The organism is Streptococcus azizii (assembly GCF_001984715.1).
GTDB classification, from domain to species: Bacteria; Bacillota; Bacilli; order Lactobacillales; family Streptococcaceae; genus Streptococcus; species Streptococcus azizii.
The window spans coordinates 1-94,158 of record NZ_MSPR01000010.1 but is presented as its reverse complement, the minus strand read 5'-3'; the positions used below and the strand labels follow the sequence as shown (position 1 = coordinate 94,158).

General features: G+C 42.1%; 84 protein-coding genes and 3 pseudogenes. 65 read left to right on the top strand and 22 right to left on the bottom strand.

Features of this window, described 5'->3' with window-relative positions; genetic code table 11:
• Nucleotides 1-207 precede the first annotated feature (207 nt).
• From BVE84_RS06255 to BVE84_RS06230, 6 genes are read right to left on the bottom strand one after another with little or no spacing between them, the layout of a single operon-like run.
• Nucleotides 208-750, bottom strand: coding sequence for a hypothetical protein (locus tag BVE84_RS06255; protein ID WP_076996204.1), 543 nt, complete (start codon nt 748-750; stop codon nt 208-210).
• 5 nt (nt 751-755) lie between these two features.
• Nucleotides 756-1,304, bottom strand: a complete 549-nt coding sequence (locus BVE84_RS06250) for a hypothetical protein (protein ID WP_076996203.1) — start codon at nt 1,302-1,304, stop codon at nt 756-758.
• A gap of 5 nt (nt 1,305-1,309) precedes the next feature.
• The gene (locus tag BVE84_RS06245; protein ID WP_076996202.1) at nt 1,310-1,843 is read right to left on the bottom strand and encodes a hypothetical protein; all 534 of its coding nucleotides are present in this window, start codon (nt 1,841-1,843) and stop codon (nt 1,310-1,312) included.
• 4 nt (nt 1,844-1,847) lie between these two features.
• Complete coding sequence (locus BVE84_RS06240; protein WP_076996201.1) at nt 1,848-2,381, bottom strand: hypothetical protein; 534 nt, start codon at nt 2,379-2,381, stop codon at nt 1,848-1,850.
• A 5-nt stretch (nt 2,382-2,386) separates the two neighbouring features.
• Nucleotides 2,387-2,935 (bottom strand): hypothetical protein, encoded by a 549-nt coding sequence (locus tag BVE84_RS06235; RefSeq protein WP_076996200.1) that lies wholly within the window; start codon nt 2,933-2,935, stop codon nt 2,387-2,389.
• Nucleotides 2,936-2,941: 6 nt separating this feature from the next.
• Complete coding sequence (locus tag BVE84_RS06230) at nt 2,942-6,550, bottom strand: GbpC/Spa domain-containing protein (RefSeq protein WP_076996199.1); 3,609 nt, start codon at nt 6,548-6,550, stop codon at nt 2,942-2,944.
• Between the two features lie 277 nt (nt 6,551-6,827).
• Here BVE84_RS06230 and truB point away from each other — a divergent pair, with 277 nt between their 5' ends.
• From truB to BVE84_RS06145, 17 genes are all read left to right on the top strand, one after another.
• Nucleotides 6,828-7,709, top strand: coding sequence for a tRNA pseudouridine(55) synthase TruB (gene truB, locus BVE84_RS06225; RefSeq protein ID WP_076996198.1), 882 nt, complete (start codon nt 6,828-6,830; stop codon nt 7,707-7,709).
• Between the two features lie 35 nt (nt 7,710-7,744).
• A complete protein-coding gene (locus BVE84_RS06220) occupies nt 7,745-8,683 on the top strand; it encodes a bifunctional riboflavin kinase/FAD synthetase (protein ID WP_076996208.1) in 939 nt (312 codons plus the stop codon).
• Nucleotides 8,661-9,410 carry a potassium channel family protein gene (locus BVE84_RS06215; RefSeq protein ID WP_076996197.1) on the top strand — a complete coding sequence of 250 codons (750 nt, stop codon included), beginning with the start codon at nt 8,661-8,663 and terminating at the stop codon, nt 9,408-9,410. Before BVE84_RS06220 ends, BVE84_RS06215 begins: the two co-directional genes overlap by 23 nt.
• A 372-nt stretch (nt 9,411-9,782) precedes the next feature.
• Nucleotides 9,783-10,190, top strand: a complete 408-nt coding sequence (locus BVE84_RS06210) for a Spx/MgsR family RNA polymerase-binding regulatory protein (RefSeq protein ID WP_076996196.1) — start codon at nt 9,783-9,785, stop codon at nt 10,188-10,190.
• 2 nt (nt 10,191-10,192) lie between these two features.
• Nucleotides 10,193-10,471 carry a UPF0223 family protein gene (locus BVE84_RS06205; RefSeq protein WP_076996195.1) on the top strand — a complete coding sequence of 93 codons (279 nt, stop codon included), beginning with the start codon at nt 10,193-10,195 and terminating at the stop codon, nt 10,469-10,471.
• Nucleotides 10,461-11,219, top strand: a complete 759-nt coding sequence (locus BVE84_RS06200) for an inositol monophosphatase family protein (RefSeq protein ID WP_076996194.1) — start codon at nt 10,461-10,463, stop codon at nt 11,217-11,219. The genes BVE84_RS06205 and BVE84_RS06200 overlap by 11 nt, the downstream gene beginning before the upstream one ends.
• Entirely contained in the window at nt 11,219-12,523 is a 1,305-nt protein-coding gene (locus BVE84_RS06195) for an RsmF rRNA methyltransferase first C-terminal domain-containing protein (RefSeq protein WP_076996193.1), read from the top strand. Before BVE84_RS06200 ends, BVE84_RS06195 begins: the two co-directional genes overlap by 1 nt.
• A gap of 137 nt (nt 12,524-12,660) precedes the next feature.
• Nucleotides 12,661-13,530 carry a phosphate ABC transporter substrate-binding protein PstS family protein gene (locus tag BVE84_RS06190; protein ID WP_076996192.1) on the top strand — a complete coding sequence of 290 codons (870 nt, stop codon included), beginning with the start codon at nt 12,661-12,663 and terminating at the stop codon, nt 13,528-13,530.
• Nucleotides 13,531-13,532: 2 nt separating this feature from the next.
• Nucleotides 13,533-14,450 carry a phosphate ABC transporter permease subunit PstC gene (gene pstC / locus BVE84_RS06185; protein ID WP_076996191.1) on the top strand — a complete coding sequence of 306 codons (918 nt, stop codon included), beginning with the start codon at nt 13,533-13,535 and terminating at the stop codon, nt 14,448-14,450.
• Nucleotides 14,440-15,327, top strand: coding sequence for a phosphate ABC transporter permease PstA (pstA, locus tag BVE84_RS06180; protein ID WP_076996190.1), 888 nt, complete (start codon nt 14,440-14,442; stop codon nt 15,325-15,327). The genes pstC and pstA overlap by 11 nt, the downstream gene beginning before the upstream one ends.
• Nucleotides 15,328-15,351: 24 nt before the next feature.
• A complete protein-coding gene (pstB, locus tag BVE84_RS06175; RefSeq protein WP_076996189.1) occupies nt 15,352-16,155 on the top strand; it encodes a phosphate ABC transporter ATP-binding protein PstB in 804 nt (267 codons plus the stop codon).
• 12 nt (nt 16,156-16,167) lie between these two features.
• Nucleotides 16,168-16,926 (top strand): phosphate ABC transporter ATP-binding protein PstB, encoded by a 759-nt coding sequence (gene pstB / locus BVE84_RS06170; protein WP_076996188.1) that lies wholly within the window; start codon nt 16,168-16,170, stop codon nt 16,924-16,926.
• A gap of 20 nt (nt 16,927-16,946) precedes the next feature.
• Nucleotides 16,947-17,603, top strand: a complete 657-nt coding sequence (gene phoU / locus BVE84_RS06165) for a phosphate signaling complex protein PhoU (protein WP_076996187.1) — start codon at nt 16,947-16,949, stop codon at nt 17,601-17,603.
• 107 nt (nt 17,604-17,710) lie between these two features.
• On the top strand, nt 17,711-18,385 hold the full coding sequence (locus BVE84_RS06160; protein ID WP_076996186.1) for a response regulator transcription factor: 675 nt from the start codon (nt 17,711-17,713) through the stop codon (nt 18,383-18,385).
• Complete coding sequence (locus tag BVE84_RS06155) at nt 18,375-19,754, top strand: sensor histidine kinase (RefSeq protein WP_076996185.1); 1,380 nt, start codon at nt 18,375-18,377, stop codon at nt 19,752-19,754. The genes BVE84_RS06160 and BVE84_RS06155 overlap by 11 nt, the downstream gene beginning before the upstream one ends.
• 289 nt (nt 19,755-20,043) lie before the next feature.
• On the top strand, nt 20,044-21,264 hold the full coding sequence (locus BVE84_RS06150) for a transglutaminase domain-containing protein (RefSeq protein ID WP_076996184.1): 1,221 nt from the start codon (nt 20,044-20,046) through the stop codon (nt 21,262-21,264).
• Between the two features lie 260 nt (nt 21,265-21,524).
• On the top strand, nt 21,525-23,291 hold the full coding sequence (locus tag BVE84_RS06145; RefSeq protein ID WP_076996183.1) for a flavocytochrome c: 1,767 nt from the start codon (nt 21,525-21,527) through the stop codon (nt 23,289-23,291).
• A gap of 345 nt (nt 23,292-23,636) precedes the next feature.
• Here the strand turns inward: BVE84_RS06145 and rpsT are convergent, their stop codons facing one another.
• Nucleotides 23,637-23,885, bottom strand: coding sequence for a 30S ribosomal protein S20 (gene rpsT, locus BVE84_RS06140; RefSeq protein ID WP_012027069.1), 249 nt, complete (start codon nt 23,883-23,885; stop codon nt 23,637-23,639).
• Between the two features lie 57 nt (nt 23,886-23,942).
• Nucleotides 23,943-24,863, bottom strand: a complete 921-nt coding sequence (gene coaA / locus BVE84_RS06135; protein ID WP_076996182.1) for a type I pantothenate kinase — start codon at nt 24,861-24,863, stop codon at nt 23,943-23,945.
• A 105-nt stretch (nt 24,864-24,968) separates the two neighbouring features.
• On the opposite strand from coaA, the gene BVE84_RS06130 reads away from it, so the two are divergent.
• The 8 genes from BVE84_RS06130 (at nt 24,969) to BVE84_RS06095 (ending at nt 32,710) form a co-directional block, all read left to right on the top strand.
• Complete coding sequence (locus BVE84_RS06130; protein ID WP_279625866.1) at nt 24,969-25,550, top strand: class I SAM-dependent methyltransferase; 582 nt, start codon at nt 24,969-24,971, stop codon at nt 25,548-25,550.
• Nucleotides 25,547-26,824 (top strand): pyrimidine-nucleoside phosphorylase, encoded by a 1,278-nt coding sequence (locus BVE84_RS06125; RefSeq protein WP_076996180.1) that lies wholly within the window; start codon nt 25,547-25,549, stop codon nt 26,822-26,824. The genes BVE84_RS06130 and BVE84_RS06125 overlap by 4 nt, the downstream gene beginning before the upstream one ends.
• A gap of 15 nt (nt 26,825-26,839) precedes the next feature.
• Nucleotides 26,840-27,502 carry a deoxyribose-phosphate aldolase gene (gene deoC, locus BVE84_RS06120; protein WP_076996179.1) on the top strand — a complete coding sequence of 221 codons (663 nt, stop codon included), beginning with the start codon at nt 26,840-26,842 and terminating at the stop codon, nt 27,500-27,502.
• Nucleotides 27,489-27,878: a cytidine deaminase gene (locus BVE84_RS06115; RefSeq protein WP_076996178.1), complete on the top strand. Its 390-nt coding sequence runs from the start codon at nt 27,489-27,491 to the stop codon at nt 27,876-27,878. The genes deoC and BVE84_RS06115 overlap by 14 nt, the downstream gene beginning before the upstream one ends.
• Nucleotides 27,879-27,958: 80 nt before the next feature.
• Nucleotides 27,959-29,026: a BMP family lipoprotein gene (locus tag BVE84_RS06110; RefSeq protein ID WP_076996177.1), complete on the top strand. Its 1,068-nt coding sequence runs from the start codon at nt 27,959-27,961 to the stop codon at nt 29,024-29,026.
• A 138-nt stretch (nt 29,027-29,164) separates the two neighbouring features.
• Complete coding sequence (locus BVE84_RS06105; protein ID WP_076996176.1) at nt 29,165-30,700, top strand: ABC transporter ATP-binding protein; 1,536 nt, start codon at nt 29,165-29,167, stop codon at nt 30,698-30,700.
• A complete protein-coding gene (locus BVE84_RS06100) occupies nt 30,693-31,754 on the top strand; it encodes an ABC transporter permease (RefSeq protein ID WP_076996175.1) in 1,062 nt (353 codons plus the stop codon). Before BVE84_RS06105 ends, BVE84_RS06100 begins: the two co-directional genes overlap by 8 nt.
• Nucleotides 31,755-31,756: 2 nt before the next feature.
• Entirely contained in the window at nt 31,757-32,710 is a 954-nt protein-coding gene (locus BVE84_RS06095) for an ABC transporter permease (RefSeq protein WP_076996174.1), read from the top strand.
• Nucleotides 32,711-32,915: 205 nt separating this feature from the next.
• Here BVE84_RS06095 and BVE84_RS06090 read toward each other — a convergent pair whose 3' ends face one another.
• Entirely contained in the window at nt 32,916-33,899 is a 984-nt protein-coding gene (locus BVE84_RS06090) for an L-lactate dehydrogenase (RefSeq protein ID WP_076996173.1), read from the bottom strand.
• A 191-nt stretch (nt 33,900-34,090) separates the two neighbouring features.
• Between BVE84_RS06090 and gyrA the strand changes: the two genes are divergently transcribed.
• The 3 genes from gyrA to radC all read left to right on the top strand — a co-directional run bounded on the left by gyrA (nt 34,091) and on the right by radC (nt 38,702).
• Nucleotides 34,091-36,538, top strand: coding sequence for a DNA gyrase subunit A (gene gyrA / locus BVE84_RS06085; protein ID WP_076996172.1), 2,448 nt, complete (start codon nt 34,091-34,093; stop codon nt 36,536-36,538).
• A gap of 6 nt (nt 36,539-36,544) precedes the next feature.
• Complete coding sequence (locus tag BVE84_RS06080) at nt 36,545-37,291, top strand: class A sortase (protein ID WP_076996171.1); 747 nt, start codon at nt 36,545-36,547, stop codon at nt 37,289-37,291.
• A gap of 730 nt (nt 37,292-38,021) precedes the next feature.
• A complete protein-coding gene (gene radC, locus BVE84_RS06075) occupies nt 38,022-38,702 on the top strand; it encodes a RadC family protein (protein WP_076996170.1) in 681 nt (226 codons plus the stop codon).
• Between the two features lie 6 nt (nt 38,703-38,708).
• Here radC and BVE84_RS06070 read toward each other — a convergent pair whose 3' ends face one another.
• The 6 genes from BVE84_RS06070 to BVE84_RS06045 all read right to left on the bottom strand — a co-directional run bounded on the left by BVE84_RS06070 (nt 38,709) and on the right by BVE84_RS06045 (nt 43,055).
• Nucleotides 38,709-39,347 (bottom strand): redox-sensing transcriptional repressor Rex, encoded by a 639-nt coding sequence (locus BVE84_RS06070; protein WP_076996169.1) that lies wholly within the window; start codon nt 39,345-39,347, stop codon nt 38,709-38,711.
• A gap of 365 nt (nt 39,348-39,712) precedes the next feature.
• On the bottom strand, nt 39,713-39,925 hold the full coding sequence (locus BVE84_RS06065; RefSeq protein WP_076996168.1) for a DUF4649 family protein: 213 nt from the start codon (nt 39,923-39,925) through the stop codon (nt 39,713-39,715).
• Nucleotides 39,922-40,275: a DUF1831 domain-containing protein gene (locus tag BVE84_RS06060; protein WP_076996167.1), complete on the bottom strand. Its 354-nt coding sequence runs from the start codon at nt 40,273-40,275 to the stop codon at nt 39,922-39,924. The genes BVE84_RS06065 and BVE84_RS06060 overlap by 4 nt, the downstream gene beginning before the upstream one ends.
• Nucleotides 40,275-41,396 (bottom strand): cysteine desulfurase family protein, encoded by a 1,122-nt coding sequence (locus BVE84_RS06055; RefSeq protein ID WP_076996166.1) that lies wholly within the window; start codon nt 41,394-41,396, stop codon nt 40,275-40,277. Before BVE84_RS06055 ends, BVE84_RS06060 begins: the two co-directional genes overlap by 1 nt.
• Nucleotides 41,397-41,405: 9 nt before the next feature.
• Nucleotides 41,406-42,383: a ribose-phosphate diphosphokinase gene (locus BVE84_RS06050; RefSeq protein ID WP_076996165.1), complete on the bottom strand. Its 978-nt coding sequence runs from the start codon at nt 42,381-42,383 to the stop codon at nt 41,406-41,408.
• Between the two features lie 84 nt (nt 42,384-42,467).
• A complete protein-coding gene (locus BVE84_RS06045; protein ID WP_076996164.1) occupies nt 42,468-43,055 on the bottom strand; it encodes a CYTH domain-containing protein in 588 nt (195 codons plus the stop codon).
• Between the two features lie 83 nt (nt 43,056-43,138).
• Between BVE84_RS06045 and yjbM the strand changes: the two genes are divergently transcribed.
• From yjbM to mutY, 7 genes are all read left to right on the top strand, one after another.
• A complete protein-coding gene (gene yjbM, locus BVE84_RS06040; RefSeq protein ID WP_076996163.1) occupies nt 43,139-43,810 on the top strand; it encodes a GTP diphosphokinase in 672 nt (223 codons plus the stop codon).
• The gene (locus tag BVE84_RS06035; protein ID WP_076996162.1) at nt 43,794-44,612 is read left to right on the top strand and encodes an NAD kinase; all 819 of its coding nucleotides are present in this window, start codon (nt 43,794-43,796) and stop codon (nt 44,610-44,612) included. Before yjbM ends, BVE84_RS06035 begins: the two co-directional genes overlap by 17 nt.
• Entirely contained in the window at nt 44,612-45,508 is an 897-nt protein-coding gene (locus BVE84_RS06030; RefSeq protein WP_076996161.1) for an RluA family pseudouridine synthase, read from the top strand. Before BVE84_RS06035 ends, BVE84_RS06030 begins: the two co-directional genes overlap by 1 nt.
• A gap of 180 nt (nt 45,509-45,688) precedes the next feature.
• On the top strand, nt 45,689-46,684 hold the full coding sequence (gene pta, locus BVE84_RS06025) for a phosphate acetyltransferase (protein WP_076996160.1): 996 nt from the start codon (nt 45,689-45,691) through the stop codon (nt 46,682-46,684).
• A 1-nt stretch (nt 46,685) separates the two neighbouring features.
• The gene (locus BVE84_RS06020) at nt 46,686-48,419 is read left to right on the top strand and encodes an ABC transporter ATP-binding protein (protein ID WP_076996207.1); all 1,734 of its coding nucleotides are present in this window, start codon (nt 46,686-46,688) and stop codon (nt 48,417-48,419) included.
• Complete coding sequence (locus BVE84_RS06015; protein WP_076996159.1) at nt 48,409-50,142, top strand: ABC transporter ATP-binding protein; 1,734 nt, start codon at nt 48,409-48,411, stop codon at nt 50,140-50,142. Before BVE84_RS06020 ends, BVE84_RS06015 begins: the two co-directional genes overlap by 11 nt.
• 331 nt (nt 50,143-50,473) lie before the next feature.
• The gene (mutY, locus tag BVE84_RS06010) at nt 50,474-51,631 is read left to right on the top strand and encodes an A/G-specific adenine glycosylase (protein WP_076996158.1); all 1,158 of its coding nucleotides are present in this window, start codon (nt 50,474-50,476) and stop codon (nt 51,629-51,631) included.
• A gap of 646 nt (nt 51,632-52,277) precedes the next feature.
• Here mutY and BVE84_RS06005 read toward each other — a convergent pair.
• The 4 genes from BVE84_RS06005 to BVE84_RS05990 form a co-directional block, all read right to left on the bottom strand.
• Nucleotides 52,278-53,999: a phospho-sugar mutase gene (locus BVE84_RS06005; protein ID WP_076996157.1), complete on the bottom strand. Its 1,722-nt coding sequence runs from the start codon at nt 53,997-53,999 to the stop codon at nt 52,278-52,280.
• Nucleotides 54,000-54,088: 89 nt separating this feature from the next.
• Nucleotides 54,089-54,658 (bottom strand): ECF transporter S component, encoded by a 570-nt coding sequence (locus BVE84_RS06000; RefSeq protein WP_076996156.1) that lies wholly within the window; start codon nt 54,656-54,658, stop codon nt 54,089-54,091.
• Nucleotides 54,645-55,193 carry a phosphopantothenoylcysteine decarboxylase gene (coaC, locus tag BVE84_RS05995; RefSeq protein WP_076996155.1) on the bottom strand — a complete coding sequence of 183 codons (549 nt, stop codon included), beginning with the start codon at nt 55,191-55,193 and terminating at the stop codon, nt 54,645-54,647. Before coaC ends, BVE84_RS06000 begins: the two co-directional genes overlap by 14 nt.
• A 1-nt stretch (nt 55,194) precedes the next feature.
• Nucleotides 55,195-55,884: a phosphopantothenate--cysteine ligase gene (locus BVE84_RS05990; protein WP_076996154.1), complete on the bottom strand. Its 690-nt coding sequence runs from the start codon at nt 55,882-55,884 to the stop codon at nt 55,195-55,197.
• Between the two features lie 217 nt (nt 55,885-56,101).
• Between BVE84_RS05990 and BVE84_RS05985 the strand changes: the two genes are divergently transcribed.
• The 13 genes from BVE84_RS05985 (at nt 56,102) to BVE84_RS05925 (ending at nt 74,197) form a co-directional block, all read left to right on the top strand.
• Entirely contained in the window at nt 56,102-57,772 is a 1,671-nt protein-coding gene (locus tag BVE84_RS05985) for a formate--tetrahydrofolate ligase (RefSeq protein ID WP_076996153.1), read from the top strand.
• A 422-nt stretch (nt 57,773-58,194) separates the two neighbouring features.
• Nucleotides 58,195-58,848: a DNA alkylation repair protein gene (locus tag BVE84_RS05980; RefSeq protein ID WP_076996152.1), complete on the top strand. Its 654-nt coding sequence runs from the start codon at nt 58,195-58,197 to the stop codon at nt 58,846-58,848.
• Nucleotides 58,849-58,919: 71 nt separating this feature from the next.
• Entirely contained in the window at nt 58,920-59,165 is a 246-nt protein-coding gene (locus tag BVE84_RS05975) for a DUF1905 domain-containing protein (RefSeq protein WP_370592833.1), read from the top strand.
• Nucleotides 59,166-59,438: 273 nt separating this feature from the next.
• Nucleotides 59,439-60,515 carry an aspartate-semialdehyde dehydrogenase gene (locus tag BVE84_RS05970; RefSeq protein ID WP_076996151.1) on the top strand — a complete coding sequence of 359 codons (1,077 nt, stop codon included), beginning with the start codon at nt 59,439-59,441 and terminating at the stop codon, nt 60,513-60,515.
• Nucleotides 60,516-60,542: 27 nt separating this feature from the next.
• Entirely contained in the window at nt 60,543-61,424 is an 882-nt protein-coding gene (gene dapA, locus BVE84_RS05965; RefSeq protein ID WP_076996150.1) for a 4-hydroxy-tetrahydrodipicolinate synthase, read from the top strand.
• A gap of 373 nt (nt 61,425-61,797) precedes the next feature.
• Nucleotides 61,798-62,190: a stress response transcriptional regulator NmlR gene (gene nmlR, locus BVE84_RS05960; RefSeq protein WP_076996149.1), complete on the top strand. Its 393-nt coding sequence runs from the start codon at nt 61,798-61,800 to the stop codon at nt 62,188-62,190.
• Between the two features lie 370 nt (nt 62,191-62,560).
• The gene (locus tag BVE84_RS05955; RefSeq protein ID WP_076996206.1) at nt 62,561-64,327 is read left to right on the top strand and encodes an ABC transporter ATP-binding protein; all 1,767 of its coding nucleotides are present in this window, start codon (nt 62,561-62,563) and stop codon (nt 64,325-64,327) included.
• Complete coding sequence (locus tag BVE84_RS05950; protein ID WP_076996148.1) at nt 64,296-66,041, top strand: ABC transporter ATP-binding protein; 1,746 nt, start codon at nt 64,296-64,298, stop codon at nt 66,039-66,041. Before BVE84_RS05955 ends, BVE84_RS05950 begins: the two co-directional genes overlap by 32 nt.
• Nucleotides 66,042-67,034: 993 nt before the next feature.
• Nucleotides 67,035-68,375, top strand: coding sequence for an FAD-dependent oxidoreductase (locus BVE84_RS05945; protein ID WP_076996205.1), 1,341 nt, complete (start codon nt 67,035-67,037; stop codon nt 68,373-68,375).
• Nucleotides 68,365-69,837 (top strand): AcpB/EbpR/MafR family transcriptional regulator, encoded by a 1,473-nt coding sequence (locus BVE84_RS05940; protein WP_076996147.1) that lies wholly within the window; start codon nt 68,365-68,367, stop codon nt 69,835-69,837. Before BVE84_RS05945 ends, BVE84_RS05940 begins: the two co-directional genes overlap by 11 nt.
• A 258-nt stretch (nt 69,838-70,095) precedes the next feature.
• Complete coding sequence (gene glpK / locus BVE84_RS05935) at nt 70,096-71,610, top strand: glycerol kinase GlpK (RefSeq protein ID WP_076996146.1); 1,515 nt, start codon at nt 70,096-70,098, stop codon at nt 71,608-71,610.
• Nucleotides 71,611-71,625: 15 nt separating this feature from the next.
• Nucleotides 71,626-73,452, top strand: a complete 1,827-nt coding sequence (glpO, locus tag BVE84_RS05930) for a type 1 glycerol-3-phosphate oxidase (RefSeq protein WP_076996145.1) — start codon at nt 71,626-71,628, stop codon at nt 73,450-73,452.
• A 37-nt stretch (nt 73,453-73,489) separates the two neighbouring features.
• On the top strand, nt 73,490-74,197 hold the full coding sequence (locus BVE84_RS05925) for an MIP/aquaporin family protein (RefSeq protein ID WP_076996144.1): 708 nt from the start codon (nt 73,490-73,492) through the stop codon (nt 74,195-74,197).
• Between the two features lie 47 nt (nt 74,198-74,244).
• Here BVE84_RS05925 and pepF read toward each other — a convergent pair whose 3' ends face one another.
• The gene (pepF, locus tag BVE84_RS05920; protein ID WP_076996143.1) at nt 74,245-76,035 is read right to left on the bottom strand and encodes an oligoendopeptidase F; all 1,791 of its coding nucleotides are present in this window, start codon (nt 76,033-76,035) and stop codon (nt 74,245-74,247) included.
• 128 nt (nt 76,036-76,163) lie between these two features.
• Between pepF and BVE84_RS05915 the strand changes: the two genes are divergently transcribed.
• The 4 genes and pseudogenes from BVE84_RS05915 (at nt 76,164) to BVE84_RS05905 (ending at nt 78,528) form a co-directional block, all read left to right on the top strand.
• Entirely contained in the window at nt 76,164-76,502 is a 339-nt protein-coding gene (locus tag BVE84_RS05915; RefSeq protein ID WP_075099752.1) for an ATP cone domain-containing protein, read from the top strand.
• A 155-nt stretch (nt 76,503-76,657) separates the two neighbouring features.
• Nucleotides 76,658-76,851, top strand: a pseudogene (locus BVE84_RS10730) (phage tail tip lysozyme); the annotation flags it as partial.
• Between the two features lie 73 nt (nt 76,852-76,924).
• Complete coding sequence (locus tag BVE84_RS05910) at nt 76,925-77,527, top strand: DUF6088 family protein (RefSeq protein ID WP_076996142.1); 603 nt, start codon at nt 76,925-76,927, stop codon at nt 77,525-77,527.
• Nucleotides 77,528-77,529: 2 nt separating this feature from the next.
• Nucleotides 77,530-78,528: a nucleotidyl transferase AbiEii/AbiGii toxin family protein gene (locus BVE84_RS05905; protein ID WP_076996141.1), complete on the top strand. Its 999-nt coding sequence runs from the start codon at nt 77,530-77,532 to the stop codon at nt 78,526-78,528.
• 209 nt (nt 78,529-78,737) lie between these two features.
• On the opposite strand, the gene BVE84_RS11330 is transcribed toward BVE84_RS05905, so the two are convergent.
• Nucleotides 78,738-78,911, bottom strand: a complete 174-nt coding sequence (locus tag BVE84_RS11330; protein WP_135017461.1) for a transposase — start codon at nt 78,909-78,911, stop codon at nt 78,738-78,740.
• A gap of 201 nt (nt 78,912-79,112) precedes the next feature.
• Here BVE84_RS11330 and ylqF point away from each other — a divergent pair, with 201 nt between their 5' ends.
• From ylqF to BVE84_RS05840, 13 genes and pseudogenes are all read left to right on the top strand, one after another.
• A complete protein-coding gene (gene ylqF / locus BVE84_RS05895; RefSeq protein WP_076996140.1) occupies nt 79,113-79,964 on the top strand; it encodes a ribosome biogenesis GTPase YlqF in 852 nt (283 codons plus the stop codon).
• Nucleotides 79,951-80,727 (top strand): ribonuclease HII, encoded by a 777-nt coding sequence (locus BVE84_RS05890; protein WP_076996139.1) that lies wholly within the window; start codon nt 79,951-79,953, stop codon nt 80,725-80,727. Before ylqF ends, BVE84_RS05890 begins: the two co-directional genes overlap by 14 nt.
• 1 nt (nt 80,728) lies before the next feature.
• On the top strand, nt 80,729-81,274 hold the full coding sequence (locus tag BVE84_RS05885; protein WP_076996138.1) for a sugar O-acetyltransferase: 546 nt from the start codon (nt 80,729-80,731) through the stop codon (nt 81,272-81,274).
• A gap of 21 nt (nt 81,275-81,295) precedes the next feature.
• Entirely contained in the window at nt 81,296-82,264 is a 969-nt protein-coding gene (locus BVE84_RS05880; protein WP_076996137.1) for an ROK family protein, read from the top strand.
• Between the two features lie 346 nt (nt 82,265-82,610).
• The gene (gene dprA, locus BVE84_RS05875; RefSeq protein WP_076996136.1) at nt 82,611-83,453 is read left to right on the top strand and encodes a DNA-processing protein DprA; all 843 of its coding nucleotides are present in this window, start codon (nt 82,611-82,613) and stop codon (nt 83,451-83,453) included.
• 101 nt (nt 83,454-83,554) lie between these two features.
• Nucleotides 83,555-85,639, top strand: coding sequence for a type I DNA topoisomerase (gene topA, locus BVE84_RS05870; RefSeq protein ID WP_076996135.1), 2,085 nt, complete (start codon nt 83,555-83,557; stop codon nt 85,637-85,639).
• A 151-nt stretch (nt 85,640-85,790) separates the two neighbouring features.
• A pseudogene (locus BVE84_RS11135) lies at nt 85,791-85,939 on the top strand (DUF3307 domain-containing protein); the annotation flags it as partial.
• Nucleotides 85,940-85,957: 18 nt separating this feature from the next.
• Complete coding sequence (locus BVE84_RS05865) at nt 85,958-86,569, top strand: histidine phosphatase family protein (RefSeq protein ID WP_076996134.1); 612 nt, start codon at nt 85,958-85,960, stop codon at nt 86,567-86,569.
• Nucleotides 86,570-86,843: 274 nt separating this feature from the next.
• Entirely contained in the window at nt 86,844-88,229 is a 1,386-nt protein-coding gene (gene trmFO / locus BVE84_RS05860) for a methylenetetrahydrofolate--tRNA-(uracil(54)-C(5))-methyltransferase (FADH(2)-oxidizing) TrmFO (protein WP_076996133.1), read from the top strand.
• 83 nt (nt 88,230-88,312) lie between these two features.
• Nucleotides 88,313-89,428 carry a low temperature requirement protein A gene (locus tag BVE84_RS05855; RefSeq protein WP_228062208.1) on the top strand — a complete coding sequence of 372 codons (1,116 nt, stop codon included), beginning with the start codon at nt 88,313-88,315 and terminating at the stop codon, nt 89,426-89,428.
• 160 nt (nt 89,429-89,588) lie between these two features.
• A complete protein-coding gene (locus BVE84_RS05850) occupies nt 89,589-90,413 on the top strand; it encodes an alpha/beta hydrolase (RefSeq protein ID WP_076996132.1) in 825 nt (274 codons plus the stop codon).
• Nucleotides 90,414-90,545: 132 nt separating this feature from the next.
• Complete coding sequence (locus tag BVE84_RS05845; protein ID WP_076996131.1) at nt 90,546-91,292, top strand: esterase family protein; 747 nt, start codon at nt 90,546-90,548, stop codon at nt 91,290-91,292.
• A gap of 13 nt (nt 91,293-91,305) precedes the next feature.
• A complete protein-coding gene (locus tag BVE84_RS05840; protein WP_076996130.1) occupies nt 91,306-92,469 on the top strand; it encodes an ATP-grasp domain-containing protein in 1,164 nt (387 codons plus the stop codon).
• On the opposite strand, the pseudogene BVE84_RS05835 reads toward BVE84_RS05840, so the two are convergent.
• Nucleotides 92,450-93,944 (bottom strand): annotated as a pseudogene (locus BVE84_RS05835) (IS1182 family transposase). The gene BVE84_RS05840 and the pseudogene BVE84_RS05835 sit on opposite strands and share 20 nt — an antisense overlap.
• Between the last annotated feature and the right edge of the window lie 214 nt (nt 93,945-94,158).

Genomic DNA, 94,158 nt, shown 5'->3' with positions numbered 1-94,158 from the left:
GTAGGTAACCAATCCACGAATATCAGAGTGGCCAATGCCCGAAGCTAAGAACTAGGCTCTTTCTAGATACTTTTCATTTTTTATCAGTTCGATTGTTTTTACTTGACAAAGGGCTTTACATATCAGTTTATCTTTTATTACTTCGTTAACTCACTTTGCCGTACTCTAAGTACAGCCTGCAGCTCGTTGCCTAGTACTAAAAGCAAACTAAAGACTATATTTCTTCAAGAGCTTGTACAACCATAATAAATTGAAGGAACCAGGCTCGTTCTGTGCTTTAATGACAGGTCTAATGGTTTCGTACATCTCATTTTTCAGTTGTTCTTCATTTAATTGAGTTGAATCTAGTATTGTCTGTTCAGCACTGTTAACTCCATATCTTAGATTGAGGTTGTTATCAAAACTATAGCTAAAACCATTTTTATCAAAGTACGTATAACCTCCAGCATGTTCCGAAACAGAGGGATAATGGCCTGTGGTAGAATCATTTTGATTCTCCACAAAATTGATACCATCAAAATCAAAGCGCATATTAGGAATATCTTCATAGTTCAAACTTCTTAGGTTGATGATGGTTGCTTTGATGATATTATCCCTCCTTTCTTTTTCGGAAGTTGCTAACTGCTCTTCATAATAGATGGAATAGGTATTTAGATTTTCCATTGCAAGGATGAACATGAGAATGCTCCCAAATAGGAGGAGGAATAATTTTTTGAAAATCTTTCGTTTCTTTTTGGTCGGTGTAGACATGGGTTTTATTTTCTCCATAGTTTATACAACCACTGCAAATTAAAAATAACGGGTTTTTTCTGAGCCTCAATAATAGGCTTCAATGTGTCATACATTTCGTCTTTTATTGCTTCTTCATCAAATTGTTTCAAATCTAATGACTTGTAATCAGTACCGTAGGCATCAACTAAATGGAGATTGTTATCTAATTCATACGTACCTCCGTTTTTATCTTGATATATATATCCTTCATTACTCGTACTAACTAAAAAACCATTTGATAGATGTGGATAGTAGGTAGTGGAGGAGTCGTTTTGATTCTCAACAAAATTTTGTCCATCAAAATCAAAGCGCATATTGGGAATATCTTTATAGTTCAAACTTTTTAGGTTGGTAACGGTTACCTTGATGATATTATCCCTCCTTTCTTTTTCGGAAGTTGCTAACTGCTCTTCATAATAGATGGAATAGGTATTTAGATTTTCCATTGCAAGGATGAACATCAGAATGCTCCCAAATAGGAGGAGGAATAATTTTTTGAAAATCTTTCGTTTCTTTTTGGTCGGTGTGGGCATGGGGTTTATTTTCTCCATAATTTATACAACCACTGTAAGTTAAAAATAACAGGTTTTTTCTGAGCCTCAATAACAGGTCTTAGCGTATCATACATCACGTCTTTTAGATGTTCTTCATCAAATTGTTTCAAATCCAATGACTTGTAGTCGGGACCATATGCATCAATTAGATGGAGATTACTATCAAATTTATATGCATACTTTTTTTTATCACGATAGAGGTATCCTTTTTTTATAGTACTGGAGATGCTTGGATGACGTTCTGAGTAGGTATCAAGCTGATTCTCTACAAAATTGGCACCATCAAAATCAAAGCGCATATTGGGAATATCTTTATAGTTCAAACTTTTCAGGTTGGTGATGGTTACCTTGATGATATTATCCCTCCTTTCTTTTTCGGAAGTTGCTAACTGCTCTTCATAATAGATGGAATAGGTATTTAGATTTTCCATTGCAAGGATGAATATGAGAATGCTCCCAAATAGGAGGAAGAGTAATTTTCTGAAAATCTTTCGTTTCTTTTTGGTCAGTGTAGGCATGTTCTTATTTCCTCAAGAGCTTGTATAACCATAATAAATTGAAGGAACCAGGCTTGTTCTGTGCTTCAATGACAGGTCTAATGGTTTCGTACATCTCATTTTTCAGTTGTTCTTCATTTAATTGAGTTGAATCTAGTATTGTCTGTTCAGCACTGTTAACTCCATATCTTAGATTGAGATTGTTATCAAAACTATAGCTAAAACCTTTTTTATCAAAGTATGTATAACCTCCAGCATGTTCCGAAACAGAGGGATAATGGCCTGTGGTAGAATCATTTTGATTCTCCACAAAATTGATACCATCAAAATCAAAGCGCATATTAGGAATATCTTCATAGTTTAAACTTCTTAGGTTGATGATGGTTGCTTTGATGATATTATCCCTTCTTTCTGTTTCGGAAGTTGCTAACTGCTCTTCATAATAGATGGAATAGCTTTCTAAATCTCCTGTAACAATAATGAAAATGAAAGAGATTCCGAGCAGGAGGAGGAGTAATTTTTTGAAAATCTTTCGTTTCTTTTTGGTCGGTGTAGGCATGGGGTTTATTTTCTCCATAATTTATATAACCACTGCAAATTAAAGATAACGGGTTTTTTCTGAGCCTCAATAACAGGTCTTAGCGTATCATACATCTCGTCTTTTATTTGTTCTTCATCAAATTGTTTAAATTCTAATGATTTATGATTATTGCTAAAAGCTCCTACTAGCTGTAGATTGTTATTAAATTCATATGTGTAGCCTTGTTTATCTCTATACCTATATCCTATAGCATCAATATGGATTAAAAGACTATATGAGATACTTGGATAGTCTTTAGTGAAAGAACTCTGCTGATTTTCTATAAAATGATATCCATCAAAATCAAAGCGCATATTGGGAATATCTTTGTAGTTCAAACTTTTTAGGTTGGTAACGGTTACCTTTATGATATTATCCCTCCTTTCTTTTTCGGAAGTTGCTAACTGCTCTTCATAATAGATGGAATAGGTGTTTAGATTTTCCATTGCAAGGATGAATATGAGAATGCTCCCAAATAGGAGGAAGAGTAATTTTCTGAAAATCTTTCGTTTCTTTTTGGTCGGTGTAGGCATAGGTACTTATCTTCCTTTCTTTCTAGCGGGTTTGCGGATAGGTCTTTGGGGCGCTTTTGTTCTTTGGATTGGCTTTGGTGCCTTTCGTTGAATCGGTCTCCTTACGGGGCTACTTGTTTGCCTTACAGGGCGAATGATTTTCTGTTGGATAGGAGTAGTCACTTTTCTGAGAGTCCTTTTAACTGGCTGCACCACTCTTTTTTGGATGGTCTTGGCGATTGGCTTGGTCGCTCGTTTGACAGGCTGGACCACCTTCTTTTGAATGGCTTTCGCAATTGGTGTAATCCTTTGTTTAACAGGTTGTATCACCTTTTTCTGAATGGTTTTCGCAAGCGGTCTAACTGCCTGTTTGACAGGCTGTACGATCTTTTTCTGAATGACCTTTCCTATCTGTTTGATACCGGCTTTCACCGGTTGCACCACCTTTTTTTGAAGAGCTGTAGCAATCGGTGCTACGACTTGTTTGATAGGCTGGACAATCTTTTTCTGAATGGCTTGTTTTACAGGTATCAATATGTTCTTAGGATTAAATGTACGGGCTATCAGGGAGAATCGATTAGTGGGCTTGGTGGTCTTTGCCTGAGCTTGCTTACTACCGGTCAAGAAAGGACTAGGCTTTTTATCTGACTTGTGGGCCGGAGCTTTTTCCTCTGGTTTTTGCTGCCCTTGCTTCTTAGAGAATTTTTCCCAGTACTCTTTCATCTTGCCTTTGAATTTATTCCACCCCTCCTTAAACTCTTCCCATTTTTTCTTCATAGGAGATAGTATATGGAATACGGCGATGAGTCCGATTGTAGCAGTACTTAAGAGGGCAGAGGCCTTTAGCAGAAGCTCAGGATTGGGACTGGTCGGGTATTTGATTTTTAATGCTCCTTGATAGAAACCCTCCCTTTTTTTATCTAGGTCAGGGATACTATAATAGCGCTTGATGGCTTCGTTTAAGGGTAGATTTGGGAAAAGGGTATGGATGATAAAGGCATCCTTATCCGTAATCTTATCCTTGTCGTTCATGGTGGTCAGGGTATCGCCCAGCCAGGAATTGGCTTGAAAGAAGATGTCGCTTGGCAGGACACCAAAAGCCATTCCGAAGTTGAGTCCCAGGACGGTCTTTAGGGCTTCCTTTTTGAGGGAGCTTTGGCTGGCAGTGGCGAGAGGAGCAGCAAGGTGGGGGAAATCAATTTTAAAACGATTGAGTTTGTGGATATTCTCCATCAAATCTAACGCATCCTTGTTTTTTGGTGCCTCTCCCACATCGGCCACCTTTGGTTGTAAACCACTGATGCCATAAGTCTGATAAGCAATCCCATTGGCGATATATTGATTGATTTTGGCAAGGTCATTTCCATATTTTGCCCGTGCTTCTTTTTCTAGTTCATCAATAAACTGGAAGAAGAGGTCCTTTTTTTCTCCATAAATGCCCGTATTTTCGGAGAACCAGGAATCTCTCGCTTCTTTCTCCATGAGAGAAGGGCTACCATGGCTAATCGGATTCTTTCTGACAGTAGGACTTGCTGGTGAGGCTTGCCTTGGACTTACAAGGGGATGAGCGTGCTGTCTGGCAGGGGGTGCTGGAGCGATACTTGGATAGTGAACGATAGCTAAATCAGGAATCGAATAATGTCTTGTCCCTATAGGACTATAGCTAGATGGTAGTGCTATTCTGGAGGCTGTAGCTTTCCCTCCTTGTAGTGGAGGGGGACTATACTGTGTTCCATATCGGATGTTGATAGTCGGGTAGATAATCCGTTTGATAAAGATGATGGGGATAGGAGGAAGGCTAGGTTGCTTGACTTCTTTGGGGCGGATTGGTTTTTTAGAAATGATGGTGTGTGTACGGACAGGCTTTACTGGCGGAACTGGCTGTCTGAGAGAACGATAGACCGGAGGAGTGGGTCTAAGAGGGGCTGTTGGCTTTAGGGGGAGGCTAGGAAGAGTTGGCTCCTGAGGTAGGACAGGCGGATGTCCTGGCTTTGAGTTGATGACTCCCTTTGCTTTGATATCTGCATTGACGGAAAACCACTGGCGAGAAGCCTGACGGAAATGCAGTGGGTGATGGGACCGGTTGATATTGTCCTGACTGTAGCGAATGCCAAAGTCAAAGGAAATAGTATTTCCGATTACCCGAGCCACCCCTGCTCCATAGTATTCGTTTGGATGACCGTCATTGTCCCAGTCTCCACGATTGAAGCGTGATCCGTCTGCAATGGTATTATTACTGCCTCGTGCTGCTACATATCCCTCTTCCCCTGTTACAGAAGAACCTGAAATCGGGATAAAGGTCATTCCTTTATGGAGACGGACATATTCCTGTTCTCCAAACTCAAAGGTATTGTTGCGTGAGGCAAAGGACAGGAGGGCAGGAGCGTCTTCTCGAAACTGAACGGCTTCTCCGTTTTCTAAATAGTAAGTCATGGTCTGACGGATATTGAAATCTACCAGCCCTTTATTATGACCAGAAGCACCTGTGTAGATTGTCTTGGTCGGATCGGTATAGATAAAGACAGTAGCTCGGTTGTCATCTGCAAACGTAGACGTCAATTCGTAGGTGTAGACCAGTTGTGCAATTTTCTGACCATCGTAGGAGGTTTGTTCTAAACCGGAGTAGATAACGGTGATGGGCTTTCCTTTTTCCAAAATCAGACCGTATCCGTCTCCAGCTTTTGCGGCTGTAGCAGCACCCACTCCACGAAAGAGGGTTGCAGTGTCGCTGACCGGTAGATCAGCAGCCTTGCCTCCAATGCCACTTAAGGTGTTACCGAACTGATGGGAAGAAGCAATAAATGTAGTCACCCCTTCAAAACTTACCCTAGCATTTGGTTCAGAGCGAGAGATGAGATATTGAGCTGAGACTTGACTGAGATAGCCGTCTGTTTTTGTCTGTTTTTCAGCTTCGGTGACTTCTGTATCATAGGCTTGTTTTGCCTTATCGTATCGCATTTTTTCGATATGATAGTTCTCTACTTTACGCTGATAATCGGCTGCTATCAATGTGGCCTCTTTTTTTACCGCTTCATAGTGAGCTAGACTTTTTTGATAGCGGCTTTGGTCTTTTTCATATTGCTCCTGCTCCTGGTCAAATGTTTCTTGTAGCAAACGATTGGTGGCTTGAGCCTCCTCGTATTCTTTTAGCTCTTTTTTATACCTCTTTTCTTGCTCTTGATAATGGGCTAACTCTGATTGGTACTGTCTTTCTTGGGCCTCATATTGAGCATACTCTAAGGAATCCTTTTGAAAGGTTTCTTGTTCTTTGAGGTAGGCTTGGTAGTGAGGGGCTTCTGTTTGGTAGGCTTGATTAGCAGCTATATATTCTCTAGTGGTCGATTGAATATAGTTTGTCTGAGCCTCTATCTCTTTTTCTGCAACCTCTTTGGACGGGACCTGTTTGTACCCAACTTCAATGACTTCAACCCCTGCTTTTTGAGCATCTTGTATGGCTTGCTGGTGGTCGGTAGTTGAAATGGCTACTGTATTTGGTGGGCTTGTAGCTTCTGGTGTGAGAGCAGGCACAGGCGGTGTTTCTGCTCTGACTTCAGTAGGTGTGGCTAAAATGGAGGTGGCATATAAGGCTATCCCAATAGAAGATAGGTAGTAGGTAGTGTAGGTATTCTTTTTCACTTTGTCTCTCCCCTATAAGTAAAGATATTGACAATTTATTATACTATATAGGAAAACGAATACACCAGTAATATGAACTGCTTATATGGACAGCCAATGACAAATGGAAAGAATCGGGGGAGTAATGTCGTAGAATAGATAGTTTATACTCTTCAAAAATCAAAAGGATACCTTGTCAAGAGTTTCGGTGAGTAAAAAGCCCGGGAGTTTGCTAGGCTCTCGCCAAATGTGCAAAAGAATGCTTACCAAATAGAGGAAAACATGCTATAATAGTTCTATGCTTTCAGGAATTATCAATGTAAAAAAAGAAGCGGGGATGACCTCGCACGATGTGGTGTTTCAGTTGCGCAAGATTTTGCGAGAAAAGAAAATCGGTCATGGAGGGACGCTCGATCCAGATGTGACAGGAGTCTTACCGATTGCGGTGGGAAGAGCGACTCGCCTCGTTGAGTACATGCAGGAAGAAGGGAAAATCTATGAGGGGGAGATCACGCTCGGTTATGCTACTACAACCGAGGACGCCACAGGTGATCTCGTAGAGCGGACTCCCATTCCAAGAACAGTAACAGAAAAAGAGGTAGATGAGGCGATAGAGGGCTTTATCGGAACCATCACGCAGCGACCTCCCATGTATTCAGCGGTTAAGGTCAAGGGGCGGAAACTCTACGAATACGCACGGGCAGGGGAAACTGTTGAGCGACCCCAGCGCCAGGTTGTTATTTACCAATTTGAGCGAACCAGCCCTCTCCTTTTTGAGGGGGAGTGCGCGCGCTTTTCTTTCCGCGTGCGATGTGGCAAGGGAACCTATGTACGAACCTTGTCGGTTGACTTAGGGGCAAGGCTCGGTTTTGCCAGTCATATGTCCAAGCTCGTGCGGACTGGAGCGGCAGGCATGCTACTGAAAGATGCCCTGACAATCGAAGAAATTGCAGCCTTATTTGAAGCAGGAGACAGGTCTTTTCTACAACCGATTGAATATGGAATTGGTGACTTGAAAAAGGTAACACTTAACAAGGAGCAGGTAGTAGAAGTCGTGCATGGACGTTTTGTCATACTAGAGGAGACCAGTGATCTGCTTGCAGCTTTTGAAGAGGGACATCTGATTGCTATTTTGGAAAAAAGAGAGAAGTATTATAAGCCTAGGAAGGTTTTTATCTAGGTCTTTTCAAGGCTTTATGGTACAATGATACAATGATGAAACGGATAAGGATAAACGATTATAGAGACATTAGACCCCAAGGAGAAACCGTATTGGTATTGGGGTATTTTGACGGCATTCATCTGGGACACAAGGCTCTTTTGGATAGGGCGCGTACGATAGCTGATCAGCGTGGTCTGACGGTCACAGTCTTGACCTTTCCTGAATCGCCCCAGCTAGCCTTTGCTCGCTTTCGCCCAGATTTACTTCTTCACTTAAGCAGTGAAGAGCGTCGCTATCAACTTTTTGAGCAGTATGGTGTTGACCAGCTCTACCTAACAGATTTTACGAGTGAATTTGCTGCGACGACCCCTCAGGATTTTATTAAAAACTATATCAAGGGTCTACAAGCCAGTGTGGTCGTGGTTGGGTTTGACTATCATTTTGGTAACAGTCGAGCAACGGTGGCTGAGCTAAGAGAAGGCTTTGATGGAGAAGTGGAAGTAATTGGAGAAGTGACCTTAGATGGTGAGAAAATCTCTTCGACTCGGATTCGTAAGGCTGTTCAAGAAGGACGAGTGAGACAGGCCAATCGATTGTTAGGCTATCCCTTTGAAACAAGGGGCATTGTGGTCCACGGCGATGCGCGTGGACGGACCATAGGCTATCCAACCGCCAATCTAGCCCCCCTCGATGCTGTGCATCTACCAGGAGACGGCGTCTATGTTGCAGATGTGGATATTGCAGGAAGTCGCTACCGTGCTATGGCCAGCGTCGGGAAAAACATTACTTTTGATGGGTCTGAGCTACGCTTAGAGGCCCACATATTTGGCTTTGAACGCTATATCTATGGAGAGACCATCACGATTTACTGGCTCGAAAAAATTCGTGAGATGATTAAATTTGATGGCATTGATGCCCTCATGACACAAATGAAAGAGGACGAGCGTATAGCGCTCACTTGGAAGGCACATGATGAAACAAATCATAAATGACTCGCGCTATGAATTAGCGATGATTTTGATGGCTGTACTCTATGTTTTGCTGATTGTAAGTGAAATGTTAGCACTCATCTCTGCTCAAAGTTTCTTCTATCAGTTTTTTGACATCTTACTATGGGCTATTTTTGTGTTTGATTATACTAGCCATCTATACTATTCTGACAGTAAGAAGCGCTACATTCGGAACAATATCCTTGATTTGGTCGCTATCTTACCCTTTGTCCAGTTGGCTGCTTTTTTCAGAATCGGTCGTATTGCCCGGTTTGCCAAGCTATTTGGCCTATTAAAGTTTACACGCTTACTTGCGGTCTCTAGCAAGCTCTGGGATGTCTTGCGCAAACTGATGAATACAAACGGTCTTTCTAAAATCTTGGTTCTCAATTTTGTGGCGGTCATAGTAGCAAGTGGCGTTCTCACGGTTGTAGAGAAGCAGTCCTTTTTAAACTCTCTGTGGTGGTCCATTGTAACCATGACAACGGTCGGATATGGCGATATTGTGCCACAGACGGCACTTGCCAAAATCATTGCCATTGTCCTCATGCTGATCGGTATTTTGACTTTCGGGATGGTGACAGCCATCATCACGCGCTTCTTTGTCGATAGCGAACGGGATGCCAAGATGGATGAGCTGATGGTCAAAATTGAAGAACAAACGCTCCTGTTGCAGCGCTTAGAGGCAAAGATCGCGGCTATATCAGACAAGGAGCAGGGTGACAGATAGGACTCTCAATTTTGTGGTATAGTCGTTTAGTTCATCTTTTATAAAAAAGTGGTCGTTAGAAACTCTGTTTCCCCATTTCCAACCTTGCCCACTTCGCTCTCAAATTTTTAGGCTCAGGCTGAAACAGTTCACCGAACTGTTTCACTCTCCCAGATGATTGGAACTGCTACGATTGTTACTGACTATCGTCAGTATGATTTCCAACCTTCAACAGTCCTTAGACTGTTGAGGCAACCTGCAGCTCGTTGCCTAGTACAAAAAGCAAACCAAAAGACTATAGTTGGGAGATAATCGGATTTTATCTTGTAAAACGCTATTTTCTAGTGTATAATAGATAGTATAAGTTGCAGATTGAGATAGAAAGGTATGCTTATGATTACACTATTTTTGTCACCAAGTTGTACTAGCTGTCGTAAAGCTAGGGCATGGCTAACCAATCATCAGGTACCTTTTTCAGAACATAACATCATGACCAGTCCTTTGACGAAAGAAGAGTTGAAAAATATTTTAGCCTTTACCGAAAATGGCACAGATGATTTGATTTCAACACGTTCAAAGGTCTTTCAAAAGCTCAAGGTTGATGTTGAGGAACTGTCGGTTTCAGAATTGATCGACTTGATTGCGACCTATCCGAGTTTGCTACGCCGTCCGATTATCTTAGATGAAAAACGATTGCAGATCGGCTTTAACGAAGATGAAATCCGTGCCTTTTTACCGCGGAAATATCGCAAGCAGGAATTAAAAAATGCCACATTAAAAGCAGAGATAGGACAAGGATAGAGATGGAAAAGAATTATTTATATCCACTTGATTTTTCGTGGAGCACAGAGGAGATTTCCTCCGTGCTTTCTTTTTTAAATCAAGTAGAAAAGGCTTATGAGGGGGGCGTCACAGTCAGCGCTCTCTTAGAGGCATATGACCAGTTTAAAATGGTCGTAAAGAGTAAAGGGGAAGAACGGCGAATTGGTCGTGAATTTGAAGCAGTCTCAGGCTATTCCATTTATCAGGCACTCAAACAAGCAAAAGACCAGGGGAAGGGAGTGATTTCTCTTGGAAGATAAGTACCAGTTTGCAAAAGAAATCGTCCTTGAAGCAGGAGAGTTTTTAAGGCAGCATTTGCATGACGAGCTTGAAATTGAGGAGAAGGGGCATTTTACAGATTTAGTGACCCAGCTAGATAAGGCGGTACAGGAGCATTTAACAGAGAGGATTTTGGGTCGGTATTGGGACGATTGTATTTTGGGAGAAGAAAGTCCAAGCCACCTACCGCTCGGTCAGGGGAATGTCTGGATTATTGATCCTATTGATGGGACGACTAATTTTATCGTGCAGCAAGCAGATTTTGCTGTCTTGCTCGCTTATTTTGAAAATGGGATAGGGAAATTCGGCTTGATTTATGATGTGATGCAGCAGAAGCTCTACCATGGGGGTGGGGATTTTCCTGTCTATGAAAACGACTCTCTCTTACCTCCCTTTCAGTCCAAGTCTTTAAAAGAAGGGTTAATTGGGCTTAATGCAGGTCTCTATGCCCAAAATTATGATGGACTGGCGCATTTTGCAGACCAAACCTTGGGAACACGTTCCGTTGGTAGTGCAGGGATTAGCTTTGCCCATGTTCTGACAGGGCGATTGCTGGCACAGGCTTCCTATATCTATCCGTGGGACTATGCTGCAGCGAGTATTTTAGGTGAGAAGCTAGGATACACCCTGATGACAACCAAGGGAGACAGACCTGCTTTTTATGGTCGGGAATGTGTGATGCTTGTTCCTACTGAAAAAATAACAGAAATAAAAGGGTATCTACAGTGATGTCATTACCAACAGAATTCAAAGAGAAATACGAACAGTTGCTGGGTGTAGAAGCACCAGCCTTTTTTGAGAGCTTTCAAGAGCCTGCCATCTCTGCTTTCCGGGTCAATCCCTTAAAAGAAAGGCAATCATCATTTGAGCAAAAGATTGAGCAAATGCGCTGGTCTTATTATGGAAAAGTCTCTGGTAAGTCAGTGGAACATGTGACAGGCTTGGTATACTCACAGGAGCCTGCGGCACAAATGGTTGGTCAGGTTGCAGCACCGACTCCGGGTATGAAGGTATTAGACCTGGCTGCGGCTCCTGGTGGTAAGTCTACCCACCTTCTTTCCTATCTGAACAATAGTGGACTCTTAGTCAGCAATGAAATTTCAAAGAAACGCTCGAAGATATTGGTAGAAAATATCGAGCGTTTTGGAGCGCGTAATGTCCTAGTGACGAATGAATCAGCAGAGCGCTTGGCAGAGTTTTTTCCAGCCTATTTTGATATGATCGTCTTAGATGCACCTTGTTCGGGTGAGGGGATGTTTCGGAAGGATCCAGCTGCAATGGAGTATTGGTCAACGACTTATCCAAGCGAATGTGCGCGCTTGCAGAAGGAAATCTTAACTTGGGCTATGGAGATGCTGGCTCCTGGTGGTCAGCTGATATACTCGACCTGTACCTGGGCACCAGAAGAAAATGAGGACATTGTCCGGTGGCTATTAGAGGGCTATGACCTTGAATTGTTGGAGATTCCTAAAGTAAATGGGATGACAGAGGGCATTGAGATGCCTGAGGTAGCCCGTATGTATCCGCATCGTTTCAAGGGAGAAGGGCAATTTGTAGCCAAACTCCGCTATAAAGGTGGGGTGCAATCGAGTAAGAAACACAAGGGAAACAAGTCCAATCTCAATCGGGAGCAACTCCAATTATGGCAGGAGTTTTCAAGGAAGCATCTCAATTTCCAAGCGGCGGGGATTTTACAGGTTTTTGGGGATGAGCTGTATCTTGTACCACAGGACTTACCGAATATCTCAAGGCTGAAAATTGCCCGCAATGGCCTCCATTTAGGGACCTTCAAGAAGAAGCGTTTTGAACCAAGTTTTGCCCTGGGATTAACTCTAAAGAGTGAGGAAGTCAAGCAGCGAATAGAGATCTCCGAGCAGGACTTCATCCAATATGTATCAGGACAGACCCTTGCTGTCTCAAAGGACCTGCCCAACGGATGGTATCAAATCTATGTTGCTGGAAATGGTCTTGGCTTTGCTAAAATCGTCTCAGGAACCCTTAAAAATGCCTTTCCAAAAGGTTTGCGCTTCTAAGTGTTGAGAAAAGATTTTTTTTGCAACTTGTCTTTTTATATGATATAGTGGATATGTGGAAAATTCTTGTAAATTCTGTGTAAAATACATCATTTATCGAGGGAGATTCCACTGAAAAATGTAAAGGAAAAAACGAAATGAAAAAAAAGCAAAAACTTGGTCTTACGGCCTTGTTGCTTGTATCTAGTCTTGCTCTATCGGCTTGCTCATCTTGGATTGACCGTGGTGAGTCCATCACAGCGGTAGGCTCAACTGCCCTCCAACCCTTGGTTGAGGCAGCAGCAGATGAGTTTGGAAGCGTCAATATCGGTAAATCGATCAATGTTCAAGGTGGTGGATCTGGTACTGGTCTATCACAAGTACAGTCCGGTGCTGTACAGATTGGAAATTCCGATGTCTTTGCAGAAGAAAAAGATGGAATTGATGCCAGCAAACTCGTTGATCATCAGGTTGCTGTTGCTGGTCTAGCCGTGATTGTGAATAAGCAAGTGACTGTAAAAGACATCACAACAGAGGACCTTCGCAAGATTTTTACAGGTGAGATCACTAACTGGAAAGAGTTAGGGGGCGAGGACTTGGCGATTTCCATTATTAACCGAGCAGCCAGCTCAGGGTCACGAGCAACCTTTGATAGCGTCATTATGGATGGCAAAAAGGCGACTCAGAGTCAAGAGCAGGACTCAAACGGCATGGTCAAATCTATCGTATCACAGACACCGGGAGCCATTTCCTACCTATCCTTTGCCTATGTGGATGATTCGGTCAAGACCATTAAGCTCAACGGCTTTGCTCCAACAACTGAAAATGTAGCGACGAACGATTGGCCGATCTGGTCTTATGAACACATGTATACCATGGGTGAACCGACAGATTTGACAGAGGAATTTTTAGAGTACATGATGTCAGACGAGGTACAAGATGGTATTGTTGAGAGTATGGGCTATATTTCTATCAACGATATGAAGGTTGTAAAAAGTGCTGATGGCACGGTGACAGAGAAGGAGTAAGCATGAAAAACGAACAGCTCGCAAGAGAACTAATGTCCCCTTCCAAGAACTCTCGTTTAGAGCGATTTGGTAAGGTGATTACGTTTCTTTGCCTATCATTGATTGTCTTTATTGTTGCCATGATTTTGATTTTTGTGGCTCAACGTGGCCTATCCACTTTCTTCGTAGATGGGGTCAGCCTTGCTGATTTTTTATTCGGTAGCAAATGGGAGCCAAATTCAAAAATTTTTGGTGCCTTACCTATGATTTCTGGTTCATTTATCGTTACCATTTTATCTGCCATCGTTGCGACTCCAATCGCTATTGGAGCAGCGGTCTTTATGACAGAGATTTCACCGAAGCGTGGGGCAAAAATCTTACAGCCAGTTATTGAGTTGTTGGTCGGTATTCCATCGGTTGTCTATGGTTTTATTGGTTTACAGGTAGTTGTTCCCTTTGTTCGTTCCATCTTTGGTGGGACAGGTTTTGGTATCTTATCAGGGGTCTTTGTCCTCTTTGTGATGATCTTGCCGACAGTGACCTTTATGACTGTTGACAGTTTGCGGGCAGTGCCTCGTCATTATCGTGAAGCCAGTCTAGCAATGGGGGCTACTCGTTGGCAGACTATCTGGCGTGTTATCTTAAATGCAGCCAAGCCTGGTATTTTTACAGCTGTTATCTTTGGTATGGCTCGTGCTTTCGGGGAAGCCTTGGCTATTCAGATGGTAGTGGGTAACTCAGCTGTTATCCCGACGTCACTAACAACACCAGCAGCGACCCTGACCTCTGTCCTAACTATGGGGATTGGAAATACAGTCATGGGGACAGTTCAGAATAATGTTCTCTGGTCACTGGCTCTGGTACTACTCCTGATGAGTCTTATCTTTAATATGATTATGAAATTTATTACAAGAGAGGGTAAGAAAAACTATGCACGCTAAAAAATTCGATAAATTGGCGACAGGTATTCTTTACTCGATCGCTGGTGTGATTGTTGTGATTCTAACGTCACTCATTCTTTATATCTTGCTCCGTGGTCTGCCCCATATCAGTTGGCAGTTTCTAACCAGCAAATCCTCCTCTTACAAAGCAGGGGGAGGGATTGGGATTCAACTCTATAATTCTTTCTTCCTCCTGGTTGTCACCCTCCTGATTTCCGTTCCTCTATCAACAGGAGCGGGTATCTACCTGGCTGAGTATGCGAAGAAAGGTCCTTTAACAAACTTTATCCGGACCTGTATTGAAATTTTATCCTCTCTCCCTTCAGTTGTCGTTGGTTTGTTTGGTTACTTGATTTTCGTAGTACAGTTTGAGTATGGTTTTTCCATCTTGTCAGGGGCATTGGCCCTCACTGTCTTTAACCTCCCACAAATGACGCGTAATGTGGAAGATAGCCTGCGACATGTTCACCACACCCAGCGTGAGGCGGGGCTTGCTCTTGGTTTGTCTCGTTGGGAGACTGTTCTTCATGTCGTTATTCCAGAAGCCCTTCCGGGAATTGTCACGGGTATCGTCTTGGCTTCCGGTCGGATTTTTGGTGAGGCGGCAGCTCTCATCTATACAGCAGGTCAATCAGCACCAGCTCTTGACTGGACTAATTGGAATCCGCTCAGCGTTACCAGTCCGATTTCTATCTTCCGTCAATCTGAGACTCTTGCAGTCCACATCTGGAAGGTAAATAGCGAGGGGACAATTCCAGATGCGACGCAGGTTTCTGCTGGTAGTGCAGCCATTTTATTGGTATTTATCTTGATTTTTAACCTGTCTGCACGCTATATTGGTAAGAAACTTCATGCGAAAATGACTTCGGCAGCTTAGGTGTCAGACTTATAAGGAGAAAAAATGGCAGATTATAACTGGAATGAACGCCATATCATCACTTTTCCAGAAGAAAAGATTGCCCTTTCAACCAAGGATGTCCATGTTTACTACGGTAAAAATGAGGCGATAAAGGGCATTGATATGCAGTTTGAGAAAAATAAAATTACAGCCTTGATTGGTCCATCAGGTTGTGGGAAATCAACCTATCTTCGCAGTCTCAATCGGATGAATGATACCATCGATATTGCCAAGGTAACAGGACAAATCCTCTATGAGGGGATTGACATCAACCGCCCAGATATGAATGTCTATGAGATTAGAAAACATATCGGTATGGTCTTTCAGCGCCCCAATCCCTTTGCAAAGTCCATCTATCGCAATATCACCTTTGCCCATGAGCGTGCAGGTGTAAAAGATAAAAAAGTCTTGGATGAAATTGTTGAAACCTCTCTCAAACAGGCTGCTCTGTGGGACCAGGTAAAGGATGACTTGCACAAATCAGCCTTTACTCTATCAGGGGGACAGCAGCAGCGTCTATGTATTGCACGCGCGATTTCTGTGAAACCTGAAATCTTACTCATGGATGAGCCTGCTTCAGCGCTTGACCCGATTGCGACCATGCAACTGGAAGAGACCATGTTTGAATTGAAGAAGAACTATACGATTATCATCGTGACCCACAATATGCAGCAAGCGGCTCGTGCGAGTGACTATACAGCCTTCTTCTACTTGGGAGATTTGATTGAGTATGACAAGACGGCTCATATCTTCCAAAATGCGAAACTTCAATCAACGACTGATTATGTATCAGGACACTTTGGATAGAAAGGAAATGTGATGACAGCACCGATTTTACAAGTTAAAGACCTGTCTGTTTACTACAATAAAAAAAAGGCTCTGAACAACGTTTCTATTGATTTTTATCCAAATGAAATCACTGCCCTGATAGGACCATCTGGCTCTGGAAAGTCAACGCTCTTACGCTCCATTAACCGTATGGGAGATTTGAATCCTGAAGTGACCTTGACGGGAGCGATTGATTATAACGGTCGGAATATCTACAGTCCACGAACGGATACCGTTGATTTACGTAAAGAGATTGGCATGGTCTTTCAGCAGCCCAATCCATTTCCTATGTCCATTTATGAAAATGTTGTCTATGGTCTACGAATCAATGGTGTTAAGGACAAGCAGGTTTTAGATGAGGCGGTGGAGAAATCCTTGATAGGTGCGTCTATCTGGGAGGAAGTCAAGGATCGGTTACATGATTCTGCCCTCGGTTTATCAGGTGGACAACAGCAACGGGTTTGTGTGGCACGGGTTCTTGCGACCAGTCCTAAAATTATCCTCCTTGACGAGCCGACATCAGCGCTCGATCCGATTTCAGCTGGAAAGATTGAAGACACTCTACACGGTTTGAAAGATAAGTACACCATGGTCTTGGTCACTCGCTCAATGCAACAAGCCTCACGGATTTCTGACAGAACTGGTTTTTTCCTAGCCGGGGATTTGATTGAGTATGATAAGACCAAGCAAGTCTTTTTAAATCCTTGCCACAAGGAAACCGAGGACTATATTACAGGAAAATTTGGATAATAAAAAGGAACGAATAATTTATGTTAAGAACACAATTTGAAGAAGAATTAGACAAATTGCACAATCAGTTTTATGCCATGGGAAATGAAGTTCTTGGACAGCTTAAAAATACTGTGCAGGCATTTATCACCCATGACCGTGAGTTAGCTAAGGAAGTGATTGAGTCAGATGCAAAAATCAACGCCTTTGAAATCAAGCTAGAGAAAAAATCGCTTGAAATCATCGCCTTGCAACATCCCGTATCCACCGACTTACGTACGGTAATCACCGTTTTAAAAGCAACAAACGACTTAGAACGCATGGGCGATCATGCAGTGTCAATCGCAGAAGCGGCGATTCGTATGAAGGGGGAAACCCGCATTCAGATTGTTGAAGCGGAGATCAAAAAAATGGGGCGTGAGGTTCGTAAATTGGTCGAAGCTGCCTTAGAGTTGTATTTAAATGGTGGCGACACTGAGCAGGCCTATGAGCTAGCTGCTCAAGATGAAATCATTAACCAATATTACAACGATATTCAAGAGTTAGCAACAGAAGAAATCAAGAAAAATCCAGATGCCTTAATCGCTGGACGGGATTATTTCCAAGTTATCTCTTATCTTGAACGTATCGGTGATTACGCCAAAAATATTTGCGAGTGGGTCGTCTACCTCCGTACAGGAAATATCACAGAATTATAAAAGAATCTGGGCTACTCCCCAGATTTTTAGCTTCTTTTAAGTTTAGTCGGCTAAAATACAGGAAACAGAAAACTTCATGGTATAATGATAGCATAGGGGAGACGAGAATGATTAAGATACTATTAGTAGAAGATGATTTGAGTTTATCAAATTCAGTGTTTGATTTTTTAGATGATTTCGCAGATGTGATGCAGGTATTTGACGGTGATGAAGGCTTATATGAGGCAGAGTCGGGTGTCTATGATCTGATTTTGCTGGATTTAATGTTACCGGAAAAGGATGGCTTTCAGGTTCTCAAGGAGTTACGAGAAAAAGGTATCACTACCCCAGTCTTGATTACCACTGCCAAGGAAAGTTTGGACGACAAGGGGCATGGCTTTGAATTGGGGGCGGATGACTACTTGACCAAACCCTTTTACCTGGAAGAATTAAAAATGAGGATTCAAGCCCTTTTGAAACGCTCGGGGAAATTTAATGAAAATGTCTTGAATTTTGGGGAATTGTCTGTCGACCTGTCGACCAACACCACCACTGTCAATCATGATGAAGTAGAGTTTCTCGGAAAGGAATTCGACCTGCTTGTTTATTTCTTGCAGAATCAAAATGTGATTCTCCCTAAGACACAAATCTTTGATCGGATTTGGGGATTTGATAGCGATACGACCATTTCAGTGGTAGAAGTCTATGTTTCTAAAATTAGGAAAAAATTGAAAGGAACGGCCTTTGGTGAGCAGTTGCAAACCCTCAGAAGTGTCGGTTATATTTTAAAAAATGTTGACTAAATTTCGCAAGCTCTACCGCACGGATAATTTTTCATATTTTATCCGTTATTTTGCTGTTTTTACCCTTATTTTCGGTTTAATGACCCTTATTATTTTTCAGCTAATGCGCTCTACCATGTATCGGACTTCAGACGAAAATTTCAAGGAAATTGCCAATAATCCAGAGGTGATGATGGAATTTGCAAGAGCTAGAGGTCTGTCGCCTGAAGCAGAAATCGTTTGGGAAAAAAATACCAGTGGGGACCAAGAGGACAAGGATGCAACGGATGACGAAAAAAAATATAAGCTCTTTTATACAACGTCCAAAATCAGGCTGAATGCCAATTACCACGTAATCCTCTACGATAGCAAGGGCAACCGACTCAACCAAGTGGATTATTTCTCTGGTTTGGCGAGTTTAAGCGTTGACAAGAAGTCTTTAGACAGCATTAAGGAGTGTGCCGTGACAACTCCCTTTGGTGAGCAAGAGTACTATCGCTGTATGACGCTTGCCTTGCCGAGCGACGCTGTCTCAGCCTACACGGGTCTAGACATCAAATATGCCGCCATTCTTTTTAACACCAGTCAAATTAAGTCTTCCATTGCGACTTACGAATCAACGGTCATGTTTGTCATGATTGGCTTTTGGTTGATTTCGATTGTGGCCAGTATCTATCTTTCAAACGTCAGTATGCGCCCGCTCTTAGTCAGTTTTCAAAAGCAGAAGGAGTTCGTGGAAAATGCTAGCCATGAATTGCGAACTCCCCTCACTGTCTTGCAAAATCGCTTAGAAAGTCTCTTTAGACATCCGGAAGCAACGATTATGGATAGTAGTGAGAATATCGCCTCAAGCCTAGCAGAAGTGCGCAACATGCGGCTGTTAACCACCAATTTATTAAACCTTGCTAGACGTGAGGATGGCTTAAAACCAGAAATTGTGGCTGTTCAACCTACTTTCTTTGATAAAACCCTAGCAAACTATAGCATTATAGCCGAAGAAAATGGTAAAATCTTGGAGGTCAACAATCAAGTGGAGGAAGTGCTGTATACAGATAAGACCTTGCTTAAGCAGCTGATGACTATCTTGGTGGATAATGCCATGAAATATTCAGAGAGTGACGGGCATATCTGGATTGACATCTTGATGAAAGACCGCTTCCTTGTCATCAGGGTTGCAGACAATGGTCTTGGGATTAGCCCTGAAAACAAAACAAAGATTTTTGACCGTTTCTACCGCGTGGATAAGGCAAGAACTCGTCAAAAAGGTGGCTTCGGCCTCGGACTGTCTCTTGCCAAGCAAATCGTAGAAGCCCTCGGTGGTCAGATAAGCGTGAAGGATAATCAGCCCAAAGGAAGCGTTTTTGAGCTACGTTTACCCAAGCAAGCATAAGAGACTAGATGACTAGACTAGGGAGAACCTAGTCTATTTTTCTATCGTTGACAAAATATAGGAATGATGATATGGTATACTCAAAGAAAATAGAAATTCGGAGAACTCCCACCATTGATACTCAAGGAACAGCAACAATAGTCTGGTTCTTCTACTCAATAAAAATCAAAAACCGAGACTCTTTACGACGGTTCCTTTTGATTTTTAAGAGTATCCGTTTGCTTTTTGATTGTTAAAGAGTATCCATCGAAGGTAGTTGAAATAAAAGAAAAAGATATGGAGTGTTAGGATGAAAAAACTTTCTTTCGGTATAGTAACCCTACTATCAGTCACGGTTCTATCAGCTTGTTCAACACAAAGGACAAGCGAGCAGTTGGATGCCTTTCAAGTAGAAGCCTCTCAAGAAAAGAAGCAACTTGAGGCTGAATTAACCAATTTAAAAGAAGAGGTCCAAAGAAATTTCTACTATCAACAATTAGGTACGGATAAGGAACGTCGCATCTATCTTCAATTTGTAAATGGCTTAAAAAAACGAACGCAAGTGATTGAGATAGACTTTACCAATGAAGAGAGCTATGCACGAGTATACCTATCTGTTGCCAATGACTATCCAGAATTTTATTGGTTGACTGATGAGGACGCTATGATGGATGGAATTGATTTCCTAGACCTAGAAGAACCATTTTATCCGAGCGACTTATCTTCAGTGGGTAATCAATTAGAGGAACAGGTAACTAGCCTACTGGCACAGATGCCGACTGGGTCAGATTATGAAAAGGTTAAGTATTTTTATGAGACGATTATCAAGCAGACAGAGTATGATATAGAAGCACTAAAGAGTAAGCGTCTTAATTGGAGAAGCCAAGGCATTATGAGTGTTTTAGTAGATAAAAAATCAGTATGTGCAGGCTATAGCCGAGCCTTTCAGTACTTGTGCAAAAAAGCAGGAATTGATTGTATCTATGTGACAGGAGTTGCTAAAGGCGGGCCAGAGGGAGAGATTGGCCATGCTTGGAATTTGGTCAATATCAATGGGCAATATTACGGTGTTGATACAACATGGGGAGATCCTGTTTTTGATCAAGCGATGGGCGGAGAAGTCTATACAGATATTTCCTATGATTACCTATGCGTTCCAAATGAGATGCTTGAAAGAAGTAGAGTGGCTGATAAAGACTTGCTTAAGTACTGGGGTACGGATACTTATTATCAAGCACAGGAGCTGACCTATCCCGTTTGTACGGACAATTCCCTAAACTACTATGTTCAAAAAGGAGTCTATTTTACGGAGTTTAATCAAGGAGCCGTTTTACAATCAATCACTGAGCAAAGACTACAGGGAGCAAGTATCATTCATATCCAATTTGCCACTAAGGAGGCGGCGGAACAGATGATTGCACTGGCCTCAGCAGAAAATAATGCCATTTTTCAGGCCTTGGGGGAGGTAAATAACTACAAATATGTCTATAATGAACAAAGTTACACTTTTGAAGTGACGGAATGGTATTAGAAAATGCCCCAGCGCCCTCTAGCCAATACTCGCTAAAAGGATGGTATGTTGCCCAGGTTCTCTACCTCGGTATTCCTCGTCTGTTTATGGATGTTCTTTGAGTATTAGACTGAAAAATAGCAATTTTCTGACTTTCCTCATAATGATGAAAAGAGTCTGGTAACGGTTGCAATATCTTATTTTTATGTTAAAATAAATGTGTGTTTAAGCACATATTATTTCATACCTATTGGTTGACAGTAGGAGAAAAGGAGAGAAACATGAAAAGAAGTTGGAAGCTAATGCTGCTCAGTTTTGTTGCAGTATTGCTGATGATAGGCTGTTCTGCTGCCCAAAAAAGTGGAACCTTTGAAGGTGTAGGTAGTGGTAAGCACGGGGACATCAAGGTGGCTGTTACCATTAAAGACGGGGCAATTACCAAAATCGATGTCTTGGAGCAGGATGAAAATAAGGTTTTGTCTGAACCAGTTTATGAAGAGCTACAAGATATGATCATCGCTCAAAATTCAGCAGATGTCGAAGCAGTATCTGGTGCTTCTGCAACGAGTGAGGGATACCTCAATGCGGTAAAAGATGCGGTTGAAAAATCAGGCATCACCCTTGTAGCAGCTAAAAAGTCAAAACAAGCCAAAGAAAAAGACCAGATTCCTTCAGAGCAAACCTTTGATGTGGTAGTTGTTGGTTCTGGCGGAGCAGGATTTAGTGCGGCAATTGAAGCAGCAGAAGCTGGAAAAAAAGTAGCTATTTTAGAAAAACTTCCTGCTATTGGAGGAAATACCCTCCTTTCTGGTGGTGAAATGAATGCACCTGGTAACTGGGTCCAAAAGAAATTGGGCATTGAAGGAGACTCCGTAGACATCTATTATCAAGATACTATGAAAGGTGGCGACAATGTCGGAGATCCAAAGATGGTTCGCTTGATGGCTGAAAAGGCCTTGGAATCTGCTGAGTGGCTCCGAGATGACATCAAGGTTGAGTTTCTACCGGACCAATTATTCCAATTTGGTGGCCATACTTACAAGCGTGCTTTGATTCCAGTGGGACATACAGGTGCCGAGCTAATCTCTAAATTAAAGATGAAGACCGACGAGTTGAAGATTCCAGTCTTTTTGAATGTGAAAGCTGAGAAGTTGATCAAAGACGACAGTGGAAAAATCGTTGGTGTTACAGCAACAGATAAAGATAAGCGTGAATTGACATTCACTGCCAAAAATGCTGTCGTGTTGACAACAGGAGGCTTTGGCTCAAATGTTGAGATGCGTAAACAGTACAATAAAGAGTACGATGAGCGCTACTTGTCTACGGATTCTGTTGGTACAACAGGAGACGGAATTGTCATGGCACAAGAAGTGGGTGCAGCCCTTACCAATATGGAAAGTATCCAAACCTATCCGATTGCTAATCCAAAGACAGGTATGATTTCCTTGTTAGCAGATACTCGCTTTGACGGCGCCATCTTGGTCAACCAAGAAGGAAAACGCTTTGTAGAAGAGTTGGAGCGCCGTGATGTGATTTCTAAAGCTATTCTTGCTCAAACAGGTGGCTATGCCTACCAAATTTGGAACGATGATATCGATGCTATTTCCAAGACGAAGGAAGCTCATAAGGCTGAATATGACGAATTGATTCGTGAAAAATTACTGGTCAAAGCCGATACGATTGAAGAAGCAGCCAAGTTTTTCGACATTGATGTGGATAGCTTGAAAGAAACTCTTGCAAAAGTGAATGCCTATGCAAAAGAAGGGGAAGATAAGGAGTTCCACCACCGTGGAGGTTTGGTATCCCTTGAAAAAGGACCATACTATATCGAAAAAGCTTCACCGTCTGTCCACCACACCATGGGAGGACTTGTCATCAATGAAAAGACAGAAGTCTTAGATGAAAATGGAAAGGTTATCCCAGGACTTTATGCAGCGGGAGAATTGACAGGTGTCATCCAAGGTAAAAACCGTCTAGGAGGGAATGCGATTACGGATATTATTACATACGGACGCATTGCTGGTAAAGAAGTTGGTGCAATGAAATAATACTCAATGAAGATTAAAAAGCTGACTGCCTGTCAAACGGGCGGTCAGCTTTTTATAGTCTTTAAAAAACAAAAAGAGATCCAGTGGCCTCGACTCGCTATCTCGTTTCTAGGCTCGTGAAAAAGAGGTCCAATGGACCTCGACTCGCTATCTCATTTCTAGGCTCGTGAAAAAGAGGTCCATTGGACCTCGACTCGCCACCTCATTTCCAGGCTCGTGAAAAAGAGGTCCATTGGACCACGACTCGCTACCTCATTTCCAGGCTCGTGAAAAAGAGGTCCACTGGACCACGACTCGCTACCTCATTTCCAGGCTCGTGAAAAAGAGGTCCATTGGACCTCTTTTTTATGCAAGTTTTGATGCAAGACGTGCCTTGTCGCGACTCGCTTTGTTTTTATGAATCAAGCCCTTAGTTTCTGCTTTATCAATAGCTGAGCTAGCAGCGCGGAAAAGCTCCTCAGAAGGATTTGCTTCAAATGCTTTGATTGCAGTACGCATAGCTGATTTTTGAGCTGAGTTTTTTTCGTTTTGTTTTACGTTCAATTCAGCACGTTTGATAGCTGACTTAATGTTTGCCAATGGTTTCACCTCCACCTATTCTATACTAACTATACTATTATATCTGAAAAAATAGATTTTGACAAGAAGAAATTATTTTTTCAAGTAAATTTCATCAATTTCATGATTTTTTGCCTTATGAAGAATGATGTCCGCCCGATGTCGAGTTGGCTCGATGTAGTCTCTTAGGTTAACTAGATTGATGGTTTCCCAGATGCTGTGGGCAAAGCTGGAGATTTCCTCCTCGGACATGTTCAAAAAGCGGTGATAGTAATTACTAGGGTTACTTTTAGCTAGTGTTAATAGTTTCTTAAAGCGTTCCAGATACCAGCTCTCGATATTTTCTACCGCTGCATCAACATAGATAGCTAAATCGAAGTAGTCGCTGATGTAGAGGTGTTGGTTTTGGGGGTTCTGAAAGATGTTGATTCCTTCAACGATTAGAAAGTCAGGAGCTGAAATGGTCTGATACTGGTCTGGTACAATATCGTAGACTTCATGGGAGTAGACAGGAATTTGGAAATCATGTCCATTTTCAATGGTATTCAAAAAGTCAAGGAGCAATTCCATGTTGTAAGATTCGGGAAATCCCTTTCGATCAAGGAGCTTCTTTTCCTTCAGCAGGGCATTGGGATAGAGAAAGCCGTCCGTTGTGACCATCTCCACCTTGGCATGCTTAAAGGTTCTCGTCAGTAAAATCTGCAAGAGCCTGCTAGTCGTTGATTTTCCGACAGCCACGCTTCCAGAAATTCCGATGATAAAGGGTTGGCTCTTGATTTTTTTTTGTAAAAAAAGGCTTTTAGAGAAAGAAAGGTCCTCACTTGCTTTCTTATAAATCCGAATCAGATTGATGAGCGGCAGGTAGACATCAAGGACATCTTGGAGGCTAATTGTATCATTGAAACTTTTGATAGAATTTAGTTCATCCTGCGTGAGTGGAACAGTTGTATTCCTATGCAGTTGCTGCCAGGTTTGACGGTTAATTTTTTCAAAATTGATTAGTTCATTCTTCATAGCACCATTGTAGCATGATTTTTTACAAGTGTAAAATGATTGAAAGGAGTAAGGCAATCTCTTGTAAACGTTTTTATTAAATGGTATAATAAGGGTATGGTAAATATGTATTACGAGAAAAATCCTAGTGTGGCTCATGATCTTCATGAGCTTCATGTCACTCTGCTCGGACAAGAGATGTTTTTCTTAACTGATGCAGGTGTATTTAGTAAGAAGATGGTAGACTACGGTAGCCAAGTTCTTTTAAATACAGTGGATTTGGACGAGGGCAAAAGATTGTTAGATGTGGGCTGTGGATATGGTCCACTTGGTTTGACTTTAGGGAAAGTTTTTGGGGTTTTGCCCACTCTGATTGATATTAACAGTCGAGCCATTGATTTGGCCATTCAAAATGCTGACAGAAATAAGGTTCAGGCCTCTATTTTTCAATCGGATATTTATGAAAATGTATCCGAAACCTTTGACTATGTCATTTCAAATCCGCCGATTCGAGCAGGAAAGGCAGTCGTGCATGAAATCATCCAAGGTGCGGATAACTGTCTGGTGATTGGCGGACGGTTGTTTATCGTGATTCAGAAAAAGCAGGGTGCACCGAGCGCCAAAGCAAAAATGGAGGAGGTTTTTGGAAACTGCACAATCCTGAGAAAAGATAAGGGATATTATATTTTAGAAAGTGTGAAAGAATGAGGACGGTCGACTTAATTCAGAAAAAGCGAGATGGTCATGAACTGACGACAGATGAAGTAAACTGGCTGATTAGTGGCTACGCTACAGGCAGTATCCCAGATTATCAGATGGCTGCATTTGCTATGGCAGTTTACTTTAGGGGGATGTCTACAAGGGAAATCTCTGATTTAACCATGGCAATGGTCGCAAGTGGTGAAGAAATTGATTTGTCAGCCATTTCAGGTATTAAAGTGGATAAGCACTCCACTGGAGGTGTTGGTGATAAGGTAACCTTGATTCTAGCTCCACTAGTGGCTAGTTTTGGTGTTCCGGTTGCCAAAATGAGTGGTCGTGGCTTGGGGCATACAGGAGGTACTCTAGATAAGCTAGAATCTATCAGGGGTTACCAGATTGAAGTGACACAAGACCAGTTTATCCAGCAGGTACAAGACATTGGTCTAGCGGTTATCGGTCAATCGGATAATATGGTCAAGGCGGATAAATTGCTCTATGCCCTTAGGGATGTGACTGCAACAGTTGATATTATTCCCTTGATTGCAAGTTCTGTTATGTCTAAGAAAATTGCGGCAGGGGCTGATGCGATTTTACTGGATGTAACAGTTGGTGAAGGCGCTTTTATGAAAAACATAGAGGATGCTCGCCAATTAGCACAAACCATGGTTGAACTCGGAAAGGCAGTCGGCAGAAAGACGGTTGCTGTGATTACTGACATGTCCCAACCAGTCGGGACAAGTATCGGAAATCGGCTTGAAATTTTAGAAGCCTTGGAGATTTTGCAGGGCAAGGGACGTGAGGATGTGACCGAATTTATTTGTGAATTGGCACAAATCATGCTGGGGCTTGCTGATGTTAAAAAGACAGTAGAAGAAGTCCGTAAGCACTTGTTGGATGGCTCTGCCCTTCAAAAATTTGAAGAAATGATAGTTGCTCAGGGAGGGGAGCTAGAAGATTTGTATCGTCAGGTGCAAGTTTCTTATCAAGTACCAGTGCTCGCCCAGAAAAGTGGGGTTATTACAGCTCTACCAGCTTTGGAATTTGGCTTGTTTGCCATGAAACTGGGCGCAGGTCGGGCAGTCAAGACAGATTCGCTTGACTATGAGACAGGAATTGTCTTTCATAAAAAAGTTGGAGAAGCCGTCAAAGAAGGTCAGGAAATCGCAACTATTTTTGCAAATGAAAATATTTCAGAAAATATGCTTACAAATTTCCAAAAAAATGTTAAAATAGGGAATATGAGCGTAAAGCCGAAAGAAATTATCGAAATTGTATCATAATGTACGGAGAAAAACATGAAATTAAATAAATATATTGATCATACATTGCTTAAACCCAATGCAACAGAAGAGCAAATCCTAGCAATTATTGAAGAAGCGAAAGCGTACGACTTTGCAAGTGTCTGCGTCAATCCAACTTGGGTGGCTCTTTCAGCTCAGGAACTAAAAGATACAGATGTGAAAGTTTGCACGGTCATCGGTTTCCCTCTAGGGGCCAATACATCAGCAGTCAAGGCCTTTGAAACCAAGGATGCGATTGCAAATGGGGCAGATGAAATTGATATGGTCATCAATGTCGGAGCCCTTAAAGCGCAAGATTATGATCTTGTATTGAAAGATATTCAAGCGGTTGTAGAAGCAAGTGGCGATAAATTGGTCAAGGTAATTATTGAAACCTGTCTATTGACAGATGATGAAAAAGTAAAAGCATGTCAGTTGTCACAAGAAGCGGGCGCTGACTTTGTCAAGACTTCTACAGGTTTTTCAACTGGTGGTGCTACGGTGGAAGATGTAGCCTTGATGAGGAAAACAGTCGGTCCAGATATGGGGGTAAAAGCATCTGGTGGAGCTCGCTCTTACGATGATGCAAAAGCCTTTATTGACGCAGGTGCGACTCGTATTGGAGCCTCTTCTGGTGTAGCAATTATGAAGGGAGAAAAGGCAGATGGCGACTACTGATTTAATTGATTTATCTATTGAAGTTAGTAAAAAAGCCTATGTTCCTTATTCCCACTTTCCTATCGGTGCTGTATTAGTTGCTAAAGACGGGCAGGTCTTTACAGGTGTTAATATTGAAAATGCTAGCTTCGGTCTGACAAACTGTGGCGAGAGGACAGCAATTTTCAAAGCTGTTTCAGAAGGAGTGTTGGAGTTTTCGGAGTTAATCGTCTATGGTGAGACAGAAAAGCCGGTATCGCCATGTGGCGCATGTCGTCAAGTTATGGCAGAATTTTTTGAACCGGACTTAACTGTAACATTGGTTGCTAAAGATAAATCGACAGTCGAGATGACAGTCGGGGAATTACTTCCGTATTCTTTTACAGACTTAAGCTAGGTCTGTAAGGCAGTTATTTGACTGCATCATTTCCATTTTGCAACGAAAGTTGCACAAAGAATTTTTAGGAGGGTTCAGAAATGAACAAAAAACTTATTGGTTTAGGTGTTGCAACTCTTGCAACTGTAGCACTTGCTGCTTGTGGTAACCGTGCAGCTAAGAATGATTCAAGCTCAAGCGCTGATTCAGCAGTAAAAGCAGCAGTTGTCACTGACGTCGGTGGTGTTGACGACCGTTCATTTAACCAATCAGCTTGGGAAGGTTTGACTGCATGGGGAGAAGAGAATAGTCTTAAGAAAGATGAAGGGTATACCTACTTCCAATCCGGTAGTGAATCTGATTATGTAACAAACCTTGATTCAGCTGTTTCAGGTGGTTACAACTTGATATTTGGTATCGGTTTTGCCTTGGAAAATGCGATTGCTGAAGTAGCGCCAAACAATCCTGATACTAACTATGTTATTGTTGATAGTGTTGTAAAAGATCAAAAGAACGTAGCTAGCGTAGGCTTTGCAGACCACGAGGCATCTTATCTTGCTGGTGTAGCGGCTGCTAAGTCAACGAAAACAAATCATGTAGGCTTTATCGGTGGTATGGAATCTGTCATCATCGACCGTTTTGAAGCAGGTTTCGTAGCAGGTGTAAAATCTGTTAATAAAGATATTAAAGTAACGGTTGACTATGCAGGTTCATTTGCGGATGCAGCGAAAGGTCAGACCTTGGCTGCTGCTCAATATGCTGCTGGAGCAGATGTAATCTTCCACGCATCAGGAGGTACGGGTAACGGTGTCTTTGCAGCGGCGAAAGCAGAGAACGAAACACGTAACGAAGCAGATAAGGTTTGGGTAATCGGGGTAGACCGTGACCAGTCAGCAGAAGGTAAATATACTTCAAAAGATGGAAAAGAGTCGAACTTCGTATTGGCTTCCACTCTTAAAGAAGTGGGTACTTCTGTAAAAGATATTGCCAACAAAGCTCTTAAGGGAGAATTTCCTGGTGGTGAAATCATCACATTCTCACTGGCTGATAAAGGGGTAGACTTGGCTGAAACAAATCTTTCAAGTGATACTTCAGAAGCAGTAGCAGCTGCTAAGAAAGATATCTTGGATAAAAAAGTTGAAGTGCCAGAAGCACCTGAGAAAAAATAATAGATAGTTTGTGATCCGAAACGGCGACCTGACTCGGTCGCCGTTTTAGGAATTGAGATTGTATGATTTCAGTAAAGCCTATCAATCCATGTTTGGTGGGTTTTACTGACAAAATATAGTCCGAAAGGAAAGAAGATTATGACAAAAGATTATGTCATTGAGATGCGAGAAATCACAAAGATCTTTGGTGATTTTGTAGCAAATGATCATATCAATTTAAATGTCAGACGTGGAGAGATTCATGCCCTTTTAGGAGAAAACGGTGCAGGTAAGTCTACATTGATGAATATGCTTGCGGGCCTCTTAGAACCGACAAGTGGAGAAATTGCTATAAATGGTCAAGTTGTAACAATTGATTCCCCATCCAAGGCAGCGCATTTAGGAATTGGGATGGTTCACCAGCACTTTATGCTCGTGGATGCTTTTACGGTTGCTGAGAATATTATTTTAGGAAGTGAAACCACAAAAGCTGGTGTGATAGATATTAAACAGGCTATCAAGGATATTAAAGAATTATCAGCTAAATATGGTTTAGAGATGGATCCAACTGCCAAAGTGGCGGATATTTCAGTGGGCGCCCAACAGCGAGTGGAGATTCTCAAGACTCTCTACCGTGGGGCCGATTTATTGATTTTTGATGAGCCGACAGCTGTTTTGACACCAGCAGAAATCACAGAACTTCTCAAAATCATGAAGACTCTGGTTCAAGAAGGAAAATCCATTATTCTAATTACTCATAAGTTAGACGAAATCCGTGCGGTTGCTGATAGCGTAACGGTTATCCGTCGCGGAAAATCGATTGAAACAGTTGAAGTTGCTGGAGCAAGCAATAAAGACTTGGCAGAGTGGATGGTTGGACGCTCCGTATCCTTTAAGACAGAGAAAGTAGCAGCAGATCCAAAAGAGGTTGTCTTATCTATTAGAGATTTAGTTGTTCATGAGAATCGAGGAATTCCAGCTGTAAAAGGCCTATCGCTTGATGTTCGAGCAGGGGAAGTTGTTGGGATTGCAGGGATTGATGGAAATGGCCAAAGCGAGCTTATTCAAGCGATTACAGGACTTCGCAAGGTAAAGTCTGGTCAAATTTTCATTAAAGGCACAGAAGTAGTCGGAAAACCACCTCGGAAAATTACCGAGATGAATGTGAGCCATGTGCCAGAAGACCGTCACCGTGATGGCCTAGTCTTGCAGATGACTGTGGCTGAAAATATCGCTTTACAGACCTATTATAAGGAGCCGATTTCCAAAAATGGAATCTTGAATTATGATGTGATAAACCAAAAAGCTCGTGAATTGATGGAAGAATTTGACGTTCGTGGTGCGAGTGAGCTTGTCCCAGCCAAGGCTCTTTCTGGAGGAAACCAGCAGAAAGCTATTATTGCACGAGAAATTGATCGCAATCCTGATTTATTGATTGTCAGTCAACCAACGCGTGGTCTTGATGTTGGAGCGATTGAATATATCCGGAAACGTCTTATAGCAGAGCGTGATAAAGGAAAGGCTGTACTGGTCGTTAGCTTTGAATTGGATGAAATTTTGGATGTATCAGATCGTATTGCAGTGATTCACGATGGTGTTATTCATGGTATTGTGGATCCTGAAAAGACCAATAAACAAGAACTAGGATTCCTAATGGCTGGTGGAAAACTGGAAAAGGAGGAAGCAAATGGCTAAGAAGTTACAAAACATAACCCTCCCCCTACTTGCGGTTGTGTCTGGCTTATTACTAGGAGCTATCATCATGCTTGTGTTTGGCTATGACCCTATTGCAGGTTATGATCAATTATTTTATTCGGCTTTTGGCTCTGTAAAATCTATCGGGGAGATTTTTGCGGCTATGGCTCCACTCATCTTTACAGCGCTAGGATTTGCAGTAGCTAGTCGTGCCGGATTCTTTAACGTGGGGCTTTCAGGTCAAGCACTTGTAGGCTGGGTATTTGCAGCTTGGTTTGCCTTAGCCAATCCAGATTTGCCACGTCCTTTGTTAATCCTTGCAACTGTTTTAGTTGCGATGATAGCAGGGGGGCTTGCAGGAGCAATTCCAGGAGTTTTACGTGCCTATCTTGGAACGAGTGAGGTGATTGTGACCATTATGATGAACTACATCTTACTGTATACGAGTAACTATATTATTCGCAATGTCTTTGCGGCTGATTTGATGAAGAACAAGGATTCTAGTATCAATATCTCAGCCAATGCCTCCTATCGTTTGGATTGGCTGACAGAGCTAACAGCAAATTCTCGGATAAATATTGGGATTTTCTTTGCCATTATTGCCGTGATAATCATTTGGTTCCTACTGACTAAAACAACCCTTGGGTTTGAGATTCGTTCTGTGGGACTCAATCCAACGGCTTCTGATTACGCAGGAATGTCTGCTAAGCGGACCATCATTCTCTCCATGATTATCTCAGGTGCCTTGGCAGGTATCGGTGGTGCTATTCAGGGACTTGGGACCTTCCAAAATGTCTATACTCAAGGTGGAAATTTAGATATTGGCTTTAATGGAATGTCTGTAGCTTTACTGGCCTCTAATTCGCCGTTAGGAATTCCCTTTGCCGCTTTCTTATTTGGAACCTTGTCAATCGGAGCACCTGGTATGGTGAAGGCGCAGATTCCACCTGAATTGATCAACGTAGTCACCGCCTCTATCATCTTCTTTGTCGGTGTTAAATTCATCTTTGAACAATTATTAAAACGTAGAAAAAAAGCGAAAGGAGCTAACTAGGTATGAATCTGACAATCGTAACGCTGCTTGTTTCGCAAATGTTGATTTATTCAGCTCCCCTTATTTTTACTAGTCTTGGCGGAGTATTCTCTGAACGTGCTGGTATTGTCAATGTGGGACTGGAAGGCATCATGGTAATCGGTGCTTTTGCTGGAGTTGTATTTAATATTGAATTTGCCAGTATTTTTGGAAAGACAACTCCGCTGTTAGCTGTCTTGGTCGGTGGAGTAGCTGGCTTGCTGTTTGCGATTATCCACGCAGTAGCAACCATTCATTTTCGTGCAGACCATGTCGTATCAGGAACGGTCCTCAATCTACTAGCACCTGCTTTATCCGTTTTTCTGGTCAAGGTTCTGTACCACAAGGGGCAGACAGATAGCATTCCAGAATCATTTGGTAAATTTTCATTTCCAGTGTTGGAAAAGATTCCAGTCATTGGGGATGTGTTCTTTAAAAATACCAGTTTAATGGGCTATATCGCCATCGCCATGGCCTTTCTATCTTGGTTTATTCTTTATAAAACGAAATTTGGTTTGCGTCTTCGTTCAGTTGGTGAGCATCCACAAGCTGCTGATACATTAGGTATCAATGTATATCTGATGCGCTATGCTGGTGTTCTTATTGCTGGTTTTCTCGGTGGCGTTGGAGGTGCTGTCAGTGCCCAAACCGTTAATATTAACTTCTCAGCAACGACTATTGTCGGATCTGGCTTCATCGCTCTCGCAGCTGTGATTTTCGGTAAATGGAATCCACTTGGTGCCATGCTGGCTAGTCTATTCTTTGGTTTGTCTCAAAGTTTGGCAGTTATTGGCGCCCAGCTTCCAGGTCTTTCACAAGTTCCTACTGTGTATCTACAGATTGCACCTTACCTAATTACGGTAGTGGCCCTAGCAGCTTTCTTTGGAAAAGCAGTAGCACCGAAAGCAGATGGTATCAACTATATCAAATCTAAATAATAAAAATGGAGCTGAGCATCTTGCTCAACTCCTTCTTTTTATTTATTTTATACTCTTCAAATTTCTTCAAACCTCGTCAGCCTTGCCGTACTTTACGGAGGTCATTGGCTTTCTCCAGTTCGAGCTGCCACCTTCTATAGTCCTTAGAGGTATAGAAGCAACCTTGGGCTAGCTTCCTAGTTTGCTTTTTGATTTTTAGTGAGTATTAGTTTTTAACGGATGCAGCAATTTCTGGATTTGCAAAAGCATCGTCCATAATATCTTTTAACTGCTTAGCAGATGCCTGCATTTTTTGCAATTCAGCATCGTTCAATGGAATGTTGACTGGACGAACGATACCGTGAGCGCCAATAATTGCTGGTTGTCCGATAAAGACATCTTCAACACCTTCATATTGACCGGATTGGTAAACAGAGAGTGGTAGTACTGCATTTTCATCATCAAAAATTGCCTTAGTGATACGGGCAAGGGCAGCACCGATACCATAGTAAGTAGCACCCTTTTTATTGATGATAGAGTAGGCAGCATCACGAACAGATACAAACAAGTCAACAAGTCCTTGCTCATCAATATCACGGTTGTCTTGCAACCAACGTTCTAATTTCACCCCTGCAACGTTTGCATGTGACCATACAGCAAATTCAGAATCACCGTGTTCACCCATGATATAGGCGTGAACTGAACGTGCATCAATTCCGATTTTTTCAGCAAGTGCTTGACGGAATCGAGCAGAATCAAGAGAGGTACCTGAACCAATCACACGCTCTTTAGGGAAGCCTGAGAATTTCCAAGTAGAATAAGTAAGGATGTCAACTGGGTTCGCTGCAACGAGGAAAATACCATTGAAGCCAGAATTAACAATTTCGGTTACGATTTGTTGATTGATGCGAAGGTTTTTTTCAATCAACTGCAGACGAGTTTCACCTGGTTTTTGTGGCAAGCCTGCTGTCAAGACAACAAGATCTGCATCATGTGCATCAGAATAATCAGCAGAGTAGATTTTTTTAGGTGAAGTGAATGCAAGAGCGTGGCTCAAATCTTCTGCATCGCCTTGTGTACGATCTTTGTTGATGTCAACAATACCTAATTCTTGACCAATTCCTTGGTTGACAAGTGCATAAGCATACGCAGAACCTACAGCACCATCACCGACAAGAATAACTTTTTTATGTTGTTTAGTTGCAGTCATGTTCTAAACATCTCCTTAGTTTTATTTGGGGACTCACGTCCCAATCATCTATCATTCTAGCACTTTTTAGGTACTTTGTCACTTGTGAAAGACGCTTTGAAAATGTTTACATTACAGCTTGCCAGCAAGAAAATTTCTTCACAATATGTTATAATATAATAGATACTTTCTAGAGAAAAGAGACAGATTTAATGCAGGATAAAAATTTAGTAGATGTAAATCTGACTAGCGAAATGAAGACTAGCTTCATTGATTATGCAATGAGCGTTATTGTCGCACGAGCCCTTCCTGATGTGAGAGATGGTCTAAAGCCCGTTCACCGTCGCATTTTGTACGGGATGAATGAATTGGGGATTACGCCAGATAAACCGCATAAAAAATCCGCTCGTATTACCGGGGATGTCATGGGTAAATACCACCCGCATGGTGATAGTGCGATTTATGAGGCGATGGTCCGGATGGCTCAATGGTGGAGCTACCGTTGCATGCTAGTGGATGGACATGGAAACTTTGGTTCAATGGACGGAGACGGAGCGGCTGCCCAGCGGTATACTGAGGCGCGCATGACTAAAATTGCTCTTGAAATGTTGCGAGACATCAACAAGAACACCGTCAATTTTGCAGATAACTATGATGCTAGTGAGCGCGAGCCAGAGGTACTGCCTGCCCGTTTTCCAAACCTCCTAGTCAATGGTACTACAGGTATTGCGGTAGGGATGGCGACGAATATTCCTCCCCACAATCTTGGTGAGACGATTGAAGCGGTCAATTTGATTATCGATAATCCAGAAGCGACCACTCGGGATATTATGGAAGTCTTGCCAGGACCTGATTTTCCAACGGGTGCTCTTGTCATGGGGAAATCAGGGATTCACCGTGCTTATGAAACCGGGAAAGGGTCTATTGTCCTGCGCTCTCGGACAGAAATCGAGGAATACGGGAATGGGCGTGAGCGTATCGTTGTTACCGAATTTCCTTACATGGTCAATAAGACAAAAGTTCATGAGCATATTGTTCGTCTGGTGCAGGAAAAACGTATCGATGGGATTACCGCTGTTCGTGATGAATCCAATCGCGAGGGAGTTCGTTTTGTCATTGAAGTGAGACGCGATGCGTCGGCTAATGTTATTTTAAATAACCTTTTCAAACTAACCCAGCTTCAAACTAACTTTAGTTTCAATATGTTAGCCATTCAAAATGGCGTTCCAAAGATTCTCTCTGTTCGCCAAATCTTGGACGCATATGTGGAACATCAAAAAGAAGTGGTGACCCGCCGAACTCAATTTGATAAAGAAAAAGCTGAAGCACGCGCCCATATTTTAGAAGGTTTACTGATTGCCCTAGACCATATTGATGAAGTCATCAGGGTTATTCGTAACAGTGAAACCGATGCGATTGCTCAGGCTGAATTGATGAGTCGTTTTGCATTGTCCGAACGGCAAAGTCAAGCGATTTTAGATATGCGCCTTCGTCGTTTGACGGGATTGGAGCGCGATAAGATCCAATCAGAATACGATGAACTGCTTGCCTTGATTGCAGATTTGGCAGATATTTTAGCCAAACCAGCCCGTGTTGTCCAGATTATTAAGGACGAGCTAGAGGAAATTAAGCGCAAATATGCCGATCCTCGTCGGACAGAATTGATGGTTGGAGAAGTTTTATCACTGGAAGATGAGGACTTGATTGAAGAAACAGATGTGCTAATCACGCTGTCAAATCAAGGCTATATCAAACGTCTTGCCCAGGATGAATTCCATGCTCAAAAACGTGGAGGACGCGGTGTTCAAGGAACGGGTGTCAAAGATGATGATTTTGTTCGTGAATTGGTTTCTACTAGCACGCATGATAGGCTCCTCTTCTTTACTAATAAGGGCCGAGTCTACCGTCTAAAAGGGTATGAAATCCCTGAATATGGTCGTACAGCCAAGGGCTTACCAGTGGTGAATCTCTTGAAATTGGAAGAAAATGAATCCATTCAAACGATTATCAATGTGACCAGGGAGCAAGAAGAAGGGCATTACCTCTTCTTTACCACACGTCAAGGGATTGTCAAACGGACCAGCGTTGCCGAATTTGGTAACATTCGTCAGAATGGTTTAAAGGCTCTAAATCTGAAAGAAGATGATGAATTGATTAACGTATTCTTGACAGATGGTCAGACAGATGTTATTATGGGGTCTAAATTTGGCTACGCTGTTCGTTTCACAGAGACAGATGTCCGAAATATGGGGCGTATTGCAACTGGTGTACGGGGTATGCGACTCCGAGAAGGGGATTGCCTGGTCGGTGCTGCAGTTGTCTCAGATGACCAAGAGGTGCTGGTCCTGACAGAAAACGGTTTTGGAAAACGTACCTTGGCCTCAGAATATCCAACCAAGGGTCGTGGTGGTAAAGGAATCAAGACGGTTAAAGTTGCAGAAAAGAATGGTTACCTAGCAGGATTGACCACGATTTCAGGTGATGAAGATATTATGGTGATTACAGATACAGGGGTTATCATTCGGACAAATGTAGCCAATATCTCCCAAACGGGTCGTGCGACCATGGGGGTAAAGGTCATGCGCTTGGATGAAGAAGCTCGTATCGTCACCTTCGCCTTAGTAGATGCTGTAGATTCTAAAGATGTAGAGGAAGAGTAATTTTATATGACTAATCGTAAACGTTCTAGTAATAAGAAAACCAGTGGCATTTGGAGAAATGTCCTAGCAGCTGTCTTTCTCCTGATTGCCCTCGCCTTGATTTTTAATACCTCGATTCGCAATATGGTTATTGCTTGGAATAGTAATCGCTATCAGGTGACTAAGGTTACAGAAGCTGATATTGAGAAAAATAGGCAGGCAGAAACTACCTTTGATTTTGAACAGGTAGAATCTATCTCGACTGAGGCTGTTTTAAAGGCACAATGGGAAGCCCAAGAATTGCCTGTTATTGGAGGAATTGCGATTCCAGATTTGAATGTGAATCTTCCTATTTTTAAAGGCTTGTCGAATGTAGCCCTCATGTATGGAGCAGGGACAATGAAGGAGACTCAGGAAATGGGTCAGGGCAATTATTCATTGGCCAGCCATCATATCTTTGGAATTGCTGGGGCGAGCGAGACTCTCTTTTCACCGCTTGAAAAAGCGAAAGAGGGGATGAAGATTTATTTGACAGATAAGCAAAACGTCTATACCTATCTTGTAACAAGTGTGCAATCAGTTACTCCAGAAAGCGTCTATGTCATTGATGATGTTGAAGGTCAAACAGAAGTTACACTTGTCACCTGTGAGGATATTCAGGCAACGATGCGGACGATTGTCAAAGGGAACTTGGAAAGTGTCACACCCTACAACGAAGTTTCAAAAGATGTTCTGAAGCACTTTGAAAAGAAATACAACCAAGTTCAATTATAGGCTGCTATTATAGTACTTTTAGTACTAGGCAACGAGCTGCAGGTTGCTTCAACAGTCTAAGGACTGTTGAAGGTTGGAAATCATACTGACTATTGTCAGTAACAATCGTAGAGTACGGCAAAGCGAGTTCCAATAATCTGGGAGAGTGAAACAGTTCGGTGAACTGTTTCAGCCTGAGCCTAGAAATTTGAGAGCGAAGTAGGCAAGGTTGGAAATAGGGAAACGGAGTTTCTAACGACCACTTTTTTAATGAAAGGTTGTAGGCTGAAAACCTCCACTGGAGCTTTTCACTCATCGAAGTAATAGAAGAGACGCAGCTGTTTCAGTTTTAGTCAATTACAGCTGTGGCTACCTTTAGGTATAAACTAAATGACTATAACAACTGCAGTGAGCAAAGAAATAATAAGGCTAGGGAGGAATACCGATAACATCGGTCCTCTCTTTTTGTGTCATTGTATAGCATATAGGAGTCTTACGAAGAGAAATCTTTCATACTCTTCAAAATTCTCTTCAACTAGCTCAAGCGTCGTCTCACCCTGCTTCACGATGTCACTGGCTCTCGCAAGTTCTATTTTTGTCCCGTAGGACTATGAAGCAACCTTCGTCCTTATTTTCTGGTCTATTTTTAATCTTTATTGAGTATTAGAGTGTCTATGCCAAAATAAAATATTTGTGTGTGATAAGCCTAAATATATTTTTTACGAATAGATAGAGTAAGGAGGAAGAGAAAATGTATAAAATTGCATTTAAAGAGGAGTGTTTGTTACCGCGGGAGAGGTTGCTAGAGGTGGGAGCCGAGCGGCTCAGTAACCAAGAGTTACTAGCGATTTTTATCCGTACGGGAACCAAAAACCAATCGGTCTCTGTTGTCTCTAATAATCTATTAGCCAGGATTGATAATCTTGCTATGTTAAAGGATTTATCACTTGCAGAATTACAGGAGTTAGCAGGTATTGGTCAAGTCAAAGCGATTGAGATCAAGGCCATGATTGAGCTAGGAAGGAGAATCAATCAGTCGGAGCTAATTTTTGAAGAACAGATTGTTGGTAGCGAGTTATTAGCTAGAAGAATGATTCAAGAGCTGGGTTCTAAAAAGCAGGAGCATTTGGTTGCCCTCTATCTGGATACTCAGAATAAGATTATTAACCAGCGGACTATTTTTATTGGCAGCGTCAATCGTAGTATTGCGGAACCTCGGGAAATTTTGCATTATGCAGTTAAATATATGGCAACCTCTATCATTATTGTCCACAATCATCCATCAGGATTTGTAAAGCCCAGCCGCAATGATATTTTATTTACGGAGACACTAAAAAAGTCCTGTGATATTCTAGGACTCATTTTGTTGGATCATTTAATTGTTGGCCAATCAAGCTACTATAGCCTACGTGAAGAGAATCAATTAACTTAAAAAGGGTTAGCCCTTTCTCATGAAGTAGAGCAGGGTTTGTAACTCACTTGTCAAGTCGACATATTGAACGACGACATCTTTGGGAACAGAGAGATTGATGGGAGAAAAACTTAAAATTCCTTTGACACCTGCTCTGACAAGGCTATTGGTCACTTCTTGTGCCTTGCTACTAGGGACTGTTAAAATAGCTGTTTGAGCATTAGCTTCCTTAATTTTTTCTTCAATCTCTGAAATAGCATAAATCGGAACATTTTCATCGATGGTCCCCACTGCTGGATGCTGGTCTGCTTCAAAGGCCATTACGATTTTCATTTTATTACGTTCGTGAAAACGGTAATGAAGGAGCGCGCGTCCCATATTTCCGACCCCTATTAGCATCACATTGGTGATTGAATTATCGTTGAGGATATCTGCAAAAAAATCCATCAATTTTTTGACATCGTAGCCAAAGCCACGACGACCGAGTTCGCCAAAATAGGAGAAGTCACGGCGTACAGTAGCAGCATCAATTCCGATAGCTTCAGCAATTTCTTTTGAACTAGCCTTTTCAATATTTCCAGCATGGAATCGTTTAAATACGCGATAATAGATTGATAAACGTTTAGCAGTAGCACGAGGGATAGTAGATTTTTTTCCGTTTTTCACAATCTTTTCCTCCTTAGGGTTATTGATTCTATTTTAGTAAAAGTTTGTGAAAAAAGCAACAGATTGCGCCTAAAAATATAAGAACCTGTATGCACAGTTCGGCACTTCTATTTTATACTCAATAAAAATCAAAAGTAGACTAGGAAACGAAGGCGAAGGTAGTTGAAATAGTTGATAACTATTTCAAGTTGGAAATAAGAAAAGTCACGACTTTTCTCAATAGTTCCATCTTGTTTTAAGGGAACAGGCTGAAAACCTCCACTGGAGCTTTTCACTCACCGAGACGAGTTGACAACGTATCCTTTTGATTTTTAAAGAGTATTAATTGAACAAAGGCTGAGTACACCAGTCTCAACCTTTTTCTACTAATTTGTGGGATGTATTGTTTGTAAATAGCGATATAGGTCGCCAATTAACCCTTGATAGCCTAAGTCTTTGCCGTCTTGGGTGAGGGAGAGGACTTTGAGGTGATCAGGGAGAGTTACACAGCCAGAGAAGGCAAGAAGTAGAGCATCGAAATTTTCAAACCTTTGTGTTTGGATTTGTTGGTAAGAATTTTGATAACGTAACTCGATCATGCTGTCACACTTTCTTTTGTGAAAATGTCACGATCTACTAAGCTGTCCATGAGGAAATAAAATTTCTCTTGAATAACTGGATTTCCGCCTGCTTTAAAAATATCGACCAAGTGTAAACCTGACTTATCTGTGATATTGATTTTAAAGCCAGTTAAGTCCTTGTTGATGATGATTTTGAGGAGAAATCCCTGATTGGAATTAGGAATTTCTTCGAGCATACGGGTTAACTGATGGTTACCGATATGAGTTTGCTCAAATGTATTGTCGCGTAGGGTATATTTTTTTATCGCAGGACTAATAGAGTAGGTATAGTCACAATTTTTTAATGTTACAGATGTTGTAAAAGCCATTAGTAGGTGCCTCCGATTATTGTGTGTAGTTGCTGGACGAGGACATCAAGTTCCTCTTTGGTCGTTTCGTGTGACAGACTGATCCGAATGGATTCTCTTAGTCGCTGGGAGTTCTGACCATATAAGGCCTCAAGGACATGACTAGCTTGAATGACACCAGCTGTACAAGCCGAGCCACTCGAAACGGCAATTCCAGCCAAGTCTAGCCGCATGAGCAACTGTTCGTTGAGCTGGTTGGGAAAACCGATATTGAGAATATGGGGTAAGCTAGGTCCAGCTTCATTGAGATAATGGTCTATGGCAGTTAATTGCTTCAACAGATAGGTCTTTAAGTCAGCAACTATTTGAAAACGGTGCTCTAGCTGAGCAGTCTGTTCTTTCAGAGCTGTTGCCATTGCAGCGATTCCTGCTAGGTTCTCTGTACCTGCTCGGTGCAATTCCTCTTGTCTTCCACCGTGGATGAGCGAGTCAAAGTTGGCAATCCGACTGTAGAGGAAACCAACCCCCTTGGGACCATGGAACTTGTGGGCGGTAGCAGATAAGAAATCTATGCCCAGCTGTCTAGGTGAGATGGGAAGTTTCCCAATCGCCTGAACGGCATCGACATGAAAGACTGCCTGATGATTAGAAAGAATGTCCCCAATTTCCTGAATAGGAAGGAGTAGCCCAGTCTCATTGTTGGCATACATGCCACTCACCAAAATAGTATCCGGTCGCAAGGCTTCCTTAATCTGTTGGGCTGAAATCACTTGGTTGATGGGTTCAATATAGGTTACTTCAAAGCCGAAACGCTCTGCTAGGTATTCCATTGTATGGAGAACAGCATGATGTTCAATAGCTGTTGTAATCAGATGTTTTCCCTGATGTTGGTGGGCAAGAGCATAGCCTTGGATGGCGAGTGTATCAGCTTCTGAACCGCCTGATGTAAAGATGATGGAGTCTGATTTTACTTCTAGGGCTTGCGCAATATCTGACCTAGCTTGGCGTAAGACTGCCTGAGCCTTTCTGCCTGCCCAGTGAATACTAGAGGGATTACCATAGCATTCTTTGGAAATATCTATAAAAGTTTGAAGGGCAGCGTCTGACAAGGATGTGGTTGCTGCATGATCTAAATAAATCAAAGAGAACTCCTAATGATCGTTCTTGGGATTGGTAAAGTCAAAGAGTGGACTAACTGGACGGCGTTCATGGATACGAATAATCGCATCGGCAATCAATTTACTAGCGGTGATAAAGGCAATGTTTTTTGGTAATTGTTCCTTGCTAGCTACTGAGTCGGTCACAAGAACCTCCTTAATCGGTGCTTGGTCTAGGAGTTCAGCAGCCGTCCCTGCAAAGAGACCGTGGCTTGCAACGGCATAAATCTCTGTGGCTCCTCCTTCTTGTACGATTCGAGCAGCTTCTGAGAAAGTACGACCAGTATTTAGGATGTCATCGATCAAGATGGCCGTTTTTCCTGCTACATCCCCAATAATATAGCCTTCTGAGCGATCCGCATCATCTTGTGCATAATCGATAATGGCAATTGGAGAATTGAGATATTCTGCCAAGCCACGTGCACGTTTGATACCAGAATTTTTAGGGCTGACGATGACCACATCCTCCCCACACAATCCTTTTCCCATATAGTGTTCAGCAAATAGGGGAACTGTAAAGAGGTTGTCTACAGGAATATCAAAGAATCCTTGTACTTGAACAGCGTGCAGGTCAAGTGACAGCACTCGGTCAACTCCTGCTTTGACCAGCATGTTGGCAACGAGTTTTGCAGTGATTGGTTCACGAGGAGCAGCGGTACGATCCTGACGTGCATAGCCAAAATAGGGCATGACGACTGTGACAGAATGGGCACTAGCGCGTTTACATGCGTCAACCATAATCAATAATTCCCAGAGGTGGTTGTTAACAGGATAGCTGGTCGATTGGATGATATAGACATCTACCCCACGTACACTTTCTTCTATGTTGACTTGAATTTCTCCATCTGAGAATTGACGAGTGGTCATTTTTCCGAGGGGGATACCAGAAGCCTCTGCAATTTTTTCAGCAATTGCACGGTTAGCATTCAAGGAAAATAGTTTTATTTGTTTATCACCATAAGGTTGAACCATGATCAGAAATACTCCTTTTATTCGATAGTTCTATTTTATCAGAAAATCTCAAAATTTTCAGTAATGAAACTGATTTCTTTTATTTTATAAGTCTTGGGATACGATAGTGAGAGCGGCAGCTGTACGGGCAACTTTGCTGCTGGCATATTTAAAATCAATCTGGTGTCGTTTGAGATATTCTTCAAAGTCTATTTTACCCTGTTTGGCATCTGTCACCTCTATTTCTAATTCATAGTCTCTCTGATTTGCATACGTATTTTCATCAAGCGCCATTAGACCGATTTCTGTTTCTTTTTCATAACGATTAGTGGTGAGTTGCCCCCACACACTCAAGAGTTCAAGTGGAGTTCCAGTTTGTTGCACCAATCTTAGAATGTCCCCGTCAGGGAGCTGTCCCCTTTGGATAATGGTGTGTGCATGTTCTAAAGTTAGCTCCTGATTATACTCTTGATTGCCGACTTCCTGTGGAATTTTGAGAGTCAGTTCAGCTCGGTCTTTTAGGGTTCTAATGCGCAGAGAATAGCGATGTTTACGCAGGTTGAAAGTGGGGGTATCAATGTAATAGTTGGTCTGTTTGATGGGAGAAATACCTGGAAATTCGCTACTCAAGTGTTTAAATTCAGCCTCGGTTAAGAGTGTCTTGTATTCGATTTCTAAATGATTTTTTTTCATAGGATAAAACCTTTTCGTATGGTATAATAGTTCTTGTGTTATTTTATTATAAAAACAGGCATTTGACAAGAAAGGAGCAGGCCATGGAAATGAATTGGGAAGAGTTTCTTGACCCTTATATTCAAGCGGTTGGAGAATTGAAAATTAAACTGCGAGGTATCCGCAAACAGTATCGAAAAGTGAACAGACATTCCCCGATTGAGTTTGTGACAGGACGCGTCAAACCGATTGAATCCATCAAGGAAAAGATGGTGCTGCGACACATTCAGCTAGAAAATCTGGCACAGGATATGCAAGACATAGCTGGGGTTCGGATTATGGTGCAATTTGTTGATGATGTGGAAGAGGTCCTCGAAATTCTGAGAAAACGAAAAGATATGCGGATTGTTCACGAACGGGACTATATCAATAATATGAAGTCCTCGGGTTACCGTTCTTATCATGTCGTGATTGAGTATCCAGTCGATACCATTAACGGCAATGAAACAGTGTTGGCTGAAATTCAGATTCGGACCCTGTCCATGAATTTTTGGGCAACGATTGAACATTCTCTAAATTATAAGTATAAGGGGAATTTCCCAGAAGAAATTAAGCGACGCTTGGAAATTACAGCCAAGATTGCATATCAATTAGATGAGGAGATGCGCAAGATCCGCGACGATATTCAAGAGGCTCAAGCTCTATTTGATCCAGCCCACCGTAAATTGAATGACGGCGTAGGAAATAGCGACGATACAGATGAAGAATACAGATAGAAAAAAAATTGCTCTGCTTAGTAGTAAAAATCCCAAAAGTCAGGCTGTGATGCAGGAGCTGTGGAGAAAGCTGAAAGAAGCGCACTTTATTCTGACGCCGAAAAATCCAGATATTGTGATTTCAATCGGCGGTGACGGCATGCTTTTATCTGCCTTTCATAAATATGAAGCGAGTATGGATCGGGTTCGATTTGTCGGTATTCATACAGGGCATCTTGGCTTTTATACTGATTATCGCGACTTTGAAGTGGATAAGTTGATTGAGAATTTGAAATTAGATACAGGCGCGCGTGTGTCCTATCCCATTTTACATGTCCGGGTCAAGCTGATGAATGGGCGTGTGATTGTCATGCGGGCCTTGAATGAAGCCACGATTAAACGCTTATCCAAAACAATGGTGGCGGATGTTTTTATCAATCAGATCCCATTTGAACGCTTCCGTGGTGATGGTATTTCGGTTTCGACTCCGACAGGTTCGACAGCCTACAATAAGTCCTTGGGAGGGGCAGTCTTGCATCCGACCATTGAGGCTTTGCAGATTGCAGAAGTGGCTAGCTTGAATAATCGAGTTTATCGTACCCTTGGCTCTTCCATTGTCGTTCCGAAAAAGGATAAGATTGTCATTGAACCTAAGCATGATGATAAGTATTCTATTTCTATTGACAATCGAACCTTTATCTATGACAGTATTGAGCAGATTGAATACCAGATTGACAATAGCAAGATTCATTTTTTGGCGACACCGAGCCATACCAGCTTTTGGAATCGTGTCAAAGATGCCTTCATCGGTGAGGTGGAGTAATGCGCTTTGAATTTGTCGTGGATCAGCATGTCAAGATTAAGACTTTTTTAAAAAAACAGGATATTTCAAAAGGTTTATTGGCCAAGATTAAATATGAAGGCGGAGCAATTCTTGTCAATGGGGAGCCACAGAATGCGACCTATTTGCTGGATATTGGAGATCGCCTTTGCATCGATATTCCGAATGAGAAGGACTTAACAGGAAGGCTAGAACCCATTCTCCATCCGTTGGATATTGTCTATGAAGATGACCATTTTATGATTATCAACAAGCCAGCTGGTTTTGCCTCCATCCCAAGCGCCCTACACTCCTCCACGATTGCAAATTTTGTCAAGGGCTACTACATGGAACAGGATTATGCAAATAAGCAAGTCCATATCGTGACGCGTCTAGATCGAGATACATCGGGGCTCATGCTCTTTGCTAAACACGGCTATGCCCATGCTAGATTAGATAAGCAGTTGCAACAAAAGATGATTCAAAAGCGCTATTTTGCCTTGGTGCAGGGTCCAGGTAAGTTGGAAAAAACGGGTGATATTATTGCCCCTATTGGGCGACCCAAAGATAGTATTATTACACGCCATGTGACTCCAACAGGGAAGTATGCGCATACTTCTTATGAAATTATCCAGTCTTGGGGAGAGGTCCATCTGGTGGATATTCGCCTTCACACCGGAAGAACGCATCAGATTCGGGTACATTTTTCCCATATTGGTTTTCCTTTATTGGGGGATGATTTGTATGGAGGGAGCATGGAGTATGGAATAGAACGGCAGGCTTTGCATTGCCATCGGATTGGATTTTTCAATCCATTTTCGGAAAAAAACTTGATTTGTGAAAGCGATTTGACAAATGACTTTAAAAGCGTTATCATGAATTTGCAGAATAAAATTTAGAAAGATTTAGAACCTATATCTGTCAGTGAGATACTTGGGTCCGAGACATTTTTTCGCATACTGAGATAGTTTTTGCAAGAAGGGAAGTGACTCTATTGCAAAAAGCGAGCGCTGAGTGGTAAAAAGTGGACTTGGATGGAGGTTGCCGAGCTAGGAGACGGGTTCTTAAGGGGTAGGAAGATGGGAATTCGTTCGCTATTTGGTGGTTTACGTGAAAAAATCGTGGGACAACACGTGAAGATTGTCTTTCCAGAAGGAAATGATGAGCGTGTGGTTCGTGCAGCTGCTCGTTTGAAATTTGAGGGCTTGTTAGAGCCTATTATCCTCGGGAATCCTGATGATGTACGCGGTCTTTTGTCAGAGTTCGGTTTTGCTGATCCGAACTGTACGATTATCGATCCAAATGAATATACGGAATTTGAGGCGATGAAGGAGGCTTTTGTTGAAGTTCGTAAGGGCAAGGCAACAATAGAGGATGCCGATCGCTTACTTCGTGATGTCAACTATTTTGGTGTTATGTTAGTGAAAATGGGCTTAGCCGATGGAATGGTTTCAGGTGCGATCCATTCAACTGCCGATACGGTTCGTCCAGCCCTTCAAATTATAAAAACAAGACCAGGTATTTCTCGTACCTCAGGTGTTTTCTTGATGAACCGTGAAAATACCAATGAGCGCTATGTTTTTGCAGACTGTGCTATTAACATTGATCCAGCTGCCCAAGAACTGGCAGAAATTGCGGTCAATACAGCAGAGACAGCTCGTATCTTTGATATTGATCCAAGAGTGGCCATGTTGAGCTTTTCAACGAAAGGTAGCGCCAAAGCATCCCAGGTTGATAAGGTGATAGAAGCTACTCGTATCGCTAAGGAATTGGCACCTGATTTGCTCTTAGACGGAGAGCTACAATTCGATGCAGCTTTCGTTCCAGCAACAGCTGCGATAAAAGCACCTGACAGTGATGTGGCTGGGCAAGCCAATGTCTTTGTTTTCCCAGATTTACAAGCAGGAAATATTGGGTATAAAATTGCACAACGCTTAGGAATGTTTGATGCGATTGGTCCGATTTTGCAAGGTTTAAATATGCCTGTTAATGATCTTTCTCGTGGCTCAAGTGCTGATGATATCTATAAACTTGCAATCATCACAGCGGCGCAAGCTCTAGAAAATGAAAAATAATTTGAAACGATTTAGGAAGTACGGAAAAGGCTATCTAAAAGAAGCGATTCTTGCTCCTTTATTCAAACTGATGGAGGCATGCTTTGAATTGGCTGTCCCCCTCGTTATTGCCTTTATTCTTGATACGATTATTCCTCATAGCAATCACGGTCAGTTGATTGCTATGATTTTGTTACTGGTCCTTTTTGCAGTAGTTGGTGTCATTGTGGCTGTGACTGCTCAATACTATTCAGCCAAGGCAGCAGTGGGCTACACCAAGGAACTCACCCAAGATCTTTATAAAAAAATACTGTCTCTGCCCAAGTCTAGCCGCGACCGTCTATCAAGCGATAGTTTACTGACACGCTTGGCGAGTGATACTTTACAGATTCAGACGGGCATCAACATCTTTTTACGCCTTTTCTTGCGGGCACCGATTGTGGTATTTGGTTCCCTAGTGATGGCCTTTTACATTAGTCCCGGCCTATCGCTGAACTTCTTAGGTATGATTCTTCTCTTGTTTTTCATTGTCTCTGCTGTTTCTATAATGGTAAGTAGGTCCTACCTTCTGATGAGGAAAAGTTTAGATAGTCTGGTGGGACAAGTGCGAGAAAGCATTGCAGGAATGCGGGTTATTCGTGCCTTTGGACAAGGTATGAGGGAGATAAAAATCTTCCAAAAGGTGAACAAAACCTATCTTTATCAGCAATTAACGGCAGGTTTCTGGACATCCTTACTCACTCCAGCAACATTTTTAGTGGTGAATGCTACCCTACTGATTCTGCTATATCAAGGAAGGATGGCAATCGGTCAGGGGATACTAGAGCAGGGAATGCTGGTTGCTCTTATCAATTATCTGTCTCAAATTTTAGTGGAATTAGTGAAGATGGTCATGGTTATTTCTAGCCTAAATCAAAGTTTTATCAGCGCTAGTCGTTTGAATGAGATTTTTGAGCAAGAATCAGAAGATATTGATGAGCCTTTGGGTGATTTCAGGCTATCAAAGGAGTGGACTTTAATTGCTGAGAACCTATCCTTTGCCTATACCAAAACTGGAGAAAATGCTTTGACGAATCTTTCATTTCGGGTAAAGAAAGGAGAATTTTTTGGTATCATTGGCGGAACAGGTGCTGGTAAGTCGACCTTGCTTGATTTATTCTTGCGCCTCTATCCAGTGGATGCTACACAACTAGCCTTATTTAAGCCAGACGGTCATTTTCCACTGAACTTAAGGGAATGGCGTGGACAATTTGCCGTGGTTGGGCAGGAAGCCCAACTCTTTAGTGGGACAGTGCGTTCTAACCTTTTACTAGGTAAGGAAGGAGCATCAGATGAAAACTTGTGGTGGGCTTTAGAAATGGCGCAGGCCAAGGATTTTATTCTTGAAAAAGGTGGGTTGGAGACAACTGTTGAAGCCTTTGGCCGCAATTTTTCAGGAGGGCAACGACAACGTTTGACCATTGCACGAGCTCTCTTGCAAGAAGCGCCTATCTTGATATTAGATGATGCGACCTCAGCTTTGGATTATCTGACCGAGAGGAAATTGCTGTCAGCTATCCAGCAAGCCTTACCTGAGAAATTACTAATCATGGTCTCCCAGCGAACCACGAGTCTCTCAAAGGCCGATCAAATTTTGGTATTGGATCAGGGGCAGCAAGTTGGCTTGGGGTGCCATGCGGAGTTGCTTCAGACCTGTCCTGTCTACCAAGAGATTGCACACTCTCAGCATGTTCAGGAGGTGTCTCATGAAAGTTAAGTCCGGTTTGATTCAGCTTTTGACTCGTATACTACGACAACCTGCTCGCCTCCTTGCAATCTTGCTTGTCAGTTTGGGTCAGGTTGTCTTATCTGTCTATTTACCAGTCCTGATTGGGAAGGCAGTAGATGCGGTCTTGGTCGATGAGCAATTAGGTCTATTTGTCCACTTACTACTGACCATGGCATTCGTGATTGGTATCAATACGATAGTCCAATTCTTTTTACCGCTCCTTGTCAATCAACTGATTTTTCGCATGATGGATGAGTTGCGAGAAGAAGTGTATAAGAAACTTCATAGCTTGCCGCTCTCTTACCTAGACCGCCATAGTGTCGGAGATATTGTGGCTCGTATTGCCAGTGACAGTGAGCAGTTGACCAATGGCTTGACCATGATGTTCAGCCAATTTTTGATTGGAATCCTAACTATTTTTTTAACAATTTTTAGCATGGTAAGGCTAGACATGATCATGATGATTTTAGTGGTTGTTCTAACCCCATTCTCGCTTTTTGTCGCTCATTTTATTGCGCAAAAAAGCTATGATTCCTATCAAAAGCAGACTGTCTCACGAGGGCAGCAGACCGAACTAATGGAAGAAAGTATCCGTCAGCTGTCTCTGATTCAGACGTTTAATGCCCAGGCTCAGTTGATGGACAGGTTTGAAATAGCTAATCAAACCTATGCAAGCCATTCTCAAGCGGCCATTTTTTCCTCTGCTACCAGCAATCCTATGATGCGCTTTATTAACGCCTTAATCTATGCCTTGTTAGCCGGAATTGGTGCTCTGCGGATTATATCTGGGACCTTCACTGTGGGAGAACTGACAACTTTTTTGAATTATGCGAGCCAATATACAAGACCTTTTAATGACATATCATCGGTTCTCTCAGAATTGCAGAGTGCGCTTGCCTGTGCTGAGCGACTGTTTGAAATACTGGCTCAAAACTCTATTGATGATGGAGATGGACTAGCCTTGCTAGGAGAAGGGGTAGGCGGGCAGATTCAATTTGAGGAGGTTGATTTTTCCTATCTTCCTTTGCAACCTCTGATTGAAGATTTGACAATCGAGGTACCAGCAGGTGCTAGGGTGGCTATCGTCGGACCGACGGGTGCTGGGAAATCTACAGTTATCAATCTTTTAATGCGTTTTTATGAGGTTGATAAGGGGAGGATTTTGCTGGATGGTGTGCCCATTTCACACTATCGTAGATCTGATTTTAGAAAACAAATCGGAATGGTCTTACAGGAGACATGGATCAGGACAGGAACTATTCATGAAAATATTGCCTATGGCTACCCCGGTGTGACGCGAGAAACGGTAGTAGAGGCTGCAAAAGCAGCCAATGCAGATTTCTTTATTCGTCAGTTACCGCAAGGCTATGACACGATATTGACAGATGGAGGAGCGTCTTTATCCCAAGGACAGCGACAGTTGCTGTCAATCGCTCGCGTCTTTGTTCATCCACCTAAAATTCTGATTTTGGATGAAGCGACTTCATCAATTGATACGCGGACGGAAATGCTGGTGCAACAAGCCTTTGAACGTCTGATGCAAGGAAGAACCAGCTTTATCATTGCCCACCGTCTATCAACCATTCAGGCAGCAGATCTGATTCTGGTTATGAAAGCAGGTCGGATTGTGGAGCAGGGAAATCATGTGCAGCTTATGCAGGCAAAAGGATTTTATTATCAACTGCAGACCAGTCAGATGGAGCAGGAATAAGAAGCTAGGTTCAAACATGAGATAGATAGCTGGCAAGAAAGAAGGAAGGAAAAGGGAATCTGAATCGGGAGAGCAGTTGTAGCTAGTATCTAGTTAAGAGAAGCTATAGGGGCTACTGAACAAGAGCGGATTGCTTCTCGTCATGATAGCTAAGCCTAGTGACAACTGATAAGCGTAGTCGTCATGTTTTAAAGTGAAACAACTATATCATCCCTCCCTGCTTCTATTTGATTTTTTTCAGTTTTAGTCAATTACAGCTGTGGCTACCTTTAGGTATAAATTAAGTGAGTATAACTAGAGGGAGAGGCGATGTTTGTGGTATACTGGTCTTATGTTTGATTTTAAAAAATACGGCATTGAAATGTGGCCGCACGACAAGATAGAAGCATTCAGAAAAGTTTTGCTCCAGTGGTACGATGACAATAAGCGCGATTTACCCTGGCGTCGTACTAAAGATCCATATGCGATTTGGGTCTCTGAAATTATGCTCCAGCAAACGCGGGTTGATACGGTCAAACCCTATTATGAGCGTTTTTTACACCACCTACCAACGATTAGAGCATTGGCAGAAGCACCAGAAGAAATGCTATTAAAGCTCTGGGAGGGTCTGGGCTATTATTCACGGGTACGCAATATGCAAAAGGCTGCCCAGCAAATGATGGTAGATTTTAATGGTTCCTTTCCAAAAACTTATGAGGAAATTGTTAGTCTGAAAGGAATCGGACCTTATACCGCAGGGGCTATTGCTAGTATCGCTTTTAACTTACCAGAGCCAGCCGTGGATGGGAATGTCATGCGGGTTATGAGCCGTTTGTTTGAAGTGGATTATGATATTGGTGTACCGGGGAACCGTAAAATTTTTCAAGCAATCATGGAGGAATTGATTGATCCGACCAGACCGGGAGATTTTAATCAAGCCCTAATGGATTTGGGGTCAGACATTGAATCACCGCTTCATCCACGACCTGAAGATAGTCCGATTAAGGAGTTTAGTGCAGCATATCGCAATGGAACCATGGAGAAATATCCGATAAAAGCACCTAAGAAAAAGCCCGTACCAGTTGCTTATCAGGCCTTCATTATCCGCAATGAAAAGAATGAATTTTTACTCGAAAAAAATCAGCAGTCCAGCCTACTAGAGGGCTTTTGGTCTTTTCCCTTACTAAAAAAAGGAGAGGCTAACTCCCCACAGCTATCCTTGTTTGAGGTAGCAGAAGATAGTCCACCAGTTGATGTTCGGAGTGAATTTAAGCAGCTGTATCCGTTAATAATTGAATGGCAGGCAGAGCAATTTTCCCCTGTTCAGCATGTCTTTAGTCATCGTAAATGGCAGATTGAGCTTTTAGAAGGACTTGCTTCAAGTACACTCCTGCCAACGGAGCGAGAAATCCGCTGGGTTGCGGTCGAAGACTTTCACCGCTATCCTTTTGCTAAGCCACAACAAAAGATGTGGGATAGTTATTTGGCTGGAAAGCAAGACTTGAAATGATAGCCTGCAAAAAATACACAAAAATCGTGATAGAAGTGCTTATAAATTCTTGAAAACGCTTTACAAAAATGATATGATAGAGGTGAAAAGAAGGAAAGAAGAAGCACTTAATAGCTTACAAGTTCTTCTCCAAGGAGAGGAGGTAAGGGGAGAAGTCCACCAGATTTTACTATAGACTCCATAGATACTGAGTCGGTTTATTACATTCAAATAAATACCTATCAAGCTACCCTATATTGATTACATGTGATCTGTATAAATGATGAAGGAATTGTAGAATTCGGTTTGTAATCCAATTAGATAAGTGTCTGTAAGTATGAACCTGTTAGGGTGGCTCACAAATATGTAGCATACTATCTTATTTCCAAAAGAATCACTTCCTTTATGGTGGACTTTTCCCAATGTTAGATTTCCTGTGAAAGGATTAGAAACACAAATAAAGATTGAGAGTTCCTCAATCTTTATTTGTGTTTCTATAGCTACCTATAGGTAGTATCATTTGCTATTTATTTTAAGTAGTGCGGGCAGAAGCAAACTCCTTTGCAGTTTTACATTTCATTTTTGATCCTGAGTCTCAAAAATCCCCTTCCAGACAATCACAGGGGATCATCTGGAATACCAGGGGTCGAGGCCCGGGTTTAGAGGATTAGTCTTTTACAAATGCATTGATTTCAGCTTCAATGGCTGCAATCTTTTCTTCTGCATTAGCCATATCTGTACCAACTGTCGCGATGTAGAACTTGATTTTTGGTTCGGTACCAGATGGGCGAACAGCAAACCAAGAGTCGTCTGTCAAGGTATATTTCAAGACATTGCTTGGTGGAGTAGTCAAGGTAGTAACCTTGCCTTCTTTATCCGTTGCTATTTGTTCTTGGAAATCTTCTAGTAGAGCAATATCTGTTTGGTTGAATTGTGCAGGAGCATTGCTGCGGAACTTGTCCATGATTTTCTTGATTTCAGCTTTGCCATCTACACCAGATAGAGTGACAGAAATCGTTTTTTCTGCATAGTAACCATATTCAGCGAAGATTTGGTCGATACCATCAGCCAAGGTCAAACCTTTAGAGCGGTAGTAAGCCGCAATTTCTGCAACGATAAGGACGGCTTGGATGGCATCTTTATCACGCACGAATGGTTTGATGAGGTAGCCGAAACTTTCCTCGAATCCAAACATATAGGTATGGTTGTCCGTCTCTTCAAATTCTTGGATTTTTTCTGCGATAAATTTGAAGCCAGTCAAGACGTTGAACATGGTTGCGCCATAGCTTTCTGCAATCTTGGTAACGAGTTCAGTAGAGACGATAGATTTAGCAAGCGCAGCATTTGCTGGCAGGGTTCCTGCTTGCTTGTGGGCTTCCAAGATGTATTTGGCGATAAGGGCTCCAATTTGGTTACCAGAAAGATTACGATAGCTACCATCAGCTTGGCGGATTTCTACTCCGAGGCGGTCTGCATCTGGATCTGTAGCTACCAGTACATCTGCATCTACTTGGCGTCCTAATTCTTCTGCAAGAGCAAAAGCAGATTGGCTTTCTGGATTTGGTGATTTCACAGTTGAGAAGTTTGGATCAGGATTTGCCTGGCTTTCTACGACTTGGACAGACTCAAAACCTGCTTGTGCCAATGCACGACGGGCGAGCATCTCACCGGTACCGTGAAGTGGAGTAAAGACAATTTTCATATCGCGACCATACTCATTGATGAGACTCTGGTTGATATTAACATCTTTGATTTCTTTCAGATATTCACTATCAACTGCTTCCCCAATCACTTCGATAAGCCCTGTGCTTTGTGCGGCCTCCAACTCTGCTACAGGAATCGTAAATGGATCGGTGATGTCGCGGATATAGTCTGTCAAGGCATCCGCATCTGCTGGAGGCATTTGCCCTCCGTCTTCACCATACACCTTGTATCCATTATAAGGAGCGGGGTTGTGGCTGGCAGTAATCATGATTCCAGCGACAGTGTGGAGATGGCGAACAGCAAAAGATAGCTCAGGGGTCGGACGCAGTTCTTCAAAGACATAGGCTTTGATACCGTGTTGAGCGAGAACTCGAGCTGCATCAAAGGCGAATTCTTGTGAGAAGTGGCGGGAATCATAGGCGATGGCAACCCCTCTTTCCTTGGCTTCTTGACCTTTTGACTCGATGAGGCGAGCCAAACCTTCCGTCGCTTGGCGGACAACGTAAATATTGATGCGGTTAGTACCTGCGCCAATCAGACCACGCATACCAGCTGTTCCAAATTCAAGCGATGTATAAAAGGCATCTTCTTTGGTTTTTTCATCCATTTTACGCAAGTCTTCCTGTAAATAATCAGGAAGTTCTGCATAATCGAGCCATGTTTGATACTGTTCTTGATAGGTCATTGTAAGTTCTCCTTTTTATAATATTCTATTAAACGCTTTCATTATACCATTTTTGAAATGAAAAAGCACGCTTTCACGTGATTTTCTTTTTATTTTTTTGCTTTTTGCAAGGTAGGAATAATAGCTGCTGTTAAAAAGGCTGCAATGATCATTTCGGCGATTGAATTTGTCCCGATAATCGTTGCGAGCATGGCTTTTACATCCCCGTTATAGATGGAAGAAAAGAGGAAGAAGATACTTCCGAGAACAAAGACGGTATTGGTCATAGAGCCAATAGCCCCAGCAACGACCAGCCCGATACGCTTGGGGGATAAACGATAGATGATATAGGGGCTTACTCCGATTAAAATCCGAGGAACAATGGCGACAATGAGGGAGTACCATTGCCCGTTTTCAACGAAGGGAGAAAAGAGGTAGCTGGTTGGCAATAAGATAATGGTATTGTGAACGACGCTCAAAATCCCCATCATACCCCCTAGAGTTGCCCCGACTTTTGGTCCATATAAGATAGACGCAATGATTACTGGGATGTGAACAATGGTCGGTTTAATAGGAACTGGTAATAGATTAAAGAAAACAGAGCTTAGAATGTCTATCACAATCATGACGGCAAAAAAGAGAGATAGGGTTGCAACTTGGGTTGATTTAGTTTGTTTCATGAAGCGTTTTACTCACTTTCTCTAAAATAACATCGACGGTAGCTAGGGCGCCTGTTCCAACATCACCGCAGGTAAGCAAGGCATTCCGAGGAGGGATTTCTACAAATCCGTAGCCTTGAAGCCGTTGTAAATTTTCTTGAGTGGCAGGGTTTTGGTACATATTGGTATTCATAGCCGGAGCGATGAGTCTTGGTGTAGTAGCAGGAAGAGCTAATGCGACTGCTGTAACGATATTGTCTGCAAAGCCATGAGCAAGTTTGGCAATGGTTTGTGCAGAAGCAGGTGCCACAAGAAAGAGATCTGTCTGTTTGGCCAAATCAATGTGCTTGATAGAGTTAGGTTTTTCCTCCACCATTACATCGGTATGGACAAGATTTTTCGAGAGAGCTTGAAGGGTCAGCGGGGTGATGAATTGGGTAGCGGCATCAGTCATTAAAATCGTGACGAAATGACCTAACTTTCCCAGTTGGCTGGTCAAATCTGCTGCTTTGTAGGCTGATATGGAGCCTGTAACGGCTAGGGTAATACGGGCCATACTATCTCCTTTTTTTTACTATTTTTTCAAGGATGATGTCTGCGATTTCTTCCTTAGTGTGGGCAGGGTAGACCTGTTCTTGGGTGAGCAGGTAGGCCTTGTGTCTGTTTGGTCCGATGTCCGTTAAATCATTTGCAAGGACATAGTCTGCCTGATTTTTGATGAGGCTGTCACGTGCCACCCGAAAGAGTTCATCCTGTGAGACATTTACCAAGAGTTTAAAACCAATTAGCAGAATATCCGGATTCCACTGCTTGATAAGGGAGATGGCTTTCGGCGTCCTTTTGAGAAAAAGCACTTGGTACTCGTCGTTTGAGGAAATTTTTTCCTCAGCATTGGTCTCATCTAGTAGACTTTCGAGATTCGGAGCCATCTTTACCTGCTCAAGACCAGTCATATAAACAGGGCTGTAGTCCGACACGGCCATACTGTGAATCATGACATCGTGCAGCGGGACTAGCTCTTCTAGGGTATGAATGAGACTTGCGACATCGGTAATCTCAACAATGGTCAAACCGTCCTGATACGATGGCTTGATAGCTGTCTTTGTGGTCACTAGGGTCACCTCAAGCTGAGCAGCTAAGCATTTCTCAGCCATGATTTTTCCTAGGCTACCTGTAGCATGATTAGTGATAGAGCGGACACGGTCAATGGCTTCACTGGTTCCGCCAGATGTAATCAAAATTTTCATACTGTCTATTGTACTAGAAAATCCGTTTTAGGTAAAGTTTTAGGAGCGACTTTCTATCAGTAGAGATAGGAGGGAAATACGGAAGATAAACGAATGATGTTTTAAATCTTATCACTATCGTGGGTAAAAACCGTACGTTAAAAATAATCTATTCTAAAAACATGCGCTTTCGTGAAGTTTTTGATATACTACTTTCAACAAACAGATGGGAGTTGCTATGAAAACAGATATTGAAATTGCACAAAGCGTAGTGTTACAACCGATTGGAGAGGTTGTCAAAAAAGTAGGGATTGGTGATGATGATTTGGAATTATATGGAAAATACAAGGCCAAATTATCCTTTGAAAAGATAGAAGCAGTCAAGGAACATGCGCTTGGCAAGCTAATCTTAGTAACGGCTATCAATCCGACACCTGCTGGGGAGGGAAAATCCACAGTGACCATCGGTCTAGCTGATGCGCTTTCTAAGATTGGTAAAAAAACCATGATTGCCCTTCGCGAGCCATCGCTCGGTCCTGTGATGGGGATTAAGGGAGGCGCTGCTGGTGGTGGACATGCCCAAGTCTTGCCAATGGAAGACATCAATCTGCACTTTACAGGTGACATGCATGCCATTACAACTGCCAATAATGCTCTTTCTGCCCTGATAGATAACCACATTCACCAAGGAAATAGTTTGGGGATTGATCAACGTCGGATTATCTGGAAGCGCGTGGTAGATTTGAATGATCGCGCTCTGCGCAAGGTGACCATTGGCTTGGGTAGTCCCTTAAATGGTATTCCGCGTGAGGACGGTTTTGACATTACAGTTGCTTCTGAAATTATGGCCATTTTGTGTCTCGCAACAGATTTGACTGATTTGAAGGAGCGCCTTGCAAATATTGTCATCGGTTATCGTTTTGATCGCAGTCCAGTTTATGTCAGAGATTTAGCAGTCGAAGGAGCCTTGACCCTGCTCTTGAAAGAAGCCCTTAAACCGAATATTGTTCAGACCATTTACGGTACACCTGCCTTTGTGCATGGTGGTCCCTTTGCCAATATCGCTCATGGCTGCAATTCTGTTTTAGCGACTGCTACAGCACTTCGCTTGGCAGATTATGTAGTGACCGAGGCAGGATTTGGTGCGGATCTTGGGGCAGAAAAATTCCTAGATATAAAAACCCCCAACCTGCCAAAGGCTCCGGATGCAGTTGTGATTGTCGCAACTCTTCGCGCCCTAAAAATGCATGGTGGTGTAGCAAAAGACAATCTTTCAGAGGAAAATGTTGAGGCAGTCCGATTAGGGTTTGCAAATCTCAAACGCCATGTTGAAAATGTGAAGAAATATGGTCTTCCAGCAGTCGTTGCCATCAATGAATTTGTATCAGACACACCCGCAGAAATTGCGACCCTAAAAGAGCTCTGTGCCGCAATAGAGGTACCTGTTGAGCTTACAAGTGTCTGGGCAAATGGTGCTGAAGGTGGAGTGGAACTTGCAGAAACTCTTGTCCAAACGATTGCAACGAGTCCCGCCAACTATAAACGTCTCTATCAAGAAGAGGATAGCTTGGAAACAAAAGTGACTAAGATTGTGACGGAGATTTACGGTGGAACAGGAGTGGTATTTGAAAAGAAAGCTCGTACTCAATTAGCAGCATTTGCTCAGCAGGGATGGGATAAACTCCCTGTCTGCATGGCTAAAACACAATACAGTTTTTCAGATGATCCAACAGCCCTTGGTGCGCCTGACAACTTTGAGGTTACTATTCGTGAATTTGTCCCTAAATTGGGAGCAGGCTTCATCGTAGCTCTTACAGGAGATGTCATGACTATGCCAGGTCTACCTAAGTTGCCTGCTGCCCTAAATATGGATGTGGCAGGGGATGGCACAGCGATTGGTCTATTCTAATGATTAAAAAATTGTTTCCAGCTCCAAAGGTGTACTTACTTTTGGAGCTGGAACAGTTATCTTTAAAGGGATTAGCTATAACTAGCATCAGTCAGAACAAACTCCCATTTTTTTATGCAGCTGGCGGGCTGGCTTCCTTCCTCACTATGGTTGGTAGATACATAGGGAAATAGTCATGAGAGGGAGGATGTTTATTTTCTTGATAGTGAGTTGAACGTCCTACTTCTCAAACTTTATTTAAGACGAATGGTATGTTAAAATATACATGTAGAACATTTTGTTTGCACAAGGTAGAAGGAGCGAAGCGATTGACTGTGTGCGAATCATGATAGGGTAGCCCATGGCAAAAGGTTGACGCTACATTTGACCAGTGGTACGATATTGTCTGGCTACAAAAAAAGTTTGATAGAGGGGATAAATAGATGAAGGTAGAGGTAATCCAACAACAATTAGAGGCGGTTGCTTCTGCAAAAGATGCAGAGAAAATGGCGGCCTACCTTCGGCATCAATTTCTTTTTTTAGGGGTGAGAACGCCAGTACGCAGAAAGATAACCAAGGAATTTTTAAAACCCTATAAGCAAAAAACACTTCATTGGACCTTTATTGAGCAGGCTTGGGAGAGTTGCTATAGAGAAATGCACTATGTTGCGATTGATTATCTTATCATGAATAAGCATATGTTAACTCCAGAGGATTTGCCTCGTCTGGAAAGATTGATAACAAGGAACTCGTGGTGGGATTCAGTGGATGGCTTGGATGAATTAGTTGGTGACATTGCGTTTCGCTACCCAGAAGTCAAGTCCGTCCTACTAGATTGGAGCCTTTCTGATAATATTTGGTTGCGTAGGGTTGCGATCAATCATCAATTATTGCGGAAGCAGGACACGGATACGGATTTGTTGGAAAAGATTTTAATCAACAATCTTGGGCAGGCAGAGTTTTTCATCAACAAGGCCATTGGCTGGAGTTTACGAGACTATTCCAAAGTCAACCCAACATGGGTAAGGAATTTTATTGCACAGCATGAGGAAACTCTAGCTCCCCTTAGTATTCGTGAAGCTAGTAAGTATCTGTAGGAAAAGAATGAATAAAGAATATAGATTTCAAGCTAAGATTCATCCTGTGTTAGATAAAGGAAGATTCTATATTGTCTTTTCCCTATGATATTCGAGAGGAATCTGGTAAGGGACGTCTCAAGGTTCAAGTATTTTTTGATAGGGAATCCTATGAGGGTTCCCTTGTCAATATGGGAGTCAGGAATGAAGGGGAGCTTTGCCACATCATCGGTATCCCGAAGAAGATTTGTCAAAAAATTGGGAGAGAGGCAGGGGATACGGTGGAGGTTGTGATTCAACCAGGAGAGGAAAAAGTAGTAGAGCTCTTGCATTCCTAGAAAAATCTGTTATAATGAAGTCATGCGATGAGCCGAACGTGGCAGTAGCCACTTTCACGCTAGGGAGGTCAAAACGCAGGAGCGGACCTTGATAAGTTGTGTGAACCTGCTTATCACACGAAAGTGCCCTTAGACTGAGAGAAATCTTGGTCTTTTTTGCTATTATTTGTACTCTTTTTCAAGAATCCTGTGAGGGTCTTTTCATTTATTAGAAAAAAGTATATAATAGCAGGTATATACAAATGTTTAGAAAATTGAAAAAAGGGGTAGTTTATGGGATATACAGTAGCCATTGTTGGTGCAACTGGTGCCGTAGGGGCGCAAATGATTCAGATGTTGGAAGAATCTACTTTACCGATTGACAAGGTACGCTATTTGGCTTCTGCTCGTTCAGCCGGTAAGACTTTGCCGTTTAAAGGACAGGAAATAACGATAGAAGAAACAACAGAAGATGCCTTTGATGGTGTCGACATTGCACTGTTTTCTGCGGGAGGGTCAACTTCTGCCAAGTATGCTCCTTATGCGGTCAAGGCAGGGGCTGTTGTGGTTGATAACACCTCTTATTTCCGCCAAAATCCAGATGTACCACTTGTCGTACCTGAGGTTAATGCACATGCGCTCGATGCTCATAAGGGAATTATTGCTTGTCCGAATTGTTCCACTATCCAGATGATGGTGGCATTAGAGCCAATTCGTCAAAAATGGGGTTTGAATCGGATTATCGTATCAACCTATCAGGCCGTATCAGGAGCAGGTATGGGAGCCATTTTGGAAACTCAGGAACAGTTGCGGGCCGTTTTAAATGACGGTGTAGCCCCGAAAGATGTAGTAGCCAATATCTTGCCGTCTGGTGGTGATAAAAAGCATTATCCGATTGGCTTTAATGCTCTACCACAAATTGACCTCTTTACGGATAATGATTATACCTACGAAGAGATGAAAATGACCAAGGAAACGAAAAAAATCATGGAAGATGACAGCATCGCTGTCTCTGCGACTTGTGTTCGTATCCCAGTCTTATCTGCTCACTCAGAGTCTGTCTATATTGAAACGAGGGAAGTAGCGCAAATTGAAGAAGTGAAGGCTGCTATTGCAGCTTTTCCAGGCGCGGTTTTAGAAGATGATGTGGCACATCAGATTTACCCACAGGCCATCAATGCGGTGGGGAGACGTGAAACCTTTGTTGGTCGCATCCGTAAAGATTTGGATGCTGAAAAAGGTATCCATATGTGGGTTGTGTCTGATAATCTCTTGAAGGGAGCTGCCTGGAATTCTGTTCAAATTGCTGAAACGCTTCACGCACGCGGTTTGGTTCGCCCGACTCAAGAACTTGTGTTCACCGTAAACTAAACGAGATCATCACTTAGGAGGAAGAAAATGTCAGTAGAAGATTTGAGAAAAGCACGTATTATTACGGCGCTTGTAACGCCTTTTCGCGAGGACGGAAGTATCAACTTTAAGGCATTGCCTAAGTTGATTGAACATTTACTTTCGCACCACACTGAGGGTCTGATTTTAGCGGGGACAACCGGGGAAAGTCCAACTCTAACCCATGAGGAAGAACTAGAGCTTTTTGCGCACGTTCAGCGGATTGTGGCAGGTCGTGTACCCTTGATTGCAGGGATTGGGACCAACGATACGCGAGATTCGATTGCCTTTGCGCGTGAGGTGGCAGCTTTTGGTGGATTTGCGGCTGGACTTGCCGTAACTCCCTACTATAATAAGCCTACCCAAGAAGGATTGTATCAGCATTATAAAGCGATTGCTGATGCTAGCAGTCTTCCGATTATGGTATATAATGTACCAGGACGTACAGTGGCTGGCTTGACGGTAGAAACATCGCTACGCTTGGCTCAACATCCCAATATCATTGCGATTAAGGACTGTACAGGTGTCGCTAGTATTTCCCATCTTGTAGAAAATGCACCGGAAGATTTTCTGGTCTATACAGGTGAAGATGGTGAGGCCTTCCATGCTAAGGCTTTAGGTGCTCAAGGTGTGGTGAGTGTCGCTGCCCATACCAATGGAGATGATTTTTATGCGATGTTTGAGGCCCTAGACAAGGGAAATGTGGTAGAAGCTGCCGCTATCCAACGCAGGTTGCTCCCTAAAGTAGAGGCACTTTTTTCAACAACGAGTCCAGCCCCCCTTAAAGCTGTTCTCAATCATCGAGGGTTTGAGGTGGGGCCTCTGCGCCTACCACTCCTTGCTTGTACCGAGGAAGAAGCGGCGGCGATTGTCGATGTCATGGAGAAATAGGGAAGTTGCGGATAAAAATACAACTTCGCCTAAAAACGAAGCTAGTTTACTGTTAATTTTTATTGAGTATTAGTTTATTTCACATCAAGGAATACAGGAGTGAGGATCATGGATTACTTCGGAATCACGATTGAGTCCCACTCCCTTTCTTCTTTCTTTTGACTTGGAGTGGACTCTAATACTCAATAAAAATCAAAAGTAGACTAGCTTTCACAATTAAGAATTGTGAAAGGTTGGAAATGAGATTAGCACCGCTAATTTCATTATATCGAAGGCGAAGGTAGAACTGGCGTTCACCGAGACTCTTGACGACGTATCCTTTTGATTTTTATTGAGTATAAGGTGTATACTGGTAGAGAAAAGAGGTAAACAGATGAATATTAAGAAAGTCAGTGACTTACTAGGTTTGTCGAGCGATACGATCCGCTACTATGAGCGAGTTGGCTTGATTCCACCAGTTCACCGTAATCATGCAGGGAACCGTGATTTTGGTGAGCGAGATGTGGCAGCCTTAGAATTGGTCCGTTGTTTTAGAAGTGCTGGGGTGTCGGTTGAAAGTTTGATTGACTACATCAGCTTATGTCAGGACGGAGACAATCAACATCTAGAAGAGCGTCGTGCGATTTTGATTGTTGAACGTGAAAAATTACAGAAAAAGATTGATGAACTATCAGCTGCCATTAGCCGGCTGGACTACAAGATTGATAACTACGAGAAAATTATGGTGAAAGAAATGAAGTCCATGAAAAACGCAAAGCAAAAATAGCCCCGTGGGAACAATTTAAGATGTGAGGACGGAAAGAAAAATAGGGAATCGGAGCAGATGACTTAGGCAACCAGTAGCCTCGCCGGTTCATTTTTATGCCCGAGTTCGATTCATCAAGATACAAAGGGCATTAAAAAAGCGACCGAGTATTAGGTATCTTTTAAATGGGGGTTGGTGGTATGTAATTCCTACTTTTGCTATGTCTTGAATAGGATTCTTTACGTCATCAACTCATACTCAATGAAAATCAAAAGTAGCCTAGGAAACGAAGTCGACGATAGAACTGGAGTTCATCAAGGCAAGTTGACAACGGATAATTTTGATTTTCGAAGAGTATCAAATAAAAGATTGAGCAATGGAAAGGATATTCATATCAATGATAAAAAATCTTTGGTGGTTTTTTAAAGAAGAAAAACGGCGCTATCTCATCGGGATACTTTCCCTGAGCCTAGTGGCTGTTTTAAATTTGATTCCACCGAAAATTATGGGGCAGGTCATCGATGCCATTACACGTGGCAATCTGACCAAGACTGACTTACTCTTACAACTCTTGTATCTAGTTCTAGCAGCCGTTGCTATGTATGGTCTGCGCTATATTTGGCGGATGTATATTCTGGGAACTTCCTATCGTTTGGGACAAGTCATTCGCTACCGCTTGTTTGAACACTTTACCAAGATGTCGCCCTCCTTTTATCAGAAGCATAGAACAGGAGATTTGATGGCGCATGCGACCAATGATATCAATTCTTTGACCCGTTTAGCAGGTGGTGGTGTCATGTCTGCGGTCGATGCTTCCATTACAGCCTTTGTGACCTTATTCATGATGTTTACCACTATTTCGTGGGAAATGACCCTACTTGCAGTCCTTCCCCTACCTTTTATGGCACTTGCAACCAGCAAGTTAGGACGGAAAACACATGAGGCTTTTAAGGAGTCTCAAACAGCTTTTTCAGATCTAAATAACAAGGTGCAAGAGAGCGTAGCAGGGATCAAGGTCAGTAAATCCTTTGGCTATCAAGAGGCTGAAGTGAGAGCCTTTCAAGAGGTCAATGAGATGGCCTTTGCTAAAAATATGCACACCATGAGATACGATGCCTTGTTTAATCCCTTGGTCCTACTCTTTATCGGCGCTTCCTATGTCTTAACCTTGACGGTTGGAGCTGTTATGATTGACCAAGAGCAGGTGACAGTTGGAGATTTGGTAACTTTTGTGACCTATCTGGATATGTTAGTCTGGCCTCTAATGGCTGTTGGATTCTTATTTAATATGGTGCAACGTGGTAGCGTATCCTATGAGCGAATCCAGACGCTATTGAGCCAAGAGTCGGCAATCAAAAATCCAGAAAATCCTGTTGAGCATGTTGCCAATGGGCGCTTAATCTATGATGTAAAGCGATTTAGCTACGAAGAGGATGAGACACTTTCTGATCTTTATTTTACCTTGGAAAAAGGACAAACTCTAGGATTAGTGGGACAAACTGGTGCAGGAAAAACCAGTTTGATAAAATTGCTTTTACGTGAACACGATGTAACAGCTGGTAGGATCTTGCTGAATGGTCACGATATTCGTGACTATCGTTTATCTGATTTACGTCAGCTGATAGGATACGTCCCCCAAGACCAATTCTTGTTTGCAACGACCATTTTGGAAAATGTTCGCTTCGGAAATCCTGCCTTATCACGAGAAAAAGTAGAAGAGGCAACCAAGCTATCTCAGGTTTATGATGATATTATTGCTATGCCAGAGGGCTTTGATACGCTGATTGGGGAAAAGGGAGTCTCCTTATCAGGGGGACAAAAGCAACGAATTGCTATTAGCCGTGCGATGATTTTGAATCCAGATATTTTAATTTTAGATGATTCCTTGTCAGCTGTTGATGCCAAGACAGAGCATGCCATCATTGAAAATCTCAAGCAAACACGGCAAGATAAGACAACGATCCTTGCGGCTCATCGCCTATCAGCAGTTGTCCATGCAGACCTCATTCTGGTCATGCAAGATGGAAATGTTATTGAGCGTGGTAGCCATGAGGAATTACTGGAGCAGGGTGGTTGGTATGCAGAAACCTATGCTTTACAGCAGCTAGAAATGGAGGAATTACCGAATGAAGATAGCGAATCAATGGGACGTTTTTAAACGCCTGCTGACCTACCTAAAACCCTATAAGTGGCTGACGGTGCTTGCCCTTAGCCTCCTCTTATTGACAACGGTTGTAAAAAATATCATTCCCTTGATTGCTTCTCATTTTATTGACCATTATTTAAACAATGTCAATCAGGCAGCGGTGGTACTTTTAATCGGTTACTACTTAATGTATGTTTTTCAGACAGTCATTCAGTATTTTGGAAATCTTTTTTTTGCGAGAGTATCGTACAGTATTGTGCGTGACATTCGCAAGGATGCTTTTTCCAATATGGAACATTTAGGTATGGCTTACTTTGATAGGACGCCAGCAGGGTCGATTGTCTCTCGGATTACCAACGATACAGAAGCTATTTCTGAAATGTTTTCAGGGATTTTATCGAGTTTTATTTCAGCGGTCTTTATCTTCACCGTGACCCTTTACACCATACTGATGCTAGATGTTTACCTGACAGCCTTAGTCGCTCTTTTACTTCCTCTTATCTTTATTCTGGTAAATCTTTATCGCAAACAATCGGTTGCGGTGATTACAAAGACCAGAAGTCTCTTGAGCGATATCAATAGCAAACTATCAGAGAGTATCGAAGGGATTCAAATCATTCAGGCCTTTCGGCAGGAAGAACGTCTAAAGTCGGAATTTGAGGAAATCAATCAGGAGCATGTGGCCTATGCCAATCGTTCTATGGCGTTAGACAGCCTATTTTTACGACCAGCCATGTCCCTGTTGAAGCTACTTGCTTATGCACTGTTAATGGCTTATTTTGGCTTTCGTGGTCTTGAAATCGGGATTTCAGCAGGGCTGATGTACGCGTTTATCCAGTATATCAACCGCTTATTCGATCCCTTGATTGAAGTGACCCAGAATTTCTCTACCCTGCAAACTTCAATGGTGTCAGCAGGACGGGTCTTTGATTTGATTGATGAGGCAGGTTTTGAGCCGACTCAGGGAAATAGCTCCGCACACATTAAAGAGGGGAACATCGAATTTCGAGAGGTATCATTCTCCTATGATGGCAAAAGGAAGATTTTAGATGGGATTTCATTTCAGGTAAAGCAAGGAGAGACCATCGCCTTTGTCGGAGCAACAGGTTCTGGGAAATCGTCCATTGTGAATGTCTTGATGCGGTTTTATGAATTTGACTCAGGCCAGGTCTTGATTGATGGGCAAGATATTCGGCAATTCTCACAAGCAACCTTACGTAAGAATATCGGTCTCGTCTTACAAGAACCCTTTTTATACCATGGTACAGTTGAGTCCAATATCAGGATGTATCAAGAACTGTCAGAGGAGGAGGTGTACGCAGCAGCAAAGTTTGTGGATGCAGACCCCTTCATCCAGAAATTACCAGGTCACTATCAAGCTCTTGTATCTGAGCGTGGTAGTAGTTTTTCAACTGGTCAACGGCAATTACTCGCTTTTGCACGTACAGTTGCAAGTCAACCCAAGATATTGATTTTAGATGAAGCAACGGCTAATATTGACTCAGAAACCGAGCAGATCGTTCAGCACTCTCTTGAGAAAATGCGCCAAGGACGCACGACGATTGCCATTGCACACCGTCTGTCGACCATTCAAGATGCAAACTGCATCTATGTCCTTGATAAGGGCAAGATTGTCGAAAGTGGAACACATGAGGAATTGCTGGCAAAAGAAGGGAGCTATCATAAGCTCTATCAATTACAGGCTGGTATGCTTGTGAGCTCGTAGGTAAAAAAACAAATGAATGATTCAAAAATGTTTCTTGAATCATTTTTTATATTCTTTGCATTTCTCTTCAAGCCAGCCCATACTCAACTACTTTCCTTTCCTAATTTATACTCTTTAAAAATCAAAAGGATACGTCGTCAAGAGTCTCGGTGAATTGAACACGGGCTAAAAGCTCGGAAAAAAGATAGGCAGCTGTTTCAGCTTTAGCTGATTACAGCTGAGAATCCCTTTAGGGATAGATTTTCTCGTGTTCAACAAACACGTCGTCAATCTCCTATTTTTCAGTCGCTTTTTACACGCCCTTTGTATCTTGTAATTGAACTCGGACTACAACTCGCTGACAATAAAACTAATCCAGTGGATCAGTTTTACCCGAGCCAAGAAATCGGAAAGCGAGAATAAATACTCCTAGCTTCAAAGGTATGGTATACCTTTGAAGGCAGGAAATAGGAGTTTGCCTTAGCAAACGTCCTTTACTTCTTCGTCGCATTTTCTATTTTGTCTAGGAGTTGTTTTACCTCCTCGTATCTTGACGAGTGAAAAGCTCCAGTGGAGGTTTTCAGCCTATCCCCTTTCATTAAAAAAGTGGTCGTTAGAAACTCCGTTTCCCTATTTCCAACCTTGCCTACTTCGCTCTCGGATTTATAGGCTCAGGCTGAAACAGTTCACCGAACTGTTTCACTCTCCCAGACTAGTGGAGCAAGTACTAAAAGTGAACTAAAAGACTATAACACAACTTGTAACCCCTTACACTATTTGTGGTATAATAAGAACATGTATTCACAATTCAGCACTTCCATCTTATACTCTTTAAAAATCAAAAGGATACGTTGTCAAGAGTTTCGGGGAACTGTTGCAACTGGTCACCCAAAAAGAAGAAAGTGACCATAGAAGCCCGAACTTAGAAATTAAAAAGTGAGGGAAGCAGAAAATATTTCTTCTATAAAGGTACTTTACTTGTGAATGCAGGTTCTGAAAAACGGAGGAAATGCTATGAAAATCATCATCGTAGGAGCTTCATTTGCAGGAATGAGCGCTGCTTTGGAATGTCATCAACTTTATCCCGAAGCACAGCTTGTGTTAATCGACAAGGAAAAGGAGGTCGGCTTTTTTCCTAATGCCTTGAACTGGCAATTAAAAGGGGAATTGGAACATATTGAAGAAGCACGGAGCGAATTGTGGAGTCAGGTGCAAGAGACCATGATAGACATCCGTTTAGAAACCAAGTTGATTCAAATAGATGCAGACCATCAGTTGTTGAGGCTGGAGCAGGGAAGAAATAGTATCGAAGAAGCCTATGATGTTCTGATTTTGGCCATGGGAGCCAAGCAAGTTTGGGAGATAGAGGACGAAAAACTTCAAGCTCGCATGTTATCATCTAAGTATTTTTCAGACGCTCAAGAAAGTCAGAAAAAGATAGAAGAAGCGAGTTCTGTCATTATCATTGGTGGCGGACAGATTGGGCTAGAAAGTGCAGAGGCACTCAGTCAACTACCGCTCTCTATTCGGATTTTTGAAGCAGAACATTCCCCCTTAGCAAGGTATGTGGATGCAGATCTTATGGTTGGTATTGAGCGGGAGTTGAAGAAGCGTCGCATTGCTCTACATACAGCAGAAATCGTGGAGAAAATCAGCCTGTCGTCAACTGGTAATAAGGTCAGGGTCGATACACTGAAAGGTAGCTATGAAGCGGATTATCTGCTCTTTGCGACGAATTTCCAGCCCAATACCGATCTGTTTCGGGGAATATTAGACTGCAATCCTGACAAAACGCTTATCGTAGATGAATATTTAGAAACTAGCCAGCCCAATATCTTTGCGATTGGTGACCTCATTCAACTTCCCTTTGCCTTCTTTGGCAAGGCCTATCTTCCTCTCATCAATCATGCTATTTTGACAGGACGCTTGGTGGCCTATAATCTAGTCACAAAACGGCGCCCCCTGCAGGAAGTGCAACGAATGGTTTCCAGTCATCTTTTCGGCTACAATATCACGAGTGTTGGTCTGACCGAACGGCAGGCCCAGCTTTGGACAGATGTGGATACGGTTGTTTTACAAACACCTTTTAGCCAGTGGGAGACAGAAGAGTTGACCTTTAAATTGATTGTCCAAGCATCTGACGGGCGACTCTTAGGCGGGCAGTTACTTTCCACCTCTCGCTATATTCATCAGATGAATACATTGTCCCTTGCCATTTCAAAGGGGATGACAGCCCAGGATATGGTAGAGCAAAGCTGGCTTTGTCTGCCTCGCTATACAAGTCTTGTTCCCATTGTGACAGAGGCCTGTCAGCTCTATCTTCATCGTCAAGAGGAGAAAGCCTATGAGGATTGAAGATCTTTTGGAAAAGCGAGAGCGTGCTATCTATCTTCTCACAGAGTATCTAAGGGGCAGCCAATCCAGCCTATCTTTAAAAGACTTCAGTCAGAAACTTGGCTTATCACGCACTACCCTCGCCCGTTATATCGAATCGTTTAATGACCAGGCAAGGGAGGGGAAGTGGGGCCTATCTCTCCAAGTGAAAGACGAAGTAGTTCGTTATGAGAAAAAGGAATCACTGTTACACGCGGACTGGCTTGCCCATCTGTGTCAGATAAGTACTAAGTACCAAATTCTGCTCTATCTTTTTGATAAGGAAGAATTTACTATTCAGGCCCTTGCCCAATATTTGCTGATAAGTGAAGCTAGCCTCAATCGGCAACTAGCTGCGCTCAATCATCTCTTGCAGGATTTTCAAATTAGCATACGAAACGGTCGTCTCAAAGGAAGTGAACTGCAAATCCGTTATTTTTATTACCAATTCTTTTTGCAAACAAAGACCCTGTCAGGTATCAGTAGCTGCCCCTATTTCCGTCAGGTAGCCCATCACCTCCCACTTTTTGAGCGCTTTTTCGATACCAGCTTTAATTCTCGTCAGGCCCTTCAGCTATCTCTTTGGTTAGGGATTTCTCAGAGACGTATGAGAGGACAGGAGTTGGATTTTGGTGAACTGATTCAGTTGATGACCCCTTATATTGACCAAAAATGGTATCAGGAATTACGAAGTTTTGTCCTGACTCTCTATCAATACCAACCCTCAATGATTCGCGAAGGGGAGGTGATGGGGTTGTTTGCCTTTCTAGTAAGCCAATCCATTTTGACATCACAAAAGATTGAGCGTATTCTAGCCTTCGGTGGACCGATTCGTGAAGCGACCACTCGGTGCTATCAGACAATTCGCGAAGAGATAGGCTATCGATTCCCCATTCATGAGGAAGTTCTGTACTATCTTAACCAATTATTAGGAAAAGTCTACTTTTTCAAGGGAAGTTTGGAACTATTCCCCCTTGAGGAAAAACAGGAGCATCTGATTGGCGCTCGGACCTTATTACTAGGCGTTTTAAAAACGATTTATCAGCCTCAGGGTCCTGGGCTTGTCTTTCAATGCGAGGAGGAGGTGGCGAATATGGCAGGACTTTTTGACTATCTCAGTCAGGTTCAGCCAGTAGTGATGCGCATTGGCTTTCTGTCCTATCAATCTCCTATTATTGCTGAGCCAATTTTATTCCAACTCCAAAGAGAATTTGAACGAAAATCTGCGGTTGTGATTGAGCCCTTTTTGACATCAAGTACCTATGACCTTCTAATATCAGATGAACCTGTACTTGTAGACCTACCTTGCTATTGTTTCCATAAACGACTATATGCCAGTGATTTACAATCCTTGAAACAAATGATTGCTAACCTTCAAAAACAAAAAGAAAAACAGGCCACCCGACGTTTGGAAGCTAGCATGTTTTCGATAGAAAGACGTTGAGGGGTGTCATCTTCTGCTCCTCATTCACCGAGACGAGTTGACAAAGTCTCCTTTCAATGTTTGGAGAGTAGAAAAACAAAAACAAGAGTATAAGGATAGTGCTTGTCAGATGATGGTACTATCCTTGCTTTTTTCATTCTTATCAAAAATTTTTTAAAATGCTTATTTTTTGATAGGAGTTACTTGTAGAAATGCGTTACAATAAGGATAAGCAGAAAACAGAAAGCGTTTTCAATCATATAATAACGGAGGTCTCCTATGACACAAGAAAAATACATCATGGCTATCGATCAAGGCACGACGAGCTCACGCGCCATCATCTTTGATAAAAAAGGAGAGAAGGTCGGAAGTTATCAGAAGGAATTTCCGCAAATTTTCCCAAAACCAGGTTGGGTAGAGCATAATGCCAATCAAATTTGGAATTCAGTCCAATCGGTCATCGCTGGAGCTTTTATCGAAAGTGGCATCAATCCGTCCCAAATCGAAGGAATCGGGATTACCAACCAGCGTGAAACCACGGTTGTCTGGGAGAAGGAGACTGGACTTCCAATCTATAATGCCATTGTCTGGCAATCCCGCCAAACTGCCCATCTTGCTGACCAGTTGAAACACGATGGTTACTCGGATATGATTCATCAAAAGACTGGTTTGGTCATCGATGCCTATTTTTCAGCAACCAAGGTTCGTTGGATTTTAGACCAAGTTCCTGGCGCCCAGGAACGAGCTGAAAAGGGAGAAATTCTCTTTGGTACCATTGATACTTGGCTTGTATGGAAGTTGACGAATGGTCGATGCCATGTGACTGACTATTCTAATGCAGCGCGAACCATGCTTTATAACATCAAGGAACTGAAATGGGATGATGAAATCCTTGCCCTCTTGAATATTCCAAAGGCCATGTTGCCAGAGGTAAAGTCTAATTCAGAAATTTATGGCAAGACGGCACCGTTTCATTTCTACGGTGCAGAAGTTCCTATTTCTGGTATGGCAGGTGACCAACAGGCAGCCTTGTTTGGACAGTTGGCCTTTGAGCCAGGTATGGTGAAAAATACCTATGGCACAGGATCTTTCATCGTGATGAATACGGGTGAAGAGATGCAGTTGTCGACCAATAACCTTCTAACAACAATCGGTTACGGTATCAATGGCAAGGTCTACTATGCCCTTGAAGGCTCTGTTTTCATTGCAGGTAGTGCTGTTCAATGGTTGCGTGACGGTATGCGTATGGTGAAAGAATCTCCTGAATCTGAAGCCTTAGCGCGTCAGTCTACCAGCAATGATGAAGTCTATGTAGTCCCAGCCTTTACAGGTCTTGGCGCACCGTATTGGAATTCAGAAGCACGCGGTTCTGTCTTTGGTTTGACACGTGGAACCACCAAGGAAGATTTTGTAAAAGCGACTCTCCAATCCATTGCTTATCAGGTACGTGATGTGATTGATGTCATGCAAATTGACTCGGGCATGCCCATCTCTGTCTTGAAGGTGGACGGTGGAGCAGCGATGAATAGTCTTCTCATGCAGTTCCAGGCAGATATTTTAGGGATTGAGATTGCACGAGCGAAAAACCTCGAAACAACAGCTCTTGGCGCAGCATTTCTTGCAGGTCTGGCTGTCGGTTTCTGGAAAGATTTGGATGAATTAAAGACCTTGAATGCCGTCGGTCAATCCTTCCAGCCAGCTATGAACGATGCACGTAAGGAACAATTATATAAGGGATGGAAGAAAGCAGTTGCAGCGACTCAGTTATTTGCAGAAATAGACGAAGAAGAATAGAAAAGAGAGCAGAAAATGGAATTTTCAAAAGAAACAAGACGCTTGGCTATTGAAAAAATGCAGGATAGGCAACTTGACTTGCTGATTATTGGAGGAGGAATTACCGGTGCAGGTGTAGCTTTACAAGCAGCAGCAAGTGGGATGGATACAGCCTTGATTGAAATGCAAGACTTTGCGGAAGGGACAAGTAGCCGTTCTACGAAATTGGTTCATGGTGGTTTGCGCTATTTGAAACAATTTGATGTTGAAGTTGTCTCAGATACGGTTTCAGAGCGTGCAGTGGTCCAACAAATTGCACCGCACATTCCAAAACCAGACCCGATGCTCCTTCCGGTTTATGATGAAGAAGGGTCCACTTTTAGTATGTTTCGTCTAAAAGTTGCCATGGATCTATATGACCTTTTAGCAGGTGTTAATAATACGGACTTGGCTAATAAGGTATTAACAAAAGAAGAGGTCTTAGAGCGCGAACCGCACTTGAAGCAAGAGGGGCTTGTCGGTGGCGGGGTCTATCTTGACTTTCGCAATAATGATGCTCGGCTAGTGATTGAAAATATCAAGCGTGCAGCGAAAGACGGCGCTTTGATTGCAAGTCGTGTCAAGGCAGAGCATTTCATCAAGGATGAACAGGGTAAGATTATCGGCATTGGCGCGCGTGATCTCTTGACAGACAGTCACTTTGAAATCCGTGCCCGTCTCGTCATCAATACAACAGGTCCGTGGAGCGATGAAGTCCGTAATCTTGGTGGTGAAGGCAGCGGACTCTTGCAGATGCGTCCAACAAAAGGTGTCCATCTAGTCGTAGATAGCGCGCGTCTTTCTGTACCGCAACCGACCTATTTTGATACAGGTTATGCAGATGGGCGAATGGTCTTTGTATTGCCACGTGAAAATAAGACCTATTTTGGAACGACAGATACAGACTATTCCGGTGATTTAGCAAATCCAATGGTGACGCAAGAGGATGTTGATTATCTGCTGGATATCGTCAACAATCGTTTCCCTGATGCTAACTTGACTCTCGATGATATTGAAAGTGGCTGGGCTGGTCTCCGTCCGTTGCTATCTGGAAACGGTGCTTCTGATTATAACGGCGGAAATAACGGTAAATTGAGTGATGATAGCTTTAATACCCTAATTGATACTGTGAAAGCCTACCTAGACAATAAAAAAACACGTGACGATGTGGAGCATGATTTGACCCAACTTGAGGGTAGTGTATCTGAAAAAAACTTGGATCCGTCAGCTGTTTCTCGTGGTTCCTCTCTTGATCGTGATGACAACGGCCTGCTAATCCTTGCTGGTGGGAAGATTACTGATTTCCGTAAAATGGCGGAAGGAGCCCTTGAAAAAGTAGCCACAATTCTTGAGAGCGAATATGGCCGCAAGTTCCGATTGATCAATTCAAAAACCTATCCTGTATCCGGTGGAGAATTGAATCCAGCTAATGTGGCAGAAGAAATCGAACATTTGGCACAGTTGGGGGTTAAAAAAGGTTTGGCCTATGAGGATGCGCTCTACCTTGCAAATCTGTATGGTTCAAATGCACCAAAGGTCTTTGCACTTCATCACAAGGTGGAAGCAGTGAGCAATCTCAATCAACGTGACTTACTATCTCTTCATTATGCAATGAAAGAAGAGATGACTTTGACGGCAGTAGATTATCTCCTTCGTCGGACCAACTATATGCTCTTTATGCGGGAACAACTAGATGGTATCGTTGAGGATGTATTGCAGGAAATGGCGGCTTACTACGCTTGGTCTGAAGAAGAACAAGTGGCACAGCGCACCTTATTGGACGAAACCTTAGTCAAGAATGACTTGGCTTACTTAAAGAAATGAAACAGATCAGTAGTATAATAAAAGGAGTCTATTCTATATGGTAAAAGAATTATTGGGTGAAGTAATCGGAACTACCTTACTTATCTTGTTAGGAAATGGGGTTGTAGCAGGTGTAGTCCTTAATAAGAGTAAAAGCAAGGATGCTGGCTGGATTGTCATTACAGTCGGTTGGGGGCTTGCTGTTGCAATGGCAGCTTTTGTCAGTGGAATCTTAGGACCTGCTCACTTGAATCCTGCGGTATCCATCGCTATGGCCTATGCAGGAAATCTGTCTTGGGCGTCTGTTCTCCCCTACATCGCTGCTCAATTTGTTGGAGCCTTTATCGGTAGTATCTTGGTGTATGCAATGTATAAGGATCACTACGATGCGACAGAAGATACTGGAGCCGTTCTTGCGACTTTCTCAACAGGTCCAGCTATTCGCAATATCGTTACCAATACAGTCAGTGAAGCAATCGGTACTTTTGTTCTAGTTCTTGGTCTATTAGCGTTTGGCAACTATGATATGCCTGCCGGTCTTTCGACCTTGACAGTCGGAGCCTTGATTGTCTCTCTCGGAGTTTCTCTAGGTGGTCCAACAGGGTATGCTTTGAACCCTGCGCGTGACCTAGGTCCCCGTATCATGCACGCTATTCTTCCTCTGAAACATAAGGGGGATTCAGACTGGGGGTACGCGATTGTACCAGTCCTAGGGCCCATCATCGGAGGACTACTAGCTGCTATCTTTTATGGATTAGTGTTCTAAAACTCAATAAAAACCCTATCAAAACGAGATAGGGTTTTTATTGAATATTACATCAACTCTTCTAAGCGATCAACCAAAGAACCGACATAGGCAATGGTGTCTCTCAGAGGTTTGTCTGTTGAGACATCAACACCAGCGTGCTTAGCAAGGTCTTGTGCAGATAGGCTAGCTCCTAGGGAAAGGGTTTCGAGCCATTTTTCAACAACTGCTTCAGGATTTTCTTCCAACTGTTTGGCCATCGCTGTTCCGATGGTGAGACCGGCAGAATAGGTATATGGATATAAGCCAATGTAGTAATGGGGTTGACGCATCCAAATCAGACCTGCTTCTTCTCCAATTTCAAAATCTTGTCCCCAGAATTCTCTGATGATGTCGAGTTTGATTTGGCAAAGAATCTCTCCGTTTAGATATTCATCCCTGTCCAAACGTGTATAGACTTCGCGTTGGAAAGCGGCCTCTAATAAGTGAGTGACCATGTTGTGGAAGTAGGTACGACTAATCAACTCACTGATGAGGTAGGCTTGGAAAGCAGGATCTTGATTTTGTTTCAAGAGAGTGTTACAGGTCAGTACTTCATTGGCAGTAGATGGTGCTTCAATGAAGTAAAGGGACGGGTCATAATTGAGAACGCTTTGCTTTTTCGCCAACTGGAAATGACCGGCATGTCCAAGCTCGTGGGCGAGAACTAGCACCTCATTCATCAAACCAGTCCATGATAAGAGGATATAAGATGGTCCATCATATAGGGTTGCACAATACCCCCCTGTGGCCTTTCCTTCGTTTTGAGCAAAGTCAATCCAACGCTCATCAAAGGCTTGCTCAATCATCTTGATATAATCGTCTCCCAAAATTCCCAGACAGTCAATTAAGAACTGCTTAGATTCTTCAGGTGTAATCCGTTGATTGAAGTCTGATGGAAGACTGATTTTTAGGTCTGCGTGGGTGATTGTGTCAAGACCATGTGCTTTTGCGACTAACTTTACATAGCGACGCATATGAGGAGCTAGTTCTTTCATAATCACATCAATTTGGCGATCAAATAGATCACGGGAGACATGTTGACTAAAGAGCAAGTAATCGATGGTAGAGTTGAAACCACGTAATCTAGCTTCAATTTGCTCATTTTTGATGTGAGATAAGTAATCTGCCGCAGTGGTATTCTTGTATTTTTTGAGGGTAGAATAGAAGCTAGCAGCAGCATTGCGGCGAATTTCTGTATCGTGGCTGATTTCGTAATCATTTTCAAATAGCACGTAGCTATTTCCGTAGGATTGACCATTTGCAGTGAAGTTGTCAAAGGTCATATCTTCAAATTTTGTCGTTTCATACTGACGGTAGGGCTGTTCAAATGTTGGAGCAAAATTGGCTAATAATTCTTCTTGTAAAGGATGCAGTTGATGTGGTTTTTGCCGAAGAATATCATTGATATAGCTGGTCCATTGAGGCTCTTTAGCGCTAACCTGGCTTAGCATATCATCTTCAAGAAGAGCCAGTTGTGTTTGTAAGAAAGCAACCTTGGGATAGCTAGTAGCCATGGTTATTTGGTATTCGTTGGCAAGAGCGGCAAGCTCCGTATTCATCTTGTCTACATCTAGGTTTAAAAAAGCATAGTGGCTCAGCTTACTGTCAATAATACGAATTGCTTCATATTCTTTAAGGGCCTCAATAACCACTTCGACAGAAGTGAGCTTGTCCTTGTAGTGATGTTCAAACTGCTCAACCTGCACTTTGTAGGCAGCAAGAGCTTCTTGATAGGCTTGGTGACTGGGATAGATGAGGGAAGTATCCCAGGTTAATGAGGCATCTATATCTTGACGTTTGGGCATAGCATTTGTCATGTAAATTCTCCTTTTTTGTATTGAAAATATTATATCATATTTCAAGGAAAAAACTTGACAAATAGCTAGAATCCTTGGATAATAGTAGTGTAAGAGGGATATGGAAACCTAATGAAAGGAGCTTTCTTATGCAAGTCATTAAACGGAGTGGAGAAGTCGTTGACTTTGATCCAGAAAAAATTTATCAAGCGATTATAAAAGCTGCTCGCACGGTATATGTCATTGATGATACTTGGCGCCAAAATCTAGCTCAAGTTACTAAGAAAGTCGTGTTAGACTTGGAAGAAGCTCATACAGAGCGCCCGACGATTAGTATGGTTCAGTCACAGGTGGAGCACCGTCTAATTGATGCAGGCTATATTGCGATTGCTGAGCACTATATTTCTTATCGCCTCCAACGTGACCTCGAGCGCAATGGTTACGGAGATCGTATCAATGTTCACCTACGCTTTGAACAAGTAAGATAATGAAAAGAAGCTGTCTACGGACGGCTTTTTGTGTCGAAAAGACGAGTTTTCTATTATTTTAATACTCAATAACAAGTAAAAGTAGACTAGTCGCTAATTTCCTTATAATTGAAGCCGAAGAGGGATTTGAAGCAGACTATTCCTAAAAAAGGTAGATTTCGATTATCAGTACCATTGATAATGGTCAAGATTGGAGGCGCACAGCAGCAGGAATACGGACATGTGCTTTTCGTGAAGAAAGTCTACCCAGATGGCTCATTTTTTATCTTGGAAACCAACTACAATGTATACCTTCCGTAGATTATCTGGAATAGATAGTAGCTTGAGTTTTGCTTATACGACGAAATAATTGACTGAAAGATAGTTGTTGTTTTGTCCCAAATATTGTATAATATTTGGGACAAGGACAAGGTGGTGAAGACTTGAGTAATATTAAAGCTAAAATGAATAGTAAGATTGATAATCTACCAGAGGGGGCTGTCTTTATTTCAAGTGATTTTTTAGAGATTGCTGATTATGAAACAGTTAGAAAAACATTGAATCGATTTGTTAACGAAGGAACGATTCAACGTATTGTAAACGGTGTATATTACAAACCAAGGTTTATTGAGTTAATTGGGGAATATGAGTCTCCTTCAATAAATGAAGCGGCTATTGCCATTGCTAGAAAATATAATTGGACCATTGCACCTTCAGGGAACACAGCTCTCAATTTATTAGGGTTGTCGACACAAGTCCCAGTTCAATGGACTTATATTTCTGATGGCCGGTATGTTGATTTTCAAATTGGAAATACGAAACTAGTGTTCAAGCGAACAACAAATAGTACCATTTCAAATATGTCGCGATTAACTGCGTTAGTTATTCAAGCCATCAAAGCTATTGGAAAAGATAAGATTTCAGAAGAACAGATTCTTTATCTTAAGACTAGGTTAACAATAAGTGATAAAGAAAAACTTCTTGAGGAAGGCAAGACTACCAGTGCATGGATTTATAAAGTCTTGAAAAAAATAGGAGAATCCTAAAGATGCTAGAATTTAAAAAAGTTTCCAAAGAAGACCTTCAAGCCATTATTAGAAATGCTTCGGAAAGACTTGTTATCAATGAAGTGATCGTTGAGAAAGACTATTGGGTTTGTTTCGTACTCAACTATCTCTTTACAATGAGTGAATGGAAGGATGCTTTTACATTTAAAGGGGGCACAAGTCTTTCTAAGTGCTATGATCTAATTAAGCGATTCTCAGAAGATATTGATTTAATCTTGGATTGGCAGGTAATTGGATATGGCAAAGACGAGCCATGGCAATCCCGTTCAAATACGCAACAAGATAAGTTCAATAAGGAATCAAATTTAAAAGCAGAAGACTTTCTTGTGAATGTATTAATTCCGCAGATGAGGTTAGATTTTGCGAAACTGATTGAAGATGATTTTCAAATCGATGTTGATGTGAATATCCCCCAAACAGTACTTTTTGAATATCCAACAAGTTTCCAATCAGAGTATGTGAAGCAAGTCATTCGCTTGGAAATTGGTGCTTTAGCTGCCTGGACACCTTCTGAAATGGTAGAGATTACTCCTGATTTATACAAGATTTACCCGATGTTATTTGCGGGAGATAATATCCCTGTTAGGACTGTTTTACCAGAGAGAACTTTTTGGGAAAAAGCTACTATTTTACATCATGAGGCAAATAGGCCAGCAGATAGTAAAATGCCTATACGCTATGCTCGGCATTATTACGATATTTACTGTCTTGCCCAGTCGATTTATAAGAATAGAGCCTTTACTAATCGAGAGCTATTAGAGAAAGTTGTTTCATTTAAGAAAAAATTCTATCCTCGAAACTGGGCAAAATATGGAGACGCAACCATTGAAAGAATTAGATTGCTTCCAGATGATTACAGATTGAAAGAAATTGAATCTGATTACAACCAGATGAAAGAAATGTTTTATGGGTCTGTTCCATCATTTGAAGAGGTATTGACAACTATTGCTAATCTAGAGAAAGAAATCCATAAACTTTAGGTGCCTGTTATTTTAGTCACCCGTGGGTGGCATTTTTCTATACGAGGGGTATGTTGTATATCTGATACTGTTTAAAAATTAAAAGCACTTGAAATCTACTCTCTATGATAAAGCGATTTGACCTTTTCTTTCGTTAATGAATGAATCGTCTCCTGAAATCTATCCATCACCTCCTTTAAGGAATGGAAAAAGTAATTTTTAAATTCTTCTTAGCGAATCGTATTCCAAATTTGCTCAATGGGATTCATTTCTGGACAGTAAGGCGGAATAAATAGTGACTCAATATACTGAGAGATTCTAAAAACTTTCGCTTTATGCCAAACAGCATTGGAAGTAAAGGACGGAAAAATGAAAAAAATCGTGGTATAATAGGCATTGTCCATTTTTCTATCAAATATAGTCTCGATGTTTTTTAGATGTTAATGAAGAGGACTATATTATGTATTTGTGAAGGCGAGCAAAAAATTATTGGGGATGAAATGGTTTGGTGGAATCAGTCTACATTGGGTGACTTTTTGGTGACCCGATAGGATTTAGGCAGGTTTACCTCCATTAAACCCTTGATATGAAAGGATTTATAAACTATGGCTACTATTCAATGGTTTCCAGGGCACATGTCAAAAGCAAGGCGACAGGTGCAGGAGAATTTAAAATTTGTTGACTTTGTAACGATTTTGGTTGATGCACGCTTACCTCTATCCAGTCAAAATCCCATGTTGACAAAGATTGTGGGTGACAAGCCAAAGCTACTCATTTTAAATAAGGCTGATTTGGCCGATCCTGCAGCTACCAAGCAGTGGCGCCTATATTTTGAGAGCCAAGGCATCCCGACCTTGACGGTCAATTCCAAGGAGCAATCGACTGTCAAAAAAGTGACAGAAGCAGCCAAAAAACTGATGCGGGAGAAAATCGAGCGTCAGAAAGAGCGAGGCATCCAGATGGAAACCTTGCGCACGATGATTATCGGGATTCCTAATGCAGGAAAATCAACCTTGATGAACCGTTTGGCAGGTAAAAAAATTGCAGTCGTTGGAAATAGACCCGGTGTCACCAAGGGACAGCAGTGGCTTAAATCCAATAAAGACTTGGAAATCCTTGATACCCCGGGTATCTTATGGCCTAAATTTGAAGATGAAGAGGTAGCGCTTAAATTAGCGCTAACAGGTGCTATTAAGGACAATCTTTTACCTATGGATGAGGTGACCATTTTTGGACTGAATTACTTCAAAAAACACTATCGCGAAGCCCTAAAAGAGAGATTCAAGCAGATGAATCTAGATGATGAAGCGCCTAAAATCATCATGGATATGACGAGAATCCTTGGATTCCGTGAGGATTATGACCGCTTTTATACCTTGTTTGTCAAAGAAGTAAGAGACGGTAAGCTAGGGCCTTATACGCTAGATGCGGTAGGAGAGACAGATGGCAACGATTAAAGAAATAAAGGATTTGCTCGCGACCATTACCGATAAAACCGATTCTCGCTTAGAGATATTGGCTAGGGATACACGAGCAGGTGTACAGACATTACTTCAGAAAAAAATGAAGGATTTTCAAAGTGAGGAAGCAGAAAATGCCCGACTAGAGCAAATGCTAGTTTATGAAAAGGCCTTGTATGCAGAAGGGGTTGAATTGATTGCAGGAATTGATGAAGTCGGACGAGGCCCCTTGGCAGGACCAGTGGTGGCTGCTGCAGTCATTTTACCAAAAGGCTGCAAAATTCGTTATTTGAATGATTCCAAAAAAATTCCCAAGGCGAAACACCAAGCTATTTATCAGGAAGTGATGGAGCGAGCAATCAGCGTAGGAATCGGTATCCAAGATAGCCAAATGATTGATCAAATCAATATCTACGAGGCAACTAAACTTGCCATGCTAGAGGCCTTGGGGCAATTATCCGAGAAACCGCAGCATTTACTGATTGATGCAATGTCCTTAGAGGTGCCGATTGACCAGACCTCCATTATCAAAGGGGATGCCAATAGTCTTTCGATTGCTGCCGCAAGTATTGTAGCAAAGGTTACTCGAGATCAGATGATGCTTGCATTCGATAAGGTTTATCCCGGTTATGATTTTTCTCACAATGCAGGTTACGGGACGGCAAAACATTTGGAAGGTTTACAAAGAAACGGTGTAACCCCTATTCATAGGACAACTTTTGAGCCCATCAAGTCAATGCTTCAGAAAGGAGAGTGGTAAAATGACAGAACGTGAAAAAATGCTGGCAGGACTTCTATATGATGCTAGTGAAGAAGAATTAGTAGCGTTACGCAATCTAGCTCGTCACTATCGCATGCAATTCAATCAGGAATTAGATGGAGTAAAACGCAGCCAGTTACTCAAATCATGGTTTGGTAGCACTGGTGAACGGATTTACATAGAGCCGAATATTTCCTGTGACTACGGTTGCAATATCCATGTAGGTGACAATTTCTATGCTAATTTCAACTGTACCTTTTTAGATGTGTGTCCCATTACGATTGGTGACAATGCTATGTTAGGGCCGAATGTGCAATTACTGACTCCTCTTCATCCCCTCGATGCAAAAGAGCGGACTGCAGGATTGGAGTATGGGAAGCCGATTACGATTGGTCATCATTTTTGGGCTGGTGCTGGAGCTATCATCCTACCAGGAGTATCCCTAGGAGATAATGTGGTCGTTGGAGCAGGTTCTGTCGTAACTAAGTCATTTGGGGACAATGTTTTTATAGCAGGAAATCCTGCACGCGTCATCAAAGCATTATAAAATATGGAAAAGCAGAGAAAAATGAAGAGTGACACCTATTACCTGACATTTGACATTGGAGGAACGTTTATCAAGTACAGTCTTATGTCAGAGAACTTTCATCTATTGGAGCCAAATCAGACGCCAACTCCTACTGATATGGAAACGTTTTTATCTTGTTTGGAAACGATTGTGGAGACATACCGTGAGCAAATATCAGGTATAGCTATTTCTTGTCCAGGTACTATCCATCGCAAAACAGGCTTTGTCTATACAGGGGGCTTGATTCCCTATTTGAAGGCCCTGCCTCTTGCTCAACATCTAGAAAAGCGGTTCTCCCTGCCTGTCAGCGTCTTAAACGATGCGGATGCGGCTGGTCTAGCAGAAGCAAGATTGGGAAATTTGGCAAGTATCCAATGCGGGGCTGCGTTGGTACTGGGGACAGGGGTTGGTCTGGCTCTTGTAAGCAATGGGAATTTAGCGACTATCGCATCATTAAAGGCAAACAACCTCCTGCTAAATCCAATAGGACAGTCGTTAAACACTAACTCACCAAATAGCTTACAGGAAGTAGGAGCCATTCTTGGCCTTCATTTGCAAGGTGTCAAGAGCCTAGTCTCTAACGCTGGATCCGCCGTCCAGTTTATTGAACAAGCTAGTCAGCAGTTACAGCTGCCAGAAACAAATGGGATGACTGTCTTTCATCATTTATATGAAGGTGTCAATCAAGAACTAGCTGATTTATTTGGTAACTACTGTCGTGACATTGCCTACTTAATCTTGAATCTGACCAGTCTTGTCAAATTAGATAAGGTCGTTATCGGTGGAGGTATTAGCCAGCAAGACTTGCTGATTGAGACGGTTCGAGATTCTTATCAGGAAGTTGTAAAAGCAGGGGCAGTAGCTCCTCACTTGCTAGAACCAGTGGAAATCCAGTCCTGTCAATTTCACAACCAAGCCAATTTGATTGGAGCATTGTGCTTTTACTTTGAAAAATATCAAAAATCGTGACATGATGTATAGCTGTCAATGATTAGATCTTGTGTCTAACATGTAGGGCTACATATATGCCAAGATTTTTCTTTTTCAAAAAAATCTCTATATCCTACTTTTTGAACATCATACTCAAAAAAAATCAATTTGGACACCTGCTATTAATACTCAATAAAAATCAAAAGTAGACTAGGAAACGAAGGCGAAGGTAGAACTCTGTTCCATCTTGTTTTAAGGGAACAGGCTGAAAACCTCCACTGGAGCTTTTCACTCACCGAGACAAGGTGACAACGTATCCTTTTGATTTTTAAAGAGTATAAGGAGTTTGCTTTTCTTTTGCGAATAAAATCAATAGAGGTGAACAATGAATAACTTTGAATTATTTAAATTAAAAAAGGCGGGTTTGACCAACCTTCAAATCTATAAAATCTTAGCTTATCAAGAAAGAGAAGGAAAATCCCTATCTATTCAAACAATGGCCCGAGTATCTAGTTGTCCCAATCCTGTCTTTTTTATTGAGCGGTATCAGCAGTTGGATATCAAGGCCTGTCGAAAGGAGTTTCAGTGCTATCCATCTCTTTCCATTTTGGATGAAAGCTATCCGATGGAACTAAAGCAAATATATAATCCTCCGGTCTTACTGTTTTACAAGGGAAATAAAGAGCTGTTAAATAAGCCAAAGTTGGCCGTTGTAGGAGGAAGAACCGCTAGTCAATCGGGGATTCGTTCTGTCCAAAAAATCATCAAAGAACTTCAAAATCGCTTTGTCATTGTCAGTGGATTAGCAAGGGGAATTGATACGGCTGCTCATATGAGTATTTTGAAAAATGGAGGTAAAACGATTGCTGTTATTGGCAATGGACTGGATGTTATTTACCCCAAGGAAAATAGGGAGATACAAGGGTATATTGCCAAACATCAGCTACTTTTATCAGAATATATGCCGAAAGAAAAGCCGCTCAACTATCATTTTCCAGACCGCAATCGGATTATAGCTGGTCTATCACGTGGCGTCATCGTAGCAGAAGCTCAAATGCGCTCCGGTAGCTTGATTACCTGTGAATATGCCTTAAACGAAGGACGTGATATTTTTGCGATTCCTGGGAGTATTATAGACGGAAAATCTGCAGGTTGTCATTTTCTCATCCAGGAAGGAGCAAAGTGCATCACTTCAGGCCTAGACGTCCTTTCAGAGTATCAGTTGTAAAACATGTTTTCCTATAGGAAAAGAAAAATCTTGACACTTACCTGAAAATAGTATATTCTTTTTGAAGCTATACTAGTTTAAACTATTGTAAGGGTAAGAATATGGTAACAACAAAGAAAAAGACAACTACCAAAAAAAATTTGGTCATCGTGGAGTCGCCGGCCAAGGCCAAGACGATCGAAAAATATTTAGGACGCAATTACAAGGTTGTTGCCTCGGTCGGACATATTCGTGATTTGAAAAAATCAAGCATGTCTATCGATTTTGACAACAATTATAAGCCAGAATATATCAATATTCGGGGCAAAGGTCCACTTATCAATGACTTGAAAAAAGAAGCGAAAAAAGCGAAAAAAGTCTTTCTCGCAAGTGACCCGGATCGCGAAGGAGAAGCCATTTCTTGGCACTTATCCCATATTCTGGGACTGGATGAGCAGGACAAGAATCGTGTAGTCTTTAACGAGATTACTAAGGATGCGGTAAAAAATGCTTTTAAAGAACCACGGGCCATTGATCATGATTTGGTAGATGCCCAGCAGGCTCGCCGTGTCTTAGACCGCATTGTGGGATACTCCATTTCCCCCATTTTATGGAAAAAGGTCAAAAAAGGGTTATCTGCTGGTCGCGTGCAGTCAGTGGCCCTCAAATTGATTATTGACCGAGAAAATGAAATCAACCACTTCAAGCCAGAGGAATATTGGACTATTGATGGCACTTTTAAAAAGGGAGCCAAGAAGTTCCAAGCTAGTTTTTATGGTTTAGACGGAAAGAAGTTAAAACTCGAAAATAATGAGCAAGTAAAAGAAGTCATGGCACGGCTGAAGGGGGATGACTTCCTAGTTGATAAAGTAGATCGTAAAGAAAGAAAGCGCAATGCACCACTGCCTTACACTACCTCAACCTTACAGATGGACGCGGCGAATAAAATCAACTTCCGAACTCGTAAGACGATGATGGTCGCTCAGCAACTGTATGAGGGAGTTAGCCTTGGAACGGGTGGTACACAGGGGCTGATTACCTACATGCGTACCGATTCGACTCGGATTAGTCCCGTCGCTCAAGCCCAAGCAGCAGACTTTATTACTGAGCGGTTCGGAGCCAAGTATTCTAAGCACGGTAGCAAGATAAAAAATGCGTCTGGAGCGCAAGATGCTCATGAGGCTATTCGTCCATCTAATGTTCAGTTGACTCCTGAGTCTATTGCTAGGCATCTAGATAAGGATCAACTACGACTCTACACCCTGATTTGGAATCGATTTGTGGCCAGTCAGATGACTGCAGCGATTTTTGATACCATGAGTGTGCGATTGGAGCAAAATGGGGTGCTATTTTCAGCGAATGGTAGTCAGGTCAAATTTGACGGTTATATGGCGGTTTACAATGATTCAGATAAGAGTAAGATGTTGCCTGATATGGAAATCGGTGACAAGGTCCAACGCGTCCTCACTAAGCCAGAGCAACATTTCACACAACCTCCTGCCCGTTACTCAGAAGCAACTTTAATTAAAACGTTAGAAGAAAATGGGGTGGGGCGTCCGTCGACCTATGCTCCGACCATTGAAACCATTCAAAAACGTTACTATGTGAAATTGGTTGCCAAGAGATTTGAGCCGACGGAGCTAGGTGAAATTGTCAACAAATTGATTGTTGACTTCTTCCCAGATATTGTCAACGTAACCTTTACTGCTGAAATGGAGCAAAAATTGGATGATGTTGAGATCGGAAAGGAGCAGTGGCAAAAAATTATTGATAGCTTCTATCAGCCGTTCAAACTCGAATTAGCCAAGGCAGAAACGGAGATTGAAAAAATTCAAATCAAGGACGAACCAGCTGGATTTGATTGTGATGTCTGTGGTCATGAAATGGTGATTAAGTTAGGACGTTTTGGTAAATTCTATGCCTGCAGCAACTTCCCTGATTGTCGCAACACCAAGCAAATCACCAAAGAAATTGGGGTGACTTGTCCTGAATGCCATAAGGGACAGGTCATTGAACGAAAGAGTAAGCGCAATCGTGTGTTTTATGGCTGTGATCGCTATCCAGAGTGTGAATTTACTTCTTGGGATAAACCAGTTGGACGTGCTTGTCCAAAATGTGATCACTACCTCGTTGAAAAGAAAGTCCGTGGCGGAGGTAAGCAAGTCGTCTGTCCAAATGGTGATTACGAAGAGGAAAAAGTGAAATAGGTTACATAATATATATTATGTCAATCAACAGATATCCTATATTTCTACGAAAAATAAAATTATCCCAAATATTTACTATTTTTAAAATTAGTAGATATTGGGGGTAATTGTTGTTATAATAAAACAAAAAAGGAGGAGAACAATGTCATATTTTGCCTTAATCGGTCTTGTCTTTCCCTCCGAATCAACTCCCCGTACAATAAAGTATCGGAAAATCCTGTTTTTGGAGAATATTATCTCATCGCCTTCCTCTTTAGTATCCTAAGCGTTTTGATTGACACTTGGATATATTTGTTGTAACAGAATAGGAATCACTGTATGAAACATATTATTACCGTGCAACATCCCCAATCTCAACACCATGTCAACGGTATGGTCGGTTCGTGGACAGACTGGTCCTTGACCCAAGAAGGACGTAAGCAGGCTCAAGCTATTGCTCGTCATGTAAAAGAAATGGTACCCACAGATTGTTCTCTTGCTATCTATAGTTCAGATTTAAAACGAACCCAAGAAGTTGCTGAAATGATTGGAGAAGCAGTTGACGTGGTACCTACCTATTTACAAAGTTTGCGTGAAAGAAATTTGGGAAAATGCTGTGGAAAATCTGTGCAATGGCTAAAAGAAAATATTGAGAAAGAGGAGTTTACGATTGATGATAGATTGTTCTCAGATGCAGAAAGTAGACGAGATGTTTGGGAAAGATTGCTTCCTACATATGAGACGATCTTGCAGACAGATAAAGAGTGGATTATTTTAGTTTCTCATGGTGATTTATTAGCTGTCTGGAATGCTATCTTTCTCGGTTTACCCGTTGATTTTTTGAATAAAGCAGATTTATTTGGATATGCTGGCGGTATTTCTTATATGTATATCGATAAAAAAGGAAAGCATCTCATCAAACAAATCAGTGATCTATCCCATTTGAAGTAGTTGGAAAGAATACTTTCTCCAAAAAAGAATAGAAAAAGGGCTACTACAGTGCTTTCGTTTTAAAACAGGTGTAGGAATCGGTCGATACTTACAAGGTAAAAAGCCAGTAAAGAACTCAAAGCGAAAATGGGAGAGTGACATAGTGTTTGATAAACACAAGACCATCAATTTTTTTCACTTTGAGTTCGTGGCATGTGCCATTATAAAATGAAACTAAAAAACGATAAAATAATAGAAAGATTTGAGGGACTTGGTCCCAAAGAGGTATTCGTTCTTGTCTCAATCGAACGCAAATTATATCAATGTCATCGGAGCTGGTTTAGCTGGATCTGAAGCAGCTTATCAAATTGCAAAACGGGGTATTCCTGTAAAACTCTATGAAATGCGTGGTGTTAAGCCGACTCCGCAGCATAAAACAGCTAACTTCGCAGAACTGGTCTGCTCCAACTCCTTTCGTGGTGATAGTCTAACCAATGCGGTAGGGCTTCTCAAGGAAGAAATGCGCCGCTTGGATTCCATCATTTTGCGCAATGGTGAAGCCCACCGAGTACCTGCCGGTGGTGCGATGGCGGTCGACCGTGAAGGGTATGCTGAAAGTGTTACCGCAGAATTGGAAAATCATCCGCTCATTGATGTCATTCGTGGAGAAATCACGGCTATCCCTGATGATGCCATTACCGTTATCGCGACAGGACCACTGACCTCTGATCTTCTTGCTGAAAAAATTCATGCGTTTAACGGTGGCGAAGGGTTTTATTTCTATGATGCGGCGGCACCGATTATTGACAAATCAAGTATTGATATGAGCAAGGTTTACCTCAAATCACGCTACGATAAAGGGGAGGCAGCTTATCTTAACTGTCCAATGACCAAGGAAGAATTCATGAATTTCCATGAAGCCTTAACAACAGCAGAAGAAGCACCACTCAACTCCTTTGAAAAAGAAAAATATTTTGAAGGCTGCATGCCCATTGAAGTGATGGCAAAACGGGGTATCAAAACCATGTTATATGGTCCAATGAAACCGGTTGGCTTGGAATATCCAGATGATTATGAGGGACCACGCGATGGTGATTTTAAAACTCCATACGCTGTTGTGCAACTTCGTCAGGACAATGCCGCTGGAAGCCTCTATAATATTGTTGGTTTCCAAACTCATCTTAAATGGGGCGAACAAAAGCGTGTTTTTCAAATGATTCCAGGACTAGAACAGGCTGAATTTGTCCGGTATGGTGTCATGCATCGCAACTCCTACATGGATTCGCCAACTCTATTGACCCAGACCTTTCGTTCTAAGAAAAATCCTCAGCTCTTTTTTGCAGGTCAGATGACAGGAGTAGAAGGATATATAGAGTCTGCGGCATCTGGTCTGGTCGCTGGTATCAATGCAGCCCAGATGTTTGAAGGAAAAAAAGAGGTGATTTTCCCTGAAACAACAGCAATCGGAAGTTTACCATACTATGTCACTCATGCAGAAAGCAAGCATTTCCAACCAATGAATGTCAACTTCGGCATTATAAAGGAATTAGAAGGTCCACGTATTCGCGACAAAAAAGAACGGTATGAGAAAATCGCTGAGCGGGCGCTGACAGACTTAAACAAGTGTATCGAATACTTGAATGAACAGAGTTTAGAAAGTACCTTGTCTCCTTTACAGTAGACAAGGTAAGACAATCCACCATCACTTAAAATAGACTGTTAGAATGTGACAGGGTCACGATATACTAACATAGTAAAGGAGGAATGACACCTTTGATTCGACATAAGAAAGTAGAATTGACTGAACTTTTTTACGACTTGGTTTATGTCTATGTTATCTCACAGATTACTCATATCTTATCTCATTTTCATCATGGAAATCTTATTTTAGAAAATGTTATTGTCTTTAGCATTGCTTTGATTATTTTTATCAATTCTTGGATGGTTCAGATGGTTTTTACCAATCGTTTTGGGAAAAATAGTGCTACAAATACCAGTTTTATGCTCTTGCAGATGATTTCTTTGCTCATTGCAGCAAATACCCTATCGACTGATTTGCAGGGTATGATTATTCCTTTCTTTAGTTCTTTAACCTTCTTAACCTCATTACTATTGTTACAATATGGTATAGAATATTCCTCTGTTACAAAGGCAGCGGATAAATATTTTATTAAGCGTTTCTTTTATATTTTAGGGATACGAATCCTCAGTCTCTTGCCCTGTCTATTTTTACCCTATCGCCTCAGCCTTGTGATAGCGGTGCTAGGAATTCTTGTGACCTGGCTTCTACCTTCTCTTTTACTAAATCCCGACAAGACAGTGGCTCTAAGAGGATTGACCCCGATTCATTTTTCCCATTTGATTGAGCGTCTCTCTTTGCTAGTGATTATTACTTTTGGGGAGATGATTGTTGGGATTGTCCCTTATTTTTCAACTGAGCTACTGTCATTTTATTCCCTATTTCCTTTTTTGACGGTTAGTAACCTATTCCTGTTCTACATAAAGGAAATAGATTCCCTCATTGATGTTGATAAAACAGATGTTTCTGGTAACGGTGCAATCTATTACCACTATTTTATCTTCTTTGGCTTAAGTTTTGTCACGGCAGCATTCACCCTCCTGCGAGAGCAGAATGGGGTCAATAATCTGGTCATAAGTGTTCTCTATGCTGGTATCTTGCTATTTTTAATAGGCGTTCTCTTGCATGCACCCTATCATAAGGCAGGTTACAGATGGGGACGGACATTTTACGGTATCGAATTATTACTGCCAGTTATGGGTCTTCTGATGAGTATAGGTCTGGGGGGGAAGTCTGACGAGTGTCACTCTCATTGCTTGCTTAGTAACTTCAGCGATGACATGTATGATCATCCGCTTTAGATAGCAGCTTATTTTAAGAAATGGCTATAACTTTGCAAAGAGTCGATAGCCATTTTTTTGTTCGTTCTTTCCGAATTTTTGCAAAAAATAACCAAATTTTCTGAATATTTCATCAAAAGTATGGTATACTAATTCTAATCAAAATTGAAATGAGAGTCCTATGAATAGATCTTACTTTTATCTTGATATGAGAACTCACGAATTAGAGGTTCCCTACACCAAGAATAAGCGTCGAGTGAGGGTCTTATTACCCAAAAATTATGAAGCAGATACGACCCAGTCTTATCCTGTTGTCTATTTTCACGATGGGCAGAATGTTCTCTATAGCAAGGAATCATTCAGCGGACATTCTTGGAAGGTGATTCCAGCTATCAAACGTAACCCTGATATTGCTAAGATGATTGTTGTTGCCATCGACAATGACGGTTTCCAACGGATGAACGAGTATTCCGCCTGGAAATATAAGGAAATCAATATCCCCGGTGTTCAATTTGGCGGCAAAGGGACAGAGTATGCAGAATTTGTCATGGAGGTAGTGAAACCTTTCATTGATGGTGAGTACCGCACTAAGTCTGATAAGTTTCATACTGCTATGATTGGCTCTTCCTTGGGTGGAAATATCACTCAATTCATGGGATTAGCTTATCAGGACCAAATTGGTTGCTTAGGAGTGTTTTCATCTGCCAACTGGCTACATCAAGAGGCATTTGATCGCTACATTGAACGTCAGGAACTGGATCAGGAACAGCGGGTCTATATTTATGTAGGGACAGATGAAGCAGATGATACAGATAAGACCCTAATGGCAGGCAATATCAAACAGGCTTATATCCACTCTTCCATTTCTTATTATCGCCAGTTGATTGCTGGAGGAGTAGAATTGGACAATCTTGCCTTGGAAGTCATTTCAGGAGCTGTTCATAATGAAGAGGCCTGGGCAAAATATTTGCCAGATTGCCTACGTTTTTTAAGTGAGAAATGGTAAGAAATAAAACATGAAAGGAAAGTGTGTGGCACGATTTCGTTTACAGCTAATTGAGTTCGGGCTAAAAGCTCGAAAAATAGAGCAAGATTCCTATTTTTCATTCGCTTTCTTCACACACTAGGTATGTTCGCTATGCACGTAGAATTTTTAAGTCATTGGTCAGGAAATTTAGGTCGCGAAATGCAACTCAATCGCTATGGCTACGCTGGTATTCCAGTAGTTGTCTTTGCATCATCAGGAGGTTCCTATACGGAATATGCTGATTTTGGAATGATTGAGGCTTGTAAGGATTCCATCGAAGCTGGAAAAGTCCAGTTTTTCACGCTTACCAGTATTGATAAGGAAAGCTGGTTGGCAGATTGGAAATCGATTCATGACCGAGCAGAAGCGCACCGAGCTTATGAACGCTATGTGATTGAAGAGGCTATCCCTTTTATCAAGCATAAGACAGGTTGGTTTGAGCCAATGATGACAACAGGCTGCTCTATGGGGGCCTACCATGCGCTGAATTTCTTTCTCCAACATCCAGATGTTTTCAATAAAGTGATTGCCTTGTCAGGTATCTACGATGCCCGCTTCTTTAATAACCAGCAAGATTATGGTCATGATGATGCGGTCTATCAAAATTCTCCTGCTGATTATATTTGGAACCAAAATGACGGCTGGTTTATTGACCGCTATCGCCAATCTGACATTATTGTCTGCTCTGGGCTTGGAGATTGGGAGCAAGATGGACTACCAAGTTTTTATAATCTAAAGGCTGCTTTTGCTGAAAAACAGATTCCTGCCTGGTTTGATGAATGGGGAAGTGATGTAGCCCATGACTGGGTGTGGTGGAGAAAGCAAATGCCGTACTTCTTACGGACTCTTGATTTATAGAAAGGTGATATGTATGAATTATATTGTTATTTCGCCCTACTATCCTGAAAACTTTCAACCTTTTACGATTGAGTTAGCCAAGAAAGGCATCACTGTCCTAGGAATTGGGCAAGAGCCTTATGACCAGCTAGGGCCAGACCTTCAGGGAGCTTTGACAGAGTATTTCCGTGTTGAAAATCTAGAAGATATTGATGAAGTCAAGCGTGCTGTTGCCTTCCTATTTTACAAGCATGGTCCGATCGACCGGATTGAGTCTCATAATGAATATTGGTTGGAAAATGATGCTGCCCTACGTGAACAATTTAATATCTTTGGTGCCAAGTCTGCAAACTTGAAGAAAACAAAGTTCAAGTCTGAAATGAAAAAGTATTTCTCTAAAGCAGGTGTACCGGTCGTTCCAGGTATGGTAGTAAAAACGGAAAAAGATATTGAGAAGGCTGTGAAGTCGATTGGTTTCCCAATACTTGCCAAGCCAGATAATGGTGTCGGGGCTTCTGGAACTTTCAAACTAACTAAAAAAGCTGATTTAGAAACATTTAAAGAGGCTTGGGATGGACAAACCGTTTATTTCTTTGAGAAATTTGTCCATTCTAGTATGATTACAACCTACGATGGCTTAATTGACAGCAAGGGAAAAGTTGTCTTTGAAACAGGCCTAACCTATGTTCACACTCCGTTTGAATTACTGCAAAGTAAGAAAGATAACGCCTATTACATTGAGAAAGAATTGGACCCCAAATTAGTAGAATACGGACATGCCATCATCAAGGCATTTGGTATGAAAGAACGCTTCTTCCATATCGAATTTTTCAAGAATGGTAAGGATTATATTGCAATCGAATATAATAACCGAATGGCTGGCGGGTTTACCGTAGAAGGTTATAATTACGCACATTCGATTGACCTATTCAGGGATTATGCCAATGTAGTGACCGGTGGTGAAGTGGAGGAACGAAGATTTGATGCTCAATACTGCTTGGTAGTAACACGTCGTGACACAACAGATTATGTTCACTCAGCAAATGACATTCATCAGAAATTTGCTGATAGGATCAAGACAGTCAAGCGTATGCCAGAGGCCTTTGCCGAGTTGCAAGGAAATGATGCCTATCTCCTTGTGACAGAGAGTAAAGAAGAATTGGATGAAATGGTTGACTTTATTGGTCTAACAAAATAGAACGAACCGAAAGATACCAGAAATGGTATCTTTCAGATTGAAGACAAACCATTCCTCCGAGTGGTTTGTCTTTTGGTATTCTGATGAAATCTAGCCATTTCTTTGAAAATCTCCACTTTCAAAGCAAAACAAAAGGCCTTCCCAGCCATCATCTTTACGTATTTTTTCAAATTTAAACACGCCAAAGTCAGCCCAACCTTATCCTCCATTTTAGACTTCCCTCTTTCTCTTGTATAGCGTAAATTATGATATTCCTTAGCTGTCCCAAAAAGTCGCTCAATCGTCTCCTTGCGTTTCTGGTACAAGGCTCTCATCCCTCTTTGATGACGAATATCTTCACATACTTCTAAATAATCTCTCCAAATATGACGGGTTATAGTGCGTTGATGATTCTGACTCTCTGTGCAAATACTGAGGAGAGGACAGCTAGCACATTTCTTAGCATCACTTTTGTATTCACGGTAACCCCCTCGAGTAGTTGTACGGTAGTCAAGAAGCTGATTCTCAGGACAGATATAAACATCATAGTAGTCATCGTAAACAAAATCTTTGGGACGGAGTTTCTCTTTTTTACCTCTTGGTCTAGTATAAGGAAAAACAGGAGTGACTTCTTGGTCAAGAAGGAATTTAGCGATTGTAGGTGTTTTATAGCCAGAATCAGCTACTAAATAGTCTGGACTAAACGGTTTTAACTTAGCCCAAAGCACAGGAAAAGCCTGGCTATCATGGATATTGCCAGCCTCAACTGTATAAGCAAGTGCCCAACCATGCTTATCGCAGGCAACTTGGGCACTGTAGGCAAAGACCTCCTTATGCTCACCCTTATGAAACCAACCGCTCTCTGGATCCGTTGTCGACATTTTCTTTTCAACGGGCTCTTCTTCTGCGGCGGGCTTTAAGGACTTTTTTCCGTGTTTCTCCCGATCTCGGTTGACTTCTATTTCAAGCTGTTCTGCCATGAATTTAGCCTGCACCTGAACTTCTTGACGGGTATATTTGTGGTTATTAGCAGCAGCTTTAATATGTGTGCCATCTACGAACATCTCTGAGGGATCAATGAGACCAGCCTTGAGGCAGAGTCCTAGAATATGGTCAAATATTCTCTCTATCAAGTAACGATCCTTGAATCGGCGTTGATAATTCTTGCCGTAAGTCGTAAAATGGGGAACCCTGTCACCCAAACTAAGTCCTAAGAACCAGCGATAGGCTACATTCACCTCAATTTCCTTGATGGTCTGTCGCATGGAACGAATACCATACAGACACTGGATAAGGGGTATTTTAATGAGTAACACAGGATCTAAACTTGGTCGACCAGTTTCATGACTATAGCTATCTTGCACTAAGTCATAGATAAAATTAAAATCGACATGTCTATCTACTAGACGCAGTAGATGGTCTTGGGGAACAAGTTCGTCAAGGGTATAAAAACCGACTTGATTGCGGTTGAGTTCTGGATTATCTTTATGAAACATAGTCTACCTCCTGTATCCTATATTTCTATTATACTCTTATTCAATAAGAAAAGCCCTCAGAAACTGAGTTCTGTTGACTTTGTCTTCAGTCATAACCACCCGTGAAAACGGGTGGCTTGTACACCGGCTGTAAGCCGTTTCTCTCCAGCGACGTCTAAAGACGTTCGCTGAACTTCGTTCAGGTTAGTGCTATAATTACTTGACTAATGCCCGT

What these genes read in the sequence shown, in the direction of transcription:
- BVE84_RS06255 (WP_076996204.1), bottom strand. Translation starts at nt 750, where the DNA reads ATGTCTACACCGACCAAAAAGAAACGAAAGATTTTCAAAAAATTATTC.
- BVE84_RS06250 (WP_076996203.1), bottom strand. Translation starts at nt 1,304, where the DNA reads ATGCCCACACCGACCAAAAAGAAACGAAAGATTTTCAAAAAATTATTC.
- BVE84_RS06245 (WP_076996202.1), bottom strand. Translation starts at nt 1,843, where the DNA reads ATGCCTACACTGACCAAAAAGAAACGAAAGATTTTCAGAAAATTACTC.
- BVE84_RS06240 (WP_076996201.1), bottom strand. Translation starts at nt 2,381, where the DNA reads ATGCCTACACCGACCAAAAAGAAACGAAAGATTTTCAAAAAATTACTC.
- BVE84_RS06235 (WP_076996200.1), bottom strand. Translation starts at nt 2,935, where the DNA reads ATGCCTACACCGACCAAAAAGAAACGAAAGATTTTCAGAAAATTACTC.
- truB (WP_076996198.1), top strand. Translation starts at nt 6,828, where the DNA reads ATGCTTTCAGGAATTATCAATGTAAAAAAAGAAGCGGGGATGACCTCG.
- BVE84_RS06220 (WP_076996208.1), top strand. Translation starts at nt 7,745, where the DNA reads ATGAAACGGATAAGGATAAACGATTATAGAGACATTAGACCCCAAGGA.
- BVE84_RS06215 (WP_076996197.1), top strand. Translation starts at nt 8,661, where the DNA reads ATGATGAAACAAATCATAAATGACTCGCGCTATGAATTAGCGATGATT.
- BVE84_RS06210 (WP_076996196.1), top strand. Translation starts at nt 9,783, where the DNA reads ATGATTACACTATTTTTGTCACCAAGTTGTACTAGCTGTCGTAAAGCT.
- BVE84_RS06205 (WP_076996195.1), top strand. Translation starts at nt 10,193, where the DNA reads ATGGAAAAGAATTATTTATATCCACTTGATTTTTCGTGGAGCACAGAG.
- BVE84_RS06195 (WP_076996193.1), top strand. Translation starts at nt 11,219, where the DNA reads ATGTCATTACCAACAGAATTCAAAGAGAAATACGAACAGTTGCTGGGT.
- BVE84_RS06190 (WP_076996192.1), top strand. Translation starts at nt 12,661, where the DNA reads ATGAAAAAAAAGCAAAAACTTGGTCTTACGGCCTTGTTGCTTGTATCT.
- pstC (WP_076996191.1), top strand. Translation starts at nt 13,533, where the DNA reads ATGAAAAACGAACAGCTCGCAAGAGAACTAATGTCCCCTTCCAAGAAC.
- pstA (WP_076996190.1), top strand. Translation starts at nt 14,440, where the DNA reads ATGCACGCTAAAAAATTCGATAAATTGGCGACAGGTATTCTTTACTCG.
- pstB (WP_076996189.1), top strand. Translation starts at nt 15,352, where the DNA reads ATGGCAGATTATAACTGGAATGAACGCCATATCATCACTTTTCCAGAA.
- pstB (WP_076996188.1), top strand. Translation starts at nt 16,168, where the DNA reads ATGACAGCACCGATTTTACAAGTTAAAGACCTGTCTGTTTACTACAAT.
- phoU (WP_076996187.1), top strand. Translation starts at nt 16,947, where the DNA reads ATGTTAAGAACACAATTTGAAGAAGAATTAGACAAATTGCACAATCAG.
- BVE84_RS06160 (WP_076996186.1), top strand. Translation starts at nt 17,711, where the DNA reads ATGATTAAGATACTATTAGTAGAAGATGATTTGAGTTTATCAAATTCA.
- BVE84_RS06155 (WP_076996185.1), top strand. Translation starts at nt 18,375, where the DNA reads ATGTTGACTAAATTTCGCAAGCTCTACCGCACGGATAATTTTTCATAT.
- BVE84_RS06150 (WP_076996184.1), top strand. Translation starts at nt 20,044, where the DNA reads ATGAAAAAACTTTCTTTCGGTATAGTAACCCTACTATCAGTCACGGTT.
- BVE84_RS06145 (WP_076996183.1), top strand. Translation starts at nt 21,525, where the DNA reads ATGAAAAGAAGTTGGAAGCTAATGCTGCTCAGTTTTGTTGCAGTATTG.
- coaA (WP_076996182.1), bottom strand. Translation starts at nt 24,863, where the DNA reads ATGAAGAATGAACTAATCAATTTTGAAAAAATTAACCGTCAAACCTGG.
- BVE84_RS06130 (WP_279625866.1), top strand. Translation starts at nt 24,969, where the DNA reads ATGTATTACGAGAAAAATCCTAGTGTGGCTCATGATCTTCATGAGCTT.
- BVE84_RS06125 (WP_076996180.1), top strand. Translation starts at nt 25,547, where the DNA reads ATGAGGACGGTCGACTTAATTCAGAAAAAGCGAGATGGTCATGAACTG.
- deoC (WP_076996179.1), top strand. Translation starts at nt 26,840, where the DNA reads ATGAAATTAAATAAATATATTGATCATACATTGCTTAAACCCAATGCA.
- BVE84_RS06115 (WP_076996178.1), top strand. Translation starts at nt 27,489, where the DNA reads ATGGCGACTACTGATTTAATTGATTTATCTATTGAAGTTAGTAAAAAA.
- BVE84_RS06110 (WP_076996177.1), top strand. Translation starts at nt 27,959, where the DNA reads ATGAACAAAAAACTTATTGGTTTAGGTGTTGCAACTCTTGCAACTGTA.
- BVE84_RS06105 (WP_076996176.1), top strand. Translation starts at nt 29,165, where the DNA reads ATGACAAAAGATTATGTCATTGAGATGCGAGAAATCACAAAGATCTTT.
- BVE84_RS06100 (WP_076996175.1), top strand. Translation starts at nt 30,693, where the DNA reads ATGGCTAAGAAGTTACAAAACATAACCCTCCCCCTACTTGCGGTTGTG.
- BVE84_RS06095 (WP_076996174.1), top strand. Translation starts at nt 31,757, where the DNA reads ATGAATCTGACAATCGTAACGCTGCTTGTTTCGCAAATGTTGATTTAT.
- BVE84_RS06090 (WP_076996173.1), bottom strand. Translation starts at nt 33,899, where the DNA reads ATGACTGCAACTAAACAACATAAAAAAGTTATTCTTGTCGGTGATGGT.
- gyrA (WP_076996172.1), top strand. Translation starts at nt 34,091, where the DNA reads ATGCAGGATAAAAATTTAGTAGATGTAAATCTGACTAGCGAAATGAAG.
- BVE84_RS06080 (WP_076996171.1), top strand. Translation starts at nt 36,545, where the DNA reads ATGACTAATCGTAAACGTTCTAGTAATAAGAAAACCAGTGGCATTTGG.
- radC (WP_076996170.1), top strand. Translation starts at nt 38,022, where the DNA reads ATGTATAAAATTGCATTTAAAGAGGAGTGTTTGTTACCGCGGGAGAGG.
- BVE84_RS06065 (WP_076996168.1), bottom strand. Translation starts at nt 39,925, where the DNA reads ATGATCGAGTTACGTTATCAAAATTCTTACCAACAAATCCAAACACAA.
- BVE84_RS06060 (WP_076996167.1), bottom strand. Translation starts at nt 40,275, where the DNA reads ATGGCTTTTACAACATCTGTAACATTAAAAAATTGTGACTATACCTAC.
- BVE84_RS06050 (WP_076996165.1), bottom strand. Translation starts at nt 42,383, where the DNA reads ATGGTTCAACCTTATGGTGATAAACAAATAAAACTATTTTCCTTGAAT.
- BVE84_RS06045 (WP_076996164.1), bottom strand. Translation starts at nt 43,055, where the DNA reads ATGAAAAAAAATCATTTAGAAATCGAATACAAGACACTCTTAACCGAG.
- yjbM (WP_076996163.1), top strand. Translation starts at nt 43,139, where the DNA reads ATGGAAATGAATTGGGAAGAGTTTCTTGACCCTTATATTCAAGCGGTT.
- BVE84_RS06035 (WP_076996162.1), top strand. Translation starts at nt 43,794, where the DNA reads ATGAAGAATACAGATAGAAAAAAAATTGCTCTGCTTAGTAGTAAAAAT.
- BVE84_RS06030 (WP_076996161.1), top strand. Translation starts at nt 44,612, where the DNA reads ATGCGCTTTGAATTTGTCGTGGATCAGCATGTCAAGATTAAGACTTTT.
- pta (WP_076996160.1), top strand. Translation starts at nt 45,689, where the DNA reads ATGGGAATTCGTTCGCTATTTGGTGGTTTACGTGAAAAAATCGTGGGA.
- BVE84_RS06015 (WP_076996159.1), top strand. Translation starts at nt 48,409, where the DNA reads ATGAAAGTTAAGTCCGGTTTGATTCAGCTTTTGACTCGTATACTACGA.
- mutY (WP_076996158.1), top strand. Translation starts at nt 50,474, where the DNA reads ATGTTTGATTTTAAAAAATACGGCATTGAAATGTGGCCGCACGACAAG.
- BVE84_RS06005 (WP_076996157.1), bottom strand. Translation starts at nt 53,999, where the DNA reads ATGACCTATCAAGAACAGTATCAAACATGGCTCGATTATGCAGAACTT.
- BVE84_RS06000 (WP_076996156.1), bottom strand. Translation starts at nt 54,658, where the DNA reads ATGAAACAAACTAAATCAACCCAAGTTGCAACCCTATCTCTCTTTTTT.
- coaC (WP_076996155.1), bottom strand. Translation starts at nt 55,193, where the DNA reads ATGGCCCGTATTACCCTAGCCGTTACAGGCTCCATATCAGCCTACAAA.
- BVE84_RS05990 (WP_076996154.1), bottom strand. Translation starts at nt 55,884, where the DNA reads ATGAAAATTTTGATTACATCTGGCGGAACCAGTGAAGCCATTGACCGT.
- BVE84_RS05985 (WP_076996153.1), top strand. Translation starts at nt 56,102, where the DNA reads ATGAAAACAGATATTGAAATTGCACAAAGCGTAGTGTTACAACCGATT.
- BVE84_RS05980 (WP_076996152.1), top strand. Translation starts at nt 58,195, where the DNA reads ATGAAGGTAGAGGTAATCCAACAACAATTAGAGGCGGTTGCTTCTGCA.
- BVE84_RS05970 (WP_076996151.1), top strand. Translation starts at nt 59,439, where the DNA reads ATGGGATATACAGTAGCCATTGTTGGTGCAACTGGTGCCGTAGGGGCG.
- dapA (WP_076996150.1), top strand. Translation starts at nt 60,543, where the DNA reads ATGTCAGTAGAAGATTTGAGAAAAGCACGTATTATTACGGCGCTTGTA.
- nmlR (WP_076996149.1), top strand. Translation starts at nt 61,798, where the DNA reads ATGAATATTAAGAAAGTCAGTGACTTACTAGGTTTGTCGAGCGATACG.
- BVE84_RS05950 (WP_076996148.1), top strand. Translation starts at nt 64,296, where the DNA reads ATGAAGATAGCGAATCAATGGGACGTTTTTAAACGCCTGCTGACCTAC.
- BVE84_RS05945 (WP_076996205.1), top strand. Translation starts at nt 67,035, where the DNA reads ATGAAAATCATCATCGTAGGAGCTTCATTTGCAGGAATGAGCGCTGCT.
- BVE84_RS05940 (WP_076996147.1), top strand. Translation starts at nt 68,365, where the DNA reads ATGAGGATTGAAGATCTTTTGGAAAAGCGAGAGCGTGCTATCTATCTT.
- glpK (WP_076996146.1), top strand. Translation starts at nt 70,096, where the DNA reads ATGACACAAGAAAAATACATCATGGCTATCGATCAAGGCACGACGAGC.
- glpO (WP_076996145.1), top strand. Translation starts at nt 71,626, where the DNA reads ATGGAATTTTCAAAAGAAACAAGACGCTTGGCTATTGAAAAAATGCAG.
- BVE84_RS05925 (WP_076996144.1), top strand. Translation starts at nt 73,490, where the DNA reads ATGGTAAAAGAATTATTGGGTGAAGTAATCGGAACTACCTTACTTATC.
- pepF (WP_076996143.1), bottom strand. Translation starts at nt 76,035, where the DNA reads ATGACAAATGCTATGCCCAAACGTCAAGATATAGATGCCTCATTAACC.
- BVE84_RS05915 (WP_075099752.1), top strand. Translation starts at nt 76,164, where the DNA reads ATGCAAGTCATTAAACGGAGTGGAGAAGTCGTTGACTTTGATCCAGAA.
- BVE84_RS05905 (WP_076996141.1), top strand. Translation starts at nt 77,530, where the DNA reads ATGCTAGAATTTAAAAAAGTTTCCAAAGAAGACCTTCAAGCCATTATT.
- BVE84_RS11330 (WP_135017461.1), bottom strand. Translation starts at nt 78,911, where the DNA reads ATGGACAATGCCTATTATACCACGATTTTTTTCATTTTTCCGTCCTTT.
- ylqF (WP_076996140.1), top strand. Translation starts at nt 79,113, where the DNA reads ATGGCTACTATTCAATGGTTTCCAGGGCACATGTCAAAAGCAAGGCGA.
- BVE84_RS05890 (WP_076996139.1), top strand. Translation starts at nt 79,951, where the DNA reads ATGGCAACGATTAAAGAAATAAAGGATTTGCTCGCGACCATTACCGAT.
- BVE84_RS05885 (WP_076996138.1), top strand. Translation starts at nt 80,729, where the DNA reads ATGACAGAACGTGAAAAAATGCTGGCAGGACTTCTATATGATGCTAGT.
- BVE84_RS05880 (WP_076996137.1), top strand. Translation starts at nt 81,296, where the DNA reads ATGAAGAGTGACACCTATTACCTGACATTTGACATTGGAGGAACGTTT.
- dprA (WP_076996136.1), top strand. Translation starts at nt 82,611, where the DNA reads ATGAATAACTTTGAATTATTTAAATTAAAAAAGGCGGGTTTGACCAAC.
- topA (WP_076996135.1), top strand. Translation starts at nt 83,555, where the DNA reads ATGGTAACAACAAAGAAAAAGACAACTACCAAAAAAAATTTGGTCATC.
- BVE84_RS05865 (WP_076996134.1), top strand. Translation starts at nt 85,958, where the DNA reads ATGAAACATATTATTACCGTGCAACATCCCCAATCTCAACACCATGTC.
- BVE84_RS05855 (WP_228062208.1), top strand. Translation starts at nt 88,313, where the DNA reads ATGACACCTTTGATTCGACATAAGAAAGTAGAATTGACTGAACTTTTT.
- BVE84_RS05850 (WP_076996132.1), top strand. Translation starts at nt 89,589, where the DNA reads ATGAATAGATCTTACTTTTATCTTGATATGAGAACTCACGAATTAGAG.
- BVE84_RS05845 (WP_076996131.1), top strand. Translation starts at nt 90,546, where the DNA reads ATGCACGTAGAATTTTTAAGTCATTGGTCAGGAAATTTAGGTCGCGAA.
- BVE84_RS05840 (WP_076996130.1), top strand. Translation starts at nt 91,306, where the DNA reads ATGAATTATATTGTTATTTCGCCCTACTATCCTGAAAACTTTCAACCT.